At 57.0% G+C, this 115,343-nt stretch carries 94 protein-coding genes, 6 tRNA genes and 1 rRNA gene (1 of these 101 running past the window's edge); 63 read left to right on the top strand and 38 right to left on the bottom strand.

Translation table 11 applies throughout. The annotated features are described in order from the left end of the window. Window positions 1-990, bottom strand: partial view of a SusR family glycan utilization regulator gene (gene susR, locus KO088_RS07010; protein ID WP_215494142.1) — the 5' portion only. The gene continues 699 nt to the left of window position 1, outside the view; 990 of the gene's 1,689 nt are visible here — the first part of the coding sequence; it begins with the start codon at window positions 988-990; its stop codon lies beyond the left edge, outside the window. 552 nt (window positions 991-1,542) lie between these two features. On the opposite strand from susR, the gene mfd reads away from it, so the two are divergent. The 13 genes from mfd (at window position 1,543) to KO088_RS06945 (ending at window position 19,262) form a co-directional block, all read left to right on the top strand. Then, window positions 1,543-4,887: a transcription-repair coupling factor gene (gene mfd / locus KO088_RS07005; RefSeq protein ID WP_421957760.1), complete on the top strand. Its 3,345-nt coding sequence runs from the start codon at window positions 1,543-1,545 to the stop codon at window positions 4,885-4,887. Window positions 4,888-4,917: 30 nt separating this feature from the next. Beyond that, on the top strand, window positions 4,918-5,430 hold the full coding sequence (locus KO088_RS07000; protein ID WP_215494140.1) for a bifunctional adenosylcobinamide kinase/adenosylcobinamide-phosphate guanylyltransferase: 513 nt from the start codon (window positions 4,918-4,920) through the stop codon (window positions 5,428-5,430). Between the two features lie 26 nt (window positions 5,431-5,456). Next, window positions 5,457-6,509 carry a nicotinate-nucleotide--dimethylbenzimidazole phosphoribosyltransferase gene (gene cobT / locus KO088_RS06995; protein ID WP_215494139.1) on the top strand — a complete coding sequence of 351 codons (1,053 nt, stop codon included), beginning with the start codon at window positions 5,457-5,459 and terminating at the stop codon, window positions 6,507-6,509. Between the two features lie 68 nt (window positions 6,510-6,577). Further along, the gene (locus KO088_RS06990) at window positions 6,578-8,092 is read left to right on the top strand and encodes a LysM peptidoglycan-binding domain-containing protein (protein ID WP_215494138.1); all 1,515 of its coding nucleotides are present in this window, start codon (window positions 6,578-6,580) and stop codon (window positions 8,090-8,092) included. Next, a complete protein-coding gene (locus KO088_RS06985; RefSeq protein ID WP_251419863.1) occupies window positions 8,079-8,762 on the top strand; it encodes a porin family protein in 684 nt (227 codons plus the stop codon). The genes KO088_RS06990 and KO088_RS06985 overlap by 14 nt, the downstream gene beginning before the upstream one ends. A 90-nt stretch (window positions 8,763-8,852) precedes the next feature. Continuing rightward, a tRNA-Arg gene (locus tag KO088_RS06980) sits at window positions 8,853-8,924 on the top strand. Between the two features lie 598 nt (window positions 8,925-9,522). Further along, window positions 9,523-10,410 (top strand): DNA damage-inducible protein D, encoded by an 888-nt coding sequence (dinD, locus tag KO088_RS06975; protein ID WP_215494137.1) that lies wholly within the window; start codon window positions 9,523-9,525, stop codon window positions 10,408-10,410. Between the two features lie 366 nt (window positions 10,411-10,776). Next, window positions 10,777-10,852: transfer RNA gene (locus KO088_RS06970), tRNA-Gly, on the top strand. A 207-nt stretch (window positions 10,853-11,059) separates the two neighbouring features. Continuing rightward, on the top strand, window positions 11,060-13,099 hold the full coding sequence (locus KO088_RS06965; protein WP_215494136.1) for a DNA topoisomerase 3: 2,040 nt from the start codon (window positions 11,060-11,062) through the stop codon (window positions 13,097-13,099). Window positions 13,100-13,277: 178 nt separating this feature from the next. Beyond that, the gene (locus KO088_RS06960; protein WP_215494135.1) at window positions 13,278-16,124 is read left to right on the top strand and encodes a M16 family metallopeptidase; all 2,847 of its coding nucleotides are present in this window, start codon (window positions 13,278-13,280) and stop codon (window positions 16,122-16,124) included. After that, complete coding sequence (locus KO088_RS06955) at window positions 16,121-17,017, top strand: ChaN family lipoprotein (RefSeq protein ID WP_215494134.1); 897 nt, start codon at window positions 16,121-16,123, stop codon at window positions 17,015-17,017. Before KO088_RS06960 ends, KO088_RS06955 begins: the two co-directional genes overlap by 4 nt. A gap of 21 nt (window positions 17,018-17,038) precedes the next feature. Next, the gene (locus KO088_RS06950; RefSeq protein WP_215494133.1) at window positions 17,039-17,569 is read left to right on the top strand and encodes an exonuclease domain-containing protein; all 531 of its coding nucleotides are present in this window, start codon (window positions 17,039-17,041) and stop codon (window positions 17,567-17,569) included. A 631-nt stretch (window positions 17,570-18,200) separates the two neighbouring features. Beyond that, window positions 18,201-19,262: a YeiH family protein gene (locus tag KO088_RS06945; protein ID WP_215494132.1), complete on the top strand. Its 1,062-nt coding sequence runs from the start codon at window positions 18,201-18,203 to the stop codon at window positions 19,260-19,262. Between the two features lie 95 nt (window positions 19,263-19,357). On the opposite strand, the gene nagA is transcribed toward KO088_RS06945, so the two are convergent. The 7 genes from nagA to KO088_RS06910 form a co-directional block, all read right to left on the bottom strand. Continuing rightward, entirely contained in the window at window positions 19,358-20,527 is a 1,170-nt protein-coding gene (gene nagA / locus KO088_RS06940; RefSeq protein ID WP_215494131.1) for an N-acetylglucosamine-6-phosphate deacetylase, read from the bottom strand. Then, a complete protein-coding gene (locus KO088_RS06935) occupies window positions 20,527-21,132 on the bottom strand; it encodes a Maf family nucleotide pyrophosphatase (RefSeq protein ID WP_215494130.1) in 606 nt (201 codons plus the stop codon). Before KO088_RS06935 ends, nagA begins: the two co-directional genes overlap by 1 nt. Window positions 21,133-21,146: 14 nt before the next feature. Continuing rightward, a complete protein-coding gene (locus KO088_RS06930) occupies window positions 21,147-21,668 on the bottom strand; it encodes a KdsC family phosphatase (protein ID WP_009432122.1) in 522 nt (173 codons plus the stop codon). A 170-nt stretch (window positions 21,669-21,838) separates the two neighbouring features. Then, on the bottom strand, window positions 21,839-22,222 hold the full coding sequence (locus tag KO088_RS06925; RefSeq protein WP_215494129.1) for a DUF1573 domain-containing protein: 384 nt from the start codon (window positions 22,220-22,222) through the stop codon (window positions 21,839-21,841). A gap of 82 nt (window positions 22,223-22,304) precedes the next feature. Beyond that, window positions 22,305-23,018: a type IX secretion/gliding motility protein PorT/SprT gene (gene porT, locus KO088_RS06920; protein ID WP_215494128.1), complete on the bottom strand. Its 714-nt coding sequence runs from the start codon at window positions 23,016-23,018 to the stop codon at window positions 22,305-22,307. 44 nt (window positions 23,019-23,062) lie between these two features. Then, window positions 23,063-23,644 (bottom strand): RNA polymerase sigma factor, encoded by a 582-nt coding sequence (locus tag KO088_RS06915; protein WP_060934885.1) that lies wholly within the window; start codon window positions 23,642-23,644, stop codon window positions 23,063-23,065. A 565-nt stretch (window positions 23,645-24,209) separates the two neighbouring features. After that, window positions 24,210-25,148, bottom strand: a complete 939-nt coding sequence (locus KO088_RS06910; RefSeq protein ID WP_215494127.1) for a DMT family transporter — start codon at window positions 25,146-25,148, stop codon at window positions 24,210-24,212. Window positions 25,149-25,397: 249 nt separating this feature from the next. On the opposite strand from KO088_RS06910, the gene KO088_RS06905 reads away from it, so the two are divergent. Continuing rightward, window positions 25,398-25,482, top strand: a tRNA-Ser gene (locus KO088_RS06905). A 294-nt stretch (window positions 25,483-25,776) separates the two neighbouring features. Beyond that, the gene (locus KO088_RS06900) at window positions 25,777-26,661 is read left to right on the top strand and encodes a glycosyltransferase family 32 protein (protein WP_215494126.1); all 885 of its coding nucleotides are present in this window, start codon (window positions 25,777-25,779) and stop codon (window positions 26,659-26,661) included. Between the two features lie 101 nt (window positions 26,662-26,762). On the opposite strand, the gene KO088_RS06895 is transcribed toward KO088_RS06900, so the two are convergent. Together KO088_RS06895 and KO088_RS06890 are read right to left on the bottom strand one after the other, a co-directional pair. Then, window positions 26,763-27,221 (bottom strand): hypothetical protein, encoded by a 459-nt coding sequence (locus KO088_RS06895; protein ID WP_215494125.1) that lies wholly within the window; start codon window positions 27,219-27,221, stop codon window positions 26,763-26,765. 775 nt (window positions 27,222-27,996) lie between these two features. Next, complete coding sequence (locus tag KO088_RS06890) at window positions 27,997-28,374, bottom strand: hypothetical protein (RefSeq protein ID WP_215494124.1); 378 nt, start codon at window positions 28,372-28,374, stop codon at window positions 27,997-27,999. Window positions 28,375-28,680: 306 nt separating this feature from the next. Here KO088_RS06890 and nrfH point away from each other — a divergent pair, with 306 nt between their 5' ends. The 4 genes from nrfH (at window position 28,681) to ccsA (ending at window position 33,065) form a co-directional block, all read left to right on the top strand. Next, on the top strand, window positions 28,681-29,271 hold the full coding sequence (nrfH, locus tag KO088_RS06885; RefSeq protein ID WP_044115531.1) for a cytochrome c nitrite reductase small subunit: 591 nt from the start codon (window positions 28,681-28,683) through the stop codon (window positions 29,269-29,271). Between the two features lie 56 nt (window positions 29,272-29,327). Beyond that, window positions 29,328-30,815, top strand: coding sequence for an ammonia-forming cytochrome c nitrite reductase (gene nrfA / locus KO088_RS06880; protein WP_215494123.1), 1,488 nt, complete (start codon window positions 29,328-29,330; stop codon window positions 30,813-30,815). A 130-nt stretch (window positions 30,816-30,945) separates the two neighbouring features. Next, window positions 30,946-32,157 carry a cytochrome c biogenesis ResB family protein gene (locus tag KO088_RS06875; RefSeq protein WP_215494122.1) on the top strand — a complete coding sequence of 404 codons (1,212 nt, stop codon included), beginning with the start codon at window positions 30,946-30,948 and terminating at the stop codon, window positions 32,155-32,157. 119 nt (window positions 32,158-32,276) lie between these two features. Then, window positions 32,277-33,065 carry a cytochrome c biogenesis protein CcsA gene (gene ccsA, locus KO088_RS06870; RefSeq protein WP_215494186.1) on the top strand — a complete coding sequence of 263 codons (789 nt, stop codon included), beginning with the start codon at window positions 32,277-32,279 and terminating at the stop codon, window positions 33,063-33,065. 89 nt (window positions 33,066-33,154) lie between these two features. Here ccsA and KO088_RS06865 read toward each other — a convergent pair whose 3' ends face one another. After that, window positions 33,155-33,865: a hypothetical protein gene (locus tag KO088_RS06865; protein ID WP_215494121.1), complete on the bottom strand. Its 711-nt coding sequence runs from the start codon at window positions 33,863-33,865 to the stop codon at window positions 33,155-33,157. Between the two features lie 459 nt (window positions 33,866-34,324). Beyond that, the gene (locus KO088_RS06860) at window positions 34,325-35,620 is read right to left on the bottom strand and encodes a hypothetical protein (protein WP_215494120.1); all 1,296 of its coding nucleotides are present in this window, start codon (window positions 35,618-35,620) and stop codon (window positions 34,325-34,327) included. Between the two features lie 863 nt (window positions 35,621-36,483). Between KO088_RS06860 and KO088_RS06855 the strand changes: the two genes are divergently transcribed. Then, window positions 36,484-38,724, top strand: a complete 2,241-nt coding sequence (locus tag KO088_RS06855; protein ID WP_251419859.1) for a glycyl radical enzyme family protein — start codon at window positions 36,484-36,486, stop codon at window positions 38,722-38,724. 250 nt (window positions 38,725-38,974) lie between these two features. Here the strand turns inward: KO088_RS06855 and KO088_RS06850 are convergent, their stop codons facing one another. The 7 genes from KO088_RS06850 to KO088_RS06820 form a co-directional block, all read right to left on the bottom strand. After that, window positions 38,975-39,229, bottom strand: a complete 255-nt coding sequence (locus tag KO088_RS06850; RefSeq protein WP_215494185.1) for a GlsB/YeaQ/YmgE family stress response membrane protein — start codon at window positions 39,227-39,229, stop codon at window positions 38,975-38,977. A 205-nt stretch (window positions 39,230-39,434) separates the two neighbouring features. Next, window positions 39,435-40,676, bottom strand: coding sequence for an NADH:ubiquinone reductase (Na(+)-transporting) subunit F (gene nqrF / locus KO088_RS06845; protein ID WP_044115526.1), 1,242 nt, complete (start codon window positions 40,674-40,676; stop codon window positions 39,435-39,437). A 21-nt stretch (window positions 40,677-40,697) separates the two neighbouring features. Then, a complete protein-coding gene (gene nqrE, locus KO088_RS06840) occupies window positions 40,698-41,315 on the bottom strand; it encodes an NADH:ubiquinone reductase (Na(+)-transporting) subunit E (protein WP_215494118.1) in 618 nt (205 codons plus the stop codon). A gap of 32 nt (window positions 41,316-41,347) precedes the next feature. After that, the gene (gene nqrD / locus KO088_RS06835; protein ID WP_009433758.1) at window positions 41,348-41,989 is read right to left on the bottom strand and encodes an NADH:ubiquinone reductase (Na(+)-transporting) subunit D; all 642 of its coding nucleotides are present in this window, start codon (window positions 41,987-41,989) and stop codon (window positions 41,348-41,350) included. Window positions 41,990-41,991: 2 nt separating this feature from the next. Next, window positions 41,992-42,726 (bottom strand): NADH:ubiquinone reductase (Na(+)-transporting) subunit C, encoded by a 735-nt coding sequence (gene nqrC / locus KO088_RS06830; protein WP_009433759.1) that lies wholly within the window; start codon window positions 42,724-42,726, stop codon window positions 41,992-41,994. Between the two features lie 18 nt (window positions 42,727-42,744). Continuing rightward, on the bottom strand, window positions 42,745-43,956 hold the full coding sequence (locus tag KO088_RS06825; protein ID WP_188808279.1) for an NADH:ubiquinone reductase (Na(+)-transporting) subunit B: 1,212 nt from the start codon (window positions 43,954-43,956) through the stop codon (window positions 42,745-42,747). Between the two features lie 33 nt (window positions 43,957-43,989). Then, a complete protein-coding gene (locus KO088_RS06820; RefSeq protein ID WP_215494117.1) occupies window positions 43,990-45,342 on the bottom strand; it encodes a Na(+)-translocating NADH-quinone reductase subunit A in 1,353 nt (450 codons plus the stop codon). Window positions 45,343-46,483: 1,141 nt separating this feature from the next. On the opposite strand from KO088_RS06820, the gene KO088_RS06815 reads away from it, so the two are divergent. The 9 genes from KO088_RS06815 to lipA all read left to right on the top strand — a co-directional run bounded on the left by KO088_RS06815 (window position 46,484) and on the right by lipA (window position 59,629). Then, window positions 46,484-47,380, top strand: coding sequence for a leucine-rich repeat domain-containing protein (locus KO088_RS06815; RefSeq protein ID WP_215494116.1), 897 nt, complete (start codon window positions 46,484-46,486; stop codon window positions 47,378-47,380). A gap of 118 nt (window positions 47,381-47,498) precedes the next feature. Next, window positions 47,499-48,476, top strand: a complete 978-nt coding sequence (locus KO088_RS06810; RefSeq protein ID WP_215494115.1) for a leucine-rich repeat domain-containing protein — start codon at window positions 47,499-47,501, stop codon at window positions 48,474-48,476. 15 nt (window positions 48,477-48,491) lie between these two features. Next, window positions 48,492-49,862, top strand: coding sequence for an alpha/beta hydrolase family protein (locus tag KO088_RS06805; RefSeq protein WP_215494114.1), 1,371 nt, complete (start codon window positions 48,492-48,494; stop codon window positions 49,860-49,862). Between the two features lie 287 nt (window positions 49,863-50,149). After that, complete coding sequence (locus tag KO088_RS06800; protein ID WP_215494113.1) at window positions 50,150-51,619, top strand: potassium/proton antiporter; 1,470 nt, start codon at window positions 50,150-50,152, stop codon at window positions 51,617-51,619. Between the two features lies 1 nt (window position 51,620). Next, entirely contained in the window at window positions 51,621-52,982 is a 1,362-nt protein-coding gene (locus tag KO088_RS06795; protein ID WP_215494112.1) for an MATE family efflux transporter, read from the top strand. Between the two features lie 83 nt (window positions 52,983-53,065). Next, the gene (gene cobJ / locus KO088_RS06790; RefSeq protein WP_215494111.1) at window positions 53,066-54,481 is read left to right on the top strand and encodes a precorrin-3B C(17)-methyltransferase; all 1,416 of its coding nucleotides are present in this window, start codon (window positions 53,066-53,068) and stop codon (window positions 54,479-54,481) included. Window positions 54,482-55,090: 609 nt separating this feature from the next. After that, window positions 55,091-56,287, top strand: coding sequence for an MFS transporter (locus KO088_RS06785; protein ID WP_215494110.1), 1,197 nt, complete (start codon window positions 55,091-55,093; stop codon window positions 56,285-56,287). 202 nt (window positions 56,288-56,489) lie between these two features. Beyond that, window positions 56,490-58,664, top strand: coding sequence for a S9 family peptidase (locus KO088_RS06780; protein WP_215494109.1), 2,175 nt, complete (start codon window positions 56,490-56,492; stop codon window positions 58,662-58,664). Window positions 58,665-58,735: 71 nt separating this feature from the next. Continuing rightward, window positions 58,736-59,629, top strand: a complete 894-nt coding sequence (gene lipA / locus KO088_RS06775; protein ID WP_215494108.1) for a lipoyl synthase — start codon at window positions 58,736-58,738, stop codon at window positions 59,627-59,629. A gap of 95 nt (window positions 59,630-59,724) precedes the next feature. Here lipA and KO088_RS06770 read toward each other — a convergent pair whose 3' ends face one another. Together KO088_RS06770 and KO088_RS06765 are read right to left on the bottom strand one after the other, a co-directional pair. Further along, entirely contained in the window at window positions 59,725-61,083 is a 1,359-nt protein-coding gene (locus KO088_RS06770) for an alanine/glycine:cation symporter family protein (protein ID WP_215494107.1), read from the bottom strand. 444 nt (window positions 61,084-61,527) lie between these two features. Then, window positions 61,528-62,172: an NAD(P)H-binding protein gene (locus KO088_RS06765; RefSeq protein ID WP_215494106.1), complete on the bottom strand. Its 645-nt coding sequence runs from the start codon at window positions 62,170-62,172 to the stop codon at window positions 61,528-61,530. A gap of 162 nt (window positions 62,173-62,334) precedes the next feature. Between KO088_RS06765 and KO088_RS06760 the strand changes: the two genes are divergently transcribed. From KO088_RS06760 to KO088_RS06710, 11 genes are all read left to right on the top strand, one after another. Further along, entirely contained in the window at window positions 62,335-62,784 is a 450-nt protein-coding gene (locus KO088_RS06760) for a hypothetical protein (RefSeq protein ID WP_215494105.1), read from the top strand. Window positions 62,785-62,959: 175 nt separating this feature from the next. Further along, window positions 62,960-63,412 (top strand): hypothetical protein, encoded by a 453-nt coding sequence (locus tag KO088_RS06755; RefSeq protein WP_215494104.1) that lies wholly within the window; start codon window positions 62,960-62,962, stop codon window positions 63,410-63,412. Window positions 63,413-63,587: 175 nt separating this feature from the next. Continuing rightward, complete coding sequence (locus KO088_RS06750; protein WP_215494103.1) at window positions 63,588-64,031, top strand: hypothetical protein; 444 nt, start codon at window positions 63,588-63,590, stop codon at window positions 64,029-64,031. 809 nt (window positions 64,032-64,840) lie between these two features. Next, window positions 64,841-65,287, top strand: a complete 447-nt coding sequence (locus tag KO088_RS06745) for a hypothetical protein (RefSeq protein WP_215494102.1) — start codon at window positions 64,841-64,843, stop codon at window positions 65,285-65,287. A 175-nt stretch (window positions 65,288-65,462) separates the two neighbouring features. Then, window positions 65,463-65,912 (top strand): hypothetical protein, encoded by a 450-nt coding sequence (locus KO088_RS06740; protein ID WP_215494101.1) that lies wholly within the window; start codon window positions 65,463-65,465, stop codon window positions 65,910-65,912. Between the two features lie 168 nt (window positions 65,913-66,080). Continuing rightward, window positions 66,081-66,545, top strand: a complete 465-nt coding sequence (locus KO088_RS06735; RefSeq protein WP_215494100.1) for a hypothetical protein — start codon at window positions 66,081-66,083, stop codon at window positions 66,543-66,545. A gap of 455 nt (window positions 66,546-67,000) precedes the next feature. Continuing rightward, the gene (locus KO088_RS06730) at window positions 67,001-67,426 is read left to right on the top strand and encodes a deoxycytidylate deaminase (protein WP_009433799.1); all 426 of its coding nucleotides are present in this window, start codon (window positions 67,001-67,003) and stop codon (window positions 67,424-67,426) included. Between the two features lie 45 nt (window positions 67,427-67,471). Then, on the top strand, window positions 67,472-69,121 hold the full coding sequence (locus tag KO088_RS06725) for a S41 family peptidase (RefSeq protein ID WP_215494099.1): 1,650 nt from the start codon (window positions 67,472-67,474) through the stop codon (window positions 69,119-69,121). 3 nt (window positions 69,122-69,124) lie between these two features. Beyond that, window positions 69,125-69,685, top strand: a complete 561-nt coding sequence (locus KO088_RS06720; protein ID WP_215494098.1) for a 5-formyltetrahydrofolate cyclo-ligase — start codon at window positions 69,125-69,127, stop codon at window positions 69,683-69,685. An 11-nt stretch (window positions 69,686-69,696) separates the two neighbouring features. Further along, window positions 69,697-70,596, top strand: a complete 900-nt coding sequence (folP, locus tag KO088_RS06715) for a dihydropteroate synthase (protein WP_215494097.1) — start codon at window positions 69,697-69,699, stop codon at window positions 70,594-70,596. A gap of 21 nt (window positions 70,597-70,617) precedes the next feature. Continuing rightward, window positions 70,618-71,391, top strand: a complete 774-nt coding sequence (locus KO088_RS06710; protein WP_215494096.1) for a diadenylate cyclase — start codon at window positions 70,618-70,620, stop codon at window positions 71,389-71,391. A 146-nt stretch (window positions 71,392-71,537) separates the two neighbouring features. Here the strand turns inward: KO088_RS06710 and KO088_RS06705 are convergent, their stop codons facing one another. From KO088_RS06705 to KO088_RS06660, 10 genes are read right to left on the bottom strand one after another with little or no spacing between them, the layout of a single operon-like run. Further along, the gene (locus KO088_RS06705) at window positions 71,538-72,839 is read right to left on the bottom strand and encodes a M64 family metallopeptidase (protein WP_215494095.1); all 1,302 of its coding nucleotides are present in this window, start codon (window positions 72,837-72,839) and stop codon (window positions 71,538-71,540) included. A 21-nt stretch (window positions 72,840-72,860) separates the two neighbouring features. After that, window positions 72,861-73,808: a ketopantoate reductase family protein gene (locus KO088_RS06700; RefSeq protein ID WP_215494094.1), complete on the bottom strand. Its 948-nt coding sequence runs from the start codon at window positions 73,806-73,808 to the stop codon at window positions 72,861-72,863. A 14-nt stretch (window positions 73,809-73,822) separates the two neighbouring features. Further along, window positions 73,823-74,797: a glycosyltransferase family 2 protein gene (locus tag KO088_RS06695; RefSeq protein ID WP_215494093.1), complete on the bottom strand. Its 975-nt coding sequence runs from the start codon at window positions 74,795-74,797 to the stop codon at window positions 73,823-73,825. 6 nt (window positions 74,798-74,803) lie between these two features. Continuing rightward, window positions 74,804-75,781 carry a glycosyltransferase family 2 protein gene (locus tag KO088_RS06690; RefSeq protein ID WP_215494092.1) on the bottom strand — a complete coding sequence of 326 codons (978 nt, stop codon included), beginning with the start codon at window positions 75,779-75,781 and terminating at the stop codon, window positions 74,804-74,806. Further along, window positions 75,782-76,855, bottom strand: coding sequence for a glycosyltransferase family 4 protein (locus KO088_RS06685; RefSeq protein ID WP_215494091.1), 1,074 nt, complete (start codon window positions 76,853-76,855; stop codon window positions 75,782-75,784). It abuts the gene before it with no gap. A 12-nt stretch (window positions 76,856-76,867) separates the two neighbouring features. Then, window positions 76,868-78,058, bottom strand: a complete 1,191-nt coding sequence (locus KO088_RS06680; RefSeq protein ID WP_215494090.1) for a glycosyltransferase — start codon at window positions 78,056-78,058, stop codon at window positions 76,868-76,870. Further along, complete coding sequence (ribF, locus tag KO088_RS06675) at window positions 78,058-78,981, bottom strand: riboflavin biosynthesis protein RibF (protein WP_215494089.1); 924 nt, start codon at window positions 78,979-78,981, stop codon at window positions 78,058-78,060. Before ribF ends, KO088_RS06680 begins: the two co-directional genes overlap by 1 nt. Then, on the bottom strand, window positions 78,966-80,384 hold the full coding sequence (locus tag KO088_RS06670; RefSeq protein ID WP_215494088.1) for a murein hydrolase activator EnvC family protein: 1,419 nt from the start codon (window positions 80,382-80,384) through the stop codon (window positions 78,966-78,968). The genes ribF and KO088_RS06670 overlap by 16 nt, the downstream gene beginning before the upstream one ends. Then, a complete protein-coding gene (gene lolB1, locus KO088_RS06665) occupies window positions 80,381-81,280 on the bottom strand; it encodes a lipoprotein insertase outer membrane protein LolB1 (protein ID WP_215494087.1) in 900 nt (299 codons plus the stop codon). The genes KO088_RS06670 and lolB1 overlap by 4 nt, the downstream gene beginning before the upstream one ends. Before the next feature lie 6 nt (window positions 81,281-81,286). Beyond that, on the bottom strand, window positions 81,287-83,104 hold the full coding sequence (locus KO088_RS06660) for a tetratricopeptide repeat protein (protein WP_215494086.1): 1,818 nt from the start codon (window positions 83,102-83,104) through the stop codon (window positions 81,287-81,289). Window positions 83,105-83,576: 472 nt separating this feature from the next. On the opposite strand from KO088_RS06660, the gene radA reads away from it, so the two are divergent. The 14 genes from radA to KO088_RS06590 all read left to right on the top strand — a co-directional run bounded on the left by radA (window position 83,577) and on the right by KO088_RS06590 (window position 96,130). Beyond that, the gene (gene radA, locus KO088_RS06655; RefSeq protein WP_060934700.1) at window positions 83,577-84,953 is read left to right on the top strand and encodes a DNA repair protein RadA; all 1,377 of its coding nucleotides are present in this window, start codon (window positions 83,577-83,579) and stop codon (window positions 84,951-84,953) included. 164 nt (window positions 84,954-85,117) lie between these two features. Further along, window positions 85,118-85,447 (top strand): 30S ribosomal protein S6, encoded by a 330-nt coding sequence (gene rpsF / locus KO088_RS06650; RefSeq protein WP_009433752.1) that lies wholly within the window; start codon window positions 85,118-85,120, stop codon window positions 85,445-85,447. Between the two features lie 26 nt (window positions 85,448-85,473). Continuing rightward, window positions 85,474-85,740 (top strand): 30S ribosomal protein S18, encoded by a 267-nt coding sequence (gene rpsR / locus KO088_RS06645; RefSeq protein WP_009433795.1) that lies wholly within the window; start codon window positions 85,474-85,476, stop codon window positions 85,738-85,740. 60 nt (window positions 85,741-85,800) lie between these two features. After that, window positions 85,801-86,325, top strand: coding sequence for a 50S ribosomal protein L9 (gene rplI, locus KO088_RS06640; RefSeq protein WP_009433798.1), 525 nt, complete (start codon window positions 85,801-85,803; stop codon window positions 86,323-86,325). Window positions 86,326-86,533: 208 nt separating this feature from the next. Further along, a complete protein-coding gene (locus KO088_RS06635) occupies window positions 86,534-87,007 on the top strand; it encodes a Dps family protein (protein WP_215494085.1) in 474 nt (157 codons plus the stop codon). A gap of 147 nt (window positions 87,008-87,154) precedes the next feature. Further along, window positions 87,155-88,150 (top strand): polyprenyl synthetase family protein, encoded by a 996-nt coding sequence (locus tag KO088_RS06630; RefSeq protein WP_251419855.1) that lies wholly within the window; start codon window positions 87,155-87,157, stop codon window positions 88,148-88,150. 31 nt (window positions 88,151-88,181) lie between these two features. Beyond that, window positions 88,182-88,769 carry a hypothetical protein gene (locus tag KO088_RS06625; protein WP_215494084.1) on the top strand — a complete coding sequence of 196 codons (588 nt, stop codon included), beginning with the start codon at window positions 88,182-88,184 and terminating at the stop codon, window positions 88,767-88,769. Window positions 88,770-88,772: 3 nt separating this feature from the next. Beyond that, window positions 88,773-90,269, top strand: coding sequence for a metallophosphoesterase family protein (locus tag KO088_RS06620; RefSeq protein ID WP_215494083.1), 1,497 nt, complete (start codon window positions 88,773-88,775; stop codon window positions 90,267-90,269). A 38-nt stretch (window positions 90,270-90,307) separates the two neighbouring features. Beyond that, complete coding sequence (locus KO088_RS06615; protein ID WP_044115489.1) at window positions 90,308-90,646, top strand: TM2 domain-containing protein; 339 nt, start codon at window positions 90,308-90,310, stop codon at window positions 90,644-90,646. A gap of 33 nt (window positions 90,647-90,679) precedes the next feature. Continuing rightward, window positions 90,680-91,096, top strand: a complete 417-nt coding sequence (locus KO088_RS06610; protein ID WP_215494082.1) for a DUF2752 domain-containing protein — start codon at window positions 90,680-90,682, stop codon at window positions 91,094-91,096. A gap of 340 nt (window positions 91,097-91,436) precedes the next feature. After that, window positions 91,437-91,524, top strand: a tRNA-Ser gene (locus tag KO088_RS06605). Between the two features lie 224 nt (window positions 91,525-91,748). Then, window positions 91,749-93,758: an ATP-dependent zinc metalloprotease FtsH gene (gene ftsH / locus KO088_RS06600; protein ID WP_215494081.1), complete on the top strand. Its 2,010-nt coding sequence runs from the start codon at window positions 91,749-91,751 to the stop codon at window positions 93,756-93,758. Further along, the gene (locus KO088_RS06595; protein ID WP_215494080.1) at window positions 93,751-94,566 is read left to right on the top strand and encodes a phosphatidate cytidylyltransferase; all 816 of its coding nucleotides are present in this window, start codon (window positions 93,751-93,753) and stop codon (window positions 94,564-94,566) included. Before ftsH ends, KO088_RS06595 begins: the two co-directional genes overlap by 8 nt. A 13-nt stretch (window positions 94,567-94,579) precedes the next feature. After that, the gene (locus KO088_RS06590; RefSeq protein WP_215494079.1) at window positions 94,580-96,130 is read left to right on the top strand and encodes a glycoside hydrolase family 10-like protein; all 1,551 of its coding nucleotides are present in this window, start codon (window positions 94,580-94,582) and stop codon (window positions 96,128-96,130) included. Between the two features lie 101 nt (window positions 96,131-96,231). Here KO088_RS06590 and KO088_RS06585 read toward each other — a convergent pair whose 3' ends face one another. After that, window positions 96,232-97,053 (bottom strand): GIN domain-containing protein, encoded by an 822-nt coding sequence (locus KO088_RS06585; RefSeq protein WP_215494078.1) that lies wholly within the window; start codon window positions 97,051-97,053, stop codon window positions 96,232-96,234. Between the two features lie 802 nt (window positions 97,054-97,855). On the opposite strand from KO088_RS06585, the gene KO088_RS06580 reads away from it, so the two are divergent. From KO088_RS06580 to KO088_RS06540, 9 genes are all read left to right on the top strand, one after another. After that, the gene (locus tag KO088_RS06580; protein WP_215494077.1) at window positions 97,856-100,390 is read left to right on the top strand and encodes a S9 family peptidase; all 2,535 of its coding nucleotides are present in this window, start codon (window positions 97,856-97,858) and stop codon (window positions 100,388-100,390) included. Window positions 100,391-100,604: 214 nt separating this feature from the next. Then, window positions 100,605-102,161, top strand: coding sequence for a T9SS response regulator signal transducer PorX (gene porX, locus KO088_RS06575; protein ID WP_044115438.1), 1,557 nt, complete (start codon window positions 100,605-100,607; stop codon window positions 102,159-102,161). A gap of 7 nt (window positions 102,162-102,168) precedes the next feature. After that, a complete protein-coding gene (locus KO088_RS06570; RefSeq protein ID WP_215494076.1) occupies window positions 102,169-102,804 on the top strand; it encodes an HAD family hydrolase in 636 nt (211 codons plus the stop codon). 66 nt (window positions 102,805-102,870) lie between these two features. Beyond that, window positions 102,871-103,617 (top strand): 2,3-diphosphoglycerate-dependent phosphoglycerate mutase, encoded by a 747-nt coding sequence (gpmA, locus tag KO088_RS06565; RefSeq protein ID WP_060934738.1) that lies wholly within the window; start codon window positions 102,871-102,873, stop codon window positions 103,615-103,617. 187 nt (window positions 103,618-103,804) lie between these two features. After that, a complete protein-coding gene (locus KO088_RS06560) occupies window positions 103,805-104,380 on the top strand; it encodes a hypothetical protein (RefSeq protein ID WP_215494075.1) in 576 nt (191 codons plus the stop codon). 951 nt (window positions 104,381-105,331) lie between these two features. Then, window positions 105,332-106,357, top strand: coding sequence for a cation diffusion facilitator family transporter (locus KO088_RS06555; protein ID WP_215494074.1), 1,026 nt, complete (start codon window positions 105,332-105,334; stop codon window positions 106,355-106,357). 46 nt (window positions 106,358-106,403) lie between these two features. Next, complete coding sequence (locus KO088_RS06550; RefSeq protein WP_215494073.1) at window positions 106,404-108,479, top strand: putative porin; 2,076 nt, start codon at window positions 106,404-106,406, stop codon at window positions 108,477-108,479. 9 nt (window positions 108,480-108,488) lie between these two features. Next, entirely contained in the window at window positions 108,489-109,283 is a 795-nt protein-coding gene (locus KO088_RS06545) for a transporter substrate-binding domain-containing protein (RefSeq protein ID WP_215494072.1), read from the top strand. Between the two features lie 78 nt (window positions 109,284-109,361). Continuing rightward, on the top strand, window positions 109,362-110,174 hold the full coding sequence (locus KO088_RS06540) for a transglycosylase SLT domain-containing protein (protein WP_215494071.1): 813 nt from the start codon (window positions 109,362-109,364) through the stop codon (window positions 110,172-110,174). Between the two features lie 93 nt (window positions 110,175-110,267). Here KO088_RS06540 and truA read toward each other — a convergent pair whose 3' ends face one another. The 6 genes from truA to KO088_RS06510 all read right to left on the bottom strand — a co-directional run. Next, on the bottom strand, window positions 110,268-111,029 hold the full coding sequence (gene truA / locus KO088_RS06535) for a tRNA pseudouridine(38-40) synthase TruA (RefSeq protein ID WP_009433811.1): 762 nt from the start codon (window positions 111,027-111,029) through the stop codon (window positions 110,268-110,270). Between the two features lie 7 nt (window positions 111,030-111,036). Beyond that, window positions 111,037-113,388, bottom strand: coding sequence for a type I DNA topoisomerase (gene topA, locus KO088_RS06530; protein WP_215494070.1), 2,352 nt, complete (start codon window positions 113,386-113,388; stop codon window positions 111,037-111,039). Between the two features lie 302 nt (window positions 113,389-113,690). Further along, entirely contained in the window at window positions 113,691-114,776 is a 1,086-nt protein-coding gene (locus KO088_RS06525) for a type I restriction endonuclease (protein ID WP_215494069.1), read from the bottom strand. A gap of 203 nt (window positions 114,777-114,979) precedes the next feature. Then, window positions 114,980-115,053: transfer RNA gene (locus KO088_RS06520), tRNA-Ala, on the bottom strand. A gap of 17 nt (window positions 115,054-115,070) precedes the next feature. Beyond that, window positions 115,071-115,144 (bottom strand) — tRNA-Ile (locus KO088_RS06515). 137 nt (window positions 115,145-115,281) lie between these two features. Continuing rightward, window positions 115,282-115,343 (bottom strand): 16S ribosomal RNA (locus KO088_RS06510); the annotation flags it as partial.

Genomic DNA, 115,343 nt, shown 5'->3' with positions numbered 1-115,343 from the left:
ACGCTGTTGCTGCTGCTTCTTCTCCAGATAAGCCTCATTGACGACAGGGAAGGTATCGAGGATCTCGAGGATACGGAGGCGGGCATTACACGCCTTCGCATCGGCCATACACAGCGTGAGGTAGTGGTAGGCTCGGTCGATGTCGCCCGACTGGAAGAGGATCACAGCGAGCTTGCGCAGGGCGATGTACTCACGTGTATCGCTCTGCATGTCGCTGATAGCAGCCAACGTGTAGTAGTGTCGAGCCTCCTCGATACGCCCCATGTGGTAGTAGGCCTCGGCGATGGTGTAGTGGTAGCCCGCATCGAAGCGCCCATCGCCCGTTGGTGTGAAGGGCAGGAGCTCACGTAGGGCCTCGGCATACTTGCCGTGGGCAGTCAGCTTATCGGCATAGATCATCCGATACATATTCGACCCCGACTCATAGATCGTCAAGAGCGAGTCACGGAAGTCATCGGTGAGGCTGGCATAGGCCGCTTTCTCTTGCGCCGTCACGGCATAGTCCGCCATGAGACCGAAGAGGCTTCGGCAGAGGTGGAAGAACTGGCTACGCTGCCCTGGGAGGACGCCCCCCTCACGCAGCGGCTTGATGATCTCATCGGCTTCCTTGAACATCCCGATCGTCATCAGTGCCGTAGCCCGATGGAGCAGGGCGTTCTGCTTCTGCTCCTCATTGCCCGCCTGCTGTGCCAGCTGGGAGAGTGCCGTAGCATAGAAGAGCGAGGAGTCGGTATTGTATGAGCGGTTCTCCTGCCACAGTGCCTCGTAGAGGTTCATACGCCCCTCCACGTTCCCTGCACTCAGCTTACTCAAGCTCTGTCGCAGGGTCTCTAAGGCCTCCTCCTTGCGCTGCATGTAGGACGGGCGCTGCTCGATCGTCTGATTGAGCTTCACCAAAAGGCTATCCGAAGAGCCTGCCCACAGCGAAGGGAAGAAGGAGAGGAAGACAGCGACAACGGCCATCCACTTTAGAGAATTCCGCTTGATCATAACCCCAAATTTAGGAAGTATCCTTGATTTATCAGTAAAAGCGCGTGAATTCGGCAGGTTTTTCGTCATCGGATCTCCCACCTATGACGGCTCTCTTCCACCCTCTTTTCTTCTTATCCAGCGGAGGAAAAAGTGTCCTTCTCGTGAAGGAAAAAGCACCTTCACATAGTGGGTTTCCTCTGTCTATGCACGTAGTCTTAAAGACTAGGTACGTAAATCCAAATGTCCACGTACGTAGATATTAGAGCCACGTACGTAGCCCAAACTTTTCTGCCACTCGTCCAAAACTTTTATCCCCACGCGGAGCAACAAACTAATATAGGTTCACGCACGGACCAATATAGGTCAGCCCGCCGACCAATACGGTTCGCACACCCTTACTACTAAGGCGCAGAAAAGCCCGCCGTAGGAAGGTTCTTCCGAGAGGCAACTTCTGCCCCACGAAAAGGAATAGCACGACAGGCTCCATACGTGGGGGAGAAGCCGTATCTTCGCAGTGTGAAACAGGTCGATACAAATCCATCCCGCCCTACCTTCCAGCCGCCCCTTATGATGGGGCTTTCTGAGCAAGGAGTCTCCCTCTCCCAGCCCCTTCCACCTCACACCCGTCGCTCCCTCTCGGAGCTTATGGGTTCTGCCCGTGCCTTCGTCGCTCCGCGCATCCGCCAGGCGGCACCGCTCGTGGCGCTCCTACGTGACGAAGAGGAGGCCGGCTACTTCTATTCGGACTTAGCCCAGCTCTTGGGCGAGGATGGTGTACTCTTCTTCCCCTCAGCCTATCGCCGTGCGATCCGCTATGGGCACCGCGATGAGTCGAGTGCCCTCCTGCGCTCCATGGTGCTCAGCGCCCTGATAAGCGCAGCAGCACCAGGCGGCACTCCCCTACCCATCCTCGTCACCTATCCCGAGGCCCTCATGGAGGGTATCCCTCAGGAGAGTGGCACGAAGGAAGAGCCCCTCATCATCCATCGGGGGGACGTCATTGAGCGTGACCACCTGCGTGACCAGCTCCTCGCCTGGGGCTTCGAGCGCGTGGACTACGTCTATGAGCCGGGGCAGTTCGCCCTGCGTGGGAGCATCGTCGATATCTATTCCTTTGCCTCCGAGCTCCCCTACCGTCTGGACTTCTTCGATGACGAAGTTGAGAGCGTACGCTGCTTCGAGGTCGATAGCCAGCTCTCCGTACGTCAGCTCACAGAGATCACGCTGAGTCCCGACCTATCTCAGGGCTCGGGCGACCTCACCTCACTCATCAGCCTGCTCCCTGCAGGCACTCAACTCCTCCTCTCGGGTGGCGGATCGCTGAGTACCCGACTTGAGATGACTTGGAACGAAGCCCCACTGCTGCAAGACGGCGAAGGCTTCGAAGACCTTGAGGCACTGCGACGCATGCTCATCGAGCCCAGCCAGCTCTTCGCCGAGATCCAGGCACTCTCGGGCTACGAGCTGACGGACGAAGCTACACCGAATGGCCTGCACTTCCACACCACACGCCAGCCTCTCTTCCATAAGGACTATGATGGTCTGGCCGCCCAGATCCGCTCTTGGCGTGCCGACGGCTATACCATATATATATGTGCAGCAAGCCGTGAGGGTCACGAGCGTGCCCGCGACATCCTCACCCCACGCCTCAGCGAAGCCGAGCTACCTACAGAGGTGACCCTCGGCCTGCACGAGGGCTTCGTCGACGAAGACCACCGCTGGGTACTCCTCACCGAGCACGAGCTCTTCGACCGCTACCACAAGTACACCCTACGTAGCGACAAGGCCAGCTCCGGGAAGGTCACACTCTCGCTGAAGGAGATCCAGAGCTTCAGCCGTGGCGACCTCATCGTCCACGCCGACCACGGTATCGGGCGCTTCGACGGCCTGGTGAGTATGCCTCAGGGTGACCACATGCAGGAGTTCGTCAAGCTCGTCTACCGCAACAATGACACCATCTATGTCAACCTGCATAGCCTGCACAAGCTCTCCCACTACCGCTCGGGCGAAGGGGGGAAAGAAGTCACGCTCAGTGCAGTCGGCTCGGGGGCATGGCAGCGTATCAAGGAGCGCACGAAGAAGCGCATCAAGGATATCGCCCGTGATCTGATACGCCTCTACGCCAAGCGTCGTGAGACGGAGGGCTTTGCCTTCAGCCCCGACACCTACCTCCAGCACGAGCTCGAGGCATCGTTCGCCTTTGAGGACACCCCCGACCAAGCCGCCGCCGTCACCGCTGTGAAGGCCGATATGGAGCGCCCCTATCCGATGGACCGCCTCCTCTGCGGGGATGTCGGCTTCGGTAAGACGGAGGTAGCCGTGCGTGCCGCCTTCAAGGCTGCCACCGACGGCAAGCAGGTCGCCGTCCTCGTCCCTACGACGGTCTTGGCATACCAGCACTACCGCACCTTCTCCAAGCGACTGAAGGACTTCCCCGTGCGTGTCGACTACATCTCCCGGGCTCGTACGCCGAAGGAGCTTCGTGCCATCCTCGCAGACCTCCGTGAGGGGAAGATCGACATCATCATCGGCACGCACCGCCTGACGAGCAAGGACGTAGCGTTCCACGACCTTGGTCTCCTGATCATCGACGAAGAGCAGAAGTTCGGCGTCGCCACGAAGGAGAAGCTCCGTCAGCTACAGGTCAATGTCGACACGCTCACGATGAGTGCCACGCCTATTCCCCGTACCCTGCAGTTCTCGCTGATGGGTGCACGTGACCTCTCGAACCTCAACACCCCGCCTGCCAACCGCCGTCCCGTAGAGACGCTCCTCACGCAGACCACCCCGCAGATCATCCGCGAGGCCGTGGGCTTCGAGATGAGTCGCAATGGGCAGGTGTACTTCGTCAATAGCCGCATCAGCAACATTGAGAACCTCGCCGCCCTCATCCAACGCGAGGTCCCCGACGCACGCATCGCCGTCGCCCACGGGCAGCTGGCACCGAAGGAGATGGAGCAGATCCTCATCGACTTCGGCAACCACGAGTACGACGTCCTCGTGGCGACGAAGATCATCGAGAATGGTATCGACGTGCCGAACGCCAATACCATCATGATCCACGACGCGCACCACTACGGCCTGAGCGAGCTTCACCAGCTCCGTGGCCGTGTAGGGCGTAGCGACCGCAAGGCCTTCTGCTACCTCCTCACTCCTCCGCTCGAGGGACTCAGCGAAGACTCCAAGCGCCGTCTGCGTGCTATCGAGAGCTTCAGCGATCTGGGCAGTGGCATACGCATTGCCCTACAGGACCTCGACCAGCGTGGTGCGGGCAATGTCCTCGGTGCCGAGCAGAGTGGCTTCATCACCGATATGGGCTACGAGACCTATCAGAAGGTCTTCTCCGAAGCTATCCGAGAGCTCAAGGCCGATGAGTTCGCACACGTCTATGCCGACGACGATAAGCAGAGTGACGGTAGCGAGCTTGCTGACCGCTTCGTCGTCGAGACGCAGGTAGAGAGTGACCTCGAGCTTGCCCTCCCCGACGAGTACGTACCCTCGGATAGCGAGCGTATCCTCCTCTATCGTGAGCTGGACAGCCTCAGCGAAGACAAGGAGCTTGAGGACTTCGCCTCCCGACTGCGCGACCGCTTCGGTGCCCTTCCCCCAGAGACCGAAGAACTCATCCTCATCCCTCGCCTACGCCGCCTCGGCCATCACCTCGGCATCGAGAAGGTCGTACTCAAGGGTGGCTCTATGAGTCTCCACCTCATCGCCGATACCTCCAGCCCGTACTACGCCTCGGAGACCTTCGGCCGCCTCCTCGAGTACGTGGCACGCAACAGCCGTCAGTGCGAGTTCGTCCAGCGCTCGGGGCGCCACATCATCCGCGTGCATCATATCCCCTCCGTCGCCGCAGCTATCACCGTGATGCAGCACATCCTCCAGCGCCGCATCGAGGGGACACGAGCCTAACCACACCCCACTACCATCACCTGACTATCTATGAGCTACATTCATCTCATCACCGGCGGCGAGCGCTCTGGCAAGAGCTCCTATGCCGAGAGCGAAGCGCTGCGCCTCAGCGGGCAGCCCGTCTATCTGGCGACGGCCCGCATCTGGGACGAAGAGTTCCGCCAGCGCATCCTGCGTCACCAGGAGCGTCGCGGCCCCGAGTGGACGAACATCGAGGAGGATATCCACCCCTCCAAGCACGACTTCACGGGGCGCGTCGTCCTCATCGACTGCATCACGCTGTGGGCGACGAACTACTTCTTCGACATGCAGCAGGACGTCGATCAGGCGCTCGAAGCTCTCAAGAAGGAGTTCGACACGCTCATCCAGCAGGACGCTACCTTCATCTTCGTCACCAATGAGCTGGGCATGGGCGGCATGTCCGAGTCCCGCACACAGCGCCTCTTCACCCAGCTGCAGGGCTGGATGAACCAGCATGTAGCCGCCCGCGCAGACCGCGTCACCCTGATGGTCAGCGGCCTTCCCCTCACCGTCAAGGGCTGACCTCACCCGAATTACTCCCTATCACAATGCAAGACTTCGATATCCGCCCCATCCCCGAGGAAGAGATCTACCGTGCCCAATGCTACATCGACCAGATCGCCAAGCCTCTGGGTGCTATGGGCAAGCTCGAGACACTCGCCGCACGCCTCGCGGCACTCCAAGACACCCTACAGCCCAGCCTCTCGCCACGTGAGCACTTCGTCTTCGCTGCCGACCACGGAATTGAGACCGAGGGCGTGAGCAAGAGCCCGCGCGAGGTCACCCATCAGGTCGTCTACAGCATGCTACGTGGTGGAGCGGGGATATGCTTCCTTTGCCGACAGCATGACTTCGCTCTGCACATCGTCGACGTCGGGGTAGATCACGAGTTCCCCCTCGAAGGGACAGCACTTATCCACCGCAAGATCCGCCGAGGTACCCGCTCCTTCCTCCACGAGTCTGCGATGACTGAGGAGGAGGTCGACCGCGCTATCTCTATCGGCGTCGTCTCGGTAGACGAGGCCGTTGACCGCGGATGTAAGCTTCTCTCCTTCGGCGAGATGGGCATCGCCAACACCTCTACCTCGGCACTCTGGATGTACTACCTCACCGACCTTCCTCTCGAGGAATGTGTAGGTCGTGGGAGCGGACTTGACTACGAAGGCGTACAGCACAAGCTCGCCATCCTCCGCCAGGCTGTGGACAACTATCGCGGTCCTGTGGATGCCGAAGCTATACTCCGCTACTTCGGTGGCTACGAGATGGTGGTCACCGTCGGGGCGATGCTCCGTGCAGCAGAGCGCCGCGTGGCCTTCCTCGTCGATGGCTTCATCATGACGGCCTGCCTACTTATGGCACGAGCATTATACCCAGCAGTCACTGATTATGCGTTCTATGGACATGCAGGGGATGAGGCGGGGCACGCTCGTCTCCTACGCTACCTCGGGGCCGATCCCATCCTGCGCTTAGGCATGCGTCTTGGCGAAGGGACGGGGGCTATCTGCGCCTTCCCTATACTCGATTCGGCAGCACGAATGCTCCGTGAGATGGCCTCCTTCACCACCTCTGGAGTCACCGACTACGTCAGCTCTCCCGAGTAGCTCCGAGCTCATTTGCACACGATTAAGTACCTTTGCCTCATATTCATCACAAGACTAAGTATAGACAGATGACCCTCTCCGACACTTGCCGCCGCGCACTCCTCTTGCTATCGACCGCACTCCTTATATATATAGGTGCCAGCGCCCAGGGCGGGCGACGCATCCGTGAGCACGAGGTCCAGCGCGAAGAGACGGTGTATAGCATCGCACGTCGCTACGGTGTCGCCATCGATAAGATCTACGAGCTCAACCCTTGGGCTCGCCAGCAGATCAAGGTCGGCGACAAGCTCCTCATCCCTTCTACTCCCGCTACACCTGCCACCACCTCCACACCAGTCGCTTCATCCTCTTCACAGAGCCCGAAGAAGCACCGCGTAGAGACGGGCGAGACGCTCTATGGTATCAGCCGTAGCTACGGCATTGATCTGGCAGACCTCCTGCGCGCTAACCCCGGGGTAACCTCCTCCACCGTCAAGGTCGGCATGGAGCTCGTCATCCCTGGTGCTAAGGGTGACAGCGCTACGACCACCACGCCTAAGAGCGACGAAGGCGAGAGCAGCCTACCCTCACAGGTAGCCGCTTCGCAGACGCGCATCCTTATGCTCCTACCGCTGAAGAAGGACAAGCACTTCGTTGAGTTCTACGAAGGCTTCCTCCTCGGTATGTATCAGCTCAAGAAGGCTGGGATCTCGATGCAGCTCACCACGCTGGATGTGCCCAACGATGAAGCGCTAAATGCCTACATTGATGCTGGAAAGCTCCGTGGTAAGGACCTCGTCATCGGTGGTGTCACCGAGGGGCAGATCCGCGCTATCTCCGCAGCTGCAGGATACAACTACTATATCATCCCCTTCAGCAAGGCCAGTCACCTCGAGACGGGTGAAGGCCGTGTCATCCTGACCAACGCCCACACCGCCACCATCATCGATCGCGTCGTCCCCGCCTTCCTGCAGAAGTACAAGGGTCGTGAAGTCATCTTCGCCTCACGCCCTGGCGACACGGAAGACGGCTTCGTCAGCCAGCTCCGCTCGGCACTCAGCCACGCAGGTCTGCCCTTCCGCTCCATACAGGTAGGTAGTGGTGCCGTCGGAGGTATCAGCTCGGACGCTGTCGTTGTGCCCGTCTCTCCCGACCGCAACCTCGCGATGGCAACTATGGCTGCTATCGGCACGCGTACGAGTGGCGTCACGCTCTTCGGCCACCCTCAGTGGCAGGCCTACGGCTCGCAGTTCCAGCAGAGCCTGCGTCGCTACAACACGACCATCTACTCGACGTTCTTCTTCGATCCTACGCTTGCCGAGTCGAAGGACTTCCTGAGTCAGTTCACTGGATGGTTCAGCCACAAGGTCAGCAACTCCTATCCGAAGTACAGCGTCCTCGGCTATGACCTGGCACGCTACTTCATCCGCGCCTACTCGATGTACGGCCGCAACTTCATCAACAGCATGTCGTCCATCCCTTCGGACGGCCTCCAGCTCGACTTCTACCTCCAGCGTAGCGACGAGGCGAACGTGTACACGAATACCCGCTTCTTCTTCGTCCACTACCCCAGCTCAGGTGCTATCACGCGTGAAGCTCATTAGTTCCCTCCGCCAGAGCCTCGTCTTGATATGCCTCCTGCTCGCAGTAGCAGGAGCACGCCTTAGTGCACAGACGACGAAGGAGCCCTTCGCCCAGTCGGTATCCGTCGGGGTACATGGTGGCATGACTGCCAGTCGCTTCACCTTCGTCCCCTCGGTACGTCAGCGCCTACATACGGGGCCCATCGCGGGTATCGCCGTGCGCTACGATGTCGAGCGCGGGGCATCACTGCAGGCAGAGCTGAACTACCGCCGTGGCGGCTGGCAGGAGCGCTATGATGCCCTCGCCACGAGCTACAGCCGCACGCTCGACTATCTCGAGCTTCCCCTACTCACGCACCTCTACTTCCGCTCGGGAGATATCCGCATCTTCATCAATGCGGGGCCGTTCTTCGGCTATCAGCTCGGAGAATCAGCTACCAGCTCAGGCGAGGCGAATATGTCCGCACTGGACTCCACCCGCCACGGTATGGCCGTGCGCGATCGCTTCTTCTGGGGGCTCGGTGGCGGGCCTGGGATAAGCATCCCCATCGGCAAGCGTCAGCGTGTCGAGCTCGAAGGGCGCTTCGTCTACGGGCTGGGCAACCTCTGGAGCTCTAAGCGTGGCTCGACCTATGTACAATCGTCGGAGATGTACTTCGGGGCGACGCTGAACTATTTCTTCCGCCTCTGACCTCACGTCTGCTCACGAGGGTGCAAGTATAAAATGACTATCTTTGCCCCACATCTCAGCGCGGCAAGAGCTCAGCGCAAGAGGAGATGGGCCCTCGTAGTTCAACGGATAGAACAAGAATTTCCTAAATTTTAGATAGCAGTTCGATTCTGCTCGGGGGTACACCCACTATCGCCACGCCCCACCATTCCACAGCGGATGGTGGGGCGTGGTGCTTATATACCTACCACACAATCGTGGGAGGAGGCAATTCTCTCCACATATTCCTTCGCAAAGCGACCAGTACTGGTCGGCGATCAGACCACTACTGGTCGCGACGTGAAGTAGTACTGGTCACTATTGCTGACCAGTACTGGTCTGCTCAGCGACCAGTACTGGTTCATTTTATCTCCTCTACAGCTTCGCACTAATTGCATAATAATAAGGCTGTTTGCTTCACCCTAAAAAACGCCCCTTTTATCCGAAGACCATACACTCTACTGGTTCGTGCAGTCAAGGCAATATCTCCCATCACCTCAGAGTGTAATCCGAAGCTAAAACCTTAATCCACTCCTCTTTACCGCAGATTCTCTTTGGTTAGATTATCACTACCTTTGTTTGCCAGTCGTGACACGGACGTCTAATCAATACCGCATCGGAATACACCAGCCCCCTACATCAATGACATAGCCCAGCTATTGTAATAGGAGAGCATTATTCATATAGGCTCCGTCACAAACAAGCATGACGCACTGGATACAAACCAATCAACAAGAAGGATATGGATAAGGCCCGCATCATCCAATACCAATCCAGCTTCGATGCTATCGCTCAGCGCATAGAGATCGAAGGGGAGCAAACGCATATCGAAGTATGGTATGCTCGTGAACTTCAAGAGCTATTAGGCTACGCTCGATGGGAGAACTTTGCAGTCGCTATCCAAAGAGCAATCACCTCATGCAAATCTAATGAGGTCAATGACCTTGACCATTTTCGTGAGGTCACGAAAATGGTCAAACTCGGAAGCGGAGCCCAAAGAGAGGTCTCCGACTTTATGCTCACTCGCTACGCATGCTACCTCATCGCACAGAATGGCGACCCCAAGAAAGAAGAGATAGCCTTTGCTCAAAGCTACTTTGCGCTACAGACAAGAAAAGCGGAGCTCATCGAAGAGCGCCTTAACCTCATCTCCCGCCTGGAGACACGAGATCGACTAAGAATCTCGGAGAAGCAACTGTCTCAGAACATTTACGAGCGTGGTGTCGACGAGAGAGGGTTTGGACGCATACGCTCGATGGGCGACAAGGCTCTATTCGGTGGCTTCACGACGGATGCTATGAAGAAAAAGTTGGGGGTTAAGGCCAATAGACCACTCGCAGACTTCCTTCCGACCCTCACCATAGCAGCAAAGAACCTCGCAACCGAAATGACCAACTATAATGTCGAGAGTAAAGATCTCCATGGCGAGCTACCTATAACGCAAGAGCATGTACAGAATAATGAGAGTGTGCGCAGCATGCTTGGCGAACGAGGAATAAAGCCCGAAGAGTTGCCACCCGCTGATGACATCAAAAAGCTGGAGCGTAGGGTTGCTCGCGAGGAGAAGGCACTTGGACAAGACGCGCAGAAGCTCCCTCAAGCGCAGGCCGTCGGCACCGAGAAGGAATAGTAATCCTACTTCCAACACTACCTGTATGCGGAGCGAACCTATATTGGTCAGCGGGCGAACCTATATTGGTCGAGATGCAGACCAATATAGGTCGCTGCGTGAAGCTATATAGGTTCGCCCACTGACCAATATAGGTTCACACCACCCTCCTGTAGGCCTCCGCTCCAATTCCCTCAAAATGAGCTCGTTTTATTCTACCTTGTAATCAGCATCTATATCTGGAGAAGAGGCAGATCACCTCACCTTAGGCGAGAGGCGAGAAGAGAAATTGCACGAAATTTCGCCGAACATTTGGTCAATTCAAAACTTCGTCGTACCTTTGCAGTGCAAAAGGGAAAGGCAAACCTCCCAGAGCAAATTTGAAATGCGGAAGTAGCTCAGTTGGTAGAGCATAACCTTGCCAAGGTTAGGGTCGCGGGTTCGAGTCCCGTCTTCCGCTCCAATAGGTTTCCATAGTTTTGATGTGTATTTGTTTGATGAGGCATTCTAAGATTCACTTAAGTGATCTTGGGATGTTTCTCTCTTTTATGCCTATTGCATTCGGAGATCAGCCCACTGAAAGGGCACTCCTCTGCGGCACATCATCTGCGCTGCACCTACTCACATCGACCATCGCCCCAGCCCGTCTCACCCCTCACTCCATACTATCTTGATCGTCTGCATCGCCGAGAAGCCCAGCGTGGCACGTGACATAGCGAACATCCTCGGAGCCACTGTCCGTAGGACCGACAAAGGTATCGGCCACTACGAAGGCAACGGGTATGCTGTGACCTGGACCTTCGGACACCTCTGCACGCTGAAAGAGCCCCACGACTATACGCCGGGGTGGAAGGCGTGGAGCCTGGCGTCCCTGCCTATGATCCCCGAGCGCTTCGGCATCAAGGCCATACCCATCGAGCACTATGAGCGGCAGCTCGCCGTCATCGGCGAGCTCGTAGCAGGCGCCGAGATGGTCATCAACTGCGGTGATGCAGGGCAAGAGGGGGAGCTCATCCAGCGCTGGGTACTCCAGAAGGTCGGCTGCAAGGTGCCCGTGCGCCGTCTATGGATCTCCTCCCTCACTGACGAAGCGATCCGCGAGGGCTTCGATAAGCTCCGCGACGGCTCCGACTACCAGTCTCTCTATGAGGCGGGCTTAGCGCGCGCTATCGGCGACTGGCTCCTTGGGATGAATGCCACCCGACTCTATACCCTCCGCTACGGTGGCAGCGACCGCAAGCAACCCCTCTCCATCGGACGCGTACAGACCCCCACCCTCGCCCTCATCGTCGAGCGCCAAGAGGCTATTGAGAACTTCAAGAGCGAGACCTACTGGGAGCTAAAGACCCGCTACCGCGAGGTCATCTTCAGCGCTGACAAGGGCAAGTACAGCGACAAGGCGAAGGCCGACGCTGCCCTACAAAGCATTACGGGCGAGCCCTTCACCATCACCAGTGTCAAGAAGAAGGACGGCAAGGAGTCCGCTCCGAGGCTCTTTGACCTGACGAGCCTGCAGGTAGCGTGCAACCGTAAGTTCGGTATGAGCGCCGAAGAGACGCTCGCCACCGTGCAGTCGCTCTATGAGAAGAAGGTGACGACCTATCCACGTGTCGACACCACTTACCTCAGCGAAGACCTATATCCTAAGATCGCAGGTATCCTGCGAGGCCTCGTCATCCCACCCTATCTCAATCTGGTGAGCCCGCTCCTCAGTGGCGCCCCCATCCGCAAGAGTAAGAAGGTCTTCGACAACAAGAAGGTCACCGACCACCACGCTATCATCCCCACAGGGCAGTCGCCCTCGGGGCTCTCCGAGACGGAGACGAAGGTCTTCGACCTCATCGCCCGCCACTTCATCGCAGCTTTCTACCCCGACTGCCTCGTCAGTACGACGAGCGTCGAGGGTACAGCAGGCAAGGTAAAGTTCAAGACCTCGGGGAAGGAAATCCTTGAGCCAGGGTGGCGTGTGGTCTTCGAGACCGAGACACCCACCGAGGCGAGCGAAGCCAAGGAAGGCGAAGAGGGCGGAGAAGCATCCGAAGCACTCCTACCGACCTTCACCGAAGGCGAGACGGGCGAGCACATCCCCGAGCTACGCGAGAAGCAGACCCAGCCCCCGAAGTACTACACCGAAGCGACGCTCCTGCGTGCTATGGAGACCGCGGGCAAGTTCGTCGAGCAGGAAGAGCTCCGTGAGGCGATGAAGGAGAATGGTATCGGACGCCCCTCGACACGAGCCAACATCATCGAGACGCTCTTCAAGCGCGGCTACATCGTCAAGGAGAAGCGCAACCAGATCCACGCCACCGAGACGGGCCGTCAGCTCATCAAGCTCATCAACTACGACCTCTTGAAAAGCGCTGCACTCACGGGTGAATGGGAGTACAAGCTCCGTCAGATCGAGCGTCGTGAGCTGGAGACGCAAGTCTTCATCGACGATCTCAAGGCGATGCTCTACCAGCTGGTGCAGTCTGTCCTTGCCCCACAGCCGGCACCAGCACCTCAGCCAGCTGCCCCCACCCTTCCCGTCGACACGGGCCTGCCCTGCCCCCAGTGTCAGCGGGGGACCCTTCTAAGAGGTCGTGCGGCCTTCGGCTGCTCCGCCTTCCGTGAGGGCTGCACCTTCCGCCTCTCCTATGAGGAGTGCCCCAGCACAGCTTCGCCCGAAGAGCTGAGCGCCCGGCTGGGCGATGCGCCTCTCCTCTTCTGATCCCGATGCTCTCCTCTGCAGAAGCACGATATAAATATGGAGCCGTAGACCAAGATCTGCGGCTCCATTCTCGTACCACGGCAGGGTGTAGAGCTACCAAGAAATAGGGATATTTGACGGATTGACAACCGGAGGGCATACCTACGGCGTTGTATCTATTAGCGAAAAGTAGCATCTGATGGCAATAGACAGATACGTATACACACCGACCAGCTGTGTGGAGAAGAAGGGATGCCGCTCCATAGGGCTCCCCCTCCTCTTTACCCTTTTCTTCCTCTCCTTCGCCTACCCCGCTCTCGCCCAAGAGCGACGAGGGACGCTTTCCAATGGGATGAGCTACATCCTCCGACACAATGCTCAGCCACGCAAGAAGATGGAGGCACGCCTCATTATGTGTGTGGGCTCCTGCGTTCAGCGTCCCGACGAAGCAGGCTACGCACACTTCATCGAGCATCTGGCGTTCGGCCGAACGAAGCACTTTGCCTCGGGCGGTATCAAGCGCTACGCAGAGCGTCTCGGCACACGCTACGGCGTCGGGCTGAACGCTATGACTGGTCACGACCGCACCGTCTACATGATCTCCCTCCCCACCGATGAGCCGCACGTCCTCGATAGCACGGCACTCATCCTCAGCGATTGGCTCACGGGGCTACAGCTCGACAGCCTCGAGGTGGAGCAGGAGCGCAGTATCATCAAGGAGGAGATACGCGCTTACGTACAGACCGACCCCTTCTATGCGCTGAAGGTCGGCACGGGCATCCACAGCCGTAGCCTCCCCGTAGGCACAGCACAAGACATCGACCGTGCGACGGCGAGCGGCCTACGTGCCTTCTACCATCGCTGGTATCGTCCATCCCTTGCGACCATCGTCCTCGTCGGGGACTTTGACCTCGATGCAGCGGAGGAGAGTCTACGCGCGACCTTCACCACCGCCCCCACCACCCCAACCCGCACCTATATCGAGCCAGAGCTGCACTACCCGCGTGGCCTACATCTTGAGAGCCATAGCGATACCCTCATCCGCACAGCGACCCTCGACCTCATCTTCCCCCACAAGACCCTCCCCACACGGACGCTCTCCGAGCTCTTTACGGAGAAGGTCCACCGCATGGCACTCGCTGCATGGAGTCACCGACTCGACAAGCTCCGTGGCGCTAAGCTAGCTGACAGCTGGTATCTTGGCCGTACGAGTCACCTCTCCCTTACCCTCGAAGGCAGTCGCACGGCCGAGATCCTCCACGACCTTCGCGAGGCTATCTCAGCACTGAGCGTACTGCGACGAGGCACGATATCGGAGCGCGAACTCACCCTCCTCAAGGAGCGTGCGAAGTCCGCCCTATACGTCGTCACAGGCGATACGCCCTCGGCTGGCTGGTGCGACTACTACACTGATGAGATCCTCCACGGCGACCACTTCCTCACCGACGAAGCGGAGAAGAAGGAGCTTGAGCGCCGTATTGACGGCCTACGCGCCAGCGATCTCCGCCCCGCCTTTGACCGCCTCTACCGCTACCTCACTGGGCCAAGCAAGCTGGCGAGCTTCACACACAATGCGCAGCTCCCCGAGACAGCGCGCCCACAGCGTGCCGCCATCGAGCGTGCTATCCAGCGCGGACTCTCCGCCCAGCGCACCCGTCTCAGCTTCACTCCGCCTTCGGATGAGGCTACCGAAGAGAAGAAGAGCGCCATCCCACAGCTCCTCACTCCCCCACAGAAGCTCCCCACGGCACAGCTCCGTTCGTCGAAGCTACACCCCGACCTCGGCGTGCAGGAAGCCTACCTCCCCAATGGCATCCGCATCATCCTGCGCCCCCTCCCCGAAGCGGACTCTGTCGTGAAGATCGCCATCAACCACCCCTCGGGCCTGCGTGACATCCCGCTTGACGAGCAGCCCCGCGTGGCTTCGCTCGCGGCCTACATGGAGCTGGGTGGTGTCGCTACCCTACCCCGTGAGCAGCTCGATAGCTTCCTCTTCGACCACGGCGTAGCACTCACCCTCACCGAAGCCATGGACTGGGGGGCACTCCTCGGCACCGCTCCCACGGGCAAGACGTACAGCCTCCTGCGCCTAATGAAGGAGAAGATGCTGCGCCCCGAGGCTGCGACGGCTGACTTCGAGGAGTCACGCGAATCACTTATCTCCGCCCTTGGGCGCCCCAGCCGTCTGGAGCAAATGCTTGCCCGTGACCCTGAGCTCAAGCTACAGCGCCGTCTGGATAGCATCCTCGGCACCTACATCCCCCAGCGCGAACCTGAGACCGAAGCCGAAGCACGTGCCCTCAGCCTTCCCTACATGATCGACTTCCATACCGACCTGTGGACGCGCACCGAGGGGATGACGATCGTAGTCGTCGGGCGCTTCGACAGCGAAGCTCTCCTCAAGGAAATCTCGGGCGTCTTCGCTGACCTTCCCCAGCGCCCCGCGAAGCCCACCCTCCCATCTCAGGGCCAGCTCACGGCAGAGAACTATACCCTCGAGGATATCGATGCTGGCGACGAGACGGCACTGCACAACGTCTACTACGGCACCTACGAGCCTACCCTACGTGGTAGTCTACGCCTCAAGCTTATGCGTGAGCTCCTGCGCAGTCGTCTCATCGATCGCCTGCGCTCCGAGGCGGGCATCATCTATTCGCCCTATCTCTATATGGAGTACCACCCGAAGCCCGAGCCCTTCGTATGGTTCCGCCTCGAGACACTTGTGAAAAGTAGCAATGCGCCCCTGGCTTGCAAGCTCATCGAGGAGCTGGTCGAAGACCTCCAGACGAAGCTCGCCAGCCCCAGCGAAATAGCCGACATCGCCCGCACCTTCCTCATCAATAAGCGCGAGGCCCTCACTGAGAGCGATCTGGCTCCTTGGCAAGATATGCTCCTTGGCCTCGTGCGTAGCGGGGAGCGCCTCGAGGACTTCGCTCAGTACGAGCAGATCCTTCGCTCCATCACACCCGAGGAGCTCCGCACCGCCTTCCGCACGATCCTCAGCCCTCAGCGCCACCTCATCTATTCGATTGTACCCAAGCAATGAAACTCCTCCGTACCCTCACCCTGCTCCTCACGGGGCTTCTCTTCTCCCTCTCCGTATCAGCGCAGAAGACCACCGAACCCGTCGCCTACCGTCTCGTAGACTCCGTCGGGCGCCCCGTCACCTTCGACAAGCTCATCACACGCGCCGCTGGTGCCGATGTCGTCTTCTTCGGGGAGCTGCACAACAATCCCATCAGCCACTGGATGCAGCTCCGTGTCCTCGAGGCCCTGCAGCAGCGTAAGGGGAAGAACCTCACCCTCGGGCTTGAGATGCTCGAGGCAGATATCCAGCTGATCCTCGACGAATACCTCGCCAAGACCATCAGCCCCAAGAGCTACGGCGACGAGGCTCGCCTATGGCCGAACTATGAGACGGACTACGACCCCGTCGTCTACTTCGCCAAGGACCATGGTCTTAGAGTCATCGCGACGAACGTACCCCGTCGCTATGCCGACCTGGTGAATCGCAAGGGCCTTCCCGCCCTCGACTCGCTTAGTGCCGAGGCCAAGCGCTATCTGCCCCCTCTGCCCATCGCCTTCCAGTCCACAGAGGAGAGTGCGGGGATGTTCGCCGCTATGGGCGCTCTCGTCCACGGGGATAAGAAGCAGGAGAAGCGCCACCTCGAAGAGGCTCAAGCCATCAAGGATGCCACCATGGGCTACCGCATCAGCCAGCACCTCCGCCCTCAGCATACCTTCCTCCACCTCAACGGCTCCTACCACTCCCTACAGAATGGTGGCATCATCCCCTACCTACGTCGCTACGCTCCCAAGACGCGCATCGTGACGATCACGACCGTCCTGCAGGAGGATGTCCAGGCCCTAGAAGAAGCCTACCGCGGTATGGCAGACTTCATCCTCATCGTCCCCGAGGACATGACCCGCACGCACTAAGCTCCCCCATCACCCTACGGAATGAGCAAGCTCAACTTCATCGCCATTGACTTCGAGACGGCTACGCAGAAGCGCAGCTCCATCTGCGAGGTGGGTATCTGCGTCGTCCGTGATAGCGAGATCGTCGAGACGCGCTCGTGGCTCGTACAGCCCGAGGACAATGCCTATGCCTATTGGAATATCCAAGTACACGGCATACGCCCCGAAGATACCGCCACAGCACCTGCCTTCCCCGACGTGTGGGAGGAGATTGCCCGTGAGTATCTGGAGGAGTTCGACACGTTCGTCGCCCACAACGCTCCCTTCGACCGCAGCTGTCTGGAGCGTACGGCCGAGCTCTACGAGATCGAGCTTGGTGAGCTGAAGTGGGACTGCTCGCTGAAACGTGCACGGCAGATCTATAACTTCGAGAGCAATTCGCTCGCATCCCTCTGCGACCAGCTCCAGATCACTCACGGCACACACCACCGCGCTGGCGATGACGCCGAGATGTGTGCACGCCTCTACCTGAGGGAGTGGGCTGATGCCCCAACGAAGGGCAGACGGAGGTAAGCATATCAGTACCGCCAGCCATATAAGGCAAGAAATCATATAGGCAGGGGGACGAACTTATATTGGTTCGTCCCCCTGCCTATATCCATATCCACCCAAAGCATTAAAGAGGGGTGAGCGAACCTATATGGAGACTGTTACCGAGAGTCCTGCCCCCTACTTATTGTGCTAAGGCATCGCACGCCCAGCTCCCCGATATGCCTCGCAGAAGCGACCGAGCAAGCCCTTCGCTTTATCGCGAGTATTCCTCTTATCCAGCGGAGGGAAAAGTGTCATTCTCGTGAAGAAAAAAGCACCTTCCCGTAGTGGTTTTTCCGCATCTATGCACGTAGTCTTAAAGACCAGGCACGTAAATCCAAATATCCACGTACGTAGATATTAGAGCCACGTGCGTAGTCCAAACTTATCTGCCACTCGTCCACAACTTTTATCCATACGCGGAGCAACAGTCTCATATTGGTCAGCGGGTGAAGCTATATAGGTCGGCGTCGTGACCTATATAGATCCGTGAGTGAACCTATATAGGTTCGCCCAGCGACCAATATAGGTTCATACGACCCACCTGTATAAGGTAGCGAGGAGTGCCGTATCTTTGCAGGACAAAAGATCTATTACTCACGACAGCAATTCAATGAAAGCCCTCCCTCGAGGTACCGTCCACGGTCTCCTCTTCCTCGTCGTCCTGACCCTCCTTGTCCATGCCCTTTCGCTCGTGCCCTTCCTCCACGACCTGCGCCTCAGCCCGATGGTGCTCGGCGTCATCGTGGGGATGATCTTGGCCAACACCATTCGCTCCCAGTTTCCCGAGAGCTGGGATGGCGGGATGAAGATCGCCAGCAAGCAAATCCTGCGTGCGGGGATCGTGCTCTATGGCTTCCGCTTGAGCTTCGACACGCTCCTCGCCGTAGGTGGTGGCGCCATCCTCATCGACGTGATCATCGTCGCTGGGACACTCATCCTCGGGAACTACCTCGGGCGAGCGCTGGGCTTGGACAAAGACGAACGCTTACTCATCTCCTCGGGCTCGGCTATCTGTGGAGCAGCGGCTGTACTCGCCACAGAGCCCGTCGTAGGAGCGAAGCCACACAAGACGGTCGTCGCCGTAGCGACGGTAGTCCTCTTCGGTACGCTGTCGATGTTTGGCTACCCGCTCCTTTACCGTGCAGGGCTCTTAGATGCCCTTTCCCCACAAGCTGTTGGGGTCTACACGGGCTCTACCATACACGAGGTCGCACACGTCGTCGGGGCAGGGGCTGCGATGACACCCGACACCCACAGCTCCAGCGTAGACATCGCAGGCATCGCGACGATGACGAAGATGCTCCGTGTCCTCATGCTCGCACCCGTCCTGATGATCCTCGGCTACATCATGCGCCGAGGAAGTGCTGACAACGCTACCTCGGGGAAGATACAAGTACCTTGGTTCGCCTTCTACTTCCTCATCGCTATCGGGATCAATACGCTGCTGGGTATGGGAGCTGAGCATATCGGCCAAGTCGCAGCATATCACCAGCTGACGCATATCATCGAGGTCATCGACGGCTTCATGCTGGCGATGGCGATGACGGCGATTGGCTTGGATGCGACCTTTGCCAAGTTCCGCCAGTCAGGTGCTAAGGCCTTCCTCCTCGCCCTCGGGCTGTATGTCTGGCTCGTCGGCGGTGGCTATATCCTCGCTCGCCTGCTGGCATAGCCACGGGAGCGATAGGGACAAACATAAAACACGCAGCGCCCCGTGCCAATACGGCACGGGGCGCTGCGTGTTTGTATCTATCGGAGTCGGAAGGCTTAGCCCCAGAACTCGGCGCCACGGACCGTGCGACCACGGTGCATGACGAAGCGCAGCTGGAGGTCTTCGTCGAGGAAGAGGATATCTGCGTCGTGGTCTGCCTCGAGAGCACCCTTCGTATCCTGAATACCCATAATGCGGGCAGGCGTGTAGGAGCACATGTAGATAGCATCGATGAGCGGGATATTAGCCTTCTGCACGGCGGTGCGGATGAGGAGGTCCATCGTAGCGATACTACCAGCGAGAGCCGAGCGGTCGCTGAGCTTGCAGACGCCGTCCTCGACGATAGCATGCCCCGTGGGATCCTTGAAGTTCACCGTACCCGTGTAGAGGAGCGCATCGGTGGTGAGAGCCATACGTTCGCGGCCCTTCACAGCGTAAGCCAGGTGGACCATCACGGGAGGCACGTGGATACCATCGCAGATGACCTCGATATCGAAGTCAGGCATATCGAGGATGGTCTCTACGGCACCGGGTTCCTTGTAGACACCGACCTTATGTGCGACCTTCATCGCATTGTAGAAGTGCGTACCGAGCGTGTAGCCATGTTCCCAAGCTGCGCGGACGTGCTTGTCGTTGGCCTCGGTATGTGCCAGTGCGACGACGACACCACGATCACGGATGTAGCTACCGAAGTCCAGTGCACCCTCGATCTCGGGAGCAGCGTCCCAGCGCTTGATGACACCGTCACCACGCTCCATGATCTTCGTGTATTCCTCGGGACGAGCGGGGCGGATCAGCTCGGGGAGCTGAGCACCAGCCATCTTCACAGAGAAGTAAGGACCTTCGAGGTGGAGACCTTCGACAGTGGACTCATCGTCCTTCATCAGGATCTCCGTGCACTCGATCCCCTTCATGATCGTCTCATAGCTCGAGGTGGAGAGTGTGGGGAAGATCGTCGTCGTACCCTGCTGGAGGTGGTAGTCTGATGCTGTGCGGAAGGCCTCTACCGTCCCGTCCATATAGTCTGCTCCGGCAGCGCCGTGCACGTGCATCTCGATCCCACCAGGGATGATGTACGAGCCTCGAGCATCCAGCTGACGTGCGCCCTCGATAGGGAGGTCGGTATTAAGAATCGCTTTGATCTTCTTGCCTTCGACGAGGACACTGCCACCATCGATCCAGCCTGTGGGCGTGTAAATGCGCCCGCCTACGATCTGTATATACATTATCTATTGGATGTATTTGTTTGAAATATGCTCATCAATTGTTCGCCCACCAGATGCACTGGCAAGCCCATTACCGTGTAGAAAGAGCCCTCGATACGGCGGATGGCACGGTAGCCGATCCACTCCTGTATACCGTAGGCACCAGCCTTATCCAGGGGCTGGTAGCGTGTGACGTAGTAGTCAATCTCCTCGTCCGTCAGGGGGAGGAACTCCACCGTCGCCGTGTCGGAGAATGCCACCGAGTGCTCGGCCGTCATCAGTACGACACCCGTAGTGACGGTATGCTTCTGCCCGCTTAGCTCGCGAAGCATCGCCTTCGCCTCCGCAGCATCACGGGGCTTACCGAGGACTTTATCCCCGATGAAGACCAGCGTGTCAGCCGTGATGAGGAGCGTGCGCTCACCGAGAAGTGGGCGATAAGCCTCCGCCTTCACGCGGGCGATATAGAGGGGGATCTCATCGAGAGGCAGGTCAGTAGGGTAAGACTCATCGACACCCTCCAGACGGATCTGCTCAAAGGGAAGATCCAGCCCACGCAGGAGCTCCACACGGCGCGGAGACTGTGAGCCTAAGATGATCTGGTAGTCGTCGAGGTGCTTCCACATAGTATTCGGTCTCCTTACCAGCCAAAGCCTGCTGAGAGCGACCACTGGCCATTGGCACGCAGGGTCTGCTCGATGACGTCACGCACCACACCATAGCCCCCATCACAGAGGGAGATGTAGGTAGCTATGGACTTGACTTCGGGTGCGGCATCCGCAGGAGCGCAGGGCAGAGCCACGAGCTTCATAATGGGGATGTCGGGGATATCATCGCCGATATAGGCGATCTGGTCGGGTGTAATCCCCGCTTCTTGGCAGAGGATATCGAGCTGAGCAGCCTTGTCCGAGACCCGCATATAGACGTGCTTAGCACCGAGCTGGTGGAAGCGCTGCGTCATCGCTTCGCTCGCACCACCGGAGATGACTGCCAGCGTATAGCCCTGCTTGACAGCGTACTGCATCGCATAGCCGTCCTTGACATTGACCGTACGCATGGGCATACCATCGGGGCCAATAGGGCTCACCGTAGCACTCACTACCCCGTCCATATCCAGGACGAAGGCGCGGATCTTCGACAGATCAAAGGGGATACTACTCATTTCCTAAAAGAATTTATAATACAAAGGTACAACCATTTACCCATATCTGTGCCTACTACCACTATAAAAGTGAGCACATCGGCCCATAGAGCAGGTCTATAAAAGAGCGAAGCCGCCACAGCAGAGATGCTGTAGCGGCTTCGTCTTAGTCGTGATCGGGTCGGGTGAAGTTACTCGACCTTACCCTTGATACGCAGGGTGAAGGCCCCATCGCGGCCGTTGCTATAGACGGCGACATTCTTGAAGAAGGGACCGGGACGGCCTGCGGGGTTGAAGGAGACAGTGATCTTGCCTTCGCGACCTGGAGCGATAGGCTCCTGGCTGTACTCAGGCGTCGTGCAAGCGCAAGGCGTAGCGACACGCGTGATCACCAGGGGAGCGTCCCCGACATTCTTGATGACGAAGGTATGTGAGACCTTACCATTAGCTTCCTTGATGATGCCGAAGTCAAACTCTGGCGCAGCGGAAGAAATGACGGCACCCTTACCGCTCTGTGCGACGACGAAGCCGATGCAGAGAAGGAGTGCTGAGAATATAAGAGCAAATCTTTTCATAATGTCTTGAATCGTTTAATATGATCCCTCTGAGAAGAGGCTATTTGTCGCAAAGATAGTTAAAACTATTTAAAAGACCATTTTACTCGAAGGAGAGCGTGAAGAGAAGCGCACGTGTCGCCATCCCACGAACGGCCTCAGTGAAGCGTATCCGTGGGTCGCCCTGCAGATCGGGGCGGTGCGTTTGGTGAAGGTTCGCCAAGCCGTAGTGGAAGGTCAGCTGAGGCGAGAGCTTGAAGAAGGAGAAGTAGAGGTCGCACCCAGCGCTGATACTCAGCCCGTAGTCTATGGGGAGGAGGTGCAGGAGTTCGCTCGAGCGCGTCCCGAGCTGCAGGGCAGCATAACCACCAGCAGCGACGAAGGGGCGGTAATTGCCCCAGCGCACGGCTGCCCACTTCAGCTCCAGGGGTAGCTGCAGGCTACTCGTGCGCAGAGAGAGACGCTCTACCTCTTGGCTCCCATCAGTGTAGGCCACGGGCACATCCCCGAGATGAAGCGTCGGGAGCAGGCGTAGCTCCAGCTGAGGCACGAGCGTCATGCCCCCGATGACGCCGATACTGAAGCCTGGGTGCCACACGGGGCTATCGGCCCAGAGTTGTCCGCCCAGACTATTGACCGCCCCGCTATTGGTGATCCGCACATCGGGCAAGTGAAGCCCGAGGCGGAAGCCAATGTAATAGCGGCGTAGGTCGAGATAGGGCTGACGCTCGACGGCTCCCTCTTGCGCCCACAGCGAGGCGGGGCAAAGGACGGAGAGCAGGAGCGCGAAGGCAAGTGTAAGGCTGCGAAGGGACATATATATTATATGGTATCGTCCCACCGCACAAGAGGGCGGGAGGCTTACTGACGCACGTAGCGGCGCAGATGCTGCAGAGCGTAACGCATACGCCCGAGGGCCGTATTGATGCTGACGCCTGTCTCTTCGGCGATCTCCTTGAAGCTCTTCTCTTCCCAGTAGCGAAGGCGCACGACCTCCTGCTGCTCGGCAGAGAGTTGGCTCAGGCCGTAGCCCAGCTCATCGACATATTCGCCGTGGATCAGGCGCTCCTCTGCGATAGCGTCGGGTGCGGGGATCTGGATCGTCTGCAGGAGATCTTCGGTCGAAGTCCCCTCGATCGTCTGCTCTTGACCACGCGTGCGCTGACGGCGGAAGTGGTCCATAATCAGGTTGTGCGCGATGCGTCCGATCCAGCTGCGGAACTTCCCCTCAGCCGTGTAGCGGCCTTGGCGAATGGTCATCATAACCTTGATGAAGGTATCCTGGAAGATATCTTCCACGAGATCTTCGTCAGTGACCCAATAGCGGATCGTCGTATGGACATAGGCATCGTAGCGAAGGAGAAGCGTGTCAAAGGCTTCGTTAGTCCCAGCGGAATAAAGGTGCACCAGCTGATCATCGCTCATGCTTTCATATCGTCTCATTGTCGTCTCAGTTTAGGGCTGGATCCACAGGGCGCGCCCACAAGACGTCGGGGCAGACTCTGGCTACGGACCAGCGATAGACTTAATTACTTTCAGATATGTAAAGCTTGCTCAATAGGCGACTATTTATTGCTACGTAATGAATGAAATTTGTGCGTGGAGATGAGCGTTTTTTGCCACATCTCTCGACTACAAATTAAGAGATATGTTTTGAATTCACCAAATCTCCCGCCTTAGACAATACGAATAGACCATAAAGTCGGTTACATCGAAGCCCCCTATTTCGTACCTCCCACGCCCCTCTCCTACGAAGGCAAATTACCCTCCTCGGAAGAGGGAAAAAATCAACCAGTACTGGTCATCGATCGGAGGAGTACTGGTCACGACGCGAAGTAGTACTGGTCACTATTGGCAACCAGTACTGGTCGCTGAGTCGACCAGTACTGGTTCATTTTCCCTGCTCCCACGCAAACGACAAAGGGCCCTCCCTTAGGAGAGCCCTTCATCACAAGGAACACCTTGGTAATAGGAGAGATAAAGCAGGAAGCAAGTCCCTTCGCCCGATCTACCTCCGCCCAATGGGTCGCTGGGCAAAACGGCGCAGGCGCTCGGCGATATTCTTATCAAGGAGGGGCGAAAGTACGATGATCGTCACCGCTGCGATAATGAGGAGAATCCCCAGAGCCATCGTACCCGAAATCGTTTCGCCGAAGACTATCACCCCGATGACAATAGCCGTCAGCGGCTCCATAGCCCCGAGGACCGAGGTCAGTGTCGAGCCAATACTCTTGATCGCCCGCACGAGCGCAAGATTTGACACCAGCGTAGGGAGGAAGGCCAGCAGCAGGAGGTTGACCAGTGCCGCCCCGCTGGGGATAGCTTGCACCCCGCCATTGAAGGATGCATTGATGAGGAAGAAGCCCGCACTGGATAGGAGGACGTAGAGCGTCAGCTTCAGATTGTCCATCTCGCGGATGCGGCGGACATTATTCACCGTCACAAGATAGATCGCATAGCTGAGCCCCGAGAGCAGGACCAGCAGGATGCCTACCAGCGAAGCGCTTCCTTCCGCTCCCCCGCTACCTCGCAGCGAGAGCAGTGCCACACCCGAGAGCGCAAGGACAATAGCGATAATCGTGAAGGGCGAAGGACGCTGCTTGAAGAGTACCGCCATAATGAGCGTCACGCCCACCGGATAGAGGAAGTGCAGCGTCGTGGCCATCCCGCTCGACATACTCCCATAGGCCTGGAAGAGCAGAGTAGCCGACCCATAGTAGAAGAAGCCCAAGAGGACGAGCCAACTCAGCTCGCGCAAGCCCACGGAGAAGTTCACCCGACGCACCATCATCAACACGGCCACCAGCAGCGAAGCGAAGAGCATACGATAGCAGAGGATGCTATCCGTCGTCATGCCCTCGGCCATCGTCGGAAGCGTGAAGAGAGGCAGCAGCCCGAAGGTCGCAGATGCAGTCATCCCGTAGAGGAAGCCCTTGAACTTATTCATATATATAATGTATTAGGCGGTGTGCTATGACCGCAGTCCCGCGGTCTTCTTACAAAGGTACAACTTCCCCAGCGAGCAGGCGTGGCGGCGACATCCACGACTCGCCCCTCTCTCCCCGCCTCACGAGGGAGACATTGCCCTCTCCGATAAGTCCGCTCTTGCAAATTCACCGAAATAGACTATCTTTGCATCGGTTAAGCCCCCTACCCTCCCTTGCGGATGGGCTTTAGATGGGGTAAAATTGACCATGGAGAGATGGCAGAGTGGTCGATTGCGGCGGTCTTGAAAACCGTTGAACTGAGAGGTTCCGGGGGTTCGAATCCCTCTCTCTCCGCAGTGAGTGTCGTAACTAATGAGGTTACGGCACTTTTCTTTTATGGCTACACCACATTACCAAAGAGCCTTTCACCAACGATAAGACTAAGGTCTCTGCATCAGATCAGTCAGACATCCGCTGGGTCGGCATACCCTCATGAGGGAGTATCACGAGAGACGGAAAGCCCTACCGCAACTAAGCCTTTGGCTTAGGGCTCTTCCCCAGCCCCCCACTCCCTGGCCTTTTCACTACCTTTGCAGAGACGCCGATGAGCTGCGATTTGGCTGGCGGCGATAAAGTTAAACAGGAGCGATGAGCATCAATTATCAGGAATTAGTGCCGGAGAAGGCATTGGGCAAGGAGATCAGCCGACACATCTTCCAGACCTATCGGGCGAAGACCGGGCTACCTCACGAGATCGAGCAGAACATCGAGCACATCAAGCGCTTGAACCCCGAATACGAATATCACCTCTTCGACGACGAAGACATCAAGGCCTTCATCCTCGAGCATTACGGCGAAGTCATCTGGGGCTATTACCAGCGCATCGCACCGATCTATGGTGCCGCCCGTGCCGACTTCTTCCGCTACCTCCTCGTCTACCAGCTGGGGGGCGTGTACATTGACATCAAGTCCTCCTTGGACAAGCCCCTCAAGGACGTCCTTCGCCCAGAAGACCAATTCATCCTGACGCATTGGGACAACCGCCCCGGCGAGCAGTACGAAGGCATCGGCATCTACCCCGAGCTGGGCACCCTTCCTCGTGGCGAATACATCCAGTGGTGCATTGCCTCCGTAGCAGGTCACCCCTTCCTGCGTGCCGTCATCCTGCAGATGCTGCGCAACATCGACGAATACACGCCCTTCCGCCACGGAGCGGGTCTGTGGGGCGTCCTGCGCACGACCGGCCCCGTCATGTACACCAAGGTCATCGAAGCCATGCGCCCCACGCTCGTCGAGGGGAAAGACTACCGCATGCTCGACAAGCCCCAAGAGATCGGCCTGCGCTACTCCATCTTTGATACGGCAGGTGTCTACGGCCACAAGAAGGCGCTCAAGGCCAACTACAACAAGGCCTACACCCCGATCATCGTGACACCCGACCGCCCCCTCTACGCCAAGTGCGCCAAGTACTATCTCTTCGCACGCTTAGCCATCCGCGTCCTCGGCGACAAGATCGCTGCCCGCCTCAAGTAGCCAACGACGCCCCACAAAAAAGCGAATCGCTGTAGGAAATACTCCTGCAGCGATTCGCTTTTTATTTGGTCAAGAGGCCCGAAGGCCTTATTACAGCTGGACTATTTGAGCAGCGCCTTCAAGGCTCTCGTGATGGCGGCTTCGACCTTGTCGACCTCCGTAACGCCCAACCCCTCAGAGGTCACAGTCGCTACCAATTCGCCCGTCTCAGCCGACACCAACTGGATGGTCACCTCTCTCAACGTGACGCTACGCCCTCTACCGTGCCCATAGCCCACCATCAGGGTCTTGGCTCTAAAGCGCTCATCCACGCTGGGCAAGATAATAAAGCCTTTCTTGGCAAAGGCTCCAGCGATCAGATCGCGGGGATTGACCGACTCGATCTTTTGCTCCGAAGTCTCCTGTACTGGTTGGGTCGCTGGGATGTAGACGTAGTTGTAGGCCCGAAGGTCCTTATTCACCTGGACAGTCGGGACACGTGGCATTGCACAGCCCGTGAGGAAGCCAACGACAACGAGGACGATTGCCCCGACAAAGAATCTATTATATCTGCTCTTCATAAACGGTAAGTTTTGTTCCCCGTAAAAGTACGATAATAATGGAGCGGAGCAAATGCCTCCCCCATACAGCGAGCCACCCGACGCAATGCTTCTCGGCATCACACGCCCAGCTCTCCGATATGCCTCTCCGAAGTGATACGCAAGCCCTTCACTTTATCGCACGTACTCCTCTTATCCTGCGGAGGGAAAAGTGTCCTTCTCGTGAAGAAAAAAGCGCCTTCTCGTAGTGGTTTTCCTCTGTCTATGTACGTAGTCTTAAAGACCAGGTACGTAAATCCAAATATCCACGTACGTAGATATTAGAGCTACGTACGTAGTCCAAACTTTTCTGCCACTCGTCCACAACTTTTATCCCTACTCGGAGCAACAAACTAATAGAAGTCACTTTACAAAGCTATATAGGAATCAATCCAAAGCTACATAGCTTTCTTCACCATCCTATATAGCTCTACCCACGAACCTATATAGGTCAGCCCGCCGACCAATATAGGTTCACACTGCCCTCCCATAGAGATGGATTTCGACCTAAGGGAAGTTGACCATAAAGAAAGCCCCAAGAAGTTTGACTTATAGGTGCTTTTACTTGCCTGTACACCGAGATAGCTTTTCTTGTAGACAGGCGCCACTTCCTCCATCCCCCCCCCCAAAAAAAGCATCATAGCCGAAGCGACGATGTCGCTTCGGCTATATAATTCATTAACCTTTGAGGAAAGGTACGAGAAGTTCGGAGATGCTTTACAAGTAAACTCAACTCCCTGTCCTCCTCATATCACACCTATAGAAGGTCTATCGCAGGAAGAATAAAGTTCTTCCAAGCTGAAGACTGGCAATCTCTGACATGAAGATGAGCACCACTTAGTGGCATTCCAAAAGATAACCCTTGACCAGCCAAGAACTGATCACTGAACTTATAGAACTCCTCCCGCACCTCTTCATGAGAAAGCTTTGTCAGGTCTAGGCTTGAGTCAGCATAGATCCAACGTCCACCATAATATAGAACTTCTAGAAGGAGGCGAAGGTCTTCCTCGCTCCGATCAAAAAGCTCCCTAAACTCATCCTCCATTCCAGCATTGATACGCGACTGGAAGACATTCATCTGACTCTGGTATCTTGAATAGACACCATGAAGAGTACTTGTTTTTTTCATGTTCATACTTAATATTAAATATATAGGGAACACTCGCTCTTCTGAATAGTTCAAAGCAAAGGGAAATTTCTACTCACCTATTCCAAAAATCTATCAAATTGAGCCTTTACCGATAAGCCAGCGTAGCCTGGATATCACAGAGTAAGCCTTCACACTTCCCCTCCCATTTATCACCAATAGAAGAACACGCCTTTCAAACACCTTAACGGCGCAGAATACCAACGCAGTAGCTTCCTTAAAAAGCTAAAGAAATTGGCTGTAGGAGGAAAGAAAAGTTGATTATATTTATGACGTATTCATCACTTAGACCTCATGATAATGAACCGATTCCTCCAACGACTACCGCGCTTGAGCTACCGCGCCAAGGTGGCCATGCTGCTCGTGTGTGGCGTTGTGGTGGGTTTAGGTGGGCTCTTCCTCTATCTGCTTAGGTTCCACACCTACTTAGGAGACGACCCCTCGGCCTGTGTCAACTGCCACATCATGACTCCTTACTACGCCACGTGGATGCACGGCGCCCACGCCCGCAACACCACGTGCAACGACTGCCACGTACCGCACGACAACGTCTTCCGCAAATACTTCTTCAAGGGGAAGGACGGTATGAACCACGTCTACAAGTTCGTCACGCGCCAAGAGCGTCAGGCCATCCAAGCCATCGACGAGAGCGCTGAGGTAATCATGGAAAACTGCGTGCGCTGCCACGCCACCCTCAATACCGAGCTTGTCAACACGGGGCGCATCACCTACATGGACGCCAAGTGCGACGAAGGGAAAGCCTGCTGGGATTGCCACCGCGACGTGGCCCACGGCAGGATGAACTCCCTCTCCTCGACCCCAGGGGCCGAAGTACCCCTGCCCGACTCGCCAGTGCCCGACTGGCTGCAGAAGATGCTGAACTAAGCATCCTCACCACGCAAGCATAATATCAGAATAACAAATAAAAGAGACTCAAAATCATGGCACAACAATTAAAACGTTGGCAGGGATGGCTCCTATTCGGAGGCTCTATGGTCGTAGTCTTCGTCCTCGGACTCGTCGTCTCCTCACTCCTGGAGCGCCGCGCCGAGGTGGTGAGCATCTACAACAACCGCAAGCACATCTTCAAGGACGCTATCGTGGCACAGAACGAGCTGTTCGCCGAAGACTTCCCCCGTGAATATCAGACGTGGCTCAAGACCGCCGACACCACCTACCAAGGCGAATTCAATAGCTCGCAGCGTGTCGACGTGCTCGCTGCCCGCCCCGAGATGGTCGTGCTATGGGCTGGCTACTCCTTCTCTATGGAGTACAACACGCCTCGTGGACACAAGCACGCTATCGAAGACATGGACGAGATCCTTCGTACCGGCTCCCCTGGCGTGAACGGCAACAAGGATATCCAGCCTGGTACCTGCTGGACGTGTAAGAGCCCCGACGTACCCCGCATCATGAAGGAGAAGGGTATCGCCGAGTTCTACAAGGCTCCCTGGAGCCAGTGGGGACCCGAGATCGTGAACACCATCGGCTGCTCCGACTGTCACGATGCCCGCACCATGAAGCTCAAGCCCGCACGCCCCGCCCTCTACGAAGCCTTTGAGCGTCGTGGCGAAGATGTCTCCAAGCAGTCCCACCAGCACATGCGCTCCCTCGTCTGTGCCCAGTGCCACACCGAGTACTACTTCAAGGGCGATGGCAAGTACCTCACCTTCCCCCACGACAAGGGCTTCACGGTCGAGGACATAGAGGCTTACTACGACGAGATGAACTACTCCGACTATACGCACAAGATCTCTCGTGCTCCCATCCTCAAGGCTCAGCACCCCGACTACGAGCTGTGGCGTATGGGTATCCACGGCCAGCGCGGCGTATCGTGCGCAGACTGCCACATGCCCTACGTGAGCGAAGGTGGAGTGAAGTACTCTGACCACCAGATCACCAGCCCTCTGGCGAAGATCGATAAGACCTGTCAGACCTGCCACCGCGAGGATGCCGAGACGCTCCGTCAGAACGTCTACGAACGTCAGCGCATGGCCAACGACGTGCGCAACCGCGTAGAGAAGGAGCTCGCTAAGGCCCACATCGAAGCTAAGTACGCTTGGGACAACGGTGCTACCGAAGCCGAGATGAAGGATGCTCTGCAGGCCATCCGCAAGAGCCAGTGGCGCTGGGACTTCGCTGTCGCCAGCCACGGTGCTTCCTTCCACGCACCACAGGAAGTGACGCGTATCCTCGGTCAGAGCCTCGGCTATGCTCAGGAAGCTCGCCTTGCCATCGCCAAGGTGCTGGCACGCCACGGCTTCTCAGGTGACGTCCCCATGCCTGACATCTCCACAAAGGAAAAGGCTTGGGCTTACATCGGCGTCGACGGCAAGAAGCTCCAGGCTGATAAGGCAGAGTTCATGAAGACCGTCGTACCTAAGTGGGTGCAGTCGGCTAAGGCACAAGGCAAGCTCATCGAGCTCTAAGCCGAGCCTGTTGCCCTGACACACATCTAAGTATCCCTACTTCAGCGCGGCGACAGACCTCATCGTCTGCCGCCGCGCTTTCGATATAACCCCAACCGCTTCCCCGTCTATGTTCAACGCACTCTGGAAAATGAGAGAAGGCTTCGTCACTGGTGCAGGCCTGATCCTCGTTGGGCTACTGCTGCAGTACACGGCAGGCCCGATCGACTGGTCAGCCTTCGCCTTCCCGGTGAATGCCATCGTCCTTACTTTCTACCTCCTCCTGCTCGTCATCATCTACGCGCTACGTCATCGGGTCCGCCTCTTCTCCTACCTCTTCACTGTCGAGGCGGCTGTCCCCACACTCATCTACGCAGCTATACTCACCGTAGCCATGGGGCTCACCCGTCAGGTAGCCCCTCACGAGCGAGCCATTGACCCCATTGGGCTCACACGAATGCTGTCCTTCTGGCCCTTCGTGCTCATCTATGCCCGCCTCGCTGGTATCGTGGGGCTCATCGCGATACGGCAGATCTTACACTTCCGCCTGAGAGAGGTCCCTTCGCTGCTCTCCCACATCGGACTCTTCATCGCCATCGTCGCTGCGACGCTCGGCAGTGCCGATATGGAGCGCGTGAAGCTCAAGGCCACCACCGACATGCCCGAGTGGCGTGCCACCCACGATCAGGGCTTCATGGAGCTACCGCTGGCCATCCAGCTGGAGAAGTTCACCATCGACGAATACCCCCCCAAGCTCCTCCTCATCAATAGTAAGACTGGGAAGTCCATACCAGAGAAGAACCCACAGATCGTCCTTATCGATAAGCACTTCCATGAAGGCATGCTGTCGCAGTGGCGCATCCGTGTACACAAGAACTATCCCCTCGCAGCTCCCGTCATGGCGGACGACACGACGAAGTACGTGGAGTGGGGGTCATCGGGCGCTGTGACGGCACTCCTCGTCGAGGCCCAACCGATGAAGAATGGCAAGGAAGTGGGCAAGCCCATCATCGGATGGGTCACCTGTGGTAGCTACCTCTTCCCCTTCCAAGAGCTGAAGCTCACGAAGGACCTGAGCCTCGTGATGGCACGCCGCGAACCCGAGCGCTACGCCTCACGCATCCATATCTATACGCAGACGCAGAAGAACATCGTCGCCACCGTCGAGGTCAACAAGCCCGTGACGGTCGACGGATGGAAGATCTACCAGCTCAGCTATGATGAAGCGATGGGTCGCTGGAGCGAGACCAGCACCTTCGAGCTCGTCAAGGACCCTTGGCTCCCCGCCGTCTATGTGGGCATCTATCTACTCTTGGCTGGCGCTATCCTCACCTTCATCACAGCACAGAAGCGCCGCCGCTAAGCAAGGCGACCTGAGTGTAGGGAAAGTCCTTACCCCAAGCGCGCACCGCTCCAATGGCTCACGGACAAGCTCCCCTACCCCTTCTGCTTCTTCACCCCAACCCTATCAACTCTATCCTTATGACTTGGGATTCCTTCATATTCTTCGCTATCCCTGCCCTCCTCCTGTGGGCGGGTGGTGCTTGGACGGCTTGGAAAAAGCGTCCGCTACCGACCTATCTCCTCACCGCTGCAGGGCTGCTCGTTTACTTCGCCTTCATCCTCGGGCTGTGGATGTCGCTGGAGCGCCCGCCCCTTCGCACGATGGGTGAGACCCGCCTGTGGTACGCCTTCTTCCTCCCCACGGCGGGGCTGATCGTCTATTCGCGCTGGCGCTACCCTTGGATCCTTGCTTTCAGCACCGTCCTGGCAGGCGTCTTCACCACGATCAATATCGTCAACCCCGACATCCATAACAAGACGCTCATGCCAGCGCTGCAGAGCCCATGGTTCGCTCCGCACGTCATCGTCTATATGTTCGCCTACGCCGTGCTGGGTGCCGCTGCACTGATGTCGGCCTACCTACTGTGGTTCAAGAAGTCACCCATCAACGATCACGAGATGGATATCTGCGACAACCTCGTGCAGGTCGGCTGGGCGTTTATGACTGTCGGTATTCTCTTCGGGGCGCTCTGGGCGAAGGAAGCCTGGGGGCACTACTGGGCGTGGGACCCCAAGGAGACTTGGGCTGCCGCTACATGGTTCGCCTATCTGGCTTATATCCACGTGCGCATCCGTTCGGACCGCTACCGCCGTGCTGCGCTCTGGGGGCTCTTCATCTCGTTCATCCTCCTGCAGATGTGCTGGTGGGGTATCAACTACCTACCCTCCGCCCAAGGTGCCAGCGTCCACACCTACAGCTTGGGCTAAGGCTCTCCGCCCATAAGCCTATATAAAAGTATCGTCCCCACCCGTAGCCTCGGCTACAGGTGGGGACGCTTCTATATTTTATTTTAAGGTCAAACTTGAAGAGAGACGAGCTCATTGACCTCCGTCTCCGTTGCCTCTGGGTTGAGATCAACATAGGGCATATGGAGAAGTTTGTATGCTCTTAAGAATAGCTCACTTGTATCTGCGTCATTCTTACTTGCCTCAATAGTGGGAGTCAAGATATCAGTCTCAAACTTCTTATTGACAATGTATTCGAACGTAATCTCTTTATCCTTAAATCTTTCATCGCTACTCAACGCATCAAAGGCTGGTTTAATCAAATCATTCTTTGCCTTATCCACTTTGGGAGAGGCAAAAATGATTGTGCATTTTCGACCTGGGAAGCAGCCCAGCATTATCATATAAGACCGCACAAATTTCTTCATCACACGATCTCGTGCATTGACTTTTTTACCATACCCCAGCCCTCTCTCATGAAAGGCAACATCTATGGCATATACGTTCCCGTCTTTATCAACTCCTAGTGCATCGATCTCAGCCTGCTTTAAGAACTGACTAAAGTCAGATGTCAAGACATCCTTAACATCAAAATCTGTTACTGCTATTTTCTCTTTGCTTGAAGATCCTTTTAATTCTTCATAGAGTTCTTCTGCTGGAGACTCCTTCCCTAACTCCTGCAACCACCAGCTTGATAGTTTCCAATTAGTCTGATAGACCACGCATCTCTTCACGTGCTTGAGGTAGCTCAAGGCTAGGGACTCTCCGATTTCGATTTTCATGAGATCTATTTGTATTGAGTTTGACGATGTGCAAAGCTAGGAAGAATAAGTCTGGCGGGCAAAGGGTATACCCTCCGTGATCAATACGTATACGTTTCAGGCACGAAACGTATACGTATTGGGGGAGGATGGTTTGGGCGAGGAATCTTGAGGCGTTTCACTGGGAGAAAGGTCACCCCTTTAGTACCCCTTTTACGACCCACCATGGGTTTCCAAACCATCCCTTGGCTCAAGCCTCGGGCAAAGGCTAAGCTTGAAGCCTAGATGAGCTCGAATCCGCCAACCCATACTAGGCGCTAACCTACGCCCTCAGCTAAGGGCACAGTGGGGCATAAGCACCCATAAAGAAGCGTCCCCACCCGTAGTCTCAGCTACAGGTGGGGACACTTATTTAATATCGCCTTGCTATATGCCTTCTTTGCTGGCTATTGGTGATTCACTGGGAGAGCCCGAGTCACCCTACTGGTAATTCGGGTCGGTCGTCACATAAAATTTCCGTGGATCGCAGGCTGTCGTAAAGATGACGATACTGGGAGTACGCACACCAGGCATCGTCTCCCCTCCGATGAGCATACCATCCATCATCGAAGAAGACCTATCCAGATAGACGGCATCTGCTCGACCATCGAAGTGAAATCCGCTTTTCGCTTCCCCCCTCCCTCTCGACCTATCGAAGGAGTACCAGTCGCTGCAGAAACCATACCATGCAGGATCATGGCCGAGATAAGCACGATGCTCTGCCTGCAGCTTCTTCACCAGACGACGATTGCCCTTAGCTTTCGCAGCCTTCAGATCCTTCTCTCGCTGGAGTGCCGTCACAAAGAGATCAGCCCGCACCCCACCGGAGAAGCTGGCCTCGCCCCCCGAAGCATAACCACCCCCAAAGCCATGGGCAGCGATGGGGTCATCGGGTGCGATCTTGTAAGTCTGCCACTGCTTCGTCTGAGGTGTATAAGTCATATAGGTGACATCGGCCTGGACTCGTTGATCGGGCTCATCTACACCTGTGAATGATCCCATAACACTTAAGTACGGGACGCCGGAAGAAGTATCGCTTTCATCCTGATTCGTCATAGCTACGAGCTTGAGGAAAGGGCTATGCGGATAAGGCGTCTCCTCACGCCACTCCTTTTGCGGACGGCTGAGGTCGAGAGACAGGACGGTATTGGAGAGCTTCCCGTTCACACGACCCCCGATGAGGTAGAGCACATTCTCTATAAGCGCTGAAGCCATCCCACTACGAGGCTCTGGCAAGCTGGGGAGCGGAGTGATCGTCATACCATGGCGATTGCCCAGCTGAATGATATAGGCATCACGTAGGTCTCCCTCAGCAGACTGCCCACCTGCGACGATGAGCTGATCATCATACTGCTGGAAGGCCGCATAGGCCGTCGGTTGGGGCAAATGCCCTATGAGCCACCACCATATATCTACTTCCGAAGCCTTTGTCTCACAAGCATGATGCACTGCGCCAAGATACTCGCCGATATAGATCTCTGAATAGTAGCGCTTTGCTCCACCCTTTCGTGCTGGGCGGTCGGGGAAGTTACACCCACCAGCCATCACAAGTAGTCCTGGACGTAGTTCTCCCGCTATATGCCCCGACACGCCCTTGGCATAGGCGGAGTCTAACTGAGGCGTCTTAGCCTCGAACATGCGATAATCCTCTTGCGCCTGTGACGTGCCGTAGCTTCCACCCACCGCAAGCAGGAAGAGCCCCACAAGTCGCACTCTATATAGTATGCTATTCATCATTGTCTATTCACTCTTTATTAGCCGGCAGGAAGCGATGTCCTCGGCGTGATTTGGTAGCGTAAAGATGAGAATAATCGGCAGCATGACCATAGGCTTCTAACATCCCCTTCTCAGGAGGGGTGCTACCGACCTATATTGGTCAGCGGGTGAATCTATATAGGTCACGACGCGGAGCTATACTGGTCGTCACGTCAACCTATATTGGTCGGAGCAGCGACCTATATAGGTTCGCACACCCCACTCCCCAATATGCCCCTCCGAAGTGATACGCTTTTCCCTTCGCCTTATCGCACGTATTCCTCTTATCCAGCGGATGGAAAAGCATCGTTCTCGTGAAGGAAAAAGCGCCATCACGTAGTAGTTTTCCTCTGTCTATGTACGTAGTCTTAAAGACCAGGCACGTAAACCCAAATATCCACGTACGTAGATGTTAGATCCACGTACGTAGCCCAAACTTATCTGCCACTCGTCCGCAACTTTTATCCCTACGCAGAGCAACAACCTCTATATATAATGTATAGTCGAGGGAGGCGGGAAAGGGGTGCATTGTAGCAGGTGAGGGTGAGATTTCGGGGGAAGGAAAGGGGCAATTCCATCCCTCCTCGGGGGTGCCCGAGAGGGAGAAAAGAGGGGGAAAAGGGGCGAAAAAAATGTATCTCGCTGAGGGATAAAGCGGTGCGATTTTGGGCTGAACCTTTAGGGGAAAGTGCGGTTTTGTTTTCGTAGCTTTGTACAAAATTTGATTGGATTGCTTCGGGAGTCCACTCGTAAATATCACATTTTCAACAACCATCATGACAGAGAGCAAACGCGCTTTATCTGAATACGTTTACCAAAGTAAGTATTCCTTGTTCCGCGAAGACTTGGGTCGTAAAGAGACCTGGGACGAGAGCGTCGAACGTATCCGCCAGATGCACCTGACGCACCTGGAGCGCTTCGCCCCCCAGGCGCTGCAAGACGAGTGGTTCATGACCCAGTTCAATGAGGCCATCGACTACTACAGGCTGAAGAAGTTCGTTGGGTCCCAGCGCAACCTCCAGTTCGGCGGTGAGCCCGTCCTGAAGTCCTCAGCGAAATCCTATAACTGTAGCTACTCGCACTGTGACCGCCTTGAGGTCTTCCGTGAGATCGAGTGGCTCCTGCTCAGTGGCTGCGGCTGCGGTCTCTCCGTAGAGCAGGCTCACGTAGACAAGCTCCCTGCGCTCCTCCCCGCCAGCGAGCTGTCTCAGGAAAGCGAAGCCTATGTCATCGGTGACAGCATCGAGGGCTGGGCTGACTCCATCCACCGCCTTCTCGAATACTACTTCATCCCTGGCGTCAAGAAGCCCGTCTTCGACTACTCTGAGATCCGCCCCAAGGGTGCTAAGATCGCTAAGCGCTTCATCGCTCCTGGACCTGACGGTCTGCGTATGGCACTCGATAAGATCCGTGCCCTGATGAATGCTGCCGTCGCAGCTGGTCAGAAGCGCCTCTCTGCCCTGCAGTGCACCGACATCATCGCTCACCTGGCAGACTCCGTCCTCTCGGGTGGTGTCCGTCGCTCGGCGCTGATGATCCTCTTCTCTCCCGAAGACACGGAGATGGTGAACTGTAAGCACGGCGACTGGTTCTCTACCAATCCCCAGCGTGCTCGCTTCAACATGTCGGCCGCTCTCAACCGCGGCGAAGTCGATCGCTCACTCTATGAGTCGCTCTTCCAGGCGATGCGCACGAGCGGTGACCCCGGTCTCTACTGGAGAGATAAGTTCGGCGTCGGCTGTAACCCCTGCTGCGAAATCGGCTTCTTCCCCACGGACAAGAATGGCGATACGGGCTGGCAGGTATGTAACCTTGCCTCCATCAATGGGATGGAATGTACGAGCGAAGAGGAGTTCTACAAGATCTGCCGCTGCGCGTCTACGCTCGCTACCGTGCAGGCTACCTACATGGACTTCCCCTACCTCGGACAGGCTACGACGAATATCATCCAGTCAGACCCCCTCATCGGTGTATCTATTGGTGGGATCATGAACAACCCTCAGATCCTCACGAACAAGGATATCCTCGCCGTCGGGGCTATGCAGGTACGCCAGCAGAACTCTCAGTGTGCTCGCATCCTCGGCATCAACCCCGCCAGCCGTACGACCTGCGTCAAGCCTGACGGTACGGTGAGCCTCCTGCTCGGTATGACCTCGGGTATCCACGGCGCTTACGCTAAGCGCTACCTGCGTAGCGTCGAGGCCAACATCGAAGAGCCCAACCTCAAGGCTTACGAAGAGGCTAACCCCAAGGCTGTACAGCCCAACATCTTCAAGCCCGCTACGGACAAGAAGATCTTCTTCCCCATCGAAGAAAGCGAAGACACTCTTCTGCGCAGCGAACTCAGTGGCGTCAAGCTCCTCGAGTACGTCAAGCTCGTCCAGCAGAGCTGGGTCATCCCTGGCATGAGCGACATGGAGTCTCCCATCAAGAATAATGTATCGAACACCGTCGACGTGCCCAACGACCAGTGGGATGCCGTCTGCGACTGGGTCTGGGAGAACCAAGACCACATCGCTGGCGTGACCTTCCTCTCGACCTACGGCGATATGGACCTGCCTCAGGCTCCTATGTGCAAGGTCTCGACGGCTGAGGAGATCCTCCGCGAATACGGCGTCGGTAGTATGTTCGCTTCGGGGCTCGTCGTGGACACGATCGAGGTCTTCGGCGACCTGTGGAAGGCTTGCGAATCGGCTCAGGGCCGTGGCGAGCAGCTCTTCGTCTCGGACTACGCTATCGATGACTACATCCAGCGTCACAGCGTCGAGGGCGAAGCCCCCTGCCTGGACCGTGAGCACGTGCGTGGCATCCTCTCAGCACGCCTGCAGGACAAGGTCGAGAACCTCGCTGCTAAGCGCGATATCGTCCGCCGTATCGAGAAGTTCGCCCACAACTACTACCGTGGCGACATCTACAAGGCGGTGAACGTGCTGAAGAGCGTCAATAACCTCCACCTCTTCGAGGTCCTGAAGAAGACGTACAAGCCCGTTGACTGGAAGAGCGTCGACTTCTCTGGCAAGCAGTTCACCAATGCCGATGAGCTTGGTGCAGCCTCCTGCGCTGGTGGTGCCTGCGAGATCAAGTAACGACTCCCCCGCCTCCCTCTGAGGCACTCAAATAAAGCACAAGCCCCCGAGTAAGCAAGTGAGCTTACTCGGGGGCTTGTCTATTGGAGAGGAGCCTCGTAGCTGGGCTACAAGACGCCCAAATAGAGGGAGAGGAAGCAGCGTATATACGCAGGGGAATCTCCGTATATACGGAAATATTTTTTCGTATATGCAGAAATTTATTTCTGCATATGCGAAAATTCAGCGCCTTATATACGGGCGTCCGTCCCTATTTCTTCTGCTTGACTAGCAGATTCATTACGAATAGGATGACGATAGCGCCGATGGCTCCCGTCACAATCGAGCCAATCCAGCCTTCGCCCAGAGAGGTATTGAAGACCTTCTCCAAAAGCCACGACCCTACGCCACTCCCTAGGATACCTACGACGATATTCCCGAGAAGTCCGAGGCCACTACCTCGATAGATAATCCCGCCCAGCCATCCGGCCAGGGCTCCTGTAATCAGTGTTGCAATCATACTTATAAGCTTTGCTATTAAATTCAGCTACGAAGGTAAGGTTTATTGGTTGGAAGGCAAGACATCAAAGCTCGGCGCCTTCCCCCTTACGCTCTGGCCTCCTCGGGCTACCCACAAAAAGAGCCACCCCACCGTCAGCACGGAGCTAACGGTGGGGTGGCTTTGTATTGGACTTCGCCAGCCACCCGAAGGAGGCAAGGCGAGCGGTGTACTATCCGCCGAAGTCGTCGAAGAAGAGCTGGCTACGCGGTACGCCGAGGTCTTCGAGCATCACCTTCACGGCGTTGGCCATAGGACCAGGACCGCACATGTAGTACTCGATATCTTCGGGCGCATCGTGATCCTTCAGATAGTTGTCGTAGATGACCTGATGGATGAAGCCGACGTAGCCGGTCCAGTTGTCTTCGGGCTGGGGGTCAGAGAGCGCGATGTGGAAGCTGAAGTTGGGGAACTGCTTCTCGATCTCGCGGAAGTCCTCTTCGTAGAAGATCTCCTTCTTGCTTCGTGCACCGTACCAGTAAGAGACCTTACGGCCCGTGTGGAGCGTGCGGAAGAGGTGGAGGATCTGAGCACGCAGAGGAGCCATACCAGCACCACCACCGATGTAGAGCATCTCAGCATCCGTGTCCTGGATGTGGAAGTCCCCATAAGGACCGCTCATGCGGACCTTGTCCCCAGGCTTCAGCGAGAAGATGTAGGACGAGGAGATACCAGGAGAGACGGGGAGCCACTTGTGCGTAGCGCGGTCCATAGGAGGCGTAGCGATACGGACGTTGAGCGTGATGATGTTCCCTTCGGCAGGGTAGTTAGCCATCGAGTAAGCACGGATAGTCTCCGTATCATTCTTACAGGTCAGGCTCCACATATCGAAGTGATCCCAGTCGCCACGGAACTTCTCATCGATGTCGTAGTCGGCATACTTGATATCATAGGGAGGGATGGTGATCTGTGCGTAGCTACCGCTCTGGAAGTTCATCACTTCACCCTCGGGGAGCTTCACGACGAATTCCTTGATGAAGGTCGAGACGTTGCGGTTTGAGACGACTTCGCACTCCCACTCCTTGACGCCGAAGACGGACTCAGGTACGATGACCTGCATGTCTTCCTTGACCTTGGTCTGGCAAGCCAGACGCCAGTGTTCCTTCTGCTCCTTGCGAGAGAAGAAGCCCGTCTCCGTAGGCAGGATTTCCCCACCACCTTCGACGACACGGCAGCGGCACTGACCGCACGAACCGCTACCACCGCAAGCGGAGGAGAGGTAGATATTCTCACCCTGCAGAGTGCTCAGCAGCGTACCACCGATGGGTACTTCTGCTTCCTTCTCCCCATTGATGGTGAGCTTGACGTTGCCTGATGGGACGAGCTTGCTCTTAGCGACAAGCAGGACGATCACCAGGAGCAGTGTGACCACGAGGAAGATGCCCACACTGACGAGTATAATGGTTGTATTCATTTCGTTGAGTCTTCGCTTTCGTTACATCTTGACACCAGAGAAGCTGAGGAAGGCAATCCCCATGAGCGCCGTGACGATGAAGGTGATCCCGAGGCCACGCAGGGGCTTGGGCACATCAGAGTACTGGAGCTTCTCACGGATAGCAGCCATCCCGACGATAGCGAGCATCCAGCCGATACCGGAGCCGAGGCCGTAGATGGTAGCTTCACCGATGGTGGGGAATTCACGCTGCTGCATGAAGAGTGATCCACCGAGGATAGCACAGTTCACAGCTATCAGCGGGAGGAAGATCCCGAGCGAAGCGTAGAGCGAGGGGCTGAAGCGCTCGACGAGCATCTCCACAAGCTGCGTGAAAGCGGCGATGACGGCGATGAAGATGATGAAGGAGAGGAAGGAGAGATCTACACCTGCGGCATCAGCACCGAGGAGCCAATCAAGCGCCCCCTGCTTGAAGACCTTGGTCTCAAGGAGGTAGTTGATAGGCAGCGTACAGGTCAGGATAAACGTGACAGCGATACCCAGGCCAAAGGAGGTCTTTACGTTCTTCGATACTGCCAGGAAGGAGCACATCCCCAGGTAGTAGGCGAAGATCATGTTATCGATGAAGATCGACCTAAAGAATAAGGCTAATGAATCCATTCTTTGTTAGTTCTTATTTGCGTGGGTAAAGGTTAGTTTTCCTGAAGCTCCTTGTTGTACGAGCGGTGGATCCAGATGAGCACAGCCACGGAGATAAGTGCCATAGGAGGCAGGATCATCAGACCGTTGTTGACATAGCCGTGGATACCATCGGTAGCGTAGAAGCTCTGAGGGATGATCTGGAAGCCGAGGAGCGTACCAGAGCCGAGGAGCTCACGGAAGAAGCCTACAGCGACGAGGACAGCACCGTAGCCAAGACCGTTCCCGATACCATCGAGGAAGGATTCCCAAGGACCGTTACCCAGAGCGAAGGCTTCGAGTCGACCCATGAGGATACAGTTCGTGATGATCAGCCCGACGAAGACGGAGAGCTGCTTGCTGACGTCGTAAGCATAAGCCTTGAGGACTTCGCTGACGATGGTCACCAGGGTAGCTGCCACGACGAGCTGCACGATGATGCGGATACGGTTAGGGATCGTCTTACGCAGGAGCGAGATGACGACGTTGGAGAAGGCGACGACGACCGTCACAGAGAGTGCCATGACGATAGCGGGCTCGAGCTTAGAGGTTACAGCCAGCGCGGAGCAGATACCGAGCATCTGCACCATGATGGGGTTGTTCTTGCTGAGTGGCCCGAGGAGCGTTTCTTTATTCTTTTTATTCCAGAGAGACATGGCTACTGAGCGTTATAGGTTTCAAGAAATTTTTGGAAGGGCTTGAGCGAGGCAGCGAGCATATCGTTCACACCATTGCTGGTGAGCGTACCGCCCGAGATACCATCGACGTAGTCCTTATCCTCGACCTTCTGGCCATTCTTGACGACAGCGATACCGGTGAAGGCGCCTTCACGGAAGATGTGCTTACCCTTGAACTGGGCAGAGAAGTGTGGCGTGGAGATTTCAGCACCGAGACCTGGGGTTTCCCCAGCGTTGCCGAAGTCAGCCCCATCGACCGTAGAGTGGTCAGCAGCATCGATAGCGATGTAGCCCCAGATCTTATTCCACAGACCTGCACCATTGAGGGGGAGGACGTAGAGGGTCTTCCCGTTGACCTCAGCGACGTAGACGGGGAGGTCTTGCTTCTCACCCTTAGCGATGAGCTTATAGGAGAGCTCGGTGTTGGCATTGAAAGCGTCACTCTTACCGACTTCTTCCCCTTCGAAGGTCTTGACGACCTGGCCCTCTTCGTTGACGAGGAGTTCCTTCTTGATAAGGTCCTTGTAGGTGGAGATGACGGCGGACTTATCAGGGCTCTGACCGAGTGCGCGGAGGATCTGCTGCATCTTGTCGATGTTCGCATTCTCCTGCTGTGCGGGACGCAGGACGATCGCTGCACCTGCCAGGAGGACTGCAGCGAGGATGACCATCACCGCAGCATAGATCAGTACATAAGAATTCTTATCTCTATTCATCGTTGTAGCGGTGTTGGATTAGTTCTGAGCCTTAGCGGAGAGACGCTTGAGACGCTTCTGCGTATTGCGCTCTACCACGATATAGTCGATGAGAGGTGCGAAGGTGTTCATCAGGAGGATAGCGAGCATCATACCTTCAGCGTACCCAGCATTGAGCACACGGATGAAGACGACCATTACCCCGATGAGGAAACCATAGACCCACTTCCCAGCTTCGGTGCGTGCAGCGGTCACGGGGTCCGTAGCCATGAAGACGATACCGAAGGCGAAGCCACCATAGATGAGGTGGTGAAGTGCAGATACCTGCATAGCGGGCGTAGCACCGATGGCGTTGAAGACAGCAGCCATAGCGAAGACACCGACGACACCAGATACCATGATCTTGTAGCTGGCGATACCCGTATAGATGAGGATGCAAGCCCCGATGAGGATAGCGAGCGTGGAGACTTCACCTACCGAGCCTGGGAGGAAGCCGAGGAAGGCATCCCAGTCGGTGAGAGGACCACCGAGCGTATTGTGGATGTCGGGGAGCATACCCTTAGCAGCAGCGATCTGCCCGAGGGGCGTAGCACCAGAGAAGCCATCGACAGCCTTCTCAGCACCACCGAGCCCGAAGGTCGAGCCGAGGCGTACCCACACGCTGTCACCAGACATAGCGGCGGGGTAAGAGAAGAAGAGGAAGGCACGCGTGATCAGCGCTACGTTGAAGACGTTGTAGCCCGTACCACCGAAGACTTCCTTAGCGAAGACTACAGCGAAGGCAGTAGCGACAGCGATCATCCACAGTGGGGTCTCCACAGGGATAATCATCGGGATGAGAATCCCCGTGACGAGGAACCCTTCCTGGATCTCCTCATGCTTCATCTGGGCGATGATGAATTCAATACCCAGACCTACAGCGTAGGAGACGATGATCTGAGGCAGCACGGAGAGGAAGCCATAGAAGAAGGTGCTCCAGAAGGAAGCCTCTACACCTACAGCGATATTGTGCTGCAGCCCGACGTTGTACATCCCGAAGAGCAGCGCAGGCAGGAGAGCGAAGATGACTACGCTCATCGTGCGCTTGCTATCGATGGCATCGTGGACGTGAGCGCCACGACGCTTCGAGGTCGTATTGGGGACGAAGAGGAACGTCTCAAAGCCGTCGAAGACTGACTCCAGGGCCGAGAAGCGCCCCCCCTTCGTGAAGGCGGGCTTAATCTTATCGATTTGTTTTCTTAATGCGTTCAAGGTCGTTGTCCTTTTAATGAGTGAAACCTTCTATTAGTTCATTTCCTTGTACAGCTCATCCAGACCCTGACGTACGATCTGCTGGAGAGGTATCTTGGACGTGTCGACGAATTCGCAGACAGAGAAGTCTTCGGGAGCCACCTCATAGATACCGCGAGCCTCCATATCGTTGATGTTGAAGGCGATGATGCTCTTCAGGAGGAACTCAGGATAGATATCCATAGGGAAGACACGGTCGTACTCGCCACTCATGATCATAGCTCGGCGACCACCCTTGACACGGGCATCGAGCACATACTCCTTCTTAGGCATAAGCCAAGAGAAGTAAGAGCGGCTGTGGCTGTACTGGTTGAGACGAGGCAGAGCCCAGCCAAAGACCTCGTGCACGTCGTCCCCCTCGGGGATGATCGTGATCTGGTCAATAGAGTAGCTCATGCGGTCGTGCTCTTCATCGACCTTGATACCGGAGAAGACATCCCCCTCGATGATGCGCTCATGCTCACCCTTCTTACCGAGACGGCCTGCGAGGGCTTCGGTGAAGCGGGCACCAGGCAGGACGGTCAGATAGCCCGTCTCCTTGGCTTCGGAGCCCGTGAGAGCGATGGTGCGGGAGAAGTCGACCTTACCGGTCTTGAGGAAGCGGCCGATCACAAGAAGATCGCTGGCCTTGAGCGTCCAGACGGTCTCTTCCTTGTTGATAGGCGCCGTGTGGTTGATCAGCGTACCGACCAGACCTGCGGGGTGTGGCCCGCGGACTTCGACGCGCTCGACACCCGTCACACCCGTCAGTTCGCCAGGAGCGACACCGAGGTAGACCTTACCCGTGGTAAGCTTGGTGAGAGCGGTGAGAGCCAGCTGTAGCTCGTCCTCGTGACCCTGAGCCAGATAGCTGAAGCGGGGAGCAAGGGGAGCGGTGAAGTTCGCCGTGACGAAGATGTCACGGGGCTCAGTCAGAGGATTAGCCAGACGGTCGTAGGGACGCTGCTTGAAGAAGCTGAACATACCACTCTCCAGGAGGAGAGCAAGTACCTCAGAGCGCTGCATCTTTTCGACCCCAGCCGTGGCGAAGGACTTGTACTCCGTCGTCGCATCGGGGCGTACTTCGACGCTCAGGACCTTGCGCTTGGCACCGCGATTGACAGCGATGACTTCGCCACTGACAGGCGAGGTCAAGCACAGCTCAGGCGCACCCTTGTGGCACAGCAGAGCATCGCCTGCCAGCACCTTGTCGCCTGGGTGAACGATCACTTTAGGGACGAAGCCGATGTAATCATCGGGGACGACGGCATAGCTCTCCGTGCGCTGGGCTGCTGCGAGTTGCGTCTCAGCGGCCTTTCCCTTCAGATTCAGCGTGAGGCCCTTCTTTATCGTGATAATGTTCGGCATAACACGTGATTTGATGATTTGTTTAGTTAAATTATTTGGGTACAAAAGTACACATTCTTTGCCATACTCTACCTATAATAAGGGAGGCAGCGCCCCACCACATCCCCACAACAAGCGAAGAGGGTATGCATAACTCCCCATCTTCGGCGTTCCTCACAGCCTCGCGCGCGTACATTATTATAGGCACTCACCCACAGACCTCCTCTTCAAGAGAAGCTCCCCTGACGTCGGACACCCCCTCCTACAGCCCGCTACCCGCTCCCTTCCCTCGAAGGCCATCGCAGGCTCCACCCGAGGTCGATAAATGAACCTATATTGGTCGGCGGGCTGACCTATATAGGTGCGTGGGTCGAGCTATATAGGATGACGAAGAAAGCTATATAGCTTTGGACTGATTCCGTATAGCTTTGTGAAGTGACCTATATTGGGTTGTTGCTCCGCATAGGGATAAAAGTTACGGACGAGTGGCAGATAAGTTTGGACTACGTACGTGGCTCTAATATCTACGTACGTGGATATTTGGATTTGCGTGCCTGGTCTTTAAGACTACGTGCATAGATAGAAGAATACCACTACGTGAAGGCGCTTTTTTCTTTACGAGAACGATGTTTTTTCCTCCGCTGGATAAGAGGAATACGCGCGATAAGGCGAAGGGCTTGCGTATCTCTTCGGAGGGGCATATCGGGGAGCTGGGCGTGCGATGCCTTAGCGCTCTAAATAGAGGACAGGACTCTACCGCAACAGTCTCCTATAGGTCGCGCAGCGAAGCAATATAGGTCAGCCCGCCGACCAATATAGGTTCGCACATCCTCCCTCCACGAGTCCGAAGCGCACACCTCTACTCCAAAGCACGTCCCCAGCACCATAAGAGCGGGCGATAAAGTCGGTATTTTGCACTGCAAACCTACCTACAATTATGTATTTTTTCTCCGTGATTTCACCTCTCAGCAAAGCACAGCTCAGCGCAGATTCTCACACAACGCACTATAATACAGATGATTTCCAGATCACACCGACGATATGCGAGGCTACCTACCGCCCAAATTCAATCCTGTGAAAGGGCATATATTTGCGGCGTTTTTCAGGGCAAAAGCCCCTGTCAACCTCCAATCATAATTCACCCATCCTAACCACTGACGTGATGAAATTTCAGAGATTAGCAGCCCTCACCTGCTTCGTAGCAGCAGGGATATTGATTAGCTCCTGCGACAAGGAGACCCCACGACAAGAGCAGAAGCCTGCTCAGCCCACGACACCCGTAGTACAACCCGAAGAGCCAGCAGCCCCAGGCGAGGCCCGCGTAGCTGTCGCTCAGCCAGGGGGCTTGGAGGCAGCTCTGAAGGGTCAAGATCTGGAGCAGCTCACCAAGCTCACCGTCCGCTCTGGCGCCCTAAACCAAGCCGACTTAGACTACGTGACCAAGAGCCTCAAGATCGAAGCGATCGACCTGAGCGCTGCCACCCTCCGTCTCGGAGACGAGGATAAGGGCTTCTACGGCAATAGCACACTCAAGAAAATCACCGCCCCTGCAGATATCGAGAAGACGCAGAAGGACTGGTTCTCCAATACCTTAGCCACAGAGATCATCTTCCCAGGCAATAAGCTCAAGAGCTTCGGTGGTGCCGTGTACAACGAGAAGCTCAAGAGCATCACCCTGCCCAACTCCGTAGAGGAGATCGGTGCAGCAGCCTTCGCCAATAGCAACTTCGAGAGCATCACACTCTCCACCAGCCTCAAGAGCATCCCCACCGAAGCCTTCAAGGGCTGCCGTCGTCTGACGAAGCTCACCATCCCCACGAGCGTGACGGAGATCAAGGACAACGTCTTCACGGGCTGTGCACAGCTCAAGGAGATCACCTTCCTCTGCCCCGCTCCTACCTTCACCACCAACGACCTTGACGAAAACGCCTTTGAGGAATTCGACTACTCGATCGAGCCCACGTTCACCGTACCGAAGGGTACGAAGGACGCCTACCTCAAGGCACTCAACTGGTCACCCAAAAGCCGCGTAGCTAAGTACTTCGTCGAGGCAGAATAAGCAGCATCCCCTATCAGCAAGCGCCCTTCTCACAGCCTGCATCCACACCCCAAGCTAAGCGAGGGGATGAGGGAGCGCTGTGAGAAGGGCGTACCTACCACCATACAACAACTCAGATATGAACCACAAGAAGCTCCTTCCCCTCTTCGCAATAGCTCTCCTCCCCTATGCGGCATTCACGGCCTGCAGCACCGACACCCCCAAGACGGAGAAGACGGACGGGAAGAAAGACCCACATACCGACGGCTCTACGGGAGCCACCACGAAGCCAGGCACGCCCGTGACACCTACGCCTGCCGACCCCAAAGAGAATCTCCCTGCTCTACGCGAGGGCGAGGTCCGCATCGCCGTGCCACAGGCTGGCGGCCTGGAGGCAGCTCTCAAGGGCAAAGACCTCTCGAAGGTGCGCATCCTACTCCTCACCTCGGGCGCTATCAACCAAGCCGACTGCGACTTCATCCGCTACCAAATGAAGGCTCTCGAGGAGCTGGACATCAGCCGTGTAGCCTTCGGCATCGGTGATGATGAGTACGGACTCAAGGACAATAAGAGCCTGAAGAAAATCATCGCTCCCGCGACGCTACGCCGCACAGCCGATGGATGGTTCAGCTACACCCGTGCCGAGGAGATCATCTTCCCTGGGGACAAGCTGCGCATCTTCGGTGGCGCTCTCTTCAACGAGCGAGCCAAGAAGATCACGCTCCCCGAGTCGGTAGAGGTCATCCTCGCCAATGCCTTCTGGAACAACAACAAGATGGAGTCCATCACCCTACCCAGCAAGATCAAGGTCATCCCCGCGCGTTGCTTCTACTTCTGCAAGAGCCTCAAGAGCATCGACATCCCCGCAGCTGTGACCGAGATCCAGGAAGATGCCTTCGCCGAATGTGTACAGCTCGAGCGCATTACCTTCCTCGGTGAAGCTCCCGCCCTACCGAAGGGTAAGAACGGCCAGACACTGAGCCCCTTTGCCTCCGTCGTGTGGGAAGCTGACGGACAGCGTAAGTGCGTCATCCGTGTCCCCAAGGGGAAGACTGAGAGCTTCCTCGAGAAGTGGCAGTGGTCCGCTGACAAGGCCAGTCGCTTTGAGGAATACTAAGCGACCACCCCGCCTATGCGCACAGCACACACCTCACCCCTCCGCCCCAAGCTCTCCACCCTCCTACTCCCCATCATAGCCCTCGGACTACTATGGGGGTGTAGCGGGGAGAAGTCGAAGAGTGAGCCGAATGATGGCACCCAGCGCGGGACCACCACGACGAGTGACGCAGCTATCGTAGACTACCTGCGCCAGCAGATCGATGTCGCTACCCCACAAGAAGCCCCCGAGGCCTGCTACAAGGAGTACAGCACAGCCGAGGGCTACGGAGCGATGCAGGAGCAGCTATGGGAGCTCTGGCGCAAGGCCAATGCCGACCGCCTCGCCACACAGCCGTGGTCACTGAACTCCCCCAACGCTCTCGTCTGGAAGATCCCCCAAGGCGAAGAGATGCAGCTCCGCCTCTTCGCCAAAGGAGCTAAGCCGGCCAGTGGCTATCCGCTCTTCATCAACCTCCATGGTGGCGGGCGCTACCCCGCGGAGCCTGGGCCATGGACTTCGGAGATCAACGAGCAGGAGTGGTACACCCTCATGTCCTTCACTGATCGCTATGCCAATAGCCCCGCCCTCTACTTCGTCCCCCGTATGGCGGACGACCGCAAGGGCAGATGGCACTACGCTCCACAGCGCACCGCCTTCCGCCGTGCCTACCAGCTCGCCGTACTCCGAGGCGATGCAGACCCCGACCGAGTCTACCTCACGGGCATATCGGAGGGGGGCTACGGCTCCTTCCGCCTCGGACTCTTCATGCCCGACTACTTCGCAGCGGTCGGCCCTCTGGCTGCCGCTATCGAGAGTCTCGAGCTCGCAGAGAACCTGCGCAACGTAGCCTTCCGCTTCGATGTCGGGGAGCGTGACTATGAGTACGACCGCATCCTCAACGCGATGGACTGGCGCGACAAGCTCAGCGAACTCGCCAAGGCTAATACAGAAGACTTCGTCCACGAGGCGAATATCATCGCTGGTCACGGGCACACCATCCCCTATCTGACGATGCCTCCATGGCTCTCGGAGCACAAGCGACGCGTGTACCCCAAGCATCTAAGCTACACCTACTACAATATCGACGACGGATTCTCTGACGGGGTCTATTACCTCGGCTTCGGCGGGATCAAGCACAGCAGCGATGCCCGTCTGCACCTCGACGTACGGCATGAGGGCAATAGCTTCGACGTGGAGACCAAGCTCCTGCGTGGTACAGCCCAAGGCTCGCTGACCCTATATGTCGATCATGTGGACTTCACTAAGCCCGTCGTCGTCAAGCACAATGGGCGGGTCATCTTCTCGGAGGTGCTACGCCCCAACAAGGGGGTGATGGCCGAGGCTATCGCACGCTTCGGTGACCCCAAGCGCATCTTCCCCGCCAAGGTCATGATACCGCTCTAAGGCCGCTCAATCAAGCAGTCCACAGAGCAAGCTATCGACGAAAGAGCCCCCCGACAGCGTCCTACGGATGCCGTCGGGGGGCTCTGCTTGCTTCATACGCGATGAGGACGGCAGTAGAGGAGCGGAGATCGGGGCTTTTATCAGCTACCAAGGCTCGGGCGAGGGCTGATGTACAGCGACTTCTATGCGGGTCGGGCGACCGAAGACTGCCGAGATTTCTGTATCTTTGTTTAGGCCGATGACCCACAGCTCTACTCACTCCCGTCCTCATCCCATTATATACGCCTATGGATCATGCTCCAGTAGCCTTCGAACCGTATCTCCTCGTAGGATCCTTCCTGATGCTCGCCGGTATCATCGCCGGTAAGGTGGGCACGCGCTTTGGGGTGCCTGCCCTGCTCCTCTTCCTCATCACAGGGATGCTCTTCGGCAGTGCGGGCCTCGGGATCCAATACAACGACACGAACAAGACGCAGTTCGTCGGGATGATCGCCCTGACGGTCATCCTCTTCTTCGGGGGCTTCGAGACGAAGCTCAAGGAGATGCGCACCGTCCTCGGCCCGGGGATCATGCTCTCTACGGTAGGCGTCATCTTGACGACGCTCTGTCTCGGGGGCTTCTTCTATGGTATGGACCTCTTGGGCTGGGCGCCCGTACACTTCACCTTCCCCATCGCCCTTCTGCTGGCAGCGACGATGTCGAGTACTGACTCCGCCTCGGTCTTCGCCCTGCTGCGCTCGAAGAATATGCACCTCAAGGAAGGCCTACGACCCATCCTCGAGCTCGAGAGTGGTAGTAATGACCCGATGGCCTACATGCTCACCATCGCTCTGATCCAGTTCATCACAGGGGGTACGGACGGCTCATGGACAAGCATCCTCGTGACCTTCGTACTGCAGTTCTCCGTCGGTGGTCTGATGGGGTATCTCTCTGGCTACATCACTCCCCTCCTGATTAATAAGGCCAACATCGGCAACGGAGCACTCTACCCCATTCTCCTCCTGTGCTTCGTCTTCCTCACCTTCTCCGCCACCTCGCTCCTGCATGGCAATGGCTACCTCGCCGTCTATATTATGGGTGTGCTCGTGGGGAACAAGAAGCTCGTACACAAGAAGAGTATCGAGACCTTCGTCGATGGGCTGACGTGGCTCCTACAGATCTCGCTCTTCATCATCCTCGGGCTCTTCGTCGATGCTAAGAGCCTGCTCCCCATCACAGGCTTTGCCGTGCTGGCGGGCCTCTTCATGATCTTCGTGGCACGTCCGCTGGCGGTCCAACTCAGCCTCATCTTCTTCCCACGCATCAGCATGCGCGGGCGCTTCTTCCTCTCATGGGTGGGCCTGCGTGGCGCCGTGCCGATCATCTTCGCCACCTACCCGATGATGAGTCAGGTAGAGGGCGCTGAGACGCTCTTCAACATCGTCTACGTCATCACCCTCCTCTCGCTGCTCATCCAGGGGAGCACCTTGCCTGCCGTGGCGCGCTTCCTCGGTCTCGACGAAGAGGTCAAGGTCAAGGTCAGCCACTTCGGCGTCGAGATCCCCCAATATACGGGAGCAAAGATGGTCGAGCGCACCGTCACGGGCAAGATGCTCCGTGAGGGCAATAAGCTCATGGAGCTGGACCTCAAGGAGGAAGAGCTCGTGATCCTCGTGCGCCGTGGTGAGAACTATATGGTCCCCAAGGGCAAGCTCGAGCTCGAAGTCGGTGACATCCTTCTGATTGTCTTCGAGCAAAATACCGAACAGAGCGCCTAAAGTGAAGCCCTCCGACATCCTGCGCCGTATCTGGGGCCTCGCGCTACCCAACATCCTCTCCAACGTCACCGTACCGCTCCTCATGCTCGCCGATACGGCGATGGCGGGGCGTATGGCCACAGCCGACAGCATCGCAGCGGTAGCCATCGGCGCCGCTATCACCCAGTTCGTCATCGGCATCTGGAGCCTGCTGCGTATGGGTACGACGGGCTTTACAGCGCAGGCTTGGGGCGCATGTGACGTGCGCGCCCTGCTGCGTCAGCTCACCTCAGGCTCGATCATCGCGCTCGTCGTTGGCCTACTCCTCATCCTCCTGCGCCCGCTCTATGTCGCTCCCGCAGCCGAACTCCTACAGGCAGGCGCCGACATGCACCTCCCCGAGGCGCAGACCTACCTCCATTACTCCTTCCTCGGCGCACCTGCAGCCCTCCTACTCTACGTGTATAATGGCTGGCTCATCGGCGTACAGCGGATGAAGCTCGTCATGAGCGTGAGCATCGCCTGCAACCTGCTGAACATCCTCTTCAGCTACCTCCTCGCCTTCCCCGCAGGGATGGGCGTCGGGGGCTTGGCACTGGGCACGGTGCTCGCGCAGTACACGGCCGTCCTACTCCTCGCGCTCGGTGGCCTGCGCTACGAAGGGCGTATCCTCCGCCACCTCACCAGGGAGTACCTCTGGCACCCCGAGACACTCGTTCGCTACTTCCATATCGGGAAGTACCTCCTCATCCGCACGCTTCTCTTGCAGGCGGTGATGCTCTCCTTCATCCGCTATGGGGGCGCTATCGGCGTGACGAGGCTGGCTGCCAACAGCCTGCTGATGCAGCTCTTCACGCTCTTCTCCTACTTCATGGACGGGCTGGCCTATGCCGCCGAAGCCCTCGTAGGCGAAGCTATTGGCGGGCGTAAGTTCGGACACCTACGACTGATCATCCGCATCACACTGCAGGTAGGCTTCGTCGTCGCCCTCATCACGAGTATCCTCTACGCCCTCTTCCCCCGCCCCCTCCTCGAGCTCCTCACCGACAAGCAAGAGGTGCTTAAGCTCGCTCTCAGCGATAGCTTCCTGATGGCAGCCGTACCGATATTCTCCTACCTCGCCTTCCTCTGGGACGGGATCTTAGTCGGTGCGACAGACAGCAAGAGCATGAGCATCGGGGTAGCTGGTGGCGCGATGTCGTACTTCATCGTTGCGGAGAGCATCGCCACCATCGGTAGTGGCACCATGCTCTGGTTCGCCTTCCTCAACTACCTCCTCGTCCGAAGCTTCATCGAGTACTACCTAGGCATGCGTCGCATCCGAGCGCTCAGCCAAGAAGTGCATGATACTCGCCATTCCTCCTATACTTATAGGCTGAAATAGACTATCTTTGTGATAGAAATCCAAAACTATTCAACTGCAGGTATCTTACCTCTCCACTTATTATTCAAGTACCCCTATTTTAGATGAAAAAGAATAAGATCATCGTCGCTGGCATCGGTCCTGGTAGCCCCGAGGATATCACCCCCGCCGTACTCCAAGCCGTGCAGGCCTCTGATGTGATCGTCGGATACAAGTATTACTTCCGCTTTATCAAGGACTATGTCCGCCCCGATGCCCTGTGTATCGACAGCGGGATGAAGGCTGAGCGTCAGCGCGCCGAAGAGGCCTTCCGCTACGCCCTCGAGGGCAAGACCGTCTGCGTCATCTCCTCGGGCGATGCAGGCATCTACGGTATGTCGCCCCTGATCTATGAGATGATGCGCGAGAAGGGCATCACGGATCAAGTCGAGGTAGAGGTACTCCCTGGCATCAGCGCCTTCCAGAAGGCCGCCGCTCTGCTCGGCTGCCCCATCGGCCATGACCTGTGTATCATCTCGCTCTCCGACCTGATGACGCCTTGGCTTCGTATCGAGAAGCGCATCGAGGCTGCCGCAGCAGGCGACTTCATCACCGCCATCTACAACCCCAAGAGCCAAGGCCGCTACTGGCAGATCTACCGCCTGCTGGAGATCTTCGCCCAGCACCGTAGCCCCGACACACCCATCGGCTATGTCCGTCAGGCGGGTCGTGAGGAGCAGGTCGTCAAGCTCACCACGCTCGCAGAGTTCGATCCCGAGGAGCTCGACATGTTCACCGTCGTGATCATCGGCAATACGCAGAGCTACAGCTTCGACGGGCACTTCATCACCCCTCGTGGCTACTATGACGAAGGTACGCTCGACAAGGATGCGAAGATCGGTCAGGCGATCATGATCGAGAGCTTCCGCACGATCAATAGCGAGCTGGCGAACCCCAACATCCCCCTCGACCACAAGTGGGCACTCATCCACTCGATCCACACCACGGCGGACTTCGACATGGAGAAGATCCTCTACTCCGACCCTGGTGCGGTATCCAGCATCTATCAGGCGATGCTCGACGGGAAGTTCGACACCATCATCACCGATGTCACCATGGTAGCTTCGGGTATCCGCAAGGGCATGCTGGAGCGTCTTGGCCTGCAGGTCAAGTGCTACCTCAACGATCCTCGCACGAAGGAGCTTGCCGACCTGAAGGGTATCACACGCTCGCAGGCAGGTATCCGTCTCGCCGTCGAGGAGCATCCCAATGCACTCTTCGCCGTGGGTAATGCCCCCACCGCCATCATCGAGCTCTGCGACCTCATCCGTCGCGGTAAGGCCCAGCCTACGGGTATGGTCGTCGCACCCGTCGGCTTCGTGCAGGTACGCGAGTCGAAGTATATGGCGAAGGTCTTCAAGGACATCCCCAAGATCATCGTCGAAGGCCGCAAGGGCGGTAGCAACCTCGCTGCCACGCTGGTCAACTCCATCCTCACGCTGGACGACGCCGAGGCCCTGCGCCCTGGCCGTGACGTCTAAGTCGTCCCGCACACTCCCCATACACGTATGCGGCTGTACCGAGCACTCGGTGCAGCCGCATTCTTTGTATCTATACTACTTTGCCTCCCATCCAATACGAAGACAAGCGCTCCCCTTCACGGGAAATAGTTTGCACCTCGTAGTGCTTTTTCTCCGTCCACGTACGTAGATTTATCATCCATACACGTCACTCCTAATATCCACGCACGTAGATTTTATGGCCACGCACATAGACGAAGGTTTCCCCATACTCCTCCGCACCTTTCCCTGTACAGCCTCGCACCTTTTCCCGCGCTCCTTCACAGCTCCTGCTCTATCGAAGTGCAGCACGCACGAGTACCTCAAGTGCTTGCACTTATGCTTTGGGATCACTTCCCTCCCAGTGATCCGACCAAGGGGAAATGCCACCGCAAGCAGCCTCAAGACATACGAATATATAGCCGTTAGCCCGTAAGTTTATTTTAATAAAGCACCCTGAAAACACTACAAATCTCAGGAGCACAGATAAAATTTTAAAATATTTTAGTTACATTTGCAGTAGCTACAAGTCAAACTACTGCTTTTTATTTGCGTGACTTGACAACACGAAAGCCAAAATATCCCCCTCATATGAAAGAAAATAAGTTCATCGTACCGATGGTATTTCTTGCCTTCATGTTCTTTACATGTGGGTTTGCCTTAGGGATCAACTCCCTACTCGTACCTGTATTGAAGGTATCGCTAAGCGTCTCGTCAATGGAAGCCTATATGCTCATCGGGGCGACATTCTTACCCTTCCTGATCTTTGGTTATCCAGCAGGACTGCTGATCAGTAAGATCGGCTATAAGCGCACGATGGCATCAGCTTTCGCTATGTTCGCGATAGCATTTGGCGTGTTCATCTTGTCCGCAGAAGCCAAGAGCTTCGTAATATTCCTCTTAGCCTCCTTTATTTGCGGGATGGCTAACACGTTCTTGCAGGCTGCGATAAATCCGTATGTCACCATTCTGGGGCCTACAGAGAGTGCGGCAAAGCGAATCTCAATCATGGGGATGATCAACAAGCTAGCTTGGCCTGTATCTCCATTATTTATCGCTCTCTTTGCCAGTAGTGGTGGTAGTGTTGGTCTGGAAGACCTCAGCAAACCCTTCCTTGTGATCATCGGACTCTTCGTGATCTTAGGGATCGTCGCACTCATATCGCCACTGCCCGAAGTGAAGGCTGCTGGAGAAGACAATGATGCTGCTGACTCAGAAGTATCGAGCTATGCCAATAGTAAGAGCTCAGTCTTCCAGTTTCCTCATCTTGTACTCGGAGCGATCGCCATATTCTTCTACGTAGGCTCGGAGACCATCGTCTTAGGGACACTTATAGACTATGCACAGGAATTAAGTCTCCCCCATCCAGAGACCTATTCATGGATCACTCCTATTAGTATCAGCATTGGGTATATACTGGGTATTATCCTGATCCCGAAGTACCTCTCGCAAACCAAAGCCCTACAGATATGCTCTTTCGTGGCACTCGTAGGGACTGCTCTCGTAGTAGTGCTTCCTGGAGTTTATAGCATCTACTCTGTGGGCATCATGGCATTAGGCTGCTCGCTGATGTGGCCTGCGTTTTGGCCTTTGGCGCTTATGGATCTGGGCAAGTACACCAAGCAGGGTTCATCCCTATTGACGATGGGTCTTATCGGTGGGGCTGTCATCACCGTCCTATTTGGCCTTATCAAGGATATCTCAGATATCCGATATGCGTATAGCATCTGCTTCATCAGCTTCATCTATATTCTCTTCTACGCCTTTAAGGGGCATAAGCTGAGATAGCGACCAGCCTTCCCTCAGTCGCGAAATCTCTATAAGATGCCCTCTACATACACATGCGGCTGCACCGAGCACTCGGTGCAGCCGCATACGTATATCGGTATAGCTACGCCTTCCACTCCCCTCGAAGCGGATACAATAGTCCCTCGCTTGCCACCCTTGCTTTTTGTATCTTTGTCGAAAAGCAAACTAATACATACGAGTTATGCGGACACTACTATCACTCACACTGCTGCTCCTTGGCTTAGGTGCAAGCACCGAGGCCCTGGCCCAGCACCACACCAAGGACCTCCAAGTCGAGGACGTCACCTCGGGTAAGTTCTACGCCTACACCGCAGGGCGCGGTATGCGCTCCACCAGCGACGGGAAGTACTACACGATGATGGACGACGGACACACCGCCGTCCTGCGCTATAGCTTCCAGACGGGCGAACTCGTCGACACACTCTTCAGCGTCAACAAGGCACGCGAATGCGAATTCAAGAAATTCGACGACTACATCCTTGAGCCCAAGGGGCATCACATCCTCCTCATCACTGACCAAGAGTCGATCTACCGTCGCTCGAGCAAGGGTAATGTCTTCCACTACGACGTACGCCGCAACCGCGTCGAGCCACTGAGCACGACCACCGGCAAGGTCATGATCCCCACTTTCAGCCCCGACGGCCGTATGGTAGCCTTCGTGCGTGAGGGGAATATCTTCATCAAGAAGTTTGAGTTCGACACCGAGGTCCAGGTGACGAGCGATGCCGTGCACAACAAGGTCATGAACGGTATCACCGACTGGGTCTACGAAGAAGAGCTGGAGACCACGCAGCTGATGACCTGGAGCGAAGACAATAACTACCTGGCCTTCGTCCGCACCGATGAGAGTGAGGTCGACGAGTACAGCATGCCTATCTACGGCACGGGGCAGTACCCTGGTGCCTATACCTATAAGTACCCTAAGGCCGGTACGCCTAACTCGAAGGTCTCCGTACACATCTACAATGTCACAGACCGCGCGAAGAAGCCCATTGACTTCAAGAGCGCACCCTACTACATTCCCCGCATCGAGTTCATCGGCCGTGATGGCAACCTCGCTGTCTTCTCGCTGAACCGCCAGCAGAACCACCTCACGCTCTACTACGTCAACAACAAGACGCTCCTACCGAAGGTCATCTTCGAGGAGCGCAACAAGGCCTATGTAGATAGCCGCAACCTCCCGAAGTGTAAGTTCGTCCCCTCAGGCTTCGCCTACCTCGGCGAGCAGGACGGCTACCGCCATATCTACCTCTACTCCGACAAGGGGGCTTTGATCCGCAAGATCACCACGGGCAGCTATGACGACACCGACTTCTACGGCATGGATGCTCAGGGCAATGCCTACTATCAGGCTGCCGATGAGTCACCCCTGCGCCGCTCGATCTACAAGGTAGATCCCAAGGGCCGCAAGACCGCTCTTCACCCTGGAGCAGGTGCCAATAGTGCTATCTTCAGCGATGACTTCTCCCACTACATCAGCATCTTCAGCAACTCTACCACGCCGACGACTACGGCCGTCTATGCCACGGGGAGCCTGCGCCCCCTGCGCGTGCTGAAGGACAACAAGGAGATCGCTGAGCGCCTCAAGGACTACCGCCTGCGCCGTGAGGAATTCATCAAGATCCCCAACGGCCGTGGTCAAGAGCTGAACGCTTGGATCCTCAAGCCCTACGACTTCGACCCCAACAAGAAGTACCCCGTACTGATGACTCAGTACAGCGGCCCCGACTCACAGCAGGTACTCGATGCCTTCGGCCTCGGCTGGGAGCAGATACTCCCCGGTAAGGGCTACATCGTCGTCTGCGTCGACCCACGCGGTACGGGCGCTCGCGGTGAGGAGTGGCGTAAGTGCACCTACCTCAACCTCGGCGTGAAGGAGATCGAAGACCAGATCGCTGCAGCGAAGTGGCTCGGCAAGCAGTCCTACATCGACGCTGACCGCATCGGCCTCTACGGCTGGAGCTTCGGTGGCTACATGACGCTGATGGGTCTGTGCCACGGCGAGGGCGTCTTCAAGACTGGTGTCGCTGTCGCCCCCGTCGCTGACTGGAGCTACTACGACACGATCTACACGGAGCGCTTCATGCGCACCCCACAGGAGAACCCCACGGGCTACAAGTCTTCCTCCGCCCTCGAGGTAGCGAAGAAGCTCAAGGGTAAGCTCCTCCTCATCCATGGTAGCGCCGATGACAACGTGCATGTGCAGAACGCCATGAACTTCACCGACCTCCTGGTCGCCGAAGGGATCCCCTTCGATATGGCGATCTACAAGGACCGCAACCACGGCATCTACGGAGGTAATGCACGCAACCACCTCTACAAGCGTATCATTACCTTCCTCGAGCAGAACCTTTAGCCTCGGCTATTTTACTCCCCACTACCCTTAGGCTGAAGGCACTGACCCTCAGCCTAAGGGCTATCACTTATATGATGCAAGAAGAACCTATCACCCAGAAGAAGACCGGCAACGTCGTACGCGTCCGCAAGCCCGAGTGGCTGAAGATCCGCCTCGGCGACAACTCGACCTTCACCGATACGAAGCATACGATCGAGCACCACGGGCTCAATACCATCTGCCATAGCGGCCGATGCCCCAACCAAGGGGAGTGCTGGAGCGCTGGCACGGCGACCTTCATGATCGGAGGCGCTGTCTGTACGCGCGCCTGCCGCTTCTGTAACACCCTCTCGGGGAAAGCCCCCGCACCACTCGATCCCCTCGAGCCGATGAAGGTGGCACAGAGCATCAAGAAGATGGGCCTGAAGCACGCCGTCATCACCAGCGTCGACCGCGACGACCTCGAGGACTACGGCGCAGGGCACTGGGTACGTACCATCGAAGCCATCCGCCGCACGACACCTGAGGTCACTGTCGAGGTCCTCATCCCCGACTTCAACGGCCGTCTGGACTACGTCGACCAGATCATCGCTTGTCAGCCCAAGATCATCTCACACAACCTCGAGACCGTCCGCCGTCTCACCCCCACGGTGCGCCACGTAGCGACCTACGAGCAGAGCCTCTCGGTGCTGGAGCGTATCGCCCAGAGCGGCATCCCCGCTAAGACGGGTATCATGCTCGGCCTCGGTGAGACGGAGGAGGAAGTCCTTGAGCTCATCGACGATGCCCACGCTGTCGGCGTATCGATCATGACTATCGGGCAGTACCTGCAGCCTACGCGCCGCCACCTGCCCGTCGTGGAGTACATCCATCCGAAGCAGTTCGCTCGTCTGCGTACCCTCGGGCTGGAGAAGGGCCTGCGCCACATCGAGAGCGGCCCTCTCGTGCGCTCCTCCTACCACGCCGAGCGCCACGTCCTCGACTAAGCTCCCTACTTATACAAATCACTTCGCCCCCACAGCTCGATGGAGCTGTGGGGGCGAAGTGATTTAAGCCCACGGGGAAGGAGCGAGGAGGCAGCTTAGATATTCTCCGTCTTACGACGAGCGAGGAAGCGCTTGTAGAGCTTCTTGACCTGCGGCGCGAGGATGACGATGGCGATGACGTTCGGGATGACCATCAGCCCATTGAAGGTATCAGCCAGCTCCCAGATGAGGTTCGCGTGGAAGATCGTCGCCGAGAAGACACAGGCGATGACGATGACGCGGAAGACGTAGACCGCCTTGGACTTGAAGAGGTAGCGTATATTCATCTCCCCGAAGACGTACCAGCCGATGATGGTGGTGAAGGCAAAGACGAGGAGGCTGATAGCGAGGAAGACAACGCCCGCTTGCCCGAAGGTCACCTCGAAGGCACGCTGTGTGATCTGTACCGAGATCAGCCCAGGCTCAGCATAAGCTCCCGTCAAGAGGATGATGAGTGCCGTAGCGGTGCAGATGAGGAGGTCAACGAAGACACCCGACATCGCTACGAAGCCCTGGATGGATGGATCCTTGACATGAGCCAGAGCATGGGCGTGTGGGGTCGAGCCCATACCTGCTTCGTTGGAGAAGAGTCCGCGAGAGACCCCATAGCGGATGGCGTACTTCATCACGCTACCCGCTGCACCGCCAGCGGCCGCCTTCGTGGAGAAGGCATCACCAAAGATGGACTCGAAGACGGGGAGGATCTGGTCGGAGTACATAAAGAGGATGATGATCGCCCCGAGGATATAGGCCAGTGCCATAAAGGGCACCACCAGCTCGGCAATGGTCGTGACGCGCTTCTGCCCGCCGACGATGACGACAGCCACAAGCACTGCGATGAAGATACCGCTGACCCAGCCCTTCATCCCGAAGGCGTTGGCCAGGCCGATGGAGATGGAGTTCGCCTGCACCATACAGCCGATGAAGCCGAGGGCGACGATGACCATGACGGAGAAGATGATGGCGAGCACTCGGCTCTTCAGACCGCGACTGATGTAGTAGGCAGGCCCCCCGACGACTTGGCCGTCGCGTATCTCGCGATACTTCTGGGAGAGGACGGCTTCGGAGAAGATCGTGCTCATCCCAAGCACTGCGGAGATCCACATCCAGAAGACGGCACCCGTACCTCCCATAGCGATGGCAGTGGCTACGCCTGCGATATTACCCGTACCGACCTGGGCGGCGACGGCGGTGGCGAGCGCTTGGAAGGAGTTCGTCTGGTCACAGGCATCTTCCGTCTTCTCTTTCTTCTTGAAGATCGAGCCGAAGCTGTACTTCATCGCCAGGCCGAAGTGCCGTATCTGAGGCACGCCGAGGTAGATGGTGTAGAAGATGCCGACGCCGAGGAGGACGTACATGAGGAAGTTGTTCCATAGGATTTCATTGAATCCCTTTACGATCTGAAGTAGGTCCATCGTAATAGTTCGTTTAGTGTGAGTAGTAGTAGGGGACACCGCTCATCAAGTGGCGGACGGGCCTTTCAGACGCATAGGTAGAGGTGGGGACCCGCTGGGCGTGTCCTGCAGAGCGTGAGGGGAAGGGTGGGCGGAGAAGAGGTGCTTGTCCATCCTATGCGTCTGAGTGGGTGTGTGGCGCTCCTCGCTAAGAGCCCCCTCGAGAGGGCTACTTGCGGAGAGCATATCTTGTTGTCTCTGTGACAAAAATAGCGAGACTTCCTTAAAACACAAGCAGGATGATTTAATAATTTTATTAAAGAAATACCATTACCCACCACATTCCTAAGAACAAACACCAAAAGCGAGCAGGGCGAGGGAGTAGTCCCTCGCCCTGCTCGCTCTCCTAAGTGCGGTCACGATACTCGGCAGACAGCGCTCACCAAGCCGCCCGACACCCCGCTCTTAGAGGTCTAAGATCGCCCTTTCGGCAAGCACATATTCGCCCGCATCACGCAGCCTCGCCTCACCGCGGATCATCTGACGAGCGAGCGTCTCGACGGCTATCGGCGCCTGACGCTTCAGGAGGCCGATACGATTCAGCGCACGGAGGATGGCCATACTGATGCGCTCATTGACTCGTGCCTTCACCACGCGATCGATCATCCCAGGGCGGAAGAAGAGCGTCCGCTCAAAGCCAAGGGCACGCACGCCCTCCTCAGCTTCGCCCTTGAGACGCATATAGAAGAGACTGGACTTAGCATTTGCCCCAGCTGCCGAAAGCAGGACGAAGGTCCCCACCCCACTACGGCGAGCCATCTCGGCGAACTGCAGCTGGTAGTCCACGTCCACACGATGCTGGGCGGCCTTGCTCCCAGCTGCCCGAAGTGTCGTACCCAGACAAGAGAAGGCGACATCTGCTGCGGGGCCCGTCTGCCAGTCCTCGGCGCACTCCATATCCACCACATGGACGTGGAGCTTCGCGTGCTGCAGCTGGAGAGGCCGACGCACGAAGACGTGCACCTCGCTATATTCGTCACCCTTGAGGAGTAGCTCCACCAGAGCCGTCCCCGTAGCGCCTGTAGCGCCTAATACCCATGCTCTCTTCATCGGTCTACATATATATAAAGGATGATGCTGTACTCCACTAAGCCCTCTGCTCCCGCCGAGGAGCGAAGATACCTCGCAGAGTACTACAACGTTATAAGTACAGAAGGGCTACTTTTGTTTACCCAGGCGCGCTCTAAATCACACTTTAATACTACAGTAGATATGAAGCTAAAGCAAATCTTCGCACTCCTCGGAGTCGCACTTCTTGGGCTCAGTGCTTGCTCCAAGGACACCCCCAAGACCAACCCCGCTTCAAGCGGTTCCTTAGCCGGCTCTCAGTGGGAGTACATCGAGCAGGAGCTGAAGGATGATGGCAAGACAGAGACCACCACGACAGTCCTTCGCTTTATTGACGGCACGAAGTTCGTCACGGAGTCCACCTCGGTAACCACACAGGGTGGCACGATCCTCAAGAGCGAGACAGACACTCCTAAGCAGGGTACCTACACCTACCAAGGCAAGGAGGTCACGCTCACCACAACCCGCCAGGACGATGGCAAGATCGTCACGAGTATCGTCCGTCTCGTCATGGACGACACCAATCAGACGCTCGCGGGCACGGTGACGGAGGACGGCGTACGCAAGGGTATCATCTACACCCGCAAGAAGTAAGGTCGCACCCGCACATACCCCATAAGCCTCGCCCCGCTCTTCTCTCCATAGAAGAGCGGGGCGAGGCTATTTATAGCCCTCCACGCGAAGAGGAAAAGGGAGGTTGGCAACTCTGTATAAATCTCCTACCTTTGCAAAGATTCAATAAATCACTAACCCCATAACAAAAGAACGTATGAAGCTAAAGTACATCTTCATGTTCCTCGGAGTCATACTCCTTGGACTCTCCGCTTGCGACAAGAAGGATACCCCCGAGCCCAGCAACAAGAACCCATTCGTTGGCACGAAGTGGGAAAACATCCGCTCTGTTACAGATGACAGAGGCGAGACAGAAACCCTCTGGGGGGAGATCCACTTCATTAGCGACAACCGTCTCGTACATCTATCAGGCTACAAGGTCACAGCGAAAGATGGTAGCATCATAAAGCAAGAGCCTACGTCTAAGGAGGAAATGACTTACACGTACGAAGGTCTTGTAGCTACGGTGATTACCCATGAAATAGAAAATGATAAGCAGGTAACACACAAGGGCACCCTCACAATGGATGCTGCGAAGCAAAAGATCACAGCGACGTCAACAAAGATGGAAGAGGGCGACGAGCCTGAAATCTACACCCGCAAGAAGTAAGGTCGCACCCGCACATACCCCATAAGACTCGCCCCGCTCTTCTCTCCATAGAAGAGCGGGGCGAGTCTATTTACAGCCCTCCACGCGAAGAGGAGAAGGGAGGCTTGCAATTCTGTATAAATCTCCTATCTTTGCAAAGATTCAATAAATCACTAACCCCATAACAAAAGAACGTATGAAGCTAAAGTACATCTTCATGTTCCTCGGAGTCATGCTCCTTGGACTCACCGCTTGTGGCAAGAAGGATACCCCCGAGCCCAGCAACAAGAACCCATTCGCAGGCACAAAGTGGGAACGCGTCCTCAAGGCTACAGATGAGGACGGCAGTAGTGAAATCATCTCGACCGAACTCCAGTTCATAGACGACAGCCGCCTCGTAATTCTTTCAGACTACAAGGACATAGCGAAAGATGGTAGTATCATAAAGCAAAATCCTACGGTTAAGGAAGAAACGACTTACACGTACGAAGGTCTTGTAGCTACGGTGGTTTCCCATAAAATAGAAAATGACAAGCAGGTAACACGCAAAGCCACTCTCACAATGGATGCTGCGAAGCAAAAGATCACAGCATTAGAGGAGGGCGAGGACGAACCTCTGATCCTCACCCGCAAGAAGTAAGGCACTCGCCTACCTGACACTCCATACAGTCCGCCCAGCCCCATCCCCAGTGATGAGGCTGGGCGGACTGCTTTTAGGAGAGGTGAAGGAGTAGGCACACACGACTAAGCTTAGGCATTACAGCCAAGCGACTTACTCGCGACACGACACGCTTATAGGGCAAGAGTGCGGGGACACCTCCCGCAGGGGAGTGATGCGAACCTATATAGGTCCGTGGGCTGACCTATATTGGTCACGATGTCGACCTATATTGGTCCGTGACGCGACCTATATAGGTTCACCCAGCGACCAATATAGGTCGAAGTAGCGAGCACTAAAGCTTCATACCCTCCTCCTATGGGGAGCACCTTCACCAGCTGCAGGTAGAGGCCTATCCCTCAAGCCTATGGCTCGCGCGATGAGATACAGCACGGAGAAACATTCCGCCCGTGGAAATGGAGGAAGCTACGGAAGGCAAGGAGACACTATAGTCCTTTGACCGATGAACCAATAGTCGTTTGTATCCAAACCAATAGTCATCCATGGGCAAACCAATAGTGGTTTCGTGTGCAAACTTATAGTGGTTTGACCCCCAAACCAATAGTGATCCGTACCGAGACCAATAGTCGTTTGCGAATCGACTTCTACGGAGCACTATAAATAAGTGTAGCGACAAGGGAGGAGATACGACCTCTATGCACGCCTCGGACTTGGATGCTGAGAGATGAGGCTGGGCGGACAGCTTTCTTCCGAGACTATAGGCTTAGTATGCAGCATTTACCTACCTTTGCGAGTAGTATTCATTCCCTCTTTATAACCCCATAGAAATTATGAAGCTAAAGCAAATCTTCATGCTCCTCGGAGCAGTCCTCCTTGGGCTTACCGCCTGCTCCAAGGACACGCCTAACACCCCCGACCTAAGTAAAACCCTCGCTGGCACTGAGTGGGAGGCCACCGTTCGGGAGTCCGACGCAGGTAACAAATCGGTAGTCACTACGATAGTCCTCAAGTTCGTCGACGGCACCAAGTTCACGTCCCAATCCACCCAACAGACGATAAAGAATGGTGCGGTAGTCGACACTGAGGTAGACGATCCTGAGCAGGGCACTTACACCTATCAAGGTGGCGTCGCTACACTCCTCTTCAATACTCGAGATGATGAAGATAATGCTATCAAGCTGGCACTCCCTCTGACAATGGACACCTCCAAGCAGCAGCTCACAGGTAAAGCTCCAAATGAAGCAGGCACGATATTAACCTTCGTCCGCAAGAAGTAAGGTCACACCCGCACATACCCCATAAGACTCGCCCCGCTCTTCTCTCCATAGAAGAGCGGGGCGAATCTATTTACAGCCCTCCACGCGAAGAGGAGAAGGGGGGCTTGCAACTCTGTATAAATCTCCTACCTTTACAAAGATTCAGTAAATCACTAACCCCATAACAAAAGATCGTATGAAGCTAAAGCACATCTTCATGCTCCTCGGAGCTGTCCTCCTTGGGCTCACCGCCTGCTCCAAGGACACGCCTAACACCCCCGACCTAAGTAAAACCCTCGCTGGCACTGAGTGGGAGTGCGTTATCCAAGGGACCGAGCAGGAGAATGGTGAAAAGGAAGTTGAAACGCTACTCCTCCACTTTATTGATAACACCAAGTTTACTGTCCTGGGAACTCACAAGACCCTCAAGAATGGTATTGTAGTCAATACAGAAGAACCAAGTATATCCGAGGGCACCTACACCTATATCAATAAGGAGGCTACACTTACTACCCAAACCATACGTAATGGCAAGACCGAAACAGAGGTACTTACCCTAACAATGGATGCATCCAACATGAAATTCACTGGAACAGTGACTGATGAGGATGAATCCCATACTTTGACCTTCGTCCGCAAGAAGTAAGGCACTCGCCTACCCAACTCTCCATACAGTCCGCCCAGCCCCATCCCCTGTGATGAGGCGGGGCGGACTGCTTTTAGGAGAGCGTGAGAGGTCGCACAGCAGCCCTTTCCGACTATGCACTATTTCCCCTACCTTTGCGACAATTCAATTATCAATACCATTATAGATATGAAGTTCAAATACACCCTGATACTCCTCGGAGCTATTCTCTTTACCCTCACCGCCTGCTCTTCGTCCAAGGAAGATGCCCCTAAGGAGGATCCATTCGTTAAAACCATGTGGGAGTCCTCCAGCTATATTGGGAAATATCCAAATGGCGAACAATACCACTTCCAGACCTGGATATACTTCAAAGAGGATAAGCATATCGCATTCAGGATAGAGGAGGAATTAATACGGGAAGAGGGTGAGGGTAAAAGACACACGACTAAGGTCCTTTCTCTTCCCTACACCCGTAAGGGGATGGTGGCGACAGTTCACGTGGCACGTGAGATAGCCCCGGGAGGAATAGGGCCCGAGCGCGAGCCATTTAAGCCTGACACATTCACCTATACCTTGGATGCATCCAAGCAGAGACTCACCTGCAAAAAGCACTCAACCGGAGAAATCACCATCTTCACCCCGAAGAAGTAAGGTCGCACCTGCTCCACATATTCCCATAAGCTCCGCCCAGCCCCATCCCGAGAGATGAGGCTGGGCGGACCGCTTTTCGATGGGCTCGAAGCAAGCATAGCAGGGAGAAGCAAGCAACACATAGAGAGCTGACTTACAGGAGTTAATGGAGCATCCCGCAGTCATAGGAGGCAAGTAGCAGCGTCGCACGTAAAACGAACCAGTACTGGTCACGAAGCGAAGCAGTACTGGTCAGCTATAGTTACCACTACTGGTCGGTGTGCGAACCACTACTGGTCAACTCATCGACCAGTAGTGGTTACTTTTCCTCCCTCATAGCGATCCTAATCGCCCCTTCCCACAGGATCTCCCTTTATCCTCGGCAGATAGCCCCCCGAAAAAGCATACACATTCGGGCGCAAAGCCTTATCTTTGTATATCTATATCCTCGTGTCAAGACAATCCAAAGAGTTATGATGGATGACAAGCAACTCGCCCTCGATATGCGCTACCTCCGTATGGCACGCATCTGGGCTGAGAACTCCTACTGCGAGCGCCGTAAGGTAGGCGCCCTCATCGTCAAGGACAAGCGTATCATCGCCGATGGCTACAACGGCACCCCCGTGGGCTTTGAAAACATCTGCGAAGACGAGAGCGGTCAGACGAAGCAGTATGTGCTCCATGCCGAGGCCAATGCCATCACGAAGCTCGCCAGCAGCACCAACGACAGCTCTGGCGCGACGGTCTACGTCACCGATGCCCCCTGCATCGAGTGCGCCAAGCTCATCATCCAGAGCCACATGCGCCGCGTCGTCTACAGCACCGAGTACCGCCTACGCGACGGCATCGAGCTCCTCCAGCGCGCAGGCATCCAGGTAGATTACCTTCCCCTCGAGGACTAACTGACTCTTTCCCCCGCCCCTTCATCATCCTCTATAGCAGACAGCATGCAATCAGCACCCAACGAGCAGCCCGGCTCACCGCGCCCCGAGCGTAAGGCTCATCTCCTGAGTGGAATCACCTACGGGCTTGTCACCGTCTTGGTCTTCCTCTTGGGCGTATTCACCTCCAGCTACTTCGGCATCGGAGGCCGACGCGGAGCGACTGGGAAGCTCGGCGAAATCTATTCGCTCATCCAGCAGTACTACGTCGACTCGACGAATATGGACAGCCTCACCGAGCAGTCCCTCCCGCTGATCCTCTCACAGCTCGACCCCCACTCCGTCTACCTCAGCGCGGAGGAGAACAAGGAGTCGACTGAGAGCCTCGAGGGCTCGTTCGCTGGTATCGGCGTGCAGTTCAATACCCTCCTCGACACCGTCGTCGTCGTGCGTGTCATCGAGGGTGGCCCCAGCGAGCGTGCTGGTCTGCAGCCTGGCGACCGCCTCCTACGTGCTGACACGACGAATCTCGTCCGTGACTCCATCACCTCTGAGCAGATCATGAAGGCGCTGAAGGGTCCCGAGGACACCGTCGTCAAGCTCACCGTCCGCCGTGGTGGGAAGACCTTCACCACCTCAGTCGTCCGTGGCGCCGTCCCCGTGCCTACCATCGACGCCAGCTACATGATCCGCCCCCACGTACTGTATGTACGCCTCAATAAGTGGGGCACGCAGACGCCCTTAGAGTTCCAGCAGGCCTATGCCGAGCATGCCTCCGAAGGCGTCGAGCGCATCCTCATCGACCTCCGCGACAATGGCGGGGGCTATCTGCAGGCCGCTACGGCACTCGCCACGGAGTTCCTCTCCAAGGGCGATCTCCTCGTCTACAACAAGGGTGCGCACTATCCCCGTGAGGACTTCAAGAGCCCTCGTGACGGACGTCTGCGCCAGCTCCCGCTCATCGTGCTGGTGAACGAGAGCAGTGCCAGCGCCAGCGAGATCTTCGCCGGTGCTATGCAGGACCTCGACCGCGCGCTCATCGTCGGCCGTCGCACCTTCGGTAAGGGCCTCGTACAGCTCCCCTTCGAGCTGAAGGACCACTCCGTCGTCCGCCTCACCGTAGCTCGCTACTACACCCCCTCGGGCCGTAGCATCCAGAAGAGCTATGCCAAGGGCTACGAAGCCTACGCAGAGGACATCGAGGAGCGCTACCTCCATGGCGAGTTCTACTCAGCCGATAGCATCAGTCGCCCCGACACCACACGCTACTACACGCGTCTGGGTCGTGTCGTCTATGGCGGTGGCGGTATCACCCCCGACATCTTCACCCCGCGCGACAGCGCAGGGATCAACCCCTACTACATCCGTCTCCTACGCTCAGGGACCTTCCAGCGCTTCGCCTTCAACTACGCGGACCAGCACCGCGCACAGTTCCAGTCCTTCGGCTCGGAGAAGGCGATCCAGGACTACCTGCATTCGCAGGGCGAGCAGATCGTCTATGCCTATGCACGCTATGCCCAGCAGAATGGCGTACCCCAGCGCCCTGGCTACCTGCAGGAGTCGATGCCCATCCTACGCCGTGACCTCATCGCCTTGATCTCCGACCTCTTGGGTGGGGACAAGAATGCCTTCTACCGCGCACGCAACGAGGAGGACCCCGAGGTCAAGGCCGCTCTCGATCGCCTCACCTCTGACGACTGGCGTCCGACGAAGTAGCCTATGGACAAGCCCACCCTCCGCCGTGAGCTCCGTGCCCTGAGCCGTGAGCATCTCACCGATGAGCTCCGTCTCTCGGGGAGCGCGTCCATCCTCTCCCAGCTCCGTCAGCATCCCCTCTGGCAGACGGCCCAGCATGTGGCCCTCTACGCTGCCCTACCCGACGAGCCGAACCTCCGCACCCTCATCGACGAGGTCGCTACGACGAAGCAAGTCTACCTCCCCCGCGTCCTTGACGGCGAGACGATGGAATTCTTCGCCTTCGCTGGCTGGCAGGAGCTTGAGCAGTCGGGGAGCTTCGGCATCTACGAGCCCCGCCTTGAGGCTGATGGAGCCGTAGACCCAGCGACACTGGACCTCCTCGTCATCCCCGCTCTGGCGTATGACCAGGCGGGCTACCGCCTCGGCCGTGGCAAGGGCTACTACGACCGCTACCTCAGCCGCTGCCCATATGCCAGCCGTATCGGCGTGACCTTCGCCCTCCGCCCCATCGCATGCCTCCCCCATGACCCATGGGATCTCCCCGTGGAAGCCGTACTCACCCCACAGCCTGCCCTCCTCTAACCGCCCCCGCTATGTCCCTCACTCCAGCACAGACGACCCTCACCCTCTCGGGGAAGCTCCTTACCCTCGAGCGCCCCGTCGTCATGGGTATCGTCAATGTCACCCCCGACTCCTTCTTCGCTGGTAGTAGGATAGCAGGCGAGACCGCGCTACGCACTCGCTTCGACGAACTCATGAGCGAAGGAGCTGCCATCGCCGACCTCGGTGCCTACAGCTCCCGCCCAGGAGCTGATGAGGTGAGCATCACGGAAGAGATGGAGCGCCTACGCCCTGCCCTTCGCATCCTGAGAGACGAATACCCCGACCTACCCGTCTCGGTAGATACCTTCCGCTCGGAGGTCGCCCGCATGGCCGTCGAGGAGTATGGCGCCGCTATCATCAACGATATCTCCGGCGGGGCACTCGACCCCGAGATGTACCGCACGGTAGCCGCCCTGCAGGTACCCTATATCCTTATGCATATGAAGGGCGACCCACAGACGATGCAGTCACTCACCGACTACAGTGACGTGACGCTCGAGGTCATCGACTACTTCGCCGAGCGCATCGGCAAACTCCTCGAGCTGGGTCTGCACGACATCATCCTCGACCCGGGCTTCGGCTTTAGCAAGACCACGGAGCAGAACTATGAGCTCCTCATGCACCTCGACGACCTCACCCGCACCTTCACACAGCCCGTCCTCGTCGGTGTCTCACGCAAGAGCATGATCTACCGCCCCCTCGGCTGCACGCCTGCCGAAGCCCTCGGTGGTACGACCTTCCTCCATGCCCTCGCCCTCGAGCGTGGTGCACAGATCCTCCGTGTGCACGATGTACGCGCTGCCACTGAGGCCATCACGCTCTACGAGCAAGCCCGCCCCTACCTCCACAGAGAGGAGCACCTGCACTATAGCTTCACCCGCTCACACTAACCCCCGACTTATATCGCCCTTATGCTCGCTTGGCTCGACATCTCCATCAAGGACATCATCGACATACTGCTCCTCGCGGTCTTCCTCTACTACGCGTTCACCACGATGCGCTACTCGGGGAGCCGCTCACTCTTCATGGGGATCATCGCCTTCCTCGGGATCTGGCTCTTGATCTCGCAGGTCCTGCAGATGCGACTGATGGGTGCGCTGCTGGACAAGTTCATCAACATCGGCTTCATCATCCTGGTCATTATCTTCCAGGACGAGATCAAGAAGATCCTGGTCACCATCGGCTCCGCCCAGCGCTGGCGTAAGATCCGCAGCTTCTTCCGCGAAGGCTCGGCGAAGGAGCAGGAGGAAGAGGACTATATCGCACCCGTCGTGCTGGCGTGTATGAACATGGCTCGTAAGAAGACGGGCGCCCTCATCGCCATCCAAGGTACCTCAGACCTCACGCCCTACCAGCACGCTGGGGAGCGCTTCCTCGCTGCCGTCAATGCCCGCCTCATCGAGACGATCTTCTTCAAGAATAGCCCCCTGCACGACGGCGCTATGATCATCGCTGGCGGGAAGATCTGCGCTGCAGGCTGTATCCTGCCTGTCGCCAGCGACACCGACCTCAATAAGGACCTCGGCCTGCGCCACCGCTCTGCCCTCGGCCTCTCGCAGAAGACCGACGCGAAGGTCATCATCATCAGCGAAGAGCGTGGGACGATCTCGCTCGCCTACCGCAGTGAGATCATCGTCGACATCACGCCCGACGAGCTCCGCGCCCTCCTCTCCTCCGAAGACTAAGCACACCGCTCCACGAGAGCATACCGCACGGGCCTATCCGCTTAAGCCCCTACGACACGATACACTTAGCCCCCACCACATCGAGCTAATCGCTCTTGTGGTGGGGGCTAACCTATTCTATTAGGTAGGACGCACGCCCTACGCTCTTACTTACGGCGTGGAGGGAGGTTGTAGTCGAGGATCTTATCCAGCCCAAGACGGCAGGCGGGGCAGAAGTCGGGGGTATCGTTGGTGCGCATACGGCAGTTGTAGCTTGCACGGTACATACCCTTCGCCAGATAAGCGCCCCCTTCGTAGAGCCCGACGGGGTACGTCTTCTGGAGCTTCGTAGGCGTAGGCATGGGCGTACCCTTCTTGATCAGGTGCGACCACTTACCGGAGAAGTCCTTGAGGTTCGTGACGTTCTGCTCCCAAGGCTCGACCTCGGTAGCGTGTTCGCTCGCTGCCGCTGCATCGCCTTCGTGGAAGTATTCGTCCGTCAGACCGCCGAAGCTATGACCGAACTCATGTACCACCACGGGCAGGTACCACTTGTGATGCGTCGAGGAGATGAGGTACGAGTTGTACATACCGCCACCGCCGTAGACGTCGCTATTGGCGAGGATAATGAGGTGCTCGTAGGGGATGCCGATGAGGGCATCGTTGATCGCCTTCACACTGCGCGTCGTCAGATAGCGATTGGAGTAGAAGGTATCGAAGTGCGAGGAGAATGCCGTGCGGGGCCAGCGCTTCTCACGAGGCACGGCGACGCCCGACTCTTCGGAGGGAGAGAAGACCACCACGACATTGAAGTGCTGGCGGTTGCTCTTGAAGGGCTCGTAGTTGAAGAGCGCTTCGGTAGCGGCCTCGGCATCACGGAGGAAGATAGGCATCTCAGCCTCGGTATAGCCTTCGGCGAGGAACGCCAGGTCGATGCAGTCACGGCTGTCCCCCGAGTGGATGAGGTACTTGTGCTTCTGAGGCTGCTTCGTCGTCTGGTCACGGATGAGGATGTCCTTAGGATCGATACGCTGCGTCTGATCAACGATGGTGCGCTGCTCGGCATTGCACAGGCGGAGCGTCACCTTCACAGGAGCCTTGGGAAAGGGGATGCGCAGCACCTCCTCATAGGAGCGGCGCTCGGTCTTCGCCAACGGTGTCTGACGCCACTCGAGGTAGAGCGGGTTGAAGGAGAAGGCATAGATGAGCTTGCCCGTGGCTTCGTCATGGACGTAGAGCTGAGCATTCCCCCTGAGGACGAGGCTATCGAGGTAGTGACGACGGCCAGCCCAGCCCTTAAGCAGATGAGCTTCGTCGGGCGTGATCTCAGTCGTCGACTCGCCCCCGGTGAGGATGTAGTCCAGGCGGAGCGTACTGTCTCGGAAGAAGGTCTCAAACGGCTGCTGCGCCGAGGCGCGGCCACTCCCCACGAAGAGGAGCAGGATGAGAAGGGATAGGTAGGTTCGCATAGTTATAGTGGATGTAAGGGATTAATCGTGCTTCAGGGGATAGGGCTCCGTGGCGAGCTCCTTGTACATACGCTCATAGAGTGGTAGCTCCAGCCCGATACGGCGTGCCGCACGGACGACATAGCCCGTGAGATTCTCCAGCTCGGTAGAGCTCCCCGCCATGAAGTCCACGTGCATCGAGCTCGTGCTGGAGGGGATCATGAAGGTCTGACGCTCGACGGTGCGCTCGACAGCGCCCTCGCCTAAGTCGTGCCCGAGGGCGGAGAAGAGCGTACAGAGCTCCTCGATGAGCCCACGCATCTCCACGGGGTGCGACGCGAGAGCTTCGCCCACCGTCATATTGTAGTAAGAGGTACCCGTCGCGGTCGCCGAGATCATGAGGAACTTCTTACGGATGCTCTCCTCGATGTCGTCGGGATTGACCACATGCACGCCGACGGACTCCAGGAGGGCGAAGAGCTCACGCTCCTCAGCGCTACGCTCAGCACCACGAGAGCCGAAGAGGAAGATCTCTCGCTCGGCCTCCAAGAGGATCTCTCCCGCTGCAGGCTTGCGCCCCGAGATATAGACGCAGCCGTCCCAGACACGGGCTTCGGGGAGAAGCACCTGGATCTGATCCGTGATATCCGCACCATTGAGGAGGGGTAAGATGATGGTCCGAGGCGTGATGATCGGGCGGAGCTGCTGGATATTTGCCTCGAGGTCGTAGCTCTTCGTCGCGAGGATGAGGAGGTCGGTAGGTGGCAGGTCGTGGGGATCTTCGGCTAAATAATCGGGGCGCACGGTGAAGTCCCGCTCGGGAGTGTGGACATGCAGTCCGCGCTCCTCGATAGCAGCGCGGTGCGCGCCACGGGCGACGAAGCTGATCGTACGGCCGAGGCCCTCACGTCGGGCAGCCTCTACGAGCATCGCTCCGTAGTAGCCCCCGACACCGCCGAGGCCGGATATGGTGATATTCTTGAGTAGCATGAGAAGACTATATACTAAGACTTATTTTTCAGCTTATTAAAGGCTCGTCGCCCCATAACAAATGCCCTGGGAGCGATGAGGAATAGGCGAAACTTTATCCGTTTCGACCGCGAGCGGAAGAGATTACGGAAGGGGCGACATCGGAGCTTGTTGGCAATCTGCAGATAATCAGTCACCTCTTCCTTATATCGATCGGAGGCACGACATAGCAGACGGAAGTGATACCAGAGGCTACGCACGGCCAAAGTATTAGCATACTCCATATAAGTAGTATCCCCCGCATGCCTATCAATGGATTCTTCTATATCCGCAAAGAGATCTCGTAGATCTGGGATCTCAGTCGCTGTAATCGCCCCAGGACGCTGGATGCGATAGTTGTAGCCTGCGATAGGTAACGCATGGAAATCGCCTGTACTCTGATAGAATGCCTCAAGAGAGTAGACGTTATCTTCCCACTTCGACCCCTCACGGAAGGTAAGCCCCTCTATAGCTTGGAGGCGGTAGATACGACTCCATACAGTTGCTTCGATAGCAAGTTTATTCGCAGTAAGGTAGCTATCTAAGGCCTCCTCTCGCGACAAAGTCATCTCGGGCATAAGGCAAGGCGAGGAGCAAGTGTCCTGCACTTTGTTGTGCCCATAGCCAAGGATAGAGACTTCTGGATGCTGCTGCAGATAGCTCACAGCCGACTGATAGATCCCAGGCTCCAGCCAATCATCGCTATCGACGAAGGTCACCAATGGGCAATCATCCGTATAGGGAAGAGCAAAGTTGCGTGCAGAGCTTAGCCCCCCATTCGGCTTATGCAGGGCGAGAACTCGAGGATCACGCGCTGCATACTCATCACAAATCGCCCCACAGTTATCGGGCGAGCCATCATCGACGAGGATGACCTTTAGCTCCCGATAGCTCTGAGAGAGGATTGAGTCGATGCATTGGTGGAGGTAAGCTTCGACCTTATAAACAGGGACGATGACCGCAAGCTTCATAGGGAGTTATTTACGGCTAAGCAGGGTGCGAACGAGGGTACGAATAGCAAAGGATGTACGGGGATAGGCTAAGAAAAGCTTCACCTTCCTCACCTTCGATGCTGAATGGAAGGCATTAAGATAAGGACGAGCTTTCAGCTCTTCTATGATCGGCAGATAGCGCTCCAGCTCCCCGACAGCGACAGAGTAGGTAAAAGACGATAGATATTTAATGTGATACCACAGACAGTTAGTCGCAAGGGTATTGGCTAAAGCTAAGAAATGAGCATCATCTGGATAGCGCTGTATTGCCGACTCGATATCCCATAGAAGGGATCGCTTATCAGGCAGTAGCTCGGAGGTCATAGCCCCAGGGCGCTTACTCCGATAATTGACCCCAACAAGGGGTAAGATATGATATCCACCCGTACACCGATAGAGTGCCTCAAGAGTATATACAACATCCTCCCACTTACAGCCCTCGGTAAAGGTCAGCCCATCAATCACCTCGCGCCGATAGATACGACTCCAAACCATCGTATTAATAATATTGGAAGTCGTAGCTACATAGCGAAGCAGAGCTTCGTCACGTGTCAAATGCTCCTCTGCAGGGAGTAAAGGGATGGTCTTCTCCTCTGTGACAAGGTTGTAGCCATAGTTGATGATGCTGACCTCTGGGTGTGCGGTTAGGTAGCTTACCCCTTGCTGATAGATGTCAGGCTCCAACCAGTCATCGCTATCTAAGAAGGTGACGAGAGGGCAGTCGTCAATATGCTGTAGAGCAAGGTTACGCGCCGAACTCTGCCCGCCATTCGGCTTATGCAGAGCGAGGATACGAGGGTCACGCACAGCATACTCATCACAAATCGCTCCGCAGCTATCGGGTGAGCCATCATCAACAAGGATCACTTTCAGATCCTCGTAGCTCTGCGACAGGATCGAATCGATACACTGACGTAGGTAGGGCTCTACCTTGTAGACGGGGACGATGACGGCTAGTTTCATTTATCTGGAGAGTATTTCGTGGTAGAACTGTAGGTAGCCCTGCGCCATACGACGGTAATCAAAGAGACGAGCACGAGCACGGAGAGCCTCAGCCTGAGAAGGCTCTCTATCATAAGCACTCAAGCCATCTATAAGGATCTTTGCTATTGCTTCGGGGCCTACCTCATCGAAGTAATAAGCCACCTCTCCGCCGACCTCTGGGAGACTCGTAGCAGGACGCAGGAAGATAGGCTTCCCTAAAGCCATAGCCTCTACCACAGGCAAGCCAAACCCCTCTGCAATGGAAGGCTGTATCAGCGCACGGCAGTGCTGCAGCAAGGATGCCTTCTCTACATCACTCACAGCACAGAGGAGATGCACACGATCCTCCAATCGATATTGCTGGATCGCATACTGGATCTTAGAGAGATATTCAGACTTAGCCTCTGAATAAACTAAGACCAGATGTAACTCTTCGGGGAGATGGCAAAGTGCAGGGATGAGCAGATGCTGCTGCTTCTTCTCATGCAAGACCCCCAGCGCCAAGAGATAGGAAGCATTGGGGACTATAGGATCTCGAGCGATACCTGATATCTGCCCTTCTTCGGGTAGGAAGATTCCATTATGCACAACTGCAATGGGGGTCTCCTCCGATATCTGGAAGAGGTCACGATGCTGCCCCAAATCATGCCGCACAAATTCGGAGATACAGACGATCCCATGGGCACGATTCAGATTACTTGCCACCAGCTTCAAGAGCTTCTTTCGCTTCGACTCGGGGAGAGGCTCGGTGAGGAAATTCAAGTCATGAAGGGTGACGATGCACTTTGCCCCCCATAGCTGCGGGAAGTAGTGCTGACGTTGGTGCGTGATATGGACTAAGTCATAGCCCTTTGCCTGCACACTGAGCAGAGAGTGCAGAGGCGAGAAAGGCTTCCTATTATCTATCGTATAAGAGGTCGGAGCATAGTAGTGAAGGTCCAGTGATGGATCCCGAGCCTCCTGAAGTCCCCGGGCAAGGGCATGCCCATAGTACCCTAATCCCGAGTAGGGATAGCGGGTGCGCTCCAAATCTATGAGGATACGAGGCTTCATCAACGAGCGGTATTAGAGTTGGCTAAATATCTCTTCCCATCGCGAACGCATCCGCTCTGGGCTATAGTCGAGGCAATGTGTCTGAGCTGCTTGGGAGAGGCGACTTCTCAACTCCACATCCTGACAGAGACGTCGAAGCTGAGCTGCATAGGCGTCCAAATCAAAGGGAGCAACAAGGCATCCATAGGTACTATCCTTCCCGATAAGCTCACGGATACCTGCCGAGCTATCGAAAGCTATGGGCACAACTCCCGACGCTTGTGCTTCGCTCAGGACAAGTCCCCACCCTTCATAGGTCGAGGTCATCATCAAAATAGCACCCGATGCATATACGGCTGTCGCATCAGCGATATAGCCCTTGAGCGTGATGCGAGGGAGCTGCCTCTGCAGAATCATACGGCGTAAGAACTTCTCTTCAGAGCCTTTCCCATAGATCTCTACCTCCCAGTCAGGCAGATCCTGACAGACCTTCTCCCAAATCTGGAGGACTCGATCTGGGCGCTTATCCGCATAGCTCAGACGGCCGACGAAGAGGATTTTCTTCGGTCGGTCCTTAGCTGGTATGGGCTTATGCTTGGGTAGGAAGGCCATATTCGGCATGACGGCAAAGCGCGAAGCTTCCTCGTCATTAAGCCCCAAAGCCGATACAAACTCCTGCACATACTCAGGGGTCAGCGTAATAAAGCAGTCTACCTGGCGCACCAAATCTCGGTAGCGAGTACGGAGCTTCTCCTCAGATGTTAGTGCCAGACGCAGACGACGCAGCGTCAGGCTATAGAGATTCTTGTACCACGGGTGATGCGCCTTGTAGCTGGCACGCTCACGTCGGTCTATGAGTTCCCACAGCGGAGAGCTATGGCACCAATAAATAATCTTGATCCCTGCAGCCCGAATTAGGGGCAAGTAATCATTGCGCAGAGCGATAGGGATGATCAGCACCTTCACCCCCCTCTCCTTGAAGGCACGCACCAGATAGAGGGCACTTTCCTTTGTCCAGAGGCGCATCCCTTGAGGGAGAAGACAGAGATCAATCAGCGGATCAGCGGGCAGAGCCCATTCTATCTCGATATGGGTCTCCGCAAAAAAATGCGTGTGGATACCCAGGTCGGAGAAAAGGCAGGCGGTCTGACGCGACACCTCCTCCGCTCCACCAAGGGCAAAGCGGCGATGTACGATCGCGACGTGTAGTCCTTTTATCTCCATCAGTAGCGGGTATTCTCAGCGAAGTAGCGGCGGGTATCTTGCTCGTAGGTCTCAAGGGCGGAGCGGAGCTCTTCGGTCGAGGCAAAGCGGTGCTCGGGATGGAGCTGCTCGAAGATATGCACGATGACCTCCATCCCATAGATCATCTCATCGAAGTCGAGGATATGGACCTCGATGGTGCGCTCCAGCTCACCGCCGAGAGTCGGGCGCTTACCGATATAGAGCATCGCATGATGCTGCTCCGAGCGGCCCGTGGGGCGAAGGAGCTCGAGGTCACAAGCGTAGACGCCATCAGGAGGGAGGAGCTGGTCGGCATCCTCACGCTGGACGTTCGCCGTAGGATAGCCCAGGCGACGACCGAGCTTCTGCCCCGCGACGACCGTGCCATAGATGGCATACGGACGGCCGAGGGCACGGTGCGCCTCACGCATCTCGCCACTATGTATCAGCGACTTGATGGCGGTGGAGCTGACGATCTCCCCACTGAGAGAGAGGCTATCGGCTTGGGTGACCTCCATAGCGTACTTGGCTCCGAGTGCCTTGTAGTCTTCGTAGGCGAGCTTGGCTCCCGCACCGAAGCGGTTGTCATAGCCGAGGAAGAGATCCGTCACGTGGAGCTGCTCATGCAGGACTTCGCGGATGAAGGTCTCTGCGGAGTGGGCTGCCAGCTCAGCGGAGAAGGTCATCGGCACGACCTCGAAGCCCTCAAGCCCCTCCAATCGCTCGAGGTGGCGGTGGGGCGGATCAATGTGCTGACTCCCGTGCGGGCGCAGGACATCAGCTGGATAAGGGACGAAGGTCAAGATGACGAGGCGAGCGTCTTCGTAGCGGGCAGCATAGTCGCGCATCTGAGAGAAGAGCGCCTGATGCCCGAGGTGCACGCCGTCAAAAGCCCCGATAGTAGCGATTACCTTTTGATCCATGCGAGGGGATTAAGCTTGGTACGCTCGTGCCAAAGCTGGAAGTGCAGGAGGCGACCCGAGGAGCCATCAGGCGAAGCACCGACAGAACCGATAGACTGGCCTGTGGAGACGCGAGAGCCCGTAGAGACGGCGACGCTACTGAGGTTGGCGTAGACGGTGAGGTAGTTCCCGTGGCGGAGAATGACAGCAGTGCCGTAGCCTGGGATGACGAAGACACGGCTGACGACGCCTGAGAAGACGGCGTAGGCACGGCTATCCCCATTGACGCCGAAGTCCACCCCACTGCTATTGACCTGCACGCGGTTGTGCTCGCTATGCTGATGCACGCCGAAGGTGCGGAGGATCGAGTATGAGCCACGGATAGGAGCTGGGAGACGGCCCTTGTTCTGCGCGAAGGATGAGGCGAGCGCACGCTCATTGGCATCCATCGCATAGCCACCTGGGGTCGCTGCACGGCGCTCTTCGGGCTCATCATCAGCAGGAGGTGGCGGGGGAGGTGGGGGTGTCGTCCCCTTACCTCGGCCACTGCGACCTGTGGAGGGGGGCGGTGTAGGCTGGGTGCGCTGGCTCTGACGACGACGGCGAGCCTCCTCGCGACGACGCTGGAGCTCGGCAGCACGGCGCTGGGCCGCGACGATCTCGGCCTCTACCTGTGCCTGGATCTTGCGGTCAAGATCCTCGGCTTTCTGCTTCTGCTTCGAGAGGTCTTGCGCTAAGACCTGCTGCTTGCCCTGCAGGTCCTTGACCTGAGCGGCACGCTGCTGCTCCTCGGCTTCGAGCTTCTTCTTCTCGGCCTCACGGAGAGAAAGGAGCTGCTCCTTCTCCGAGTGGGTACGGCCGACCTCGGCCTTGGTGGCCTCGATCTCGGTACGTGTCGTACGCAGGGCGACAGAGGCCTCACGTACCGCCTTGGAGTAGCGGGAGAGGAAGCGCTGACGCTCGCGTGCCTCGGCAGGGTTCTGCGATGAGAGGACGAAGAGCACAGGGTCAATATGCGTGTCGATGCGCTGGAGCTGAACAAGAGCGGCACGATAGCGCAGGAGGAGGGCACCCTCACGGCGGTGCAGACGGCCGATGTGCCCTGAGAGGATGTCGATACGGGCCTGCAGACCGCTGACCTCATTGTCGAGGACGGCGACGACCTGACGGCGCTGCTCCACCTGCTCCTTGACGGTGCGCAGGGTCTGCTCCTCATTGCGCGTATCACGGCGCAGCTGCTGGAGCTTCTTGTCCGAGGCTTCGATGGAGCGAAGGAGCTGCTTACGCTCCTGCTCGAGGCGCTGGAGGGTCCTGGACTTACGCCCCTGTGCCGCGGCCTCTGGAGTGAGGGCGAGGAGACTGCTCACGAGGAGCAGGGCGAGGGTGAGGCAGTGCCTCAGCTGATAGCGGGCGTAGGCGATCATAGTGAGGGCAGGAGCTTGATGAGCTCAGTGAGACTGATACGCTTGTAGCCCTCCTTGATGCGGGGCGTCAGGTCGGGCGCTTCACCCGTGTAGGGACGGAGCTTACTCCAGTCGATGGTGAGTGCGGGGCGCGTAGTGCGACCGAGGAAGAGGAAGGTGCGCTCAGCGAAGTGGCGGGCAGCAGAGGCCTCCGTCTGATCATAGTTCAGCGAGAAGACAGGAGCACCCTGACGGGAGGACTGGCTGACGACGAAGCTCGTAGGCTGGTGCTGGGCATTGAGGAGCCAGCGCAGATGATAGGCGCCAGCGGCCTCGCCACGGGCGATGCTGAGGCTGGCTTCGGCATCGGTGCCCCCATCTTCGGTGACGCCGTAGCTGAAGGCTCCGCCCTTGGCTCCACGGGCTTCGGCGGGGAAGAAGGGCTTCCCTAAGAGGAGGCGCTCCACATCACTGTAGCTGATGGGGAAGCCGACGAGCGAAGAGAGCTCGGCATAGCTCACCTCGGCATAGCGGCCGTGGATCTTGTCGATAGCGGTCACGCCCTGAGGGGTGAACCATACGCGCGCTGCCTCGATGAGGGGGAAGGGCACGACGGACCAGTAGATACCTTGGCCACGCACGATGGTGGCATTGACCTTTGATGAATAGGTCTCCTTACCGATGAGGACCTCGGCCTGCAGGTTACCCTTGAGCATCGGGCCATAGGCGGGGTCGGACTGGAAGGCGGCGAGGCGGGGATTCACACCCGTCTCTTGGCGGGTCTCGGTACGCGTCGTCTCATCATCGGGATGGCTGACATCACGCAAGAGGCCACAGCTGGAGAGCAGGCCCGTACATAGGGCTGCCACGAGGAGGCCACGGAGACGCTGGTGGCGGGGATATGCGGTGCTATTCATCGTTCGTTACTTCTTCTGTGCTTGCTTAGCTTCGTTGATCTTCTTCTCTATGCGGATGCGCTCAGCCTTATCGGCTTTCTCATCCTTATTCTCACGCTCAGCGAGACTCTTGAGGGCCTGCTGCCAGGCTTCGATAGCCTCGGCATACTCGCCCAGCCCGCGGTAGATATCACCCATGTGGTCGTACATATCGGGCGAAGTCTTCTCAGGGCCAGCCTGCGAGAGGGCCTTGCGCTGGTAGAGCTTGGCGAGCGTATAGTTCTTACGCAGGAGGAGGATATAGGCGTAGGTGTCGAGGATGTGGGCGGCATCGGGCGAGAGGCGTACGGCCTGCAGGGCATAGCGCTCCGCCTCATCGAGGTTGCGCCCCGCCTTCGCCAGACGGTAGGCGTAGTTATTCAGCACATCGGGCTCCTTGGGGTTGGCCTCGATAGCGCGGAGGTAAAGGCTGTCAGCCAGCAGTGCCTTCTCAGGGCCACCACGCTCGGCATAGACGTCGGCGAGGAAACCGAAGAGGCGCGCAGCGCCTTCGCCCGTCTTGGGGTCGATGGCCGCAGCACCCTCCTCGAGGATCTTCATCGCCCCGTCAGCATCATCATGCTGGAAGCGTTCCCCCGAGAGCACGATATAGTTGCGCCAGTCGGTGGGGACGTAGCGCTTGGCATCACGGGCGACGACGACGGTGAGGCTGTCGGACTGGAGGCCGATAGCGGCGTCGAGGAGTTCGCTCCATATCCACTCCTCGCTGGGGTGGAGCTTGCTCTTGGGAGCAAGGAGGTCATAGGCCTCTTGATAGCGCTCTTCGTAGCGAAGGAGCTGGGCATAGGTCCTCAGCACCTGTAGGTCATCGGGATACTCGGCGACCAGCTCAGCGATATGGGGGGTGTACTTGCCTGCGGTGTAGCCCTCACTGCCCTGCGACTCCTTGGTCAGCAGGAGCCAGAGCGTGATCTTCTCGTCGGCACCGATCTTCTTATCTGGAGTGAGACGGACCAGCTCGGCCTCAGCGGCGGGATAGTCCTTCTGCAGGATGTACTTATGGACACGCAGGGCGGTGGCATCCCCCGAGGAGATACGGCCAGCACGCACGTCAGAGGCGAGTTGCTTCTCCGCCTCCTTCACCCCTCCCGTCTGGAAGAGGTGGAGGATCCAGTCGTAGTACGGACGGCGATCTTCGGGATAGAGAGCTGCCCAAGTGCGGTATTCACGCCCCACCGCTACCGAGTCCTTGGTGAGGGCGAGGAGCTGGATCTTCATCTTCGTTAGCTGCCCATAGGCCTCGGGCATAGGCTGGAAGCGCTTCTGCAGCTCCGTGGCGAGCTGGATCCCCTTCTTCAGCTCTCCCGTACGGGCATAGAGCTGGATGAGGCGATAGCGCACGTCGTCATCTTCGGGGTCGGCCGCAGAGAGGCGCTCATTGATGTGTAAGGCATCCTGCATGCGCCCCGCTTCGATGTAGCCTGCCGAGAGGGCGCGCGCGTAAGTGAGGTTCGTGGAGTCTGCCCCGTAAGCCTCCTCGAGGAGGGAGAGCGCACGATCACTCATACCCTGCTGGGCATAGTTCCCCCCGAGCATAAAGGCAATAGCGGGATCTGTGGGGTCGAGGGCGCGCGCGTGACGCAGGAGGTCAAAGGCCTCCATCGTACGGCCAGAGGACTGTGCCAGCACCCCTTGGTAGAAGTATTCGCGGGCCTTCGTCTGAGCTGCAGAGTCAGGGGCGGGTTGCTTGGGGCGGGTCTGCCCAGCAAGCGGGAGGGTCAGCAGGCCTATCAAGAGGCCTATATAGCTTCGTCTTATATAATCTTTTCGCTTCGTCAATCTCATCGAATCTTGCTGCTTCTGCCGTATGAATAGAGCACGGCATACTATCTACCAAAGGTAACTATTTTCTCGCGATAGCTCACCGAGGAACCCGCTTGATACGGGGATTAACCCACCCATAAAGAATTAACAATCTGCTCGATACGCATCCCCAAAGCACACACCGATCCACCGACCTCTGTGAGGAAGAAAGAGCGTCCTCGTGGAGGGGGCAAATCGAACCTATATTGGTCGGCGGGTGAACCTATATTGGTCCGTGAGTGAACCAGTAGTGGTCCGCAGCCGAACCAGTAGTGGTTCACTCGCCGACCAGTAGTGGTTCGTAGTGCTAACCAGTAGTGGTTCGCGCACGGACCAGTAGTGGTTGACTTTGCCCCCTCCGTAGCGCGGTGTAGACTCCCCAGCGTATATACCTTATAATAGGCGCATTCTCCCTACTTTTGTGGACACAATCACAGCAGCATCACGATACACGATGGCAAAGAAGAAAACAGTCTACCACTGCACCGAGTGCGGTGCCGAGTACCCCAAGTGGCAGGGCTTCTGCTCGCAGTGCGGCGTATGGAACTCCATCGAAGAAGAGGAGATCATCATCGGCAAGCAGGATAAGGCCAGCCGTACCTTCACGGCGCAGAGCATCACCGCCAGCAAGCCCGTGCGCCTCGGCGACATTGAGCAGCGCAGCGAGAGCCGTCTGAGTCTCGGCGACCCCGAGCTGGACCGCGTCCTCGGTGGTGGGCTCGTCGAAGGCTCCTTCATCCTCCTCGGCGGGGAGCCAGGTATCGGGAAGTCCACCCTTGTCCTGCAGACCATCCTCCGCCTGCCATACAAGACGCTCTACGTCTCGGGCGAAGAGAGCCTCTCCCAGCTCAAGATGCGTGCAGACCGCATCGGCGGGACGAACGATGACTGCCTGATCTATGCCGAGACGAACCTCGAGAAGATCCTCGCCACCGCCATCGACACCCAGCCGCAGATCCTCGTCATCGACTCCATACAGACCATACAGACCGAGCTATCTGACTCCTCCCCTGGGAGCGTCTCGCAGATACGCGAGTGCGCCACTGCCCTACTGAAGTACTGCAAGACCGAGGGCGTGGCGGTCATCCTCATCGGTCATATCAATAAGGAGGGGAGCATCGCAGGGCCGAAGATCCTCGAGCATACGGTGGACGTCGTCCTACAGTTCGACGGTGACAAGCACTATATGTACCGCATCCTGCGCGGGCAGAAGAACCGCTTCGGGAGCACTGCCGAGCTGGGCATCTACGAGATGCGCCAGTCGGGCCTGCGTCCCGTGGAGAATCCCTCGGAGCACCTGATGACGCAGAGCGACCTCAAGCTCAGCGGCACCGCTATCGCCGTAGCTATGGAGGGCGTGCGCCCCTTCCTCATCGAGACGCAGGCGCTGGTCAGCTCTGCCGTCTATGCTACGCCCCAGCGCTCCAGCACGGGCTTCGACACGCGACGTATGAACATGCTGCTGGCCGTCCTGGAGAAGCGCGCGGGCTTCAAGCTCGTGCAGAAGGACGTCTTCCTCAACATCGCTGGAGGTATCCGTCTGGCGGACCCCGCCTCAGACCTCGCGGTCATCACCGCCGTCCTCTCCTCGAGCCTCGACATCGCCCTACCCGAAGGCGTCTGCCTCACGGGTGAGGTGGGGCTATCAGGTGAGGTGCGCCCCGTGGGCCGTATCGAGCAGCGCATCATGGAGGCCGAGCGCATCGGCTTCCGTGCGATGATCCTCCCCGAGGCGAACCTCCACGGACTGAGCACCGAGGGCTACAACATCCGCCTCGTCGGGGTGAAGACCGTCGAAGAGGCCTTCCGCAAGCTCTTCCGCGGTGAGTAGCTCACGCCCTCCCGAGGCAGAGCTTCGCCCCACACATACCTATATAATAATGGTACGCGCGTGTGGCACTTTGCACCACCTCGCTGATGCATAGCTTGGTCAAAACGATATATTTGCGTACCTTTGTGCCCGATATTTTTAACTCTCACTAAACAGAAAGAGAAATGAATAACTACGAAACCGTTTTCATTCTTACTCCCGATTTATCTGAAGCTCAGGTAAAGGAAGCGGTCGCAAAGTTCGTCGGCATCCTCAAGGGCGAAGGCGCTGAGATCGTCAACGAAGAAAACTGGGGGCTGAAGAAGCTCGCCTATCAGATCCAGAAGAAGACGACTGGTTACTACCAGCTCGTTGAATTCCAGGCTCAGCCAGAGACCATCGCCGTACTCGAGACGCAGTTCCGTCGCGATGAGAATGTCCTCCGCTTCCTGACCTTCCGCCAGGATAAGTTCGCAGCTGAATACGCAGCAAAGAGAAGAAGCCGCAAGGCATAACCCATTAACGAAAGGAGAAAATAAAAATGGCTGCATCAGAAGTACGCTACCTCACTCCCCTGACCGTAGATAGCAAGAAGAAGAAGTACTGCCGCTTCAAGAAGAGCGGTATCAAGTATATCGACTACAAGGATCCCGACTTCCTCAAGCGTTTCCTCAACGAACAGGGTAAGATCCTCCCCCGCCGTATCACCGGCACGAGCCTCAAGTTCCAGCGTCGCGTCGCACAGGCTGTCAAGCGTGCTCGTCACCTTGCCCTGCTGCCCTACGTCACGGACAACATGGCTAAGTAAGGTCTATCCCCCCTTACTCATCCACTTAGTAACGAATAAACATAGAGGAGACAGAATACAATGGAAGTTATTTTGAAAGAAGACGTAGTCGGTCTCGGCTACAAGGACGATGTCGTCACAGTAAAGAACGGCTACGGTCGCAACTTTCTAATCCCCACCGGTAAGGCTATCATCGCTACGGAAGCTGCGAAGAAGATCCTCGCAGAGAACCTCCGTCAGCGCGCTCACAAGATCGCCGCTATCAAGAAGGAAGCCGAAGAGCGTGCCCAGAAGTACCAGGGCGTACGCCTCTCTATCACGGCTCACACCAACGTCGCTACGGGTAGCCTCTACGGCTCCGTCACGGGTGCTGAGATCGCTGAAGAGCTCACGAAGCTCGGCCTCGAAACCGACCGCAAGCTCGTCTACATCAAGGCTATCAAGGAAATCGGTAACTACACCGCTATCGTGCGCCTGCACAAGGAAGTGGCTGTAGAAATCCCCGTCGAAGTCCTCTCCGACGCTCCTAAGGCTGAAGAAAAGAAGGAAGAAGCTCCTGCTCCTGCTGAAGCTCCCGCTGAAGAAGAAGCACCTGCTGAAGCCTAAGGGATCACTCCCCATAAACTACACCCCGCCCCTACGGCACGTCCTACCTTGGACAGTCGTAGGGGCGGGATTCGTTTGTGCGCTGTATGAAGTAGGTAGAGGCAAAGTATAAATGATGCTTATATCGATATAGAGAATTTCATTTGTATAGATTCATTAACTCCCCTACCTTTGTAGTGTAATCATTAACACTTAATACGACAAGACAATGAACGTACTCTCAATCACTGGCCTCGACGCTAACCAGGTCGCACCTATCGTCAAGGGTCTCCAGCAGCTCCTCGCTGACTTCCAGGTATACTATGCTAACCTCCGCGGCTACCACTGGCACGTCCGTGGCCCTCAGTTCTTCACGCTGCACAGCCAGTTCGAGAAGATGTATGACGAAGCAGCTGAGTCAGTAGACGAGATCGCAGAGCGCATCCTCCAGCTCGGCGCTACGCCTGAGAACCGCTTCAGCGAATACCTTAAGATCAGCCAGCTCAAGGAGCAGACCAACGTCAGCGCCGCCAGCGACATCATCTCCGCTATCCTCGAATCGCTCCGCGTACTCATCGCCCAGGAGCGTGCCGCCCTCGCCCTGGCTGACGAAGCTGGCGACACGGCTACCAGCGACCTCCTCTCTGACCTCCTCGACGGTCAGGAAAAGACCGCTTGGATGGTAGCTGCCTACCTCGGCTAAGCACCTCGCTCCACGCGCGTACCTTATATATACGACCAGCCACCCCGCAGTCTCTCATCCCCATATATCAGGGGCGTGGAGACTGCGGGGTGGCTGCTTCATGAGCGTTAGCCGAGGAGAATTAGCTACTTTTGCAAGGAATTAACGATGCGCCGACAGCCCATGCACGACCTCAATCAGATCAAAGCCCCCGTGGCCGCCCTCGTGGATGACTTCCACAGCCAGTTCACTTCGATCCTCGCGACCAAGTCCGAATGGCTGAAAGAAGCCATCGAGCACCTCAGTGCCTCCACAGGGAAGCAGGTACGCCCTATCCTCACAGCCCTCATCGCGGGGCTGCTGCGTGGTGACGTGCCCCCACAGCGGAGCATCGATGCGGCCGTGCTGCTGGAGCTGATCCATACGGCGACGCTCATCCATGACGACGTCATCGACGAGGCAAAGACCCGTCGTGGCCGCCCCACCCTCGGGGTGCTCTTCGACAACCGTGTGGCGGTGCTAATGGGAGACTTCATCCTCTCCTCCGCCCTCGTGGGAGCTATCGCTCTGGCGGACCTACGTATCATGGGTATCGTCTCGGCTATCGGGCGCGAGCTCACCGAAGGGGAGATCCGCCAGTTCGAGACTGCCGAGGGCATCATCCTCGACGAAGCTACCTACTACGATATCATCTTCCAGAAGACCGCCGTACTCTTCCGCTCTTGTGCCGAGGTCGCGGCGATCACCGTCGAGGCCAGCGCCGCAGACTATGACCGTGCCGCCCGTATCGGCGCTGCACTAGGTATGGCCTTCCAGATCCGTGATGATATCTTCGACTACCACCGCTCTGACGTAGGCAAGCCCACGGGCAACGATATCCGTGAGGGTAAGATCACCCTCCCCCTACTCCACGTCCTCACCGAGCTTCAGAAGGAGGGTAAGGCAGCTTCCTACCTCCAGCTCCTCGCTGAGAAGCCCATCGCCGAGGAGAGCATCGAGCACCTCACCACCCTCGCCCACGAAGGTGGTGGTATGGACTACGCTTGGCAGCGCCTCTATCATTACATAGACGAGGCGAAGACGCTCCTCCTATCCTTCCCCGAGAGCGTGTACCGCTCCTCCCTCATCGACCTCGCCGACTACATCGCCGAGCGCACCATCTAACCCCCTTCTTCACGACATATCCTATTAGACAATGAGTACTAAGTCCGCCAACCGCACCATATCCGTCTCGATCTACGCCCTCGTCTGGATCGTACTGATCATCCTGCAGACCCTCGTGACGACCGTGCAGGGGACGCCCGAGATGTCGGTCTTCACCAATCCCCGACTCTACTACTCGACGTGGCTCACGGACCTCTATCTGGTCGTGATCTTCTACCTCAACTACTTCGTCCTCGCACCACGCCTGATGCGTCGCCGCCTCTTCCAGCCCTATCTGTGGATGACGCTGGTGGCTGCACTCATCGGCTTCATCATCCCCATCCTCTGCTATAGCCTCTGGGATCTCACGATGCCTGGCGTAGCCGAAGGCACGGTACCCGTCTCCTCCCTCGGCGTCATCGGCGTCGTAGCTGCGATGGCTATCGGACTCTCCGTCCGTGGGCTCTACGAATGGGACAGCCTCGGACAGGAAGTCCGCGCCCTCAAGGAAGAGAAGACCAAGTGGGATGCCGAGCGCGACGAACTGCAGCGTGAGCTCACGAACCTCAAGGCCAGCGTCGCTACCGCTGAGTCCAGAGAGGCACTCCCCTCTAGCGAGGAGACCACCGATACCCTCTAAAGCATGAAGAGACGCAGACGCTCCACACTCCGCGGGCATCAGCCCCCCAAGAGGAAGCGCCGCTGGCGTATCGCCCTCATCGTCCTCGCCGTCCTGCTCGTCGGGACAGGGATTCTCTTTAAGCTCCGCTGGCGTGCATGGTTCGGCAATGTGCCCGAAGAAGCCTACACGACCGAGCAGGCAGTGAGCCGCGTCACGCTGACGCCTGGCGAGGACTTCGCTTCACAGCGCACGATCACTTGGCTCTCGGGAGAGACCGCCCAGCCCGCTGAGCTTCTCCTACGTGCCATCAACGAGAAGGGCGATACCCTCCGCCCCATCTCCTTCGTCCCCACGAGCGAGATCATCGCTTCCCGCTCGGGCCGTGGTTGCTATTATCAAGTCCATCTCGACAGCCTCATCTCGGGGCGCAGCTACCTCTACACGATCCGTGTGCAGGGCACTGACCCCGTCTCGGGACGCTTCGCTATACCCAGCGAAGGCCGTGCGACGCACTTCGTCTATATGGGTGATGTGCAGGACCCTGGTATCGCAGAGAGCAAGCGCTACTTCGACTACCTCCGCCACGCAGCTGACTCCATCGACTTCTTCGCCTTCGCAGGTGACCAGATCGAGGGGCCTACGGATGCCTATTGGAGAGCGTGGTACACCAGCATCGGCAGCCTCACGCGCAGCATCCCCATCATCGCAGCACCAGGCAACCATGAGTACCTGAAGAAGGGCTTCGGGCGCGAACTCGACCCCCGCTGGGTACGTCAGTTCGGCTACCCTACCAATGGGCCGAAGGACTTCCTCGGGCGAAGCTACTTCATCGACATGCCGCTCCTGCGCTTCATCGTCATGGACACCACAGACATTATGGGTCTGGGTGCTATCAATCAGCATAAGGAATGGCTACGCTCTGCCCTCAAGGGCTCGCACCAACCTTGGCAGATCGTCCTCTTCCACCACGCCGTAGACTGCGTGCGTGACGGGCGAAAGAATCTGGTGATGCACTACGTCTTCAAGGACGAGCTCATCGAGGGAGGTGCCGACCTCGTCCTGCAGGGGCATGACCATGGCTATGCCCGTAGTACGACGCGCGGCGAAAAGGGTGACACCATCGCCCCTGCCTTCGTCATCAGCTCTGCCTCGCCTAAGGTCTACCGCAATGGCTTTGACGCCGTACACGACCGCTTAGGCTCAGGTCTCAAGCTCTACCAGCGCATCAGCGTCGACTCCGCCACTATCTCCTACGCCTCCTATCGCTTCCCCGAGCCCGTCAAGGGACATCCCGACAGCATCACCCCCGAGACGAAACGTCTCTATGACTCCATCGTCATCGACAAGGGCGCGGCCGGACAGCCCCGCGTGAGGGACTTCGCTCGCACGCTGCCCGAGCGCTTCGAGTTCGACTCCTTCGGCACCGACAGTAAGGGCCGTAAGAAAGCCGCTCAATATGCCAAGGAGGTGCGTGACCGCAAGGCCGCCCACGCCTCGCAGCACAATAGCTCTAAATAGTCCCCATATCAAGTCGCACACATAAATACATCAACCCTATGGACAGTCAGAAAGTAGACCTCTTCCTTGCCGCTAACCAGAAGTTCTTTAGCCCAACGCAGATCCTCACCATCAAGGACCGTCTGCTCGCCCTCGATGATGACAAGTTCACCCTGATCAACGCCTTGGACTACAAGGATCCCACGATGATGATCATCGTATCGGTCTTCGCAGGCTCACTCGGCATCGACCGCTTTATGCTCGGCGACACGGGCTATGGCGTGCTCAAGCTCCTCACGTGTGGTGGCTGTGGCATCCTGACGATCATCGACTGGTTCAACATTCAGGATCTGACTCGCAACCAGAACTACACCAAGCTCCTGCAGATCATCAGCTAAGTCCCCCGTCGGATAGCGTCCCTTCTCTCGGGGATGAATCACACTCCCCTCCCCCCTACACAGCCCCATCGCTCCCCCCTCAAGCAGCGCCGATATCTACTCATCGGGCTTCTGCTCCTCGGGGTAGCTGTGGGGCTGTATGCTTTTCTTGATCCAGCGACCTACCCCTTCCCTCGCTGCATCATCCGCTCCGCCACGGGCTATCGCTGCCCAGGGTGCGGACTCCAGCGCGCAGCTCACGCCCTCCTCCATGGGCACCTTACCGAAGCCTTCAGCTACAACCGCGCGCTCCTCTTCACCATCCCCCTTCTCCTTCTCTACGGCTACGCGGAGCTCTTCCCCCAGCGAGCACCCCGCCTCAGGCGCATCCTTCAGCATCCGCTGACCCTCGGCCTCCTCGTCATCGCTGTCATCGGCTGGTGGATCGCACGTAACCTCTTCGGCTGGTAGAGAGGAGCTTCTTCCCCCTTTCACTCATCCACTATCCCCACTCACTCCAAGGATGGAAAATGCAACCAGTACTGGTCGATAAAGCGACCAGTACTAGTCACAGCTCGGAGCAGTACTGGTTACTATGAGTGAGCAGTACTGGTTCGCGTGCCGACCAGTACTGGTCCACATCCCCCCCCTCCACAAGGCACATGCTACTTACCTCGCACAGCCTCCCCAGCAAAGTCTGCCACAGACGTCCGAGACACGAGCTGAAAGCGTGGCAGTTTGGCAGTATACAGATATTATTATACCTTTGCGGAGCTTTCCAATTAAGTAGAAGCCTTAAGCAGGCTGATAAGGAGAGGTGCTCGAGTGGTTGAAGAGGCACGCCTGGAAAGTGTGTAAACGCCAAAAGCGTTTCGCGGGTTCGAATCCCGCCCTCTCCGCAGTATATAGCATGAGCGATCAAGTGAGCGAGACTCTCTTCGTCGCTCTTTTTTTCTTTATCCCCACATCGGGGGAAGAGCCGAGGGCTACGGAGCACGCTCTGCAGCTCTACGCCTACGCACACCCGCAGGCAACTAAGATGGCATCGTCTTTGTTAGGATAAGAGTGGGACTAAGGCCGGATACGCCTGCCCGCTCAAACGACAAGACAACATAGATAACGAATGATAGAACAAAAGAAAACAGGCGGGTCAGGGCGTCCCTTCCGCTTCAACGAACTCTGGATCTACGCGATCATCCTCGCTATCCTCGGGGGGCTCTTCCTCTGGGATGGTGGCTTCGGTGAGAATAAGGATATGAGTTGGAACGAATTCCGCCAGATGATGAATCAGGGTGCCTTCACCCAGATCACCGTCGACCGCGGGGAGAAGACCGCCACGGCGCAGCTGAACAAGCGTGCTGCCGACAGTCTCTTCACCCACCGCTCTCCCGTGCTGGGTCGCGAGCAGAAGCGCATCGAGTACACGGTAAAGACGCAGATCCCTACCGTCGACCGCTTCGCCGAAGCCTACGACACGAGCGGCACGACCGCTAAGGTAGCCTACAAGGAAGAGAGCTCCCGCTGGATCTCTCTCACGGCCAATATCGTCCCCTTCATCATCATCGCCCTCTTCTGGATCTACATCTTCCGCCGCTCATCGGGTGGCGCAGGTGGCGGTGTAGGAGGTGGTATCTTCAATATCAGCAAGAGCAAGGCTCAGCTGTATGAGAAGGAGAGCACCTCAGTGACCTTCAACGATGTAGCAGGTCTGCACGAAGCGAAGGTTGAGATCGAGGAGATCGTCCACTTCCTCAAGAATCCCGCTAAGTACACGCAACTCGGGGGTAAGATCCCCAAGGGCGCACTGCTCGTAGGCCCTCCAGGGACGGGTAAGACCCTACTGGCAAAGGCCGTAGCAGGTGAGGCACACGTACCCTTCTTCTCGCTTGCCGGCTCGGACTTCGTCGAGATGTTCGTCGGCGTCGGAGCCTCACGCGTCCGTGACCTCTTCAAGACGGCCAAGGAGAAGGCCCCCTGTATCATCTTCATCGACGAAATCGATGCGGTGGGTCGTGCCCGTGGTCGCAACAACAACCTCGGGGGCAACGACGAGCGTGAGAATACGCTGAATCAGCTCCTCACCGAGATGGATGGCTTCGGCACCAATAGCGGTATCATCGTGCTGGCAGCTACGAACCGCGCTGACATCCTCGACGCCGCCCTCCTGCGTGCAGGCCGCTTCGACCGTCAGATCTATGTAGACCTTCCCGACGTCCACGACCGTAAGGAGATCTTCCTCGTGCACCTTCGCCCGCTGAAGATCGACGAATCTGTTGACGTCGACCTCTTGGCACGCCGTACCCCAGGCTTCTCGGGTGCAGACATCGCCAATATATGTAATGAGGCAGCCCTCATCGCTGCCCGCGCTGGCAAGGAGTTCATCTCCCGTGATGACTTTATGAACGCCGTCGACCGCGTCGTCGGTGGTCTGGAGAAGAAGAACAAGATGACCACCGAAGAGGAGCGTCACAGCATCGCCCTCCACGAAGCTGGACACGCCACGGTCAGCTGGTTCCTCCAGTACGCCAATCCGCTGGTCAAGGTCACCATCGTACCTCGAGGTAAGGCCCTCGGTGCCGCTTGGTACCTCCCCGAGGAGCGTCAGATCACCACTACCCAAGCTCTGCGCGACCAGATGTGCGCCACGCTCGCAGGTCGTGCCGCCGAAGAGGTCTTCCTCGGTCGCATCTCTACGGGTGCAGCCAACGACCTCGAGCACACCACGAAGACGGCCTATGCTATGGTCGCCTACTACGGTATGAGCGACAAGCTCCCCAACGTCAACTACTACGATATGCAGGGTGATGGCTATGGCCTGACGAAGCCCTACAGTGATCGTACGGCCGAGCTCATCGACGAAGAGGCTCGCGAGATCGTCCGTGTCGAATATGAGCGTGCTAAGGAGCTCCTCCGTGAGCATGCCGAAGGCCTCAAGACGCTGACGCAGCTCCTCCTAGACCGTGAGGTCATCTACACCGAGGACGTAGAGCACATCTTCGGCAAGCGCCCTTGGGTCAGTCGCACTGACGAAATGATCCTGGAGCACGAAGAAAAGAATCAGGAGAAGGAGCAGGGACAAGAACAAGAATCCACAACCCCAACAACAGATACAGAAGCAACATCGAATGAGTAACCTCGTCAAGCGAGCCATCTTCGGCTCCCTCTATGTAGGCCTGATCCTCGCGGCACTCCTGCTGCGTGAGCACCTCGTCTATATGATCGTCTTCGGCCTCTTGGCCTTCCTCGGTACCTGGGAGTGGTCGAACCTCGTGTCGACTCACCGCCTCTTCCCCCTGCGCCGCATCTTCGACGCTACGGCTGCAGTCTATCTCTTCTGGGCGACTCACGAGATCGCTGACAAGGGGATCGCGTACGCCGCCTTCCTCCTTCCCTACGCTGGCTACCTACTCTACATCTTGGTACGCAGCATCTACAGCGAGCGTCAGGCTATGCCGACCGACTTGGCGAAGGTGATCTTCGGACAGATCTATGTCGGGGGCTTCCTCAGCATCGCGAATATCTTCTACACCGATACCGATACCTCGATCATCCTCCTCACGATCTTCGTCTCGATCTGGGCCAACGATACGGGCGCTTATCTGGCGGGCTCGACTCTCGGACGTCATAAGCTCTTCCCCTCCGTATCACCTAAGAAGAGCTGGGAAGGCTTCGTCGGCGGGCTCATCGCAGCCGTCGTCGCTACGGGTCTTCTCCTCGGCTGGGAGCAGTGCTATATCGGTGTCATCATCTCTATCGCCGCTACGTGGGGTGACCTCTTCGAGTCGATGGTCAAGCGTAGTGTCGGTGTCAAGGACTCGGGCAATATCATCCCTGGTCATGGTGGTATCCTCGACCGCATCGACAGCCTCCTCTTCACGCTGCCCTTCGTGGCCTTCTTCCTCTGGGTACTCTATACCTATCAGCTGATCCACCTCGCCTAATTCTTTAGCTCCGATGAACGTCAGACTCCCCCTTGGTGCACGTGGCACCGCCCTTCTACTCTCGGCCTTTGCCTCGCTGTGGCTGCTCGCTTCGTGCGGTATAAGTGCCCGACAGAGCCGCCCCTCCGACCCGAAGCAGCCTGTGAAGCGTGAGTTCCGCGGCGCTTGGCTCCCGACGATCTACCGCAGCGACTACGCTTCGCTCTCTCGCGAAGAAGCCCGTAAGCTCCTGAGCAACCGCATCGCGCTCCTGCAGCGCCTCGGTTGCAATGCGGTGATCTTCCAGGTGCGTGCCGAGGGTGACGCTTTCTATAAGAGCACCCACGAGCCCTGGAGTAAGTACCTCACCGGTAAGCAGGGCGAAGCTCCTAACCCCTCTTGGGACCCTCTGGGCTTCGTCATCGACGAGTGCCACTCCCGCGGTATGGAGCTCCACGCTTGGGTCAATCCCTATCGTGGTGCAGGCAACGCTGAGGCTTATCTGGCGCCTAACCACGCTGCTAAGCACTCGCCCGAGCTCTTCATACGCCACGGCAAGCAGCTCTACATGGATCCAGGCAATCCACAGAGCATCCGCTATATCAGCACCATCGTCCGCGACATCGTACAGCGCTACGATATCGATGCCATTCACTTCGACGACTACTTCTACCCCTACCCACAGGCAGGCTTAGAGTTCGATGACGAAGAGTCCTTCAGCCGCTACGGCCTCACGGCAGGTTACCGTCCCGAGCAGAAGAACGAGTGGCGCCGTGAGAACGTCAACCGCCTCATCTACACGATCCGTCAGACCATCCTCGAGACTAAGCCTTGGGTGCGCTTCGGTATCAGCCCCTTCGGCATCTACCGCAACGAAGCCTCTTCACGCGAAGGCAGCAAGACCTCGGGCCTGCAGACCTACGATGACCTGCACGCTGACGTCCTACACTGGGTGCGTAAGGGCTGGGTCGACTACATCGTCCCTCAGATCTACTGGAATATCGGTCATCAGGCTGCCGACTACGCTGAGCTCACGCACTGGTGGGGCAAGCACACCCCTCAGAAGAAGGCACAGCTCTACATCGGCCAGCACGCTGCTCGCACGATGGACAGCGGTCAGCTCGAGGAGAAGCTCGCCCTCAGCCGACGGAACAGCAGTGGTAACTCCTGGTGGTCAGGCGAAGATCTCGTGAAGAACTACAAGGGTCTTGGCGATAGCCTCATCACCAGCTACCAGACCTACCGTGCGCTCCTTCCCGAGGTACACGGTGCTCTCGGTAAGACGAAGGCCCCTGCCGCTATCAGCCTCATCCTCGAGGACACCAACGAAGACGGGCATATGATCCTCTGGGATGACTACCGCGAGCCCAGCGATCCCGAGACGGCATTCTACTATGCCGTGTATGCCTTCCCCGAAGGTACGCGCCCCGATATCTCTGACGTGCGCTACCTGATGAGTATCTCTACCAATCCCTACTTCATACTGCCCAGCATGGAGCGTGGCACGACTTACCGCTATATGGTGACGGCCATCAACCGCTTCTGGCAGGAGAGCAAGCCCGCATCGATCCGCATCAGCTACTAAGGAGCTAAGCGCATCACCTGATATATAAGCCGAGGGGGCTACGGACGCAGTGTCCGTAGCCCCCTCGCTTTGCTTTGGGGATGAGGAAAGGGAGGCGCGTGCTACTTAGTAGGCGAAGAGTTCACCGTGCTGGCACCCGTGACGACCTGACCGATCACGACGGGCTGGCCTTGGTATCTGAGGTTCGAAGCTCCCGACACGCCATAGCTGATGGTATCGACATTCCCAAGGTCGAGGCGCGAAGCTCCTGCGAGAAGTGCCTCGACAGCACGCGTATGGAGCTGCTCAGCACGGAAGTCACAGGCCCCAGAGAGGCTCACCGATAGGTAGTCAGCCTGCCCTGAGAGGCGGATCGAGGAGGCACCCGAGGAGATGATCTCGAGGCTCTTAGCTACGTTCACCCAGCCACGGATGCCCGAGGCACCCGCTGTGCTGACGGAGAGACTGTCGGCGGTGAGGCGAAGGTCGGTGAGGTCAGACGCCCCCGAGAGGACGACGGAGAAGGACGACTGACGGAGGCTGTCTGGTACGGAGATATTAGCGGCATAGGTAGCCTCTACCCCGAGGAGCTTGGGTAGATACACATCGATGTGGGCGCTCTTCCCGCGCTGGACATCATCAAAGGGATCGACGCCCGTGCGCTCGTGGCGCGAACTGATGAGGAGGATGTTGTCCTTGACCTTCACCTCGATATCCTCACGGATACGCTTCGGCATTTTCTCATCAAAGGCGACGGCAGTCTGAGTGCCAACATGGACCGTCACGTTGAGGGGATAGTCGACGACGAGGTAATCGCAAGTAGGGAGGTTCTTGAGATCGACTTCGGTGAAGCCGACACGTGCCGTACGACGACACGAGATGATGAAGAGAGCCCCGAGGACAAGGGTGAGAGCCCCGAGGAGGAGTCTGCGGTAATGTGCCATGATAGTGTGCGTATTGGACTTGTGTTTGTGGATCTTAGTACTATCAAAGGTAGCATTTCCTCACAAAAGCAAAGGATATGCAAGCAAAGAGATAGATCTCCCTTGCCTTTTGGCACAACGAGGCGTCTTTTGAGGGTGCAGAAGAAGCCCGCTCGCTATGGGGAATCTCTACCTCTATAGTGGAGGGTGGTATGAACCTATATTGGTCAGCGGGCGAACCTATATAGGTACGTGGGTAGAGCTATATTAGATTGTTGCTCCGCATAGGGATAAAAGTTATGGACGAGTGGCAGATAAGTTTGGGCTACGTGCGTGGACGATAAATCTACGTACGTGGATATTTGGATTTACGTACCTGGTCTTTAAGACTACGTGCATAGATAGAAGAATACCACTACGGGAAGGCGCTTTTTTCTTCACGAGAATAGCACTTTTTCCTCCGCTGGATAAGAGGAATACTCGTGATAAGGCAAAGGGCTTGCTTGAGCACTTTGAAGAGAGATATCGGGGAGCTGGGCGTGCGATGCCTTAGCACTCGAAATAGGGTACAGGACTCGCGACAACAGTCTCCGATATAGATTCGCCCGCTGACCAATATAAGTTGATTTGCCTCCCCTTATGGGGTGCATTCTACAGCCCTTGTGAAGGGCGGTCTTCGCGACGTGAGAAATCTGGGGCAGAGATAGAGAGTTTTATCGCCGTAGTTCGTATCTTTGCCCTAAGGAGACACTTGCAGGGCTTCGCAAAGCCGCACACCTCAGAGCCTCCGCCACGACACATACATACACATCTATCAAACGCTATGAAACGAACGACTACAAGCCTCGCCTTGCTCGCCCTCTGCCTAGCGGGGAGCACCGCCCAGGCGCAGACGCTCACGAAGGCGACGAGCTACGGCACCCACGCAGTGAGCCGTCCCGTGATGATCGATTCGGTCGACGTCCACAACCAGAAGTTCTCTCTCGGCTCCCTGCTGAAGACCTCCTACAAGACCGAAGGGCTCAAGGGCACATCCGTCGCAGCGGCATCCAATGGTTTCTTCGCCGTTGCCCAGCCCGCCAGCGGTGCCAGCACGTTCTCCTCTTACTCCTTCCCCCTCATCAGCCAAGGCTTCACCAAGGGCACACTCAAGCTCTATGGCCGTGCTCGCTATGCGCTCTATGATGGCGAGACACTCTTAGGCTCGAATGAAGATAAGCTCGCCGAGAGCGATACGGTGCCTGCTGTATCCGTGCCGCTGACGCTCATCGCTACGAATAAGAACCTCGTCGTCAAGGTGCTCTCTACGGCAGAGGACAAGGCACGTGGGGACTTCAAGCTCGTATTTGAGCCCGAGGAAGGCCTGCCTCAGCTCGACCTCAAGGCTGCGAGTGATGGTGTCCGCTACATCAACTGGAACTACCTCACCCACGGCAAGCGTCTCTATTACACCCACGTCTCCCCCTCGGGCAAGTACGTGCTGGTGACCTACACCGAGCGCGCTCCGAAGAAGGGCGTCAGCTATCAGGAGATCCGCGAGGGTGCGACGGGCAAGGTCCTTCGCACGACACAGTCCCTCTACGGCGCCGAATGGATGCCCGATGAGGACATCCTCGTGATGAAGACCTCGAATCGCGCTAGCGACCAGCTGGTGAAGATCGATCCCGTCTCGGGTCGCAGCACCGTATGGATCGACAAGATCCCTGGGGAGAGCTTTATGATCAGCCCCGACAAGCGCTCTATCTATATCTATGAAGAGGTCAAGGGCCCCGAGAAGGATAAGCTCCTCATCCGCCGCCTCTCGCCCGATGACCGCCAGCCAGGCGCGCGCGATCGTCAGGCGCTCTATCGCTACGATATCGCCACGGGAGTCTACGAACCCGTACTCTACGGCTACCGCTCGGTGAGCCTCCTCGACTTCTCCGCTGACGGCAGTCAACTCCTCTTGGGCCTCTACACGAAGGACTGGCAGCACAGCCCCTTCGACCAGACGACAGTACTGCGCTACACGCCTGCCACGGGCCGTATCGATACGGTCTTCACGAAGCAGTTTGAGATCGGTAGCGTAAGCTTCATTCCCGGCACAGAGGACGTGCTGGCTATGGGCTCGCCCAATAGCTTCGGCGGTGTGGGCAATACGCTCCCCAACGGACGCGCGGGCAACGGCTATGAGCACGAGCTCTTCCGCGTCAATATCCCCACGGGCCGTGTCACACCCCTGACGCGCGACTTCGATCCCAGCGTAGACCACGTCCAGTACCACGCTAAGGGCAAGGCCTTCTACATCCTCGCTGACAACGGCAGCCGCCAGAGCCTCTACCGCCTCGACGTCAAGACGAATAAGATCACGCAGATCGACACGAAGGAAGACGTCGTCCGTGGCTTCGGTGTCGCCTCGCACGGCAATACCTTCTACTACTTCGGGCAAAGCCTCAACAATGCCGACCGCCTCTACAGCCTCGATGCTTCGGGCAAGAGCAAGCTCATCTGGGACATCTCGGCAGAGAAGCTCCGTGGCGTGAAGTTCACCCCTGCAAAGGACTTCGTCTACCGCACGCCCGACGGTGTCGATATCGACGGCTGGTACTACCTGCCCCCCAACTTCGACCCCTCGAAGAAGTACCCGATGATCGTCTACTACTACGGCGGGACGATCCCTCTGAGCCGCGAGCTGGAGACGACGTACGACCTGGCGATGTTCGCCGCTCAGGGCTATGTAGCCTATTCGCTGAACCCACGCGGTACCGTGGGCTACGGCCAGAGCTTCGCTGCTGACCACCTGAATGCTTGGGGCACGAAGACCTCCGACGATATCATCGGTGCGGTGAAGGCCTTTGTCGCTGCGCACCCCTTCGTCGATGCGAAGAAGATAGGTTGCGCTGGTGCCAGCTATGGTGGCTTCATGACGCAGTACCTGCAGACGCGCACGGACCTCTTCGCTGCTGCCGCCAGCCACGCAGGGATCAGCTCCATCTCCAGCTACTGGGCAGGGGGCTACTGGGGTATGAGCTACAGCACGGTGGCCTCCGAAGGTAGCTACCCCTGGAACAACCCCGACCTCTACACCAAGCACAGCCCGCTCTTCAACGCCGATAAGATCCACACGCCCCTGCTTCTGCTGCACGGGACGTCCGACGTGAACGTACCCCCCAGCGAAAGCACCGCGATGTACAATGCGCTGAAGATCCTCGGCCGCACCGTCGAGCTCATCGAAGTGACGGGCGAAGACCACCACATCCTCGAGCCCGAGCGACAGGATCGCTGGATGCAGACGATCCAGGCATGGTTCGCCAAGCACCTGCAGGGCAATAGCCAGTGGTGGGATCACCTCTACCCCAAGACGCCGCTTGACCTATAGACCCCGTGCCTATCTCCACATAGCCGTGCGCCCCACTCTATCACGATGGATAGGGCGGGGCGCACGCTTTCTCCCGCACTCCTCTCCCACCAAGAAAAAGGAGCCAGCAGACGAAGCTCCGAAGAATAGCATCGAGGTGAGGGCACCGAGGAGGCCTCCTCTGCCGTTATAGTTAGGGGGAGAGCCCCCATAACTTTTATTATCTTCGCAAAGTATGAGCAGCAACAAAGTATATCAGATCCTCTGGGCAGACGACGAAATCGATCTGCTCAAGCCACATATCCTCTTCCTCAAGGAGAAAGGCTACGAAGTGACGCCCGTCCTCAGCGGCGCCGACGCTATCGAAGCCGTACAGACCCAGAACTTCGATCTCATCTTCCTCGACGAGAACATGCCGGGGATTACGGGCCTAGATGCCCTGCAGCGCATCAAGGAGCTACGCCCCTTCCTCCCCGTCATCATGATCACCAAGAGCGAAGAGGAAGAGCTGATGAACCAAGCCATCGGCGGTAAGATCACCGACTATCTCATCAAGCCCGTCAATCCCAATCAGCTCCTGCTGTCCCTGAAGAAGAACCTTCACCAGAGCACGATCATCAGCGAAGCCACGACGATGAACTATCGTCAGGAGTTCGCTCAGCTCAGCGCGCAGATGAGCGACCGCCTCTCCATCGACGAATGGAAGGACCTCTACCGCCGCCTCGTACACTGGGAGATCGAGCTGGAGCAGGGCGACGCACAGATGAAGGAGCTGCTGGAGATGCAGAAGACCGATGCTGGCCGCCTCTTCAGCCGCTTCATCAGCCGCAACTATGAGGGCTGGATCCGTGAGCCTGAGACGCGCCCGCTGATGAGCCCCGACCTCTTCAAGACGAAGGTTTTCCCCCTCCTGGACTCGGGCGAGAAGGTCTTCTTCATCCTCATCGATAACTTCCGCTACGACCAGTGGGAGTCGGTGAAGGCGATGCTGAGCGAGTTCTACACCTTCGACGAAGACCTCTATCTCTCGATCCTCCCCACGGCTACGCAGTACGCTCGCAATGCGATCTTCTCAGGGCTGATGCCGCTGGATATCGCGAAGATGTTCCCCGATCTGTGGGTCGACGAAGAGAGCGAAGAGGGCAAGAACCTCAACGAAGAGCCGATGATCCAGACGCTCATCCAGCGCTACCGCAAGAACTATTCCTTCTCCTATAATAAGGTCTACGAAGCCCGCTTCGGCGAGCGCCTGCTGGGCAACCTCAACAGCCTCAAGCAGTATCAGCTGAACGTCATCGTGCTGAACTTCGTCGATATGCTCTCCCACGCCCGCACCGAGAGCAAGATGATCCGCGAGCTGGCCAACACGGAGGCTGCGTATCGCTCACTGACGCGCAGCTGGTTCCGCCACTCGACGACGTACAACCTCTTCAAGCACATCTCCGAGATGGGCTACCGCGTGATCCTCACCACCGACCACGGTACCATCCGCGTGAAGAACCCCGTGAAGATCGTCGGTGACAAGAACACCAATACCAACCTCCGCTACAAGGTCGGGAAGACCCTTACCTACAACCCCAAGGAGGTCTACGAAGCCATCGTACCAGCGAAGATCGGCCTGCCACAGGTCAATCTCTCCGACCGCTATGTCTTCAGCTACAGCGATGACTTCTTCGCTTATCCCAACAACTACAACTACTACGTGCAGTACTATCGTGACACCTTCCAGCACGGGGGGATCTCACTCGAAGAGATGCTCATCCCGCTGATCACGATGCAACCCAAACCCTAAACACTGAATGATAAGAAACATCGTATTGGACCTCGGCGGCGTCCTCTTCCGACTGGATCGTGAAGAGGCCCTACGCCGCTTCGCTGCCCTTGGGGTACCTGACGTCGAGAAGATGCTGGATCCCTACCTTCAGAGTGGTTACTTCCTCCAGGTCGAGGACGGGCGTATGACGGAGCCCGAGTTCCGTGCAGCGCTCAGCTCGCTGGCAGGTCGTACACTCACCTACGACGACATCGCTCACGCTTACTTCGGCTTCCTCAGCGAAGTAGACGCCTATAAGTTCGACTTCATCGAGGAGGAGCTCGGGGACTACCGCATCTTCATCCTCTCCAATACCAATCCCTACGTCATGGACTTCTGCGAGTCAGACCGCTTCCTCCCCAGTGGCCGCACGCTCTCGTCCTTCTGCGAGAAGAAGTTCGCCTCCTGCGAGATGGGGATGGTCAAGCCCAACCGCCGTATCTTCGAGACGATGCTGCGCGAGGGGAATATGCGCCCCGAGGAGACGCTCTTCCTCGACGACGGTCCTGCGAACGTAGCCATGGCGCGGGAGTTCGGCATACACACCTACCAGCCCCTCAATGGCGAGGACTGGCGGGAGCCCGTACGCCAGCTCCTCGGCCGACTCAATCGGCACGGATAAGTTTGGCTATCTTTGCAGTCGATAAACGAGCACATTAGTAATTCATTTATAGACCATCAACGAATCATGAAGAGAATTGTACTGATCCGTCACGGCGAAAGCGTGTGGAACAAGGAGAACCGCTTCACTGGCTGGACGAACGTAGACCTCTCCGAGAAGGGTGTCGAAGAAGCGAAGAAGGCTGGGGCCATCCTCAAGGAAAACGGCTTCCACTTCACGCAGGCTTATACCTCCTACCTCAAGCGCGCTATCAAGACCCTCAACCAGATCCTCGACGTCATGGACCTCGACTGGATCCCCGTAGAGAAGAGCTGGCGCCTCAACGAGAAGCACTACGGTATGCTTCAGGGCCTCAACAAGGCTGAGACGGCTGAGAAGTACGGTGACGAACAGGTGAAGATCTGGCGCCGTAGCTACGACGTGCCTCCCACGCCTCTGGCTGCTACCGACGAGCGCGCACCTCAGGCTGACCCCCGCTACTCGGGTGTCGTACCTGCTTACCTGCCCCTGACCGAAGCGCTCTGCCACACGGTCGCTCGTACGCTCCCCTACTGGGAAGACAAGATCTTCCCCTCGCTCATGCAGCACGATGACGTCCTCGTAGCAGCTCACGGCAATAGCCTGCGCGGTATCATCAAGGTCCTCAAGGGTATCTCTGACGAAGACATCGTCGAGCTGAACCTCCCCACGGCCGTTCCTTACGTCTTCGAGTTCGACGATGAGCTCCGTCTTGTCAAGGACTACTTCCTCGGTGACCCCGAAGAGATCAAGAAGCTCATGGAGGCTGTAGCCAACCAGGGTAAGAAGGCTTAAGCCTACGAATCCCCACTACTTGTTAGGTAAAGGCGCCCCAGATAGCACGTGCTATCTGGGGCGCTTACCTATATATAGGTATATTGCAGACTGTGAGCTACTAAGCCTACATATTGAGCTATCTTTGCTCCCTGTAGGGAGGGACTTTCCCCTCCGGCATCATATCACACATAGTCCGTTCACAGACATGAATACCAAGAAGTGGGCTTCGGTCCTTCTCCTCGCTGGTCTCACCCTCGGCCTCTCCTCCTGTGGTGGCAAGGAAAACAACGAGCCCAAGCCAACACCCAACCCCGTCGTCACCGGTACCGATGGCACCTACACCATCAGCAAGGTGACGGTCACTCCCCCAGAAGTCACCCTCAATGATATCGGTAAGATCAACCTCACCGAGTTCAACTTCGGCGAAGCAGTCCTCGGCACGGGCAAGTTCACTCAGGTCACGCTCAAGGACAACAAGATCACCTTCACCGGCAAGCAAGGCACCCGCGAATACGAAGTACAATACGACGCAAAGAAGGGTACTACTATCCACTCCGCTAAGCACGGTGCTATGCCCTTCGCCCCCCAGGTAGGTAGCTTCTCCGTCAAGGATGGCAAGCTCTCCGGTCAGCTGAATCTCTCCATGTACATCATGTACCTCAATAGCTACAAGACGCGCTACGGCAAGAGCCCCAGCGACGAGATCACGAAGATCCTCACCGCACTCAACAAGGCTGATACGAAGTCGACGATTGCCTTCGAAGGCACCGTCACGAAGTAGCCTTCCCCATACTCTACCCTTGGCTGAGGTCAGGAGGCTGCACACTGCGCCTCCTGACCTTAATGCTTTGTATCGGGGATCGCACCCACACTCGGGCGAGGGCAAAATATCCCCTTCTACAGGAGGGTGGTGCGAACCTATATTGAGACTGTTGCATAGAGTCCTATCCTCTATTTAGAGTGCTAAGGCATCGTGCACCCAGCTCCCCGATATACCTCTCCGAAGAGATACACAAGCCCTTCGCCCTATCGCAAGTATTCCTCTTATTCAGCGGAGGGGAAAGCATCGTTCTCGTGAAGAAAAAAGCGCCTTCACGTAGTGGTCTTCCTCTGTCCACGCACGTAGTCTTAAAGACCAAGCACGTCAATCCTAATATCCACGTACGTAGATATTAGAGCCACGTATGTAGCCCAAACTTTTCTGCTACTCGTCCGCAACTTTTCTCCCTACGTGGAGCAACAAACTAATATTGGTCATCGGGCGAACCTATATTGGTTGATGCGTGGACCTATACTGGTCCGTGAGCAAACCTATATAGGTCACCCCAGCGACCACTATAGGTTGCTTTTCCTTCCTCCTCAAGATGCTTCAGCATCCCCTACACCGACGCACTTCCTCCCCACACATCTTAGGTGAATAATCCACCGAAAGGTGTACGCTCTCCACCCCATACACACCTTTCCCACAGCCTTATCCCCAGCGTTATCCCCAAGAGATCCCCACGACATCGACCCGCAGGCATCGGTACATTCGCACTAAGAGCAGTGCAGCATCCTCCCTATCTCCCTACTTATCCTCAGGCTTATCCCCGAGGAATGTGGACGAGGAAGAGGATAACGCCAGCGTGGAAGTGCGTCCTCTATAGGGCGTGCGCAGGGGAAAGAGGGGGAATAGTTGTACTTTTGTGTCAAGAAGTAAGCCACTTCAATTAACGTATCGTAAACAACTCCTATGAAGCCCCACGAGCACGAGCATGAGCACGGAGACGTGTGCGCTCACGAACATAATCACGACCACGACCACTGCAGTCATGATCACGACCACGGTCATTCCCATAGCCATGGACACAGTCACGGCCATGGGCATCACCATCATCACCACCATCATCATGCGGAGGGAAATATCCTCATTGCCTTCCTGCTGAACCTCTTCTTCTCCATCATCGAACTCTTCGGTGGACTCTACACGGGTAGTGTAGCGATCCTCTCCGACTCGCTCCACGACTTCGGCGACTCCTGCTCGCTCGGTGTGGCGTGGTACCTCGAGCGCCTCTCGAAGAAGGGGCGTGATAGCCACTTCAGCTACGGCTACAAGCGCTTCTCGCTCCTCGGCTCCCTGCTCATCTCTACGATCCTCTTAGTGGGCTCGGTCTTCGTCATCAAGGAGTCCATCGAGCGCCTCATCACGCCGACCGATCCACCTCGTGCGGGTGCTATGCTCATCCTCGCGGTCTTCGGCCTCTTGATCAATGGCTTCGCGGTGTGGCGTATGATGGGTGGGACTTCACTCAACGAGCGCTCCATGCGCCTGCACCTCATGGAGGACGTCCTCGGGTGGGTAGCGGTACTCGTGGTGAGTATCGTGATGTACTTCTTCCCCTCCTTCAAGATCCTCGACCCCCTACTCTCCCTCGGCATCACCGCTTGGATCCTCTACAATGTCTACTTTGCCCTGCGCGACAACTTCCTCATCCTCCTGCAGGGGGTGCCCGAAGGCGTGGACCAAGAGGCCTTCGCTGAAGAAGTCCGTGCCCTGCCAGGTGTGCTCGACCTGCACGACCTACATATCTGGACGCTCAATGGCGAGCAGCATATCGCCTCCCTGCATATCGTCTACGACTGCTCAGGCACCACAAGCCCAGAGGCTCTCGCTGCCCTCAAGGAGTCAGTGCGCCAGGTCGCTCGCCGCTACCAGCTCGATCATCTGACTATCGAGCTTGACCCACGGGGATGCAGCTGCGGTATGGAGCAGTGCTAATTCCCCCCCTCATCGTCCGTATATTTCCCCAGCCTCATTCTACTTAATGAAGATAAGAAGCCTCCTGCTCCTTGGCCTCCTCGGCCTCAGCTCCGCCACACTATTTGCCCAAGAGCCCGTGCGCCCCTACGACCCCTATCAGGTACGTGAGGTCGTCGAGGTGCCCGACGAGATCAAGATGGTCCGTGGCGACAAGCTCAAGGCCTATAAGATCACGCCCGATGTGGCGCGTGCCGTACGCGTCGAGATGCCCGACACGCTGACGCACTACACCTTCGAGTACATCTCACCGGAGTTCCGCTCCCTCGGGGTCTCCTATCTGGGGAATACGAATAGCCAGTGGCAGGCGAAGCTCTTCTTCGATCGCCCCCGCCGTGTCAGCGACTTCTTCTATGCCGACGGCTACTACCGCATGCTCTACACGCCCGATGCGGTGTGCTACTACGACACAAAGACGCCCTTCACCTACGTGCGCTATCACAAGAACTTCAAGAGCAACGAGAGTGAGGACGTCATCACGGCAGACTTCGGGGCGAACCTCGGCAAAGAGCTGAATGTCGGAGCGAGCTTCGACTACACCTATGCCAGTGGCTTCTACACGCAAGGGCGTAGCAAGGATGCTCGCTACCGCGTCTTCACCTCCTATCGTGGCGACCGCTACGAGCTCTTCGGCTACATCGCCAACGACTACTACAAGCAGGAGGAGAATGGTGGGATCACCAACGCCGACTACATCTACAATCCCGAGCGCTACACGAATAGCCGCACCAAGATCAGTTCGCGCGACGTCCCTGTACTCATCAGTACGGGTGCGCTGACGAACCGCATCCGCTCTGGTCACGCCTACCTCGCGCAGTCCTACCGCCTCGGCTCCTACCGTACCGTCAAGCGCAAGCAGCCCCTACCCATAGAGGGTCAAGAAGGCTCCGAGGCTCTCCAGAGCCTCGACTCCACGTACTTCGTCCCCGTGGGCGGTATCTCGCTGACGACCTACTACAACAAGCAGAGCCGTCGCTTCTTCTCCCACACCGAGAGCGACCAGTGGGGCACGGTCTTCGGCACGCCTGCCGTGACCCATACCCGCACCAGCTCTGACGGCACCACGACGACCTATACCCTCCCGAACGATACCGCACAGCTCGTCACCCTGCAGAATACCGTCGCCCTCTCACTGATGGAGGGCTTCCGCCCCTGGGTGAAGTTCGGTCTCTCAGCCTACCTCCGTCAGGAGAACCGCTGGGCATCGCTCCCCGACCTCGCCACAGAGCGCTACACCCGCACGGCACTTAGCTCGACCTTCATCGGTGGACTCATCGAGCGTCGCGAAGGCACAGGGCTGAACTTCTCCGCCCGTGGGGAGCTGGGTGTCCTCGGCTCGGACCTTGGCGCCTTCAAGCTCGAGGGGGATATCCGCACCGCCTTCAGCCTCTTCCAGAAGCGCTTTGCCCTCGAGGCCGATGCCTATATCGACAATGCCCGCCCCTCTTACTTCGCTGCACATCACCACGGCACCTACGGCTGGTGGGACAAGTCGCTGAGCTTCACCCGCCGTGCTGAGCTCGGTGGCCGCGTGCACCTCTCCTCCTGGGGGACGAGCTTCGAAGCACGTACGGCAAGCCTGCAGAACTACATCTACTTCGATAGCAAGGGTGAGACACAGCAGCACTCCGACCTCATCCAGGTCCTGGCTCTGCGTGCTCGACAGGCTGGCTCCTTCGGCCCGATCAACTGGGATCTCGAGGCCGCCTACCAGCAGTCCTCTGCGCCCTCCGTGCTACCTCTACCTTCGCTCACGGCAGCAGCTGATGTGTATCTGCGCTTCCTCTTAGCGAAGGTCCTACGTGTCGACCTCGGCGTCAAGGGCTATTGGCACTCCGCCTATCACGCGCCCTACTATATGCCCACCGACCAGCAGTTCGCCCTCCAGACGGAAGGCAATGTCGGCGGACAGGCTCCGCTACTCATCGCCTATGCGAACTTCCGCCTGAAGCGCGCACGCTTCTTCCTCCAGATGTACAATGTGGGTGAGGCCTTCATGACCAACGAGCGCCTCTCGATGTACAAGTACCCCTACAATCCGATGCACCTCTCCGCTGGTGTCGTCGTCGACCTCAACAACTAACCCTCCCCTATGGCTAAGCTCCGCACGAATACCCGCCTCTGGGTATATGCCTTCCTGCTCCTCCTCGCCATCGCTATGCTCCTCTACCTGCGCCGTCAGGTCAAGACAAGCAAAGAGGCGGCCTCGCTCCCATTCATCGAGCGCGACTACCCCGAGATACGCAAGGAGGGCACGCTTCGCCTCCTCGCAGGCTACGGCAGTGGTGGAGAAGTGCAGGGCGGACAGCTCTCAGGCGCTATCTACGAGCTCGCCAAGCAGCTGGAGAAGAAGAGCGGGCTACGTGTCGAGGTCGTGCTGGAGAACCGCTGGGACGAAGCCCTTCGCCACCTCAGCACCGGCACGGCAGACCTCGTTGCCCATCCCATCACGCATACCTCGGCAGTAGATACTACCCGTTATATGCTCTTCGCGGAGAAGACCTCTGGACCTATCTACCTCGTGCAGCGCCGTGCAGACAGCGCGCATCACATCAGCCGTCAGGTAGAGCTCGCTGGGCACTCCATCACCCTGCCGAAGGCCTCTCCCCTCTCGCTCTTCATCGAGCATCTCGGCGAAGAGATCGGCGACAGCCTAAGCATCCAGGTCGACACGCTCTACGCTGCCGAGCAGCTCGCTATGCAGGTCGCCTCGGGGAAGATCAACTATACCGTCTGCACCTCTGAGGAAGCGGAGCGCTTTGCACGTCTCTTCCCTGCACTGGACTGCAGTCTCCCGCTGAGCTACTCCGTACGCACAGCTTGGCTCATGCGCCGCAATTCGCCCGCACTTCGCGATAGCCTCATCGCTTGGGGTGTCGGACGATAGGTTTTATGCCAGCCGTCTACACGCCATAAGCATAGCGTCCACTGGGCATTATCCCCGATACGATGACGAAGCTCCGATATGAGCAAGAAGTTTTTCCCTAAGACCCTTTCCGATTGGCTCTTCCTGATCTTTGTCCTCGTCCTCGGCGCCGAGTGCCACTCCTACTCTCGCCATAGACGGGCGGAGCGGCGCAGAGCAAGGGATATGAGAAGTGTCGAGCGTGACTACCCCGTGATACGCCAGGAGGGGACACTCCGCCTCATCGCTGGCAACGACTTTCTCAGTGATGATCAAAGCGAGATCTATGACGCTGCTATCCAAGAGCTCGCAAGAGATCTAAGTCAAAAGAGCAGGCTACGTGTCGAGATCGTCCCCCCAGATTCTATAGATTTGCAGTTCAAGCCACTCGGACAACTGTCGACTGGAAAGGTAGATCTCTTCGTCTACTCCAGCATCTACGATGCAGCGATAGATAACCGGGAGTACCGACACTTCGCCGAGAAGCGGGCAGCATCCCTCTACCTCGTCCAGCGCCATGCTGACAGCACACGCTACATCAGCCAGCTCTCTGCGCTCGCGGGCCACGCACTGCCCCTACCCAAGGGCACTCCCACCACCTACATCCAAAAGTATTTCGTCAAGCAGACAGGCGACAGCCTCCGTATCCAGCTTGACACGCTTCACAGCGCCGAGGAGCTGGCGAAGTTGGTCGCCTCAGGGAAGATCCGCTATACCGTCTGCACCTCCCGTGAGGCGGAGCGCTTCACACGCCTCTACCCTGCACTCGACTGCAAGCTCCCGCTGACCGACTCTGTGCGCACGCTCTGGGTCACACGTCGCAATGCCCCCGCCCTATGCGATAGCCTCGCGGCTTGGGGTGTCGGGCAGTAAATACCCCTTCCCCTTATATATAAATAGCGCAGGCTCCTCCGCCCATAGTGGCGGAGGAGCCTGCGCTATTTATTAGAGATGTGCGGGAGGAGCTTAGTCCAGATACAGCTCTTCGGGATAGCCGACAGCCTCAAGATAGAGGGCGTGTCCTGGAGCTGACGAGCCAGCACGACCACGATCCTTGGCCTCGACGACGGCAGCGAAGTCCTCGACAGACAGGCGTCCCTTACCGACTTGGAAGAGCGTCCCGACGACGGCACGTACCATATTGCGCAGGAAGCGGTCGGCCGTGATCGTGAAGATCCACTGACCAGGCTCCGCGCCTGGGCGCCAGTAAGCCTCGGTCACACGGCAGTTATTCGTCTTGACGTCGGTATGGAGCTTGCTGAAGCTCGTGAAGTCCGTGAAGTGCAGGAGCTCGGCAGCAGCTACATTCATCCGCTCAAAGTCCAGCGGGAAGTGCAGGCGTAGCATGCGTGACTCTTGGAAGGGATCCTTGCGCAGCGTCACATAGTAGCGGTACGTACGGGAGGTAGCGCTGAAGCGTGCATGTGCCTCGTCCGTCACGGGACGGATGCTATGCAGGGCGATGTCGTGAGGGAGGTAGCGGTCAGTGCGGAAGATCAGCTCACGTGCTGCCTCGAGATCCATCGGCAGATCAACGTGAGCGACCATACCACGAGCATGGACACCAGCGTCCGTGCGACCAGCACCGACGATAGCGATAGGCTCGGGAGAGCGCGAGACGAGTGTCAGCGCCTTCTCGATAGTCTCTTGGACGGTCGGAGCATCGGGCTGGGTCTGCCAGCCGCTGTAGTTCGTGCCGTCGTAGCTCAGAGAGATGAAGTAGCGCATCTACAGCTTAGCTCTTCGACTTCTTTGTGCGGGGAGAGGACTTGCGAGCTGCGCCCTTACGAGCCGTCTTCGCAGGCGTCTCAGCGATGAGCTTCATGCAGTCATCGTAGCTCATTGACGTGGGGTCGACATCCTTGGGGAGCTTGTAGTTGTCGGTCTTGTACTTGAGGTACGGACCGAAGCGACCGGTACGGATCGAGAGATCAGCATCTTCGGCGAAGGACTTCAGGAGACTCTTCTCCTCACTCTCACGCTTCTCGCGGATGATCTCGATAGCTTGCTCTGCGGTGCAGGAGAGGGGATCGGTGTCCTTAGGCAGGCTGTAGAACTTCCCTGCGTGGCGGACATAGGGGCCGAAGCGACCCACTGCGACCGTCATCACCTCACCCTCGTACTCACCGATATTCTTCGGCAGGTCAAAGAGCGAAAGGGCTTCTTCGAGGGTAATCGTCTCAAGCGACTGCCCCTTCTGCAGCGAAGCAAAGCGGGGCTTCTCGGCATCCTCTGCCGTACCCAGCTGTGCCATGGGGCCGTAGCGGCCGATGCTGACCGATACCTGCAGCCCCGTCGAGGGCTGTACACCGAGGATGCGCTGACCGACACGCTGAGCAGGACGCTCGTGCGTGGCACGCTCTACCTCGGGGTGGAAGCGCTGGTAAAAATCACCTATAGCACCTGACCAAGCGGTCTTCCCTTCGGCGATCGTATCGAACTCTTCCTCGACGCGTGCCGTGAAGTTGTAGTCGACGATATTGGGGAACTGGTCGACGAGGAAGTCATTGACGACGATACCCACGTCGGTAGGCAGGAGCTTCCCCTTGTCGGCGCCGTAGACTTCGCTCTTGACAGCACGCTTGACGGCGCCATCCTTGAGGGTCAGTACGGTATAGTTGCGGCACTGGCCTTCGCGGTCAGCACGCTCTACATAGCCTCGATTCTGAATCGTCTGGATCGTGGGAGCATAGGTCGAAGGACGGCCGATGCCGAGCTCTTCCATCTTGCTTACCATCGAAGCCTCGGTGTAGCGGGCAGGGCGCTGTGTGAAGCGCTCTTCCCCCGTGAGGGCTTCGAGCGAAAGAGCTTCGCGCTCCTTGACTGCGGGGAGGAGCTTCGTCACCTCTGCATTGCCTTCCTCACCCGTCGACTCCATATAGACATCGAGGAAGCCTCGGAAGGTGATCACTTCCCCCTGTGCGGTGAAGGCATAGTCCGTACCAGCCACAGGGATCGATACGGTCGTGCGCTCGATCTCTGCGTCAGCCATCTGCGAGGCGAGGGTACGCTTGCGGATCAAGTCATAGAGACGCTGCTCCTGAGGCGTACCACCGACACGCTCGCGGTCGATATAGGTGGGGCGAATAGCTTCGTGAGCCTCCTGTGCGCCCTTGCTCTTGGTCTGGAAGCGGCGGGGCTGGTGGTATTCCTTCCCGGGGTGCTTCTCGATCTGACGAGCGATAGCGCTGAGGGCTTGCGAAGAGAGGTTGACCGAGTCGGTACGCATATAGGTGATATGCCCCGATTCGTAGAGGGACTGCGCAAGGCGCATCGTCTGCGAGACGGAGTAGCCGAGCTTGTGTGCGGCCTCCTGCTGCAGCGTAGATGTGGTGAAGGGAGCAGCTGGCGAGCGTCGAGCAGCTCGGCGCGTGATCGCACCGATAGAGAAGTCAGCCGTAGCACAGCGGGTCATAAGGGCCTCAGCCTCGGCTTCGGTAGCGAAGCGATGATTGAGCTCTGTCAAGAGACGCTCACCCGAGGGGAGGACGAAGGTCGCCTGTAGGCGGTAAGAAGATTGGGGTACGAAGGCTGTGATCTCACGCTCACGGTCGACGATGAGTCGGACAGCGACGCTCTGCACACGCCCTGCTGAGAGCGAGGGACGGATGCGCTTCCACAGTACGGGAGAGAGCTCGAAGCCCACAATACGGTCGAGGACGCGGCGTGCCTGCTGCGCATCGACAAGATTCATGTTCACCTCACGTGGGTACTCCAGGGCGTGGAGGAAGGCTTCGGCGGTGATCTCGTGGAAGACGATACGGCGGGTCTTCTCGGGCTTGAGCTCAAGGGCTTCGCTCAGGTGCCAAGCGATGGCTTCTCCTTCGCGGTCTTCATCGGAAGCGAGGTAGACGAGGTCAGCTTTCTTTGCTGCAGCTTTGAGTTCGCGCACCAGGCTCTTCTTGTCCTCGGTGATGACGTACTCGGGGCGGAAGTGATCCTCTACATTCACGCTGAAGGAATGCTGCTTGAGGTCACGCACATGGCCCGCACTGGCCATGACCTTATAGTCGTTCAGTTGATGTTTTTTGAGAAAGCCAGAGATCAGCTCGGCCTTCTTCGGAGACTCTACTATAACTAAATTCATCTACAGATTACCCTATCTCTTCTATTATAATGGTTACGGGCAGGCACGCCCGGTGCAAAGGTAGCAAAAACTCCCCTGTAGATATGCCTCAAAACGAATGATAAAGCAATCTATCCCCAGTCAGAAGTAGAGCTATCACAATAATGGGATATGGTCTGGACTCCTTGCAAAAGACTAAGTCCATTATTCCACCCCATAATAATAGCTGAGGCTATGATCTATGTCATCTATAGATCATAGCCTCAACCTCAGCAGAAAATAACTCCCTCTTTTAGAAGGAGAGCTATTTACCCTAACGATCTCTACATATACTGCTTAGCGATCTCTATAAGCTTATCCATATAGTGATATAGGTCTGCTATATTCTCCAGCTTGTAGGTCGTTTGCTCTTTCGTCTGTGGATCAATCAGTATCAAACGCTGATTCTTAGGGGAGTCCAAGAGTAGACGACATACATTCTTGCGATTATTATCATCAATAATGATGGTGAAATAGCTCTGAGTATCTCTGTAGTATACTCGACGTGGATCTATCTCCTTAGCAAGAATAGCCCGCACCATCTGATATGCCTCCAGCTCTTCCTCTGTGGTCACAATCTTAGACTCTGCAGACTCTTCTACTGCACTATCCTGCGACTCATTGGGCTCATTCTCACTCACCGCACTTGCTTCTTGCTCTTCTGCCTGTACCGCTGCCTTAAGTCTTCCTGCAATAATCTCTGATATATGCGAAGAGATGGCACGCTTGATAAGTAGAGAGAACTGCTCGGAGACCTTTGCAGTGAAGGCGCCTGGATACACTTGCTTACCCAGTAGTTTCACAAAGTCAGGAGAGGGAGATTTGAACTCTTCAGCAATAATGGAACGAAGCTCTCGCAGATATTTCAGCTCACTCGCTGTACTCATGATCTGCTCAACATCGAAATACGATTTATTGAACTTCTTGAGTTCATCTACAACCCCCTCCTTAAGATCCAACAGGTTACATTCTAAGAATGGGACCTCATCCATTTTATTAGGGGAGATTAGATCCGTATAGAAGCGGTAGATAATTCCATTTGTTAAGACTCCAAACTTAGCCTTAGAGACATGAAAATATCGCAAAAGCTGGTTGTCATGAAGATTCAGATCTTGCCCCCAGTGCTTACACTCTATCAGAATGATAGGCTCACTATCCTTCATAATACAGTAGTCTATCTTCTCCCCTTTCTTAGTACCGATATCACAAACCATCTCGGGGATAACCTCCATGGGATTGAAGACATCGTACCCTAATGCCTGTATAAAGGGAAGAATCAGTGAAGTCTTAGTGGCTTCCTCGGTATGGATCTGATCTTTGAGCGTCTGAATACGCTCTGCGAGCTGCTTTAACTGGTCTTTAAAGTCCATAGTATCTTAAGTATTACGGGGTGTTATTCATACAGGCAAAGATAGAGAAGTAGTAACGAATCTCCAAACGAATTAGGTATACACCTCCTTTACAGCGTGGAGGAGAAAGAGGATATATAGGAAGAGGGAGTAATGAGTAGACAGGGGGATACAAAAAAGATCGGCTCACCTCATATGAGGCAAGCCGATCGTCTTGAAAAAAGTGGAGAATAACGGATTCGAACCGTTGACCCCCTGCGTGCAAGGCAGGTGCTCTAGCCAGCTGAGCTAATCCCCCAGGTAAGTCACTTAAAGTAGTCCCAGGCAGATTTGAACTGCCGACCTCTACATTATCAGTGTAGCGCTCTAACCAACTGAGCTATAGGACTGTCTTTAGGACTATAATAAGGTGAGAAGAAAAGATATCGACAGCAGAAGCGAGTACGCACATTCAGAAAAATCACCTAACTCATCTCTTACGTACATACTACACTAACTATACTAAAGCCCATTTTCAGAACTCCAGAAAGGAGGTGTTCCAGCCGCACCTTCCGGTACGGCTACCTTGTTACGACTTAGCCCCAGTCA

Origin of the sequence: Porphyromonas bobii (assembly GCF_943169685.1) — a bacterium.
In the GTDB taxonomy this organism is placed as follows: domain Bacteria; phylum Bacteroidota; class Bacteroidia; order Bacteroidales; family Porphyromonadaceae; genus Porphyromonas; species Porphyromonas pasteri.
Note: the sequence above shows the minus strand (reverse complement) of the source record. Positions and strands in the feature narration are given on the sequence as shown.

What these genes read in the sequence shown, in the direction of transcription:
- KO088_RS06950 (WP_215494133.1), top strand. Translation starts at nt 17,039, where the DNA reads ATGAGCAAGCTCAACTTCATCGCCATTGACTTCGAGACGGCTACGCAG.
- radA (WP_060934700.1), top strand. Translation starts at nt 83,577, where the DNA reads ATGGCAAAGAAGAAAACAGTCTACCACTGCACCGAGTGCGGTGCCGAG.
- KO088_RS06550 (WP_215494073.1), top strand. Translation starts at nt 106,404, where the DNA reads ATGAAGATAAGAAGCCTCCTGCTCCTTGGCCTCCTCGGCCTCAGCTCC.
- KO088_RS06560 (WP_215494075.1), top strand. Translation starts at nt 103,805, where the DNA reads ATGAATACCAAGAAGTGGGCTTCGGTCCTTCTCCTCGCTGGTCTCACC.
- KO088_RS06735 (WP_215494100.1), top strand. Translation starts at nt 66,081, where the DNA reads ATGAAGTTCAAATACACCCTGATACTCCTCGGAGCTATTCTCTTTACC.
- nrfA (WP_215494123.1), top strand. Translation starts at nt 29,328, where the DNA reads ATGGCACAACAATTAAAACGTTGGCAGGGATGGCTCCTATTCGGAGGC.
- KO088_RS06525 (WP_215494069.1), bottom strand. Translation starts at nt 114,776, where the DNA reads ATGGACTTTAAAGACCAGTTAAAGCAGCTCGCAGAGCGTATTCAGACG.
- KO088_RS06895 (WP_215494125.1), bottom strand. Translation starts at nt 27,221, where the DNA reads ATGAAGAGCAGATATAATAGATTCTTTGTCGGGGCAATCGTCCTCGTT.
- KO088_RS06555 (WP_215494074.1), top strand. Translation starts at nt 105,332, where the DNA reads ATGAAGCCCCACGAGCACGAGCATGAGCACGGAGACGTGTGCGCTCAC.
- KO088_RS06815 (WP_215494116.1), top strand. Translation starts at nt 46,484, where the DNA reads ATGAAATTTCAGAGATTAGCAGCCCTCACCTGCTTCGTAGCAGCAGGG.
- nqrD (WP_009433758.1), bottom strand. Translation starts at nt 41,989, where the DNA reads ATGTCTCTCTGGAATAAAAAGAATAAAGAAACGCTCCTCGGGCCACTC.
- KO088_RS06960 (WP_215494135.1), top strand. Translation starts at nt 13,278, where the DNA reads ATGGCAATAGACAGATACGTATACACACCGACCAGCTGTGTGGAGAAG.
- truA (WP_009433811.1), bottom strand. Translation starts at nt 111,029, where the DNA reads ATGCGCTACTTCATCTCTCTGAGCTACGACGGCACGAACTACAGCGGC.
- KO088_RS06610 (WP_215494082.1), top strand. Translation starts at nt 90,680, where the DNA reads ATGAATCACACTCCCCTCCCCCCTACACAGCCCCATCGCTCCCCCCTC.
- KO088_RS06945 (WP_215494132.1), top strand. Translation starts at nt 18,201, where the DNA reads ATGAAAGCCCTCCCTCGAGGTACCGTCCACGGTCTCCTCTTCCTCGTC.
- KO088_RS06635 (WP_215494085.1), top strand. Translation starts at nt 86,534, where the DNA reads ATGAACGTACTCTCAATCACTGGCCTCGACGCTAACCAGGTCGCACCT.
- KO088_RS06770 (WP_215494107.1), bottom strand. Translation starts at nt 61,083, where the DNA reads ATGGACCTACTTCAGATCGTAAAGGGATTCAATGAAATCCTATGGAAC.
- KO088_RS06910 (WP_215494127.1), bottom strand. Translation starts at nt 25,148, where the DNA reads ATGAATAAGTTCAAGGGCTTCCTCTACGGGATGACTGCATCTGCGACC.
- KO088_RS06630 (WP_251419855.1), top strand. Translation starts at nt 87,155, where the DNA reads ATGCGCCGACAGCCCATGCACGACCTCAATCAGATCAAAGCCCCCGTG.
- KO088_RS07000 (WP_215494140.1), top strand. Translation starts at nt 4,918, where the DNA reads ATGAGCTACATTCATCTCATCACCGGCGGCGAGCGCTCTGGCAAGAGC.
- KO088_RS06860 (WP_215494120.1), bottom strand. Translation starts at nt 35,620, where the DNA reads ATGATGAATAGCATACTATATAGAGTGCGACTTGTGGGGCTCTTCCTG.
- mfd (WP_421957760.1), top strand. Translation starts at nt 1,543, where the DNA reads ATGGGGCTTTCTGAGCAAGGAGTCTCCCTCTCCCAGCCCCTTCCACCT.
- cobJ (WP_215494111.1), top strand. Translation starts at nt 53,066, where the DNA reads ATGAAAAAGAATAAGATCATCGTCGCTGGCATCGGTCCTGGTAGCCCC.
- KO088_RS06955 (WP_215494134.1), top strand. Translation starts at nt 16,121, where the DNA reads ATGAAACTCCTCCGTACCCTCACCCTGCTCCTCACGGGGCTTCTCTTC.
- KO088_RS06805 (WP_215494114.1), top strand. Translation starts at nt 48,492, where the DNA reads ATGCGCACAGCACACACCTCACCCCTCCGCCCCAAGCTCTCCACCCTC.
- KO088_RS06685 (WP_215494091.1), bottom strand. Translation starts at nt 76,855, where the DNA reads ATGAAGCCTCGTATCCTCATAGATTTGGAGCGCACCCGCTATCCCTAC.
- KO088_RS06925 (WP_215494129.1), bottom strand. Translation starts at nt 22,222, where the DNA reads ATGAAAAGATTTGCTCTTATATTCTCAGCACTCCTTCTCTGCATCGGC.
- KO088_RS06755 (WP_215494104.1), top strand. Translation starts at nt 62,960, where the DNA reads ATGAAGCTAAAGTACATCTTCATGTTCCTCGGAGTCATACTCCTTGGA.
- rpsF (WP_009433752.1), top strand. Translation starts at nt 85,118, where the DNA reads ATGAATAACTACGAAACCGTTTTCATTCTTACTCCCGATTTATCTGAA.
- nagA (WP_215494131.1), bottom strand. Translation starts at nt 20,527, where the DNA reads ATGTATATACAGATCGTAGGCGGGCGCATTTACACGCCCACAGGCTGG.
- KO088_RS06820 (WP_215494117.1), bottom strand. Translation starts at nt 45,342, where the DNA reads ATGCCGAACATTATCACGATAAAGAAGGGCCTCACGCTGAATCTGAAG.
- KO088_RS06800 (WP_215494113.1), top strand. Translation starts at nt 50,150, where the DNA reads ATGGATCATGCTCCAGTAGCCTTCGAACCGTATCTCCTCGTAGGATCC.
- dinD (WP_215494137.1), top strand. Translation starts at nt 9,523, where the DNA reads ATGGATAAGGCCCGCATCATCCAATACCAATCCAGCTTCGATGCTATC.
- KO088_RS06750 (WP_215494103.1), top strand. Translation starts at nt 63,588, where the DNA reads ATGAAGCTAAAGTACATCTTCATGTTCCTCGGAGTCATGCTCCTTGGA.
- KO088_RS06900 (WP_215494126.1), top strand. Translation starts at nt 25,777, where the DNA reads ATGAGCATCAATTATCAGGAATTAGTGCCGGAGAAGGCATTGGGCAAG.
- gpmA (WP_060934738.1), top strand. Translation starts at nt 102,871, where the DNA reads ATGAAGAGAATTGTACTGATCCGTCACGGCGAAAGCGTGTGGAACAAG.
- KO088_RS06690 (WP_215494092.1), bottom strand. Translation starts at nt 75,781, where the DNA reads ATGAAACTAGCCGTCATCGTCCCCGTCTACAAGGTAGAGCCCTACCTA.
- KO088_RS06890 (WP_215494124.1), bottom strand. Translation starts at nt 28,374, where the DNA reads ATGAACATGAAAAAAACAAGTACTCTTCATGGTGTCTATTCAAGATAC.
- KO088_RS06615 (WP_044115489.1), top strand. Translation starts at nt 90,308, where the DNA reads ATGGACAGTCAGAAAGTAGACCTCTTCCTTGCCGCTAACCAGAAGTTC.
- KO088_RS06660 (WP_215494086.1), bottom strand. Translation starts at nt 83,104, where the DNA reads ATGAGATTGACGAAGCGAAAAGATTATATAAGACGAAGCTATATAGGC.
- porT (WP_215494128.1), bottom strand. Translation starts at nt 23,018, where the DNA reads ATGTCCCTTCGCAGCCTTACACTTGCCTTCGCGCTCCTGCTCTCCGTC.
- topA (WP_215494070.1), bottom strand. Translation starts at nt 113,388, where the DNA reads ATGAATTTAGTTATAGTAGAGTCTCCGAAGAAGGCCGAGCTGATCTCT.
- KO088_RS06625 (WP_215494084.1), top strand. Translation starts at nt 88,182, where the DNA reads ATGAGTACTAAGTCCGCCAACCGCACCATATCCGTCTCGATCTACGCC.
- ccsA (WP_215494186.1), top strand. Translation starts at nt 32,277, where the DNA reads ATGACTTGGGATTCCTTCATATTCTTCGCTATCCCTGCCCTCCTCCTG.
- nqrE (WP_215494118.1), bottom strand. Translation starts at nt 41,315, where the DNA reads ATGGATTCATTAGCCTTATTCTTTAGGTCGATCTTCATCGATAACATG.
- KO088_RS06585 (WP_215494078.1), bottom strand. Translation starts at nt 97,053, where the DNA reads ATGGCACATTACCGCAGACTCCTCCTCGGGGCTCTCACCCTTGTCCTC.
- KO088_RS06780 (WP_215494109.1), top strand. Translation starts at nt 56,490, where the DNA reads ATGCGGACACTACTATCACTCACACTGCTGCTCCTTGGCTTAGGTGCA.
- KO088_RS06760 (WP_215494105.1), top strand. Translation starts at nt 62,335, where the DNA reads ATGAAGCTAAAGCAAATCTTCGCACTCCTCGGAGTCGCACTTCTTGGG.
- KO088_RS06710 (WP_215494096.1), top strand. Translation starts at nt 70,618, where the DNA reads ATGCTCGCTTGGCTCGACATCTCCATCAAGGACATCATCGACATACTG.
- KO088_RS06595 (WP_215494080.1), top strand. Translation starts at nt 93,751, where the DNA reads ATGAGTAACCTCGTCAAGCGAGCCATCTTCGGCTCCCTCTATGTAGGC.
- ftsH (WP_215494081.1), top strand. Translation starts at nt 91,749, where the DNA reads ATGATAGAACAAAAGAAAACAGGCGGGTCAGGGCGTCCCTTCCGCTTC.
- KO088_RS06915 (WP_060934885.1), bottom strand. Translation starts at nt 23,644, where the DNA reads ATGAGACGATATGAAAGCATGAGCGATGATCAGCTGGTGCACCTTTAT.
- KO088_RS06810 (WP_215494115.1), top strand. Translation starts at nt 47,499, where the DNA reads ATGAACCACAAGAAGCTCCTTCCCCTCTTCGCAATAGCTCTCCTCCCC.
- rpsR (WP_009433795.1), top strand. Translation starts at nt 85,474, where the DNA reads ATGGCTGCATCAGAAGTACGCTACCTCACTCCCCTGACCGTAGATAGC.
- KO088_RS06930 (WP_009432122.1), bottom strand. Translation starts at nt 21,668, where the DNA reads ATGAGTAGTATCCCCTTTGATCTGTCGAAGATCCGCGCCTTCGTCCTG.
- cobT (WP_215494139.1), top strand. Translation starts at nt 5,457, where the DNA reads ATGCAAGACTTCGATATCCGCCCCATCCCCGAGGAAGAGATCTACCGT.
- KO088_RS06740 (WP_215494101.1), top strand. Translation starts at nt 65,463, where the DNA reads ATGAAGCTAAAGCACATCTTCATGCTCCTCGGAGCTGTCCTCCTTGGG.
- ribF (WP_215494089.1), bottom strand. Translation starts at nt 78,981, where the DNA reads ATGGATCAAAAGGTAATCGCTACTATCGGGGCTTTTGACGGCGTGCAC.
- KO088_RS06935 (WP_215494130.1), bottom strand. Translation starts at nt 21,132, where the DNA reads ATGTGGAAGCACCTCGACGACTACCAGATCATCTTAGGCTCACAGTCT.
- lipA (WP_215494108.1), top strand. Translation starts at nt 58,736, where the DNA reads ATGATGCAAGAAGAACCTATCACCCAGAAGAAGACCGGCAACGTCGTA.
- KO088_RS06730 (WP_009433799.1), top strand. Translation starts at nt 67,001, where the DNA reads ATGGATGACAAGCAACTCGCCCTCGATATGCGCTACCTCCGTATGGCA.
- KO088_RS06725 (WP_215494099.1), top strand. Translation starts at nt 67,472, where the DNA reads ATGCAATCAGCACCCAACGAGCAGCCCGGCTCACCGCGCCCCGAGCGT.
- KO088_RS06700 (WP_215494094.1), bottom strand. Translation starts at nt 73,808, where the DNA reads ATGCTACTCAAGAATATCACCATATCCGGCCTCGGCGGTGTCGGGGGC.
- KO088_RS06765 (WP_215494106.1), bottom strand. Translation starts at nt 62,172, where the DNA reads ATGAAGAGAGCATGGGTATTAGGCGCTACAGGCGCTACGGGGACGGCT.
- KO088_RS06990 (WP_215494138.1), top strand. Translation starts at nt 6,578, where the DNA reads ATGACCCTCTCCGACACTTGCCGCCGCGCACTCCTCTTGCTATCGACC.
- rplI (WP_009433798.1), top strand. Translation starts at nt 85,801, where the DNA reads ATGGAAGTTATTTTGAAAGAAGACGTAGTCGGTCTCGGCTACAAGGAC.
- KO088_RS06590 (WP_215494079.1), top strand. Translation starts at nt 94,580, where the DNA reads ATGAACGTCAGACTCCCCCTTGGTGCACGTGGCACCGCCCTTCTACTC.
- KO088_RS06695 (WP_215494093.1), bottom strand. Translation starts at nt 74,797, where the DNA reads ATGAAGCTTGCGGTCATCGTCCCTGTTTATAAGGTCGAAGCTTACCTC.
- KO088_RS06545 (WP_215494072.1), top strand. Translation starts at nt 108,489, where the DNA reads ATGGCTAAGCTCCGCACGAATACCCGCCTCTGGGTATATGCCTTCCTG.
- KO088_RS06705 (WP_215494095.1), bottom strand. Translation starts at nt 72,839, where the DNA reads ATGCGAACCTACCTATCCCTTCTCATCCTGCTCCTCTTCGTGGGGAGT.
- KO088_RS06865 (WP_215494121.1), bottom strand. Translation starts at nt 33,865, where the DNA reads ATGAAAATCGAAATCGGAGAGTCCCTAGCCTTGAGCTACCTCAAGCAC.
- KO088_RS06720 (WP_215494098.1), top strand. Translation starts at nt 69,125, where the DNA reads ATGGACAAGCCCACCCTCCGCCGTGAGCTCCGTGCCCTGAGCCGTGAG.
- nqrC (WP_009433759.1), bottom strand. Translation starts at nt 42,726, where the DNA reads ATGAATAGAGATAAGAATTCTTATGTACTGATCTATGCTGCGGTGATG.
- folP (WP_215494097.1), top strand. Translation starts at nt 69,697, where the DNA reads ATGTCCCTCACTCCAGCACAGACGACCCTCACCCTCTCGGGGAAGCTC.
- nrfH (WP_044115531.1), top strand. Translation starts at nt 28,681, where the DNA reads ATGATAATGAACCGATTCCTCCAACGACTACCGCGCTTGAGCTACCGC.
- KO088_RS06540 (WP_215494071.1), top strand. Translation starts at nt 109,362, where the DNA reads ATGAGCAAGAAGTTTTTCCCTAAGACCCTTTCCGATTGGCTCTTCCTG.
- KO088_RS06670 (WP_215494088.1), bottom strand. Translation starts at nt 80,384, where the DNA reads ATGATCGCCTACGCCCGCTATCAGCTGAGGCACTGCCTCACCCTCGCC.
- KO088_RS06745 (WP_215494102.1), top strand. Translation starts at nt 64,841, where the DNA reads ATGAAGCTAAAGCAAATCTTCATGCTCCTCGGAGCAGTCCTCCTTGGG.
- KO088_RS06570 (WP_215494076.1), top strand. Translation starts at nt 102,169, where the DNA reads ATGATAAGAAACATCGTATTGGACCTCGGCGGCGTCCTCTTCCGACTG.
- KO088_RS06680 (WP_215494090.1), bottom strand. Translation starts at nt 78,058, where the DNA reads ATGGAGATAAAAGGACTACACGTCGCGATCGTACATCGCCGCTTTGCC.
- KO088_RS06580 (WP_215494077.1), top strand. Translation starts at nt 97,856, where the DNA reads ATGAAACGAACGACTACAAGCCTCGCCTTGCTCGCCCTCTGCCTAGCG.
- KO088_RS06785 (WP_215494110.1), top strand. Translation starts at nt 55,091, where the DNA reads ATGAAAGAAAATAAGTTCATCGTACCGATGGTATTTCTTGCCTTCATG.
- nqrF (WP_044115526.1), bottom strand. Translation starts at nt 40,676, where the DNA reads ATGAATACAACCATTATACTCGTCAGTGTGGGCATCTTCCTCGTGGTC.
- porX (WP_044115438.1), top strand. Translation starts at nt 100,605, where the DNA reads ATGAGCAGCAACAAAGTATATCAGATCCTCTGGGCAGACGACGAAATC.
- lolB1 (WP_215494087.1), bottom strand. Translation starts at nt 81,280, where the DNA reads ATGAATAGCACCGCATATCCCCGCCACCAGCGTCTCCGTGGCCTCCTC.
- KO088_RS06875 (WP_215494122.1), top strand. Translation starts at nt 30,946, where the DNA reads ATGAGAGAAGGCTTCGTCACTGGTGCAGGCCTGATCCTCGTTGGGCTA.
- KO088_RS06620 (WP_215494083.1), top strand. Translation starts at nt 88,773, where the DNA reads ATGAAGAGACGCAGACGCTCCACACTCCGCGGGCATCAGCCCCCCAAG.